This is a genomic window from Sphingobium sp. RC1 (assembly GCF_059738765.1).
Genome location: NZ_AP027306.1, coordinates 1,828,309 through 1,939,961 on the forward strand (window position 1 = coordinate 1,828,309; position 111,653 = coordinate 1,939,961).

A 111,653-nucleotide genomic window follows, 5' to 3' on the forward strand; every position below is an offset into this window, starting at 1 on the left:
CATCCAGGCCTTGGCTGAGCCAAGCCGCATCAACCTCTGGCCATTCCAGGAAATGGACGCTTTCTTCGTGGTTTGGATAGCGACTTTGCCAAACTTCCTCAGCCGTAAAGGGGATGATCGGCGTGGCGTAGCGGACAAGAGCGTGGAAGAGCGTATCGAGCACAGTGCGATAGGCACGGCGTTTGAGATCGGTCTTCGCGTCGCAATAGAGGCAGTCCTTGCGGATGTCGAAAAAGAAGGCCGACAGGTCGCTATTGGCGAAGTCGAATAGCGCGCGGGTGTAGCGGCTGAACTCCAGCCAGTTTTCGTTTCCCGCAGCCTTTTCGACGACGCCCTTAAGCTCTGCGTCGAGAGCCGCGAGGCGGTGGAGCATGTAGCGCTCCAGCTGCGGCATTTCCGTGACCGGCAACCTCTCTTCTTCCGAAAAATCCGAAAGAGCGCCAAGCAAGTAACGGAAACTATTGCGAAGTTTGCGGTAGGCATCGGACGATCCGGCTAACACTTCCTTGCCGATGCGGACGTCATCGAAATAGTCGGTGCTGGCGACCCATACGCGCAGGATGTCGGAGCCGCTTTCCGCGATGACCTTCAGCGGATCGACCACATTGCCGAGGCTCTTCGACATTTTTCGGCCCTGCCCGTCCAGTGCGAAGCCGTGGGTAAGGACGGCGTCGTAGGGCGCGCGACCACGCGTGCCGCAGCTTTCGAGCAGTGAGGACTGGAACCAGCCGCGATGCTGGTCGGAGCCTTCGAGATAAAGGTCGGCGCGTACGCCCTCGCCATAGCGGCCTTCGACCACGAAGCTGTGGGTCGAGCCGCTGTCGAACCAGACGTCGAGAATGTCGTTCACAACCTCATAGTCGTTGAGGTCGTAATCGGGGCCAAGCAGCGCCTGATGGTCCGCGCCGAACCACGCGTCGGCCCCTGCGCCCTTGAATGCTTCTATGATGCGGGCATTTACTGCCTTATCAACGAGATATTCGCCGGTCCTACGATGGACATAGAGGGCGATAGGGACGCCCCATGCGCGCTGACGGCTGATCACCCAGTCGGGGCGGCCCTCCACCATCGAGCGGATGCGGTTGATCGACCGTTCGGGCACCCAGCGGCTATTCTCGATCGCGTCGAGCGCGGTGCCGCGCAGGGTCGCGCCATTGCTCTGGGCGGCGAGGATGGCTTCTTCCTCGGCGCAGCGTGGGATGACGCCGTCGCTGATCGCGCGGTCCATCGGAATGAACCATTGCGGGGTGCAGCGGAAGATGATCTTGGCCTTGGAGCGCCAGCTATGGGGATAGCTGTGATTGAAGTCGTCAGATGCGGCGAGCAGGCCGCCTGCCTGCGCCAAGTCGGTGCAGATCGGGCCGTCCTTGCCGACGAATTTGGGATTGATGACGCTTCCCTGACCGCCGAGCCAGAGCCAGTCTTCGCGATATTTGCCGTCATTCTCAACGGCGAACACCGGGTTGATGCCATTTGCCTTGCAGAGGGCGAAGTCGTCCTCGCCATGGTCGGGCGCCATGTGGACGAGGCCGGTGCCTGCTTCGGTTGTGACGAAATCGCCTGCGAGGAACGGGCGGGGTTTGGCGAAGAAGCCGCCGAGAGCGTGCATCGGGTGGCGGGCGACGGCTCCGGCGAGATCGGTGCCTTTGCCGCGCCAAAGCGGCTCAACAAACTGGTCATTGTCAGGCAAGAATGCCGAACGACCACGAAACTCGTCAAAAAGTTTCGCCGCAATGAGAACAACGCCTTCCCAATGGGTTTCCATCTGGTCACCTGATGTGACCGTTCCAACGCCCTCTTTGCGAATGAGCTGACGACCTCGGATGGCGATATAATCGACATCTTCGCCATAAGCCAAAGCCTGATTGACCGGAATCGTCCAGGGCGTCGTCGTCCAGATCACCGCATGGGCGCCGACCAGTTCCGGCGCGTTCGGCGCTTCGACAATCTCGAACGCCACGTCGATCTGGGTCGAGACGATGTCCTCATATTCGACTTCCGCCTCGGCCAGCGCGGTCTTTTCGACCGGGGACCACATGACGGGCTTGGCGCCGCGATAGAGCTGGCCGCTTTCCGCGAATTTCAGCAGTTCAGAAACGATGGTAGCTTCGGCGTCGAACTTCATGGTGAGATAGGGATCATCCCAATCGCCCATGACGCCAAGGCGCTTGAATTGCTCCTTCTGGACGCCGACCCATTTGTCCGCATAGGCGCGGCATTGGGCGCGGAATTCCTGTGCGGGAACCTCGTCCTTATTCTGCTTTTTCTTGCGATATTCCTCCTCGATCTTCCATTCGATCGGAAGGCCATGGCAGTCCCAGCCAGGGACATAGGGGGCGTCCTTGCCAAGCAGCGACTGGCTGCGGACGATGATGTCCTTGAGAACCTTGTTCATCGCATGGCCCATGTGGATGTCGCCATTGGCGTAGGGCGGACCGTCGTGAAGAATGAAGCGTTCGCGGCCCTTCCGGCGCTCGCGCAGCTTGCCGTAGAGGTCCATTTCCTCCCAGCGCGCGAGGATCGCCGGTTCCTTCTGCGCGAGGCCCGCCTTCATGGGGAAGTCCGTTACGGGGAGGAAGACGGTGGACTTGTAGTCTGGCTGGTCGGTCATCTGATCTGGTATCTGCTTGCCTTGCCATTCGGCCCAAGACTGCGCCCCATTAAGAAAAAGGGAAGGGCTTCGACAGGCTCAGCCCGAACGGGTGAGAAAATGTGCCCGGTGCATTAGGCGAGGTGCGGCGTTCTCGCAAGGATTTGCCGCGCGGCGTCGCAGTCCCTGGCGATCTGAGCCGTGAGGGCTTCGAGGCCTTCATATTTCGCCTCTGGCCGGAGGAATTCGATCAACTGCACCTCGATGCATTGATCGTAGAGGCTTTCGGAGAAATCGAAGAAGTGCGGCTCCAGCAATTCCTTCGGCGGATCGAAGCTGGGCCGGATGCCGAGATTGGCCGCGCCGTCGAGAATGCGGCCATCGGGCAGCAGGCCGCGCACTGCATAGATGCCGTAGGCCGGGCGGATGTAATGGCCAAGATCGACATTGGCGGTGGGGAAGCCGATCGTGCGGCCGACCTTGTCGCCATGCTGGACCAGCCCTTGGATGGCGAAGGGGCGTGTCAACAGACGCGTTGCCGTAGTGCAGTCTCCGGCTTTCAGCGCGGTACGGATGCGGCTGGAGGAGACCACCTCCCCGCCTTCGTCCGTGATCGGCGCGACGGCTTCGGCGCTCATGCCTCGTACGGCGCCGAGTTCGGCAAGCGTATCTACGGTGCCAGTGCGGCCTTGGCCGAATGTGAAATCCTGACCCGTGACGACGCCCGCGACGCCCATGCCGTCTACCAGCAGATCGACAAAATCTTTCGGACTCAAAGCGGCGAGTTGGCGAGTAAAAGCGAAAACCAGCATCGCGTCGGCCCCGGCGGCGGCGAACAGGCGCTGCCGCTGGTCAAGGCTGGTAAGGCGGAACCAGGGGTTTTCGGGGCGGAACAGGCGCATCGGATGCGGGTCGAACGTCGCGACGATGACGGGACGCCCTTCCGCGCGGGCACGCTCCACCGCACGGCCGACGACCGCCTGATGACCGAGGTGAAATCCGTCAAAATTGCCCAGCGCCATGATGCTCCCGCGCAGATGGGCAGGGATCGGGGCGCCGCTTTCCAGCCGCTCCATGGCGCTGGCTATAGGGAGATGGCCGGACGCTGGCAATGCGGCTTCACAGGTCGGCGCGGCGGCGGAAAGTGACGAAGCTGTAGGCGGGATAGGCGCCCTCCGCCGGATGATCGGCGCGGGCTGCCTCCTTCCACTGCGTAGCGTCGGGATAAGGGATCACGGCGTCGCCGGGGGCGTCGAAATGCACTTCGGTCAGTTCAATGCGGTCGGCGTGGGGCAGATAGAGCTGATAGACCTCTGCCCCGCCGATCACCATGGCGGCGGGACCGCCCGCTAGGCGAAGGGCGGACGTGACGTCATGGGCGACCTCTGCCCCCTCCCCGCTCCAGCCAGTATCGCGGGTGAGGACTATGTGGCGGCGGCCGGGAAGCAGGCCGGGCAGGCTGTCAAACGTCTTGCGGCCCATGATCATCGGGTGACCGAGGGTGAGCGCTTTGAAATGCTTGAGGTCGGCGGGCAACCGCCAAGGTAGCCCCCCATCCTTGCCAATCACGCCATTATCGGCACGAGCGAGGACAAGGACGACTTCTTGGGCCTCGCTCACAGGGTCAGCCGGGTGACGTGGCCCATCTTGCGGCCCGGGCGGGCTTCATGCTTGCCATAGAGATGCAGATGGGCGGCGGGATCGGACAGGATCGCCGCCCAAGCGTCGGCTTCTTCACCGATGAGGTTGTGCATCTGCACTCGCCGTGCCGCCAGTCTGGTGTCGCCCAATGGGAGGCCGCAAATGGCGCGGACATGGTTTTCGAACTGGCTGGTGATCGCACCCTCGATCGTCCAGTGGCCGCTATTGTGGACGCGGGGGGCCATTTCGTTGAAGACGGGACCATCGGCACTGGCGAAAAATTCAAGCGTCAGGACGCCGACATAGCCGAGCGCTTCGGCGACCTGCGCGGCGAGGGCGCGTGCCGCCTCCACCTGCGCCTCAATGCTTGGGCCAGCAGGGGCGGTGGAGGTGGAGAGGAGGCCGTCGACATGGACGTTCGCGGGCGAGTCCCAGAAGCGGACTTCGCCATCTGCGCCGCGCACGAGGATGACGGAAAACTCCTCCTCGAAGGTCACGAAGCCTTCCAGGATGGCGCTTTGCTGACCGATGGCGTCCCAGGCGGCGGGAGCGTCCGCCGGATCGTTGATCCGCGCCTGCCCCTTGCCATCATAGCCCATGCGGTTGGTCTTCAGGATCGCACGGCTGCCGATCGTGGCGATGGCCTGATGAAGATCATCGAGACTTTCCACCGAAGCGAAGGGGGCAGTGAGGCCGCCGAGATCGCGGACGAAGTTCTTCTCGGCGAGGCGGTCCTGCGCCACGCGGAGCGCCTGCGCACCGGGACGGACGAGTCCGTGGGTGGAGAGGACTTCGACGGCAGCAGGGTCGATATTCTCGAACTCATAGGTGACGACATCGACGCTGTCGGCGAAGGCGGCGAGCGCGGCGGTGTCCTCATAGGCACCGCGAGTCCAGCAGCGTGACACGTCTGCGGCGGGGCCACTTTCTTCCGGCGCATAGATATGCGCGCGATAGCCAAGCTGCGCGGCGGCGATCGCGATCATCCGGCCGAGCTGGCCGCCGCCAAGGATGCCGATGGTGGAACCGGGCGCGATGGTCGTCATCTTATTCTGGCGTCTCCGCGACATCGTCGGTCTGCTTTTCGCGCCACATGTCCAGCCGCTCGGCCAGCGCGTCGTCGGTGGTGGCGAGGATAGAAGCCGCCAGCAGCGCCGCATTGATCGCGCCGGGCTTGCCGATCGCTAGCGTTCCGACGGGGATGCCGCCGGGCATCTGGACGATGGAAAGGAGGGAATCCATGCCCTTCAGCGCCTTTGACTCCACGGGTACGCCAAGGACCGGAAGACGGGTCATCGACGCGGTCATGCCGGGAAGGTGAGCCGCGCCCCCTGCCCCCGCGATGATCACCTTCAGACCACGGGAAACCGCGCCGGTCGCATAGTCATAAAGGCGTTGCGGCGTGCGGTGAGCGGACACGACCTTGCATTCGTGCGGGACGCCAAGCGCGCTCAGCGTCTCGGCCGCATGGCGCATGGTTTCCCAATCGGATCGCGATCCCATGATAATGCCGACGGTAGCGGCGCTCTCTCCGGTCATTCGCCTGACTTCCCCTGATGGCGCGGAAAGCAAAGCCCCTTAGCCGGACGACCGGCAAGGGGCAATGCGGGATTTGCGGACTTAACGCTCGGACAGATAATAGCGGTCCTTTGCCGTAAGATCGTCGGCAAGTTCATAGACGATCGGCTGGCCGGTCGGGATTTCCAGTTCCGTGATCTCATCGTCCGGAATGCCCGACAGATGCTTCACCAGCGCACGCAGTGAGTTGCCGTGGGCGGAGATGAGGACGCGCTTGCCCGCCTTCAGTTCCGGAACGATGCGGCTTTCCCAATAGGGCAGCACGCGGGCGATGGTGTCCTTGAGCGACTCCGTCGAGGGGATGGCGATGCCGTCATAGCGACGGTCCTTCGACAGGTCGAACTCGCCGCCCGGCTCCAGCACCGGCGGCGGAATGTCGAAGCTGCGGCGCCAGACCTTCACCTGTGCGTCGCCATGCTTGGCAGCGGTCTCTGCCTTGTTGAGGCCCGTGAGGCCGCCATAATGACGTTCATTGAGGCGCCAGTCCTTTTCGACCGGCAACCAGAGGCGACCCATTTCCTCAAGAGCAAGGTTCAGCGTCTTGATCGCCCGGGTCTGGACCGAGGTGAAGCAGCGGTCGAAGTCCAGCCCCTTTGCCGACATCAGCTGGCCAGCGGCCCGTGCTTCCTCGACGCCCTTTTCCGTCAGGTCCACGTCCCACCAGCCGGTGAAGCGATTTTCCAGGTTCCAGGCCGATTGGCCATGACGGATCAGAACGAGTGTGGGCATGAAACGCTTCTCCTGCACATAAGCGCGAATGTTGGCGCTTCCCATAACGCCGGAAATGACGGGCGCAAGCTTGTGCGCCGGGCGGAGCGTCCCACATTGCAGTCGGCCGGACGATCGGATAGCTCGGGCAAGCAAGCATAAGGAAGCGGCAATTTGGCATTTGTGAAGGGCGTCTGGCGCATATTGGTGGCGGTCAAGGACGGGCTGGTCCTGCTGTTCCTGCTTGGCTTTTTCGGCCTGCTTTATGCCGCGCTGTCATGGTCGCCCAAACCCGCGCGCAGCGTAAGCAGTGGCGCGCTGCTGCTGAAGCTGGACGGCACCATTGTCGAACAACCGGCGGAGGCAGACCCGTTCTCGCTGCTGACATCGTCCGGGCCACAGACGAAGGAATATCGCCTTTCCGAGATCGTGGACGCGCTGGAAGCGGCCAAGTCAGATGGCAAGGTCAAGGCGGTAGTGCTGAACCTCGACGGGTTCCTGGGCGGCGGTCAGGTCGCGCTTTCCCGCGTGGGCAAGGCGCTGGACGCCGTTCGGGCGGCGAAGAAGCCGGTCTTCGCCTTTGCCACAATCTATAGTGACGATAGCTATCAGCTGGCCGCCCATGCCAGCGAGACATGGGTCGATCCTCTTGGCGGTGTAGCAATCCTTGGGCGCGGCGGATCGGGCCTTTATTACAAGGGATTGATCGACAAGCTGGGCGTTAACACGCATGTCTACCGCGTCGGCACATACAAGAGCTTTGTCGAACCCTTCATCCGGACGGATCAATCGCCTGAAGCGCGCCAGGCCAATCAAGCGCTGGCCGATTCATTGTGGCAGGATTGGCAGGAGGAAGTCGGCAAGGCACGGCCGCGCGCGAATCTGGCCGCCTATGTTTCGAACCCGGCAGGTGCGGCGGAAGCTGCGCGCGGCAATCTCGCCAAGGCGGCGCAGAGTGCTGGGCTTGTCGATCGACTGGGCGACGAAGCAGCCTTTGGCAAACGCGTCGCGGAGGTGGCGGGCGAACCTGCCGACGATCGCGTGGGTGATTTTGCCAGCATCGACCTCCGAAGCTATGCGAAGGCACACCGCGCGCCCAATGATGGCCAGATCGGCGTGATCACCGTGGCGGGCGACATCGTCGATGGAGATGGTGGGCCGGGCAGCGCCGCCGGTGATACGATTTCGGCTCTTCTCTACAAGGCGCTGTCGGAAAAGGACCTGAAGGCGCTGGTCGTCCGGGTCGATTCCCCCGGCGGTTCGGTCATGGCGTCGGAAAAGATTCGGCAGGCCATCATGGAAGCCAAGCGCGAAGGCCTGCCCATCGTCGTGTCGATGGGCAATGTCGCGGCGAGCGGCGGTTATTGGATTTCGACGCCCGCCGACCTGATCTTTGCGGAACCGGACACGATCACCGGCTCCATCGGCGTGTTCGGGATATTGCCGAGCTTTGAAGGGACGTTGGCGAAGCTCGGCATCACGACCGATGGTGTGCGGACCACGCCGCTGTCAGGGCAACCCGACATCGCGGGGGGCACCACGCCTGAATTCGATCGCATCATGCAGATGGGTATCGAGGATATCTATGGCCGCTTCGTCGGGTTGGTCGCGCATTCACGGCGCAAGTCGCCTCAGCAGATCGACGCCATTGCTCAAGGCCGCGTGTGGGACGGCGGCACGGCGCGGCAGATTGGGCTGGTCGATCGCTTCGGCGGGCTGGAGGAAGCCGTCGCCGAAGCGGCGAAGATGGCCAAGATCGATCCTGCCAAGGCGAAGGTTTACCGTATCGAGAAGGAGCCCGACAAGTTCGCCGAGCTCATCAAGTCGATGTCAGAACGTGACGATGAGGATGTGGATGCTCCCCGCGACATGTTGAGCAGGCAGGCGATGATTCAGCGGCGGTGGGCCATGCAGGCGGTCGAGGATGTGCGTGGACTGATCAATGGCGCGGGTGTGCGTGCGGATTGTCTGGAATGCCGTGGCTATGGCGCGCCGCGGCGGGTGAGTGCCGCCGATGAGCATGGCCTGATGGGGATGCTTGCCAGCCTGTGGCGGTGATGTAGCGCTTTTCCCCTCCGCCGTCTGCGGCGGTCCCCCTCCCCATCTGCGATCGGGAGGATTTAGGCGTTCTGAACTGTTAACGGTCGGCTTTGTAGGTGGGGAGGCCAATGCTTCGCCAGATCGCGAAGGCACGCAACAGGAAGCCTAGCAGCGCAGCGACGATGCCCGCTACCGGCACGTCCAGCCCCCACCAGCGCAGCATGACGAACAAGCCGGAAGCGAGGGCCGCTGCGGTTACATAAAGTTCGGGGCGCAACAATATAGACGGCTCATGAGCGAGCAGATCGCGCAAGATACCGCCGACACAGCCGGTGACCACGCCCATCAGGGCGGCAACGAAGGGCGGAATGCCATAGCTCATCGCCTTGGCGGCTCCGAACACGGCAAAGGAGGCGAGGCCGATGGCGTCGAGCCAATCAAGCGCGCGATCGCTCCACAAGCGGCGCGGCGTGAACCAGATCAGGAGCGCCGCGACCATGCATGTGATTGCCGGAACCGGATCATGCACCCAGAAAACCGGTGCGCCGATCAACAGGTCGCGAAGGGTGCCGCCCCCTACCCCGGTCACCAGCGCGAAAAACGCAAAGGTGACCAGCGTTTGTCCCAGCCGAGCCGCCGCCAGCGCCCCAGACGCCGCAAACACGAAGATCCCGACGATGCTGAGCGTTTCCAGCACCGGGCCGATCTGTTGAAAGGCGGTGGCGGGCGAAAGCATGAGGCGATCAGCAACGGCGAAACATCGGAACCGGCGCCGTGAACAGCGCCGACCCCGATGCCCGTCCCTTATTTCGCCAGTTCAGCCTCAATCGCCGACACCAGCGCCGGATCATCAGGCGTCGTGCCGGGTGCAAAGCGCGCCGCGACCGAGCCGTCCTTGGCAATCAGGAACTTTTCGAAGTTCCACAGCACTTCGGGCTCTTCAGTCGGCGTCATGCCATAGCCGCGAAGCTTTTCGCGAAATTCATCGCCTTCACCCGCAGCCTTCGGCTGTTCGCTGGTCAGGGCGGCGTAGAGCGGATGCTTTTCCGGGCCGGTCACTACGATCTTTTCGAACATTGGGAAATCGACACCGAAATTGGTGGTGCAGAATTCCACGATCTCGTCATTGCTGCCCGGTTCCTGACCAGCAAAGTCATTGGCGGGGAAGCCAGCGACCACCAACCCCTTGTCCTTATAATCGCGGTAGAGCTTTTCCAGCCCTTCATATTGCGGGGTCAGGCCGCATTTGGAGGCGACATTGACCGCCAGCACGACCTTCCCCGCATAATTGGCGAGGCTGGCATCAGTGCCCTTGATGGTCTTGAGCGGAATTTGCTGGATCGCAGTCATGGTCATCTCCTTGAGAATCCGGATGGCGCGGACCTTGCCATCATATCGCCGCGCCGAAAAGCCTGCCTGCACCTGCCGTGATCGCCATTGCGAGCACGCCCCAGAACAGCACTCGGCCGACCGACCGACCTAACTTGCCTCCACCCAGCCGCGCGCCCGCATAGCCCAGCAGGGCGAGACAGATTAGCGAGGTCACGACGACGCTCGCCAGCGCGTGGGGCGCAGGGCTGAGCGCTGCCGCGATGACCGGAGCGATCGCACCGACAGAAAAGGTCGCTGCCGAAGTCAGTGCCGCCTGAACCGGCCGCGCCGTGCTGATATCCGAAATGCCGAGTTCGTCGCGGGCGTGGGCGGCAAGCGCATCAGCATCCATCAATTGTCGCGCGACTTCCCCAGCCAGTTCGGGGGTGAGGCCCCGCTCGATATAGATGCCGCGCAGCTCCTGCCATTCCACATCCGGCTGCTGAGCAATCGCATGTTTCTCCTTGGCGAGATCGGCCCGTTCCGTATCCGATTGCGCGCTGACGGACACATATTCTCCCGCCGCCATCGACATGGCGCCAGCAAACAGCGCGGCTATGCCCGACAGCAGGATGGTTTCGCGCGACGCGCCCGACGCCGCGATACCCGCAAGCAGGCTGGCGGTCGACACGATGCCGTCATTCGCGCCGAGAACCGCAGCGCGCAGCCAGCCGACGCGGTTGACATAATGAAGGGCATGATGCGAACGCGCCTGGTCAAGAGCGCCAGAAGCTGGTCCATTCATAGCCGCCATTCCATTAGCCCCTTCGTTCAGCCGTTCAGTCCCTCGGCCTTTTCCGCGAGTTCCAGCCAGCGTTCCTCGGCCGAATCCTTATCGGCACGTGCCTGTTCAATCGCCTTTGTCAGCGCCGCGAACCGCTTGGGATCGCGAGTGTAGAGCGATGGGTCGGCCAAAGCCTCCTCATCGCGAACGATGTCCTGTTCCAGCTTTTCGATGGTTTTGGGGAGCAAGTCGAGATCCCGCTGATCCTTGTAGCTAAGCTTGGTCGACGCGGATTTTGGCGGGGGCGGAACGGCGGCAGCCTTCTTCTCCGTCCGGGGCGGGTTATTCGGCTGACGCTTGGCGACCCAGTCCGCATAACCGCCGACGATCACATCGACCTGTCCCGAACCGTCCAGACCAAGCGTCACCGTCACCGTGCGATCCAGAAAGTCGCGGTCATGGCTGACGATCAGCACCGTGCCGTCATAGTCGGCTATCACTTCCTGCAACAGGTCGAGCGTTTCGAGATCCAGGTCGTTGGTCGGCTCGTCGAGCACCAGCAGGTTCGATTCGCGGGCGAACTCACGAGCAAAGAGCAGGCGTGAACGCTCACCACCAGACAGCGTGCCCACGCGCGCCTCGGCCAGCGAGGGGTCGAAGAGAAATTCCTTGAGATAACCGTGAACATGCTTGCGGACCCCGCGCACGTCGATCCAGTCGCCGCCTTCCGCCAGCACGTCGCGGACGCGCTTGTCGGGCTGCATCAAGCTGCGCTGCTGATCGATGAAGATCATGTCGAGCGACTTGGCCTGTTTGACCACGCCGATGTCGGGCGCCAGTTCGCCAGTCAGGAGTTTCAGGAGCGTCGTCTTGCCAGCGCCGTTGCCGCCGACGATGCCGATGCGGTCGCCGCGCTGGATGCGTAGGGAGAAGTCCTTGATGACGGTACGGTCACCGAAATTCTTTGTCACATGTTCGGCGGTGATGACGCTCTTCGTCTTACTGTCGTCGGCAGCGACGGCGATCTTCGCGACGCCTTGAGGGCCGACCATCGCGGCACGTTGCGCCCGCATTTCCCAAAGCTTTGCGAGCCGCCCCTGATTGCGCTTGCGCCGGGCGGTGACCCCGCGTTCCAGCCAGTGCGCCTCGATCTTCAGCTTGGCGTCGAGCTTTTCGGCGGCTCGGCTTTCCTCCGCATAGACGGCCTCCATCCAATCCTCAAAGCCGCCAAAGCCGATCTCGTTGCGGCGGATCGACCCGCGATCCAGCCACAGGGTCTGTCGCGTCAGGCGTGTCAGGAAAGCGCGATCATGGCTGATGACGATGAAAGCGCCGGAATAGCGGGCAAGCCAGCTTTCCAGCCAGTCGATGGCGTCGATGTCGAGATGGTTGGTCGGCTCGTCCAGCAACAACAGGTCCGGCTCGCTCGCCAGCGCACGGGCAATGGCGGCGCGGCGTCGCTCGCCCCCGCTGGCGGTCGCGGCCTCGCGCGACAGGTCGATGCCCAGCTGACTGGCGATCGCCTCCACCTCATGCGCGGGGGGCGCATATTCGCCCGCCAGCGCGAAATCGTGCAGGGTGGCGAAGCTGCTGACGTCAGGGTCCTGCTCCAGCATGATGACGCGCGCGCCCGGACGAACCGACCGCGTCCCTTCGTCAGGCTCGATCTGCGCGGCGATCAGCTTCAACAACGTGGTCTTGCCCGCGCCATTGCGGCCGATCAGCGCCAGCCGGTCACGATCGCCGACAAAAATGTCGAGGTGACGGAACAGCCAATGGCTTCCTTGGCTGAGACCAAGATTTTCGAAGGAGAATATAGGTGCGGCCATGGCCGTGCAGCTAGGACTTCCGGCGCGCTGGGGCAAGAGTGCGTGGAACCGGATGCTGTCTGACGGCTTTCAACGCCTGTCAGCGTCCATTCATCGCAGCCGTTACAAACGGGCTGCATCGCTTTTCAAGGAGATACGCTCATGAAGTCCGCCCTGGCCCTGATGGCCGCCGCCGCTGCTGTGTCGATTCCTGCCATGGCGGTCGCGCAGACCAACGTGACCATCGCCGAAACCGCTCCTGTCGTGACGCTCAACGTAACCGAGACGGTCGAGGCGGCGCCGGATCAGGTCGTGGTCGGCACGGGGGTTCAAACGCGCGCGCCCACAGCCGCGCAGGCTATGCGCGAGAATGCGGTGAAGATGGATCGGCTGATCGCCACCCTTGCCAAGGCCGGGATTCCAAAGAAGGACATTCAGACGAGCGGCATTAATCTCAGCGCTCAATATGACTATAGCAATCAGAACAGAGAGCCTGCCGGACCTCGTTTCATTGGTTATGAAGCGTCGAACCAGCTCACGATCAAGCTGCGCGATATCAAGAAGACGGGGCAATTGCTCGACACGCTGGTCGAGGCGGGCGCGACCAACGTCAATGGCCCGTCCTTCTCTATCGAGGACCCGACCCCCATGCTGGTCCAGGCGCGCGGGGCTGCGTTGAAGAGCGCCAAGGCGCAGGCGGATTTCTATGCGCAGGCGGCGGGCTACCGTACCGCGCGGCTTGTCTCCATCGCGGAGAGCAATAGCGGCGGCCGTCCGCCGATGCCGATGATGACTGCTCGCTTCAAGGCCGATGCGGCGGAGGCGACGCCGGTGGAACCGGGCCAGGTCGGATCGTCGGTGACGCTGACCGTCCAATATGCGCTAGAACGCTGACCGGCACCTGTCACCGCGCTGACGCCACCATTCACCACCTGTTCAATGCTTATCGCCTATGGCATGCCACATGACGATGAAGCATAGCAGCCTGATTGCCGGTCTGGCCGCCATCGCCGCGATGGTGGCCACGCCCTCCTATGCAGAGGCCGGTCAGCGTGGCGAACAGGACGCGGCGCGCCGGGCGATGCTGGATGGGCAGACCATGCCATTTTCCCTCATCAAACGGCGCGTAGATGCCGCGATGGGGGGAGCGACCTACCTTGGCGCGGAATTCAATCAAGCCTCCAACCGCTATCGCCTGAAATATGTGAAGGACGGCAAGGTGGTTTGGGTTGATGCGGATGGCCGCACGGGCGATATAACCGGCTGGGCGCACTGACGCGCCAAAAGGCATAATAGAAGAAACGGAGCCATATGCGTCTGCTGATCGTCGAAGATGAACCAAGCCTTGGGCAACAGCTCCGCAACACGCTGGAGGGCGCTGGCTATGCCGTCGATCTTGCGACCGATGGCGAGGATGGACACTTTCTAGGCACGACGGAAAGCTATGATGCCGTGGTCCTGGACCTTGGCTTGCCCACGATCGACGGGCTGACGGTGCTGGACCGCTGGCGCAAGGAGGGGCGAAGCTTCCCGGTGCTGGTGCTGACGGCGCGGGACAGCTGGTCCGACAAGGTCGCCGGGCTGGACGCTGGCGCGGACGATTATCTGGCAAAGCCGTTTCAGAGCGAGGAGCTGATCGCGCGGTTGCGCGCCCTTATCCGTCGCGCCTCGGGCAATGCGTCGAGCGAACTGATCGCGGGCGACGTCCGGCTGGACACCCGTTCGGGCAAGGTCACGTTGAAGGGCGAGCCGGTGAAGCTAACCGCGCAGGAATATAAGCTGCTGTCCTACCTCCTCCACCACAAGGGCAAGGTGGTGAGCCGCACCGAGTTGATCGAACATATCTACGATCAGGATTTCGATCGCGATTCCAACACGATCGAAGTATTCGTCACCCGCATCCGCAAGAAGCTGGGCGCGGACGTCATCACGACGATACGCGGTCTTGGCTACAGCCTGGACGAGCCCGCCCGCTAAGGTCTCAAATTCTGCCCCGGGCTGGTTCCGCCAAGGCCCCCCTTTCTGCCGGGACAATCTTCGGCAAGCCCGGGCGAACGGAGTGGGCATCAGACAGCTGTAATGACCAGTCCAGCCTCCCCTCCCACGGTCCATTCGACCGGGTCGCTCAGTCGGCGCATGATCGGTATCGCGGCGCTGTGGGTCAGCATCCTGCTGCTTGGCGGCGGATTGGCACTCGACCGCGTGCTGTCACAGGCGATCACACGCAATTTCGACGATGGGCTCAACTATGTGCTGACGGCGATGATTGCTTCGGCCGAGATCGGGCCGGATGGCGAAGTGCTGTTCAACCGTCCGCTTGCCGATCAGCGCTTTCTGGAACCCAATAGCGGCCTTTATTACCAGATCAGCGCCAAGGGGCATGAGGATTGGCGATCGCGATCACTATGGGACCGGGCACTGAGGGTGTTGCCCGAGCATGATGATCGCAGCTTCCACGCCTATGACAGCAAGCAGTTTCCGGGCGAAGACTTGCGGATCATGGAGCGAACCATCGTTCTGCCCGGTTCGGATACGCGCTGGATGTTCATGGTCGCGGCCGCCCGTGCCGGGCTGGACGACCAGATCACCACGTTGCGATCCACGCTGACCCAGAGCTTCGCCCTTCTCGCGCTCGGTCTCATCGTCCTTACGACGCTCCAGACCCTCTACGGGCTGCGCCCCCTGCGCCGGGTGCGCAAGGAAATCGTGAGGATGCGGGCGGGCGAAAAGAGCCGCGTCACCGAACCGATGCCGTCCGAAGTGCTACCCATGGTCGAGGAACTGAACGCCCTTCTCGCTCATAATGAGCGCCAGGCGGAGGAGGCCCGAACCCATGCGGGCAATCTTGCCCACGCGCTGAAAACGCCGTTGACCGTCATCATGAACGCCGCGACCGCACAATCGGCGGACCTTGGGGAAACCGTCATTCGGGAAGCGACGACGATGCGCAGGCAGGTCGATCACCATCTGGCGCGCGCCCGCGCGGTTGGGCGGCGTGGCGCGGCGCAGAGCCGGGCGGAAGTATGGACAAGCCTGCAAGCGGTCGAGCGCGCCGTCCAACGCCTCTATCCCGAAGCGCGGATCGACATGGATGGCGACAAGGAGGTTGCCGCCAGGGTGGAGCGTCAGGACCTGGACGAGATGCTGGGCAACCTTATCGAAAATGCGGCGAAATATGGTGGCGGCAGCGTGTTCGCCACAGTTGGCCGCGCCGGAACCATGGTCGAGATATTGGTCGAAGATGACGGCCTGGGTATCCCGCAGGAGGAACGGACCCGCATATTCGACCGTGGCGTCCGACTGGATTCCGGAAAGCCCGGCACTGGCCTTGGCCTGGCCATCGTACGCGACGTGGCGGAAATCTACGGCGGATCGGTAGCGATGGAGGAAAGTGAAGATCTGGGCGGGCTGATGGTACGGCTGCGACTGCCCGCCGCCTGATGAGGCGGGTACTTTATCTTGCCGTCGGCTTTATGTCGCTGGGCCTTGGCGCCCTGGGCATTGTCCTTCCCCTGCTCCCGACCGTGCCATTCATGATATTGGCGGCATTCTGCTTCGCCCGGTCAAGCCCGGCACTGGAAGCCAGGCTGCTCGATCATCGGCATTTCGGTCCGCATATCCGACGCTGGCGCGACAAGGGCGCGATCAGCCGCCGGGGAAAGCAGGCGGCGCTGACGGCTTTCATGTTCAGCGCAGTGCTGGCGCTGTTCCTGGCGCCTTTCCCTTGGTTCCTGATTCCGGTGACGGCCGCGCTTATTGGGGGAACATGGATATGGTCCCGACCGGAGGGCGGCGCTTAACCCTCGGTCAGTTCATCGCCAGGATCATGTTGCGGACCTGCGGGAAAACTTCCTTCTCCCACTTGCTACCGGAAAACACGCCATAATGACCGGCGCCGATTTGCAGGTGATGCCGCTTCAGGTGAGGTCGCAATCCCGTGCAAAGCGCGTGCGCCGCCGCCGTTTGCCCGACCGCGCAGATATCGTCCTTTTCCCCTTCGACCGTCAGCAGGGCGGTCTTGCGAATAGCGCCGGGATTGACGAGCCGCCCACGATGCTTGAGTTCGCCTTTCGCGAGCAGGGTGCGCTGAAACACGCGCTCTACCGTCTCCAGGTAAAATTCGGCGGTCATGTCCAGAACCGAGAAATATTCCTGATAGAAATCCTTGATCTTCTCTGCCTCTTCTTCCTTCCCATCCGCCAGCAACTGATAAAGCTCGCGATGTTGGGCACCGTGGCGTTCCAGGTTCATCGACAGGAAGGCGGACAGTTGCAGGAAGCCCGGATAGACCCGTCGCCCGGCACCGCGATAACGCATCGGGACGGAAGTGATGAGTTGCCGTTCGAACCACTCGATCGGCCGCTCGTTGGACAGTTCGTTCACGACAGTGGGCGCTGCACGCGGGTCGATCGGTCCGCCCATCAGCGTCATGGATCGTGGTGTCGCGGCATCGCCATCTTCGGCCATCAACGCGACGGCGGCAAAGGCCGGTACGCAGGGCTGGCAAACGGACAGCATGTGCGCGCCCGGGCCAAGCTCCTGCATGAAGGTGATGACATAATCGACATAGTCGTCAAAGCCGAAGCACCCTGCCGACAAGGGAACATCGCGCGCATTCTTCCAATCGGTTATGTAGACGTCATGGTCACGCAGCAGGGTCCGCACGGTGCTGCGCAGCAGGGTCGAGAAATGGCCTGACATCGGCGCCACGAGCAGTACGCGCGGCTGCTCCGTTTCCACCTCATCCTTCGCGAAGTGAAGCAGGTTGCCGAAGGGCAGGTCCAGCAGCACTTCTTCCCGCACCGCAACAAGAGCGTTACCGCTGCGGACTTCGTTGACGCCATAGGCGGGGCGCTTGTGCGTGAGTCGGGCACCCTGGAATACATCCATCAGCGCAAACATGCGGCGGGGCATCGGCCAATCGGCCACCGGCCCCATCTTGTCGCGCAGATTCAAGGCCAGTTCCGCGCCGAAACGCGCGGGAGCCAGCATGTCTTCCAGGGCCTGATAGCCACTATACAGCATCGTCATAGTATGAACGGCGCCCCAAAATGTTCCCCCGGCCGATTCGGCCGCCACCGTTCGTTATACTGATTTTTGCGTATTGCGCTGCATCATGTTTGATGGAAAACTATAAACATCGGGAGGATCGTCATGGCCGTTGCGGAATTGACCATATCGAGCAAGATTTATTCCTCTTGGTCGCTGCGGGGCTGGCTGCTCTGCCGCCTTGCCGGACTACGCGTCACCGAGAAGATGGTGGCGTTGGAAAATCTGGAAAACCGCGCTGAACTCTTGCTGCTGACGCCTTCCGTGCTGGTGCCGCGCCTCACCCATGAAGGCGCGAGCGTTTGGGACACGCTGGCGATCGCAGAATATCTGCATGAACTATATCCCAACGTGGGCATGTACCCCAAGGATCGCATCGCACGCGCCCATTGCCGGTCGATATCGGGTGAAATCCATTCCGGCTTCGCCAACCTGCGATCGGCCCTGCCGATGAACCTGAAAGTCCGACACAAGAAATTCCCGATCTTTTCAGGCGCCAAGCCGGATATTGAGCGGGTCGAGGCGATCTGGACCGAATGCCTGGGCTCCTACGGCGGCCCTTGGCTGTTTGGCGACAGCCCCACCGTGGCGGACGCCATGTTTGCGCCCGTCGTGCAACGGTTCCTGACCTATGCCGTGGCGTTGCAAGGCCCCGCAGCCGCCTATTGCGAGACGGTCAACAACTGGGACCTGATGCGCGAGTGGATCGACGATGCCCGGAAAGAGCCGGATGAGGTCGAGGAACTGGACGTCGAATTTTAAATCCCGGCTCAGCCCGTCAGCCGCTTAACTTCGCCAGCCAATCGCCGATCATCGCACGGCCTGCCGCGACCGCACCCGGACCATGTTCATCATGATCGCGCCGCAGGGCCACGCCACACTGTTTGGCGATGTCCAGATCGGCCCAGAAATGGGTCAACCAATCTTCGAAGCGCGGGTCTTCACCCATCTCGGCATGGAATTGCAGCGCGAGCAGATTGCGGCCCCGGCGGAATGCCTGATGCGCGTACGCATCGGTTGAGGCCAGCAGTTCGACGCCGCACGGCAGCTCGAACGTATCGCTATGCCAGTGTAGCACGGGCACGTCCTGAATATGCCGCAAAGGCGAATCCGCGCCCGATCCGTTCAGCGTGACAGGTGCGAAGCCGAGTTCCATCGCCTCACCCGGATAGACGCGCGCGCCGAGCGCCGCCGCAATCATCTGGCTGCCCAGGCAGACGCCAAGCGTTGGCAGGTCCTGCTCCAGCCGTGCGGCGAGTTTGTCGATCTGAACCGGAATCCACGGATGACTATCGTGTTCGTAAACGCCCATAGGGCCGCCCATCATGATCAGCAGATCGGGCGTACACAAATCCACATGAGCGAATTCGGAGCTGGCGACATCGATCCGCTCGATCTCATAGCCAGCCGCCTCGATCGGCTGGAGAAAACCGGCCGCTCCCTCTCGCGGCACATGACGGACGATCAGTGCTTTTTTCATTGCTGATGAGATGCCTAATCGATCGAACGCGCGCCCGCTACCCCAGCCTTTCTTGAGGATGCGATAACCCTCCTATCGGCCATCAGCGGTCTTGCCGCGCCAGATCCGCCACAGGGCCGTGAAGCCGATAGCGCTCCAGACGATGTTGAGCACCATGGAAGGGATGGCGCCATGCCACCAGGTGTTGAGCACGAAGAATGCTGCGCCGAGCGCGTTCATCCACTGAAAAACCGCTGAACTACCCGACAGTCGTCCAGCCGAAACGAGGATATAGGCGCCCAGAACCAGAAGCGCGCCGAGCCAGCCGACAAGTTCGATGAAAATTGTCATGCTGACCCATTATCAGCGACCTGGGCAAGGCGTGAACAATTTTCACGCAGCGCGGGAAGGGACGCAGGGATGACCAAAAAAAGGCCCCCTCCTTTCGGAGAGAGCCTTCTTCTTTAGCAATTATCCCGGCTGATCAGGCAGCCAGCTTACGCAGAACGTACTGGAGGATGCCGCCGTTCATGAAATATTCCAGCTCGTTGACGGTATCGATCCGGCAGAGCGCGGTGAACGTGAAAGTCGAGCCATCGGCGCGCTTGACGATCACGTCCACATCCTGACGCGGCTTCAGGCCAGCGACATTCTGGATGGTGAAGGTTTCATCGCCAGTGAAGCCGAACGTGTCCTTGCTCTCGCCATTCTTGAACTGGAGCGGCAGCACGCCCATGCCGACCAGGTTCGAGCGGTGGATACGCTCGAAGCTTTCGACAATCACGGCGCGGACGCCGAGCAGGTTGGTGCCCTTCGCCGCCCAGTCGCGCGACGATCCGGTGCCATATTCCTTGCCACCGATGACGACCAGCGAGGTGCCGTCCGCCTTGTGCTTCATCGCCGCGTCGTAGATCGGCATGACTTCGCCGTCATAGCGTGTCATGCCGCCTTCAACGCCGTCCAGCATCAGGTTCTTGATGCGGATGTTGGCAAAGGTCCCGCGCATCATCACTTCATGATGGCCGCGACGCGCGCCGTAGCTGTTGTAATCAGCCTGCGCGACCTGATGCTCGCTCAGCCACTTGCCAGCGGGCGAGGTCGCCTTGATCGAACCGGCCGGGGAAATGTGGTCGGTGGTGATCGAGTCGCCAAAGATCGCCAGCGGCTTGGCCTCGACAATGTCGGTGACTGGCGCCGGGGTCATGCTCAGCCCTTCGAAATAGGGCGGATTGGCGACATAGGTCGAACCGGCCTGCCAACTATACGTGGCCGAACCCGTCACGTCGATCGCCTGCCAGTGCGCATCGCCCTTGTAGACGTCGGCATAGCGCGCCTGGAACATCGGACGATCCATGCAGCCCGCCATGGTGGTGGCGACTTCGTCGTTGGTCGGCCAGATGTCCTTCAGGAACACGTCCTGACCGTCCTTGCCCTGACCGATCGGGGTGGTGATGAAGTCCTCGATCACCGTGCCCTTGAGCGCATAGGCCACAACCAGCGGCGGCGAGGCGAGGAAGTTGGCACGAACGTCCGGCGACACGCGGCCTTCGAAGTTGCGGTTGCCCGAGATCACGGCTGCGGCGACGAGGCCGTTTTCGTTGATCGCCTTGCTGATCGGCTCAGCGAGCGGACCCGAGTTGCCGATGCAGGTGGTGCAGCCATAGCCGACGAGGTTGAAGCCGACGGCGTCGAGGTGCGACTGAAGCCCGGCCTTTTCAAGGTAATCGGTAACGACCTGCGAACCGGGCGCGAGCGAGGTCTTGACCCAGGGCTTGGGCTTCAGGCCCAGCTCGTTCGCCTTCTTGGCGACAAGGCCGGCGGCGACCAGAACGCCGGGGTTTGACGTGTTGGTGCAGCTGGTGATCGCGGCGATGGTGACGTCGCCGTCGCCAATGTCGAAATCCTTGCCCTCGACCGGAACCCGCTGCTGCGCCTTCTTGTAGACGTTCGCCATGTCGGCGTTGAACACGTCATCGACTTCGGGCAGCGAGACGCGGTCCTGCGGACGCTTCGGCCCCGCAAGGCTGGGGACGACGGTGCCGAGGTCCAGTTCCAGCGTGTCGGTGAATACCGGTTCGACGGCGGGGTCGATCCAGAAGCCCTGCTCCTTGGCATAGGCTTCGACCAGCGCGATATTCTCTTCGGTGCGGCCGGTCAGGCGCATGTAATCCAGCGTCTTGTCGTCAATGCCGAAGAAGCCGCAGGTCGCGCCATATTCGGGCGCCATGTTGGCGAGGGTCGCGCGATCGGCGAGGCTCAGCGAGGCAAGGCCGGGGCCGAAATATTCAACGAAGCGGCCGACGACGCCCTTCTGGCGCAGCATGGCGGTGCAGGTCAGCACCAGGTCAGTGGCGGTCACGCCTTCCTTCAGCGTGCCGGTCAGCTTGAAACCGACGACTTCGGGGATGAGCATGGAGACCGGCTGGCCCAGCATTGCAGCCTCAGCCTCGATGCCGCCCACGCCCCAGCCCAGAACGCCCAGACCGTTGATCATGGTGGTGTGGCTGTCGGTGCCGACGCAGGTGTCGGGATAGGCGACGGTCGCGCCGCTTTCATCCTGCGACGACCAGACGGCCTGCGCGATATTTTCCAGGTTCACCTGATGGCAGATGCCGGTGCCCGGCGGCACGGCGTAGAAGTTGGCGAGGCTCTTGCTGCCCCACTTCAGGAAGTCATAGCGCTCCAGATTGCGCTGATATTCGATCTCCACATTCTTCTCGAACGCCTTGGGCGTGCCGAATTCGTCGACCATGACCGAGTGGTCGATGACAAGGTGGACGGGAACCTGCGGGTTGATCTTGCTGGCGTCGGCGCCCAGTGCGGTCATCGCGTCGCGCATCGCCGCGAGGTCGACGACGCAGGGAACCCCGGTGAAGTCCTGCATCAGCACGCGCGCGGGGCGATACTGGATCTCACGCTCGGCCTTGCCCTTGTCATTCTGCCACGCGACAATCGCCTTGATGTCGTCGGTGGTGACGGTCACGCCATCTTCGAAACGGAGCAGGTTTTCCAGCAGCACCTTCATCGAGAAAGGCAGGCGCGAAACGTCGCCGAGCTTTGCAGCAGCCTTCTTCAGTGAATAATAGGCAATGTCCTTGCCGCCGACCTTCAAAGTGTCGCGCGTGCCGAGAGTGTCCTGTCCGATGGCGGTCATGAGTCGTGCGTCTCCTCGCAATGCCCGGCCAAGGGACTAGGAGGATAACGACATTCCGCCATGGACCTGCCCCGTACATCGAATGATGACCGACAAGATGGCGGGATGCGCCCCAACCGATGGCCGAAGCGGGTATGTCCCTTGATGGCCGCCGCCATAGCGACTGCCGTCGCCAAGTCAATGCGAAGGCGCGAAATGGGACGTTCTGCAAATCTTTATTGTAGACGGCGTCCGTGCACGCGGGATACATTGAGGTGTAATCGCGTTCTGGCAGACGGAGCGGGTTACCAGGAAATAAAGCGGGTCGCGCGCTCTGACTTAAGTCGTTGTATCGCAGTGTTTTGAAATATCGATGATATTCTTCGCTGGATGACCGATAAAAATATGTCTGAGGAGGAAGAGACGATGCGCCCAGTTTCCAACCTCGTGACCGGCAAGTCATTTGACCCGGCCCTAAGGGGATACATCATCCATTATCATGTCGGGGAAGCCAACCACTGCCCCAGCTGTGGCCGAAGCCAATGGATGGTCGGCCGTCTGATGGCAGAATGCGCCTATTGCGAGACCGCACTCCCGCTTGAAAATAACCGCGGCGTGGGTGCTTGCGCACGTTTCGTACAGACTCACACGACTGTCCCGCCCGGCGATCCCCTGACGGCCTGAATCGTGATCGCTGCCAACGAATTCATTCAAATGGCAGCGACGCCCTCCACCTCCACGATTTCATCGCCTGCATAATAGCCCTGCACGCGAACTCGCTTTTCCACATGGTCTACAGGAACGCGCAGCAAAATCAGGCGGAAAGTTCCGCCCAGATCGCGCTGGAGCAGAAAACCGGCTTCGTCTCGCGTCAGCCTACCGGTTTCGTCAACTCCAGCGCCCATCTCGATCATGCACTCAATCTATGGCGTTCTTGATCCCTTTTCCAGCCAGCAGGCCCAGAACCAGGAAGATCACGAACAGCGCGATCGCCAGGAAGAAGAGAATCTTTGCAATGCCGACAAAGGTGCCAGCCGCGCCGCCAAAGCCGAGAATGGCCAGCACCGCAGCGATCACCAGCGAAATGATGGCAAGACGGATCATGATGTAATCCTTCGCAATAAATAGATATTGCCTAAACCGATGACGGCGCTAGCCGGTTCCACAACCGTCAGAGCTGCGATCTATTCCCCTCGCTTCAGAAACGTGCGGTCAGAACCAGAAACGAACGCCCAACACGAAACTGGCGACAGATGCGCCATCCCCGTTAGCCCTTGTCATGCGGGCCGTTTGGCCCAGCTTACGCTCCCAGTTCACGCCCACATAAGGCGCAAACTCGCGGGCGAGTTCATAGCGCAGCCGCAGCCCCAATTCGACGTCCGACAATCCCGATCCTATGCCAAGCTCCGGAACGTCCTGGACGGCGAAGTTCACTTCCGCCGCCGGTTGCAGGATCAGCCACTGCGTGATGCGCTGGTCATAGCTTGCCTCCAGCCGCAAATGCCCGTCGCCCTTGTTCGACAGGAACGCCTGACCGCTCACCTCAAACCAGTAGGGAGCAAGCCCATCAATCCCGGCCACCACATAAGTTCGTTCGGGATCGGGGCCGAAGTCCTGCCTTACGCCTGCCTCCAGATTGAACCAGGGATCGATCGCCCGGCTGTAGAGCGCCTGCACCTCCGCATGCTCAAGCCTGCCGCTCGCCTTGCCCTCGCCTTCCGATTTGAAAGCCAGACGGTGGATGTCACCGCCGATCCAGCCCTCGCCTTCCCAATTATAGGTGTCGCCACCCTTGCCAGCGCGATATTCCAGCCGGTCCAGCATCAGCTTGGAAAAGCGCATGCCGCCGCTTTCCTCGAGCATGGCGGCGCGGGCTCGCGCCATTTCGTCCGTGCTGTAGAAGGCATCGGCGGCATGGCCGCTCGGCGGTGCTGGCGGCGTTCCTTGAGGAATATCCTGGTCGGCAGCAGGCTCGGCATGGCTTGCTTCAGCGTCGGCAGCGGAATGAGACGAATGATCCTCCTGCGGCACCTGCTCCATGGCGTCATGGTGCATGTTGCCGTGATCCATCTGCTGCGCCTGAGCAGAGAGCGTGGGAGAAAGCAGCACCAGCGCCGCGAGGGCGAACCTCATGCCGCCGCATCCTCATGACGCACCGTCACGACGCGCATCATACCCGCATGCATGTGCATCAGCATGTGACAGTGAAATGCCCAGTCGCCCAAGGCATCGGCGGTCAGGTCGAAACTCACCTTGCCGCCGGGAAGGACGTTCACCGTATGCTTGAGCGGGCTATGTTCGTCCGCACCCGTCACGAGTTCAAAGAAATGGCCGTGCAGATGGATGGGATGGGGCATCATCGTGTCGTTGATAAGGTTCACGCGCACCCGCTCCATGTGGCGAAACGAGATAGGCTCGGCCCCGTCGGATAGCTTCACCCCATCGAAGGACCACATATAGCGTTCCATGTTCGCGGTGAGATGGATGTCCAGTGTTCGCGATGGCGTCCGCCGGTCCTTGTGCGGATGCAATGATTTGAGGTCAGCATAGGTCAGCACCCGGTGCGGAACATTTTCCAGCCCCGTCGGACGATCAGCCGTTCGGTCCACAGGCATTGGAGAAAGGGTGGCGACGCCCGGCCCCATGCTGACCTGCGGCGCAACGGACTTGTCCCGCATCTTCATGGAATGCCCGGTCATGCCTTCATTGGCTGGCTGGCTGAGGTCGATGACGCCGCCATGTCCCATGTCCATCCCGGACATGTCCATTCCCATATCCTTCATGCCCAACAGAGGACGCTCCCTCAGCGCTGGCACCTCCGCAGCCATGCCCATGCGCGGCGCCAGTGTAGCGCGGACCAGGCCCGACCGGTCGATCGCTTCCGCAACCAGGCCATAGGGCTTGGCCTCGGCGGGCTGAACGACGACATCATAGGTTTCCGCGATGCCGATCTGGAACTCGTCCGTTTCGACCGGTTGCACATGCTGGCCGTCGCATTGCACCACGGTCATCGCCAGCCCCGGCAAGCGGACATTGAAGTTGGTCATGGCCGAAGCATTGATGATCCGCAGGCGCACCCTCTCGCCCGGCGTGAAAAGGCCGGTCCAGTTTTCCGCTGTGCCATGCCCATTGACGAGGAAGCTGTATGTCGATCCTGTCACGTCCGATATATCGGTCGGGTCCATCCGCATCGCGCCCCATTGCAGGCGCTCCTTCGCGGTCTGATCCTTACCCACCAGCAACCCGGCCAGCGTCTGCTTCTGCATGTTGAAATAGCCGCCCATCTGCTTCAGCCGCTTCAGCAGCACATGCGGGTGCACCGGGCTCCAGTCCGACAGGACGATCACATGCTCGCGATCCGCCTGCACCGGGTCGGCGCCAACTGGATCGATGACGATCGGACCATAATGGCCAATCGCCTCCTGCATGCCCGAATGGCTATGATACCAGTAGGTGCCTGATTGCCGCACCGGAAATTCATAGGTGAAAGTCTCGCCCGGCCGGATGCCGGGGAAGCTTACGCCCGGCACGCCGTCCATCTGGAAAGGCACGATCAGCCCATGCCAGTGGATCGACGTATCTTCCTTCAACTTGTTAGTGACGGACAGCCGGACATTCTGCCCTTCCCTCAGGCGGATGAGTGGCGCGGGAAGCATGCCATTGACCATGACCGCATGCGCCGAGCGTCCGCCCGTGGAAAAATGCCCTTCGCCGATGGTCAGCGCGATAGCTTCGCCGCTTAACACTTCGGAAGTCCGCGTCAGTCCCGGAGTGCCGCTTCGCGCCCAGGCAGGAAATAGCGGGCTCAGCGCCAGAACGCTGCCTAAACCCCGGATCACGCCGCGACGGTCAAGGCCGCTCATGATCCCAGCCCCCTTTCCTGAAAGATATGCTGCACCTTCCATAGCCTCATGCAAAAATTTATGCCCATCCTTGCGAGGTCAGGGAAGCCGCCCATATCCCGTGACCCAAATATTACCGGAGTTGAGCACCATGCGCCCTACCCTGTTCGCCGCCGCCCTTATGTTGGCCGCCATGCCCTCCCTGGCAAGCGCACAGCCGAAATTGCTGTCCTCCACCCCCGCGCCCAACGCTACCGTCAGCAAGCCCGCAAAGCTCAGCCTGACCTTCTCCGAAAAGCTGCTTCCGGCCTTGAGCGGCGTCGATCTGGTCATGACAGGGATGCCGGGAATGGCCAGCCATGCGCCGATGCCCCTCAAAGGCTTCAAGACATCGATCGAAGGCGATGGCAGGACCATGACGGTCACCCTCCCCCGCGCCCTGCCGGTGGGCAGCTATGACCTCAACTGGCATGCGGCAGGCGCTGACCAGAACAAGATTGCAGGGAAATACAGCTTTACGGTCAAATAATCCGCGCTACCGCCTGCATTCTAGACCCAGCCTTCCAGCACCTGATTGGGCGGGCGGTGTCCGTCGGCCCAGCTACGGATGTTGGCGATGACGCGGGCGCCGGTGGCGTCCCGCCCCTCGAAAGTCGCCGATCCCATGTGCGGCAGCAATACCACGTTGGACAGCGCGAGCAGGCGCGGGTCGACGGCGGGCTCATGCGCATAGACGTCCAGCCCGGCTCCTGCGATCCGCCCCTCCGCCAGCGCCGCGATCAGCGCAGGCTCGTCGGTGATTTCGGCGCGCGAGGTGTTGATGAGATAGGCGTCCGCCCGCATCAGCGCGATGCGCCGCGCATCGATCAATGCCCTGCTGTCGGCATTGAGCGGACAGTTGATCGACACGATGTCGCATTCGCTCAGCAGCGTATCGACGTCTGCATGCCATGTGGCATGCAGTTCCTGCTCAACCTCAAAGGGCAGGCGATGACGGTTATGATAGGCGATCGACAGGCCGAAGGCCCCCGCGCGCCGTGCGACCGCCCGGCCGATCCGGCCCATGCCGATAATGCCCAGTTTCTTGCCGCCGATGCGATGGCCCAGCATGCCGGATGGGCTCCAGCCGGACCAGGTGCCTGATCGCACCAGCTTCTCACCCTCGGCAAGCCTCCGGGGTACGGACAGGATCAACGCCATCGTCATATCGGCGGTGTCTTCAGTCAGCACGCCGGGCGTATTGGTGACGATGATGCCCTTCCGCCGTGCCGCGCCAAGGTCGATATGATCGACCCCACTGCCGAAGCTGGCGATCAGTTGCAGACGTTCGGGCGCAAGATCGATGAGGGCCGCATCGATGTGATCCGTGACAGAAGGCACCAGCACGTCGCATTGCGCCATCGCCCGGGTCAACGCCGTGCGGTCCATGGGCACATCGCCCACATTGAACACCGTATCGAACAGTTCGGCCATCCGTGCCTCGACATTGGGAGGCAGGCGGCGCGTCACGACGACGCGCGGCTTGGCGGGACGCGGTTTCTTGGCCATGATCAGCCGCTATTCCTGGCGATGGCGGTGGTCAAGCGCTTATGGCACTGCCCCAAGACAATGGTTGTCGGGTGCATCGGCCAGACGCTATAACGGGCTGTTACTTCAAGGGGAAAAGATCGGGGATGAAGAGGTATCTGCCTCAAGCGGGGATCATCGCCGCCGCACTGTGGTTCGCCAGCGGCACATCAGCGGCGCCATCCAAACCCGTCCCCTACTGGGCCTCGCTCAGCCAGGACGAAGCGCGCATGCGCGTCGGACCCAGCCTGGATTATCCATCGAGCTGGGTCTACCGCCGCCGCGACTTGCCCGTGAAGGTGGTGCAGGTCCTGGGCTTGTGGCGCAAGATTGAGGATCCGGGCGGCACGCAGGGCTGGATGCACGTCCGGCTGCTGAGTGACACGCCGACCGCCATCGTTACCGCATCGGTCGCGCCCATGCGAGATTCCGCGCGCGAAGGTGCACGCACCGTTTTCCGCGCGGAAAAGGGCGTGGTCGGTCGGTTGTCCTCCTGCAATGATGGCTGGTGCGGTTTCGACGTCGGCGGTCAGCGCGGCTTCATTCGCGCCACCGACATTTGGGGCGCGACCTCCTGACGGTTCAGGCTGGTTCGTCGCTTGCACGATCGACTATGGCGAAGCTATCCCGCCGCGCCTCAGCCTCCGCGCCCTCTTGGCCGCCTAGCTGATCGGCATGCATCAACCGCTTCACCAGCGGCGCGATGACCATCACGAAGACGCCGATACCGATCGACCACCAGCCGATCACACCATAGACGCTCAGCACGCCGTCCCGCGATGCCACGCCCTCCGTGCCGCCGGTGGCAGCCGCGATCATCCCGGCGACATATTCGCCAAGCGCCATCGCCAGGAACCATATCCCCATCATCAGGCCGATCATCCGCGACGGGGCCAGCTTCGACATGGCCGACAGACCGACCGGAGACAGGCACAATTCCCCTAGCGTGTGGCAGAGATAGAGAAGGAAGATGAACAAGATCGGCATCAGCGTTCCGGGCATGCCAGCCCCTGCCACCAATATCAGGAACCCTGCGCCGACCAATATGAGCGCCAGACCGAACTTTGCAGGCGTCGATGGCTCCCGCCCTTTCTTCGCCAGCGCGATCCACAAGGCGGCCATGACAGGTCCGAAGATCAGGATATAGGCCGCATTGACCGACTGGAACATCGAAGCGGGCACTTCGAAGCCAAGGATATTCCTGTCCGTGTATCGGTGGGTGAAGAGGCTGAGCGAAGAACCCGTCTGCTCATACAGGCCCCAGAATAGCGGGTTGATCACCAGCAGGAACAGCGCCGCCAGCATGCGGTCTCGCCCGATCCGCTCCATCCGGCCGAACGCTTCCCACAATATGTAGATCACCATCAGCACGCTCGCGCCCGCCAGCATCCAACCAACGACCGCATGCTGCTGGATCAGCAGCCAGCAAAGCAGAATGGACAGGAGGCTGGACAGATAGACCAGCCATTCCCGGCTAATGACGCCGCCAACTCGCTCCACCAGCCGCGCCGGATCGGGCGGCTCGCCCCTGCCCTGCAACAGCGGTTTGCACAGCACAAAGCCGATGACGCCCGCGATCATCCCGACGGATGCGGCGCCGAAGCCCCAATGCCAGCCCCAGCGCTGGCCCAGATAGCCGCAGATCACCGGCCCGATCGTAGCGCCGACATTGATGCCCATGTAGAAGATCGTATAGGCGGGATCGCGCCGCATATCATCGCGCGGGTACAGCTGACCCACCATTGCCGACACGCTGGCCTTCAGAAATCCGGTGCCGACGATGACCGTCGCAAGGCCCAGCCAGAAGAGGCCAAGCCCCATGCTGTTCGCCGCTCCATCCGCCTCCATACCCAGGATGATGTGCCCGGCGGCGATTACGATGCCGCCGAACAGCACCGCCTTGCGCTGCCCCAGATAACGGTCGGCCAGATAGCCGCCCATCAGGGGTGAGATATAGATCAGCGACATGTAGGCACCGTAAGAATGGGCAGCGTCGCGATCCGAAAACAGGAAATGCTGCGTCAGGTAAAAGATCAGCAGAGCGCGCATGCCGTAGAAGGAAAAGCGCTCCCACATTTCGACGAAGAACAGCAGGAACAGCCCGCGCGGGTGGCCAAGCCATGTCCTGCCCGAAGCGGGCGTCATAGGTGATGCGGTCGCCATCCGTTTCCCGTCCGGACCAAGGTGATACGAAGCCTAGATCGGAAATCCCGCCCCTGTCAAAGCAGGCCGCACTTGCGCCCTGCGTAGAGCCGCGCCATTTGGAGCGCCATGTTCAACGACGCAACCACCCCGCTCTCGCTCCTGCGCACCCGCCGTTCCGGTAAGCCGCGCGACCTTATCGCGCCTGGCCCGGATACCGGCCAGTTGCGCGAGATATTGGAGATCGCGCTGCGCACGCCCGACCATGGCAAGCTGGCGCCCTGGCGGTTCGTCATCGTTCCGGATGACAAGCGCGAGAGCCTCGCCACCCTGTTGGAAGACGCCTATCGACGCGAGAAGCCGGATGCAGGGCGGCTGGAACTGGAGGCGATGCGCCAGTTCGCTCATCAGGCGCCCACGCTCGTCGTTGCTCTTTCCGACCCTGTCGCCGGGAGCAAGATTCCGGCCTGGGAACAACAGCTATCCTCGGGCGCGGCGATCATGAACCTGCTGCACGCCAGCCATGCGCTGGGCTTTGCAGCGGGGTGGCTGACCGGATGGCCCGCCTATAACGAAGATGTCCGCAAGGCATTTGCGCAGGGCGAGGAACGCCTTGCCGGGTTCATATTCATCGGCACGCCGGGACGGCCGCAGGAAGAACGGCCTCGGCCAGAATATGACAAAATAGTTTCCATTTGGGACAGATAGATAGGCGATTGCGGTAACGGACTCGGCTCATCGCATTGCCTGCATCGCTGTATTATGGCACTGATGCACTCATGGCCGATGAGTCAAAACCCGTTTATCTGCGGCTCCGCGACATCATTACTGCCTCGATACTCGACGGCAGCTATCGCGATGGCGACATCCTCCCTTCCGTCCGAGCCCTCGCCGCTCAACAAGGCGCCAATCCGCTGACGGTTGCCAAGGCCTATCAATGCTTTCAGGACGACGACCTGATAGTGGTCAGGCGCGGGGTCGGCATGTTCGTGGCCGAAGGCGCGACACGCCGCCTGCGCGAAGCGGAACGGCGGCGGTTTCTGGACGAATTGTGGCCGCCGGTCGCCGATCAGATCAAGCGGTTGGGCATTTCGGCTGAAGACCTCGGGCTTGAACTAGCCTGATGACTCAACCCTGTATCTGATATTGTTTGAGCAAGTCGTACAAAGTTGGACGACTGATCCCCAGCATCTTCGCCGCGCCTGAGATGTTCCCATCCGTCCGCGCGATCGCTCGCCGGATGACGCGCCTGTCCGCCATTTCCCGCGCCGCCTTCAAATTCACAAAGTCGCTGCCCTCCGCCCGGTCACCATCCAGGTCCAGATCGGCGGCCGAGACATGCTTGCCATCGGCCATGATCACCGCGCGTTTCATGCGATTTTCCAGTTCGCGCACATTGCCCGGCCAGGTCCACGCATCCAGCGCGGCAAGAGCGTCGGGGGCCAGCCCCTTGACCTGCGGATTCATTTCCTTGGCGAAGCGGTTGAGGAAATGCCGCGCGAGCAACGCCGCGTCTCCGGGCCGATCCTTCAAGGGGGGTATCCGCACGACAATCTCGGCGAGGCGATAATATAGGTCTTCGCGGAAATCGCCCGCGCGGATCATCTCCTCCAGGTCCTGATGCGTCGCGCACAGGATCCGCGTGTCCACCACGACCGTATCCTGCCCGCTGGCGACCAGCCGATCCTGTAGGAAACGCAGCAGCTTCATCTGCAAAGCCAGCGGCAGTTCGCCGACTTCGTCCAGAAACAACGTGCCGCCCTGCGCGCGTTCGATCTTGCCCGCCGCGCCGCCCTGGCCGAACAGCTCGGCCTCCAGCAACGCCTCCGGGATCGCGGCGCAATTTACGGCAACGAAGGCGTTATTCCGGCGCGGGCTCGCATCATGCAGCCCCTGCGCCAGCAATTCCTTCCCCGTTCCGCTCGCGCCGGTAAGCAGGACCGAAACCTGCGCCGCGGCGACCCGCTCGATGGTGCGGGCGACCTTCAGCATTTCCGGCGCGGCCGTGATCAACCGGCCCAGCACGCGCCCTTCCTCAGGCGCGACGTCGGCCAGCCGGGCATTTTCCTTCTCGAGCGCATGAACGTGGAAGGCCCGGCGAACGATCAGTCCCAACTCGTCAATATCGACAGGCTTCTGGTAAAAATCATAGGCGCCGCCGGAAATGGCGTTGAGGGCACTTTCGCGCGCGCCATGGCCCGAGGCGACGATGATCTTCGTATCCGGCTTGATCTGGAGCATTTCGCCAAGCGTCGCGAAACCCTCGCTGGTGCCGTCCGGGTCTGGCGGCAGGCCAAGGTCCAGCGTTACGACATCGGGCGCCTCCGCCCGCAACATCTCGATTGCTTCCTCCCGGTCGCCCGCGATGAACAGCTGATAATCCTCATAAGCCCAACGCAACTGCCGTTGCAGGCCGGGGTCATCCTCCACGATCAACAATTTGGGTCGCGTGTCGCTCATCAGGCGGCCATCCCCTCTGTACCTTGCAGCGGCGCGACAGGCAGCCGCAACGTAAAGCGGCTTCCCTGCCCCGGCTTGCTTTCCACCTCGATGCTCCCATCCATCCCCTGCGCCAGCGCCCGTGCTTCAAAAGCGCCGATGCCAAAGCCCCCGGCCTTGCTGGAGGAAAAGGGTTTGAACAGATCACGGCGCACATATTCGGCGGTCATGCCGCAGCCCTGATCGATCACTTCAATCGTCGAGCAGCGGCCATCCCCCCCCAGCCGGATTTCGACCGGCTCGCCCGCAGCGCTCGCGTCGATCGCATTCTGCAACAGGTGAACGATGATCTGCTCGACCCTTGCCGGATCAGCCAAGGCGAGCGGAGCGTCGCCCGTCAGGCGAACCTCGTGCTGGCGCGAGCGGCTCTTGGCGACCTTCTCCGAGATTTCTAGCAGAGAAACCGGCTGGCGCTCGGCAGTGCGCGCCTTGTTATGCTGGGACAGGCGCGCCAGCAGATCGTTCATCTTGCCCACCGATTCCTTGAGCGTCAGCACCATGTCCGCCCGGAAATCGGGATTTTCGGCATGCCGCTCCGCATTTCGGGCGAGCAAGGACAGCTGGCTTACCAGATTCTTGACGTCATGGATGATGAAGGCGAAGCGGCGATTGAATTCGTCGAAGCGCTGGGCATCGTCCAGCGCCTGCTGCCCCTGCGCTTCGCTCAGATAGCTCGCCGCCTGACGGCCCGCCGTGCGCAGCATGTCGAGATCTTCCCAATCGAGCCGCCGGTCCATCGCAGGCCGCGCCAGCAGGATAGCACCGATCAGCTTGCCGAAATGGATCAGCGGGACCAACGCCCAGGCACGGGCGTCAGCACGCATCCATCCGGGCGCTTCACGGCCCTCGCGACGCGCGAGATCCTGGTCGATGTCGATGATCCAGCCGCTCCGCTCGACCAGCAGGGCGAAAGGCGCAGGCACCGTCGCGTCATCGGCGAGATCACCATCCCAGTTCCAATGGGTCTCCAGCGCGAGGGAGCCGTCCTCCGCGCGCAGCATCAATATGGCGGCGGGGGAATCGGTGATGTCGGCCACGGCCTTCGCCACCCGTTCGCCCAGCGGCGGTGCATCCTTGCCCGGTCTGCCGATAGTCTCGCCAAACCGCATCCATTCGGTGCGATAGTCATAGCGATGCTGGAAGAAATGCTTGGCGACCTGGACCTTCCAGAGCGCCCGTATCCGGGGCGACGGCAGCAGCACCAGCGCACTGACGGCCATGAAGAATACGCAGCCGATCTGAATAATCCGGGCATAGGGGCCAGCAAACAGCTCGATCGCCAGCGCAGCCGCCGCGATGAGGATCACGTAGAGTGCGATCGAAACGAGCGACAGCGCGCGAAAGGTGAGCAATCGCGACAGTTGGACTTGCGCCGCCATATCCCGCCGCATGCCCACCGCAATGACGGGAGCGAGCAGCGCCATCAGCGGGCCACGAAGCGCATAAAGCGCATGCGCCCGCTCGACCGCGAAATAGCCGATCACATAGAGATTGAAGTCATAGGTCCACATCGCCGCCAGCGCGCCCAGCAGCAACGCCACTCGTCCCCGCTGCTGCGGAGGCCAACTGATGTAGAGATGGTGGACCAGCATCAACCCGCCGACCGCCGTCATCATGTGCAGGCTGAGTGACACCTGCATCAACGTGCGATGCAGGTCACTGGCGGTCGGCAGTTGCCGCCAGATGAGGTCAGTGAAGGTCTGGAGCAGGATGAGCCCCGCGACAGCCGCGTAGACCGATCCGATCGCCACCATCGATCCCGCCCGCGCAGCCGCATCCCGGCGCAGCATCATGAACAGCAACAGCAGCCACGCGGCGTTGCGGATATTCTCGCCAATGCCCGTCAGCGGCCTGTCGACCCCGCCGAAGGACACATAGAGCGACCAGCAGGATGTCAGCAGCAGCGCGACAGCCAGCATCCGCTGGTCTGCCGCTTGTTCCCGGCGGCGCAGGCCGAATATCCCAACCGCCGCGAACAGCACGGCGGCCAGCGCATGGCCCCAATCTCCGACAAATTGCAGCAACGCGCCCATCGCCGCGCCTCAGCGCGCACCTTCCGGCCACAGGATGACGCGCAGGGTCTGGATCAGGATCAGCAGGTCGAGGAAGGGCGTATAATTTTTGGCGTAGTAGAGATCATATTCCAGCTTGTTCCGGCTGTCCTCGATCGATGCGCCATAGGGATAGTTGATCTGCGCCCAGCCGGTGATGCCCGGCTTCACCATGTGGCGCTCAGCATAATAGCGCAGGTGCTGCTCCAGATCCTCGACGAACTGGCGTCGCTCCGGGCGCGGCCCAACGAAGCTCATCTCCCCTTTCAACACCGTCCATGTCTGCGGCAGTTCATCGATGCGCAGCTTGCGGAGCCAGTAGCCGAGCCGGGTGATGCGCGGATCGTCCTTTTCCGCCCAGATCGCCTGCCCGCTGACCTCGGCATCCTGCCGCATGGTGCGCAGCTTCACGATCCAGAATTCCTCGCCGAACAGGCCGACGCGCTGCTGGCGGTAGAAGGCCGGACCCTTGCTGTCGAGCTTCACCAGGATCGCCGCAATCAGGATGATCGGGCCGGTCAGCAGCAGAAGGATGGAACTGGCGATGACGTCGAAGAGCCGCTTGGCGATGCTGGACAGACGGCGGCCGGCGGAGAAGCCGTCCGAAAAGATCAGCCAGCTGGGATTTACGCTGTCGAGATCGACCCGCCCCGTCTCACGCTCGAGGAAGGTCGATATCTCGTTCACATGGACGCCCGTGGTCTTGATACGCAGCAGGTCCGACAAGGGGAGTGCGTTGCGGCGTTCTTCCAGCGCCAATACGACCTCGCTGGCGGCCAGCCGCACCACGAAATCCGCCAGATTATAGATGGCGCTGCGGTTGATCGCTTCGGGGATCACCTGCGTCCCGTCATTCATCGCGATATAGCCGACGATCAGGAATCCCGCCCCCTTGCGCTGCTCCAGTTCGCGAATGCGGTTGGCGCGATTGCCCGCGCCCAGAACGACAAGCCGACGCTTGAACGCCTCACCGCCGAGCATCGACCCCAGCAGCAAACGCACCGCCAGCAGCAGAGTGATAGCAAGCGCCATGGCATAAAGAGAATTGGACCGCCAAAGCGTCAGGTCGGGCAGCACGAAATGCATGACCGACAGGAATATAACGCCCAGCGAAATGGCCACGAGCAGCCGCGCGAAGGCGAAACGGATCGACTGAAGCGCTTCGGTGCCGTAGACGCCCACCGCGATCATGGCGGTCTGGATCGACAGCGCAAAGCTGATCAGCGGCGCGGCGCGCGTCGTGATCTGATCGACATCCATGCCGATCTGCCGAGCTCTCAATATCCATCCGGCTTCGGCTGCTCCCAGCAGCAGCAGCAGATCAAGCAGGCCCAGCAACAACACGGCATGCGGCACATAATGTTTGAACAGCCTGATCATCAATCGCGCGCATTCCCGGCGCTGCCGTTGGCAAAGGCAGCCTTGTTGGCATCGGAATCGCTTACAATGACTGTAAGGAAATCCGACAATGCGATGACTGTGGAGGAAATTCCCAAAGATTTTCTGAAGATGGCCTGCGCTGCCGCCTGTTCCGTTACCAGCGCGTCTGCCCGCAGGTCAGTTCCGGCTGTTCAGCCGTTCCGCCTCATTTTGAGCAGCATCGCCAACCACATGCGCTGCGCTGTCGGGTGAATCGGCCGCCTCGATCAGCGTGTCGCCCACTCGACTTTCGCGTTCCTTTGTCAGGTAGAAGAAGCCGATAGCCAGGATCAGGGCAATCGCAACGATCGCGAAAATCACGGTGCTACCGCGAGACCGCTGGGTTTCGATCATCTGTTCCCGCTGTTCGCGGTCCAGAGGAGGGTCTCTCTTTCCACCCTCAACCATAGTCCTTCTCCCATGCCCCTTCCACTTCGGGAAGGTCGGCAGGAACCGGCCTTATACGTCATCGGCATCCAGGTCGGGACTCTGCCTCGTCTCACGCCCCCGGCTGAGGCGATCGACATCGTCCATGATCTCGTCCAGAACGGCTGTGTCTCTGGTCTCCTGCGTCCGCCGCGAGGGCAGATCGCCGCTTTCGAGAATCTGTTCCAGTGCAGCACGTCCACGCGCCACCCGGCTCTTGATCGTTCCAACCGCGACGCCGCAGATTTCGGCGGCTTCTTCATAGGCAAAGCCGCCCGCGCCGACGAGGATGAGCGCCTCGCGCTGCGGCTGGGGCAATTGCAAAAGGGCACGCTGCATGTCGGACAACTCGACATGCTTGTCCTGACCAGCAGGCGCCGCCAGCAAGCGGTCAGCCGTCAGGTCATCCCAATCACCACGAAAGCGCGAGCGCCGCATCTGCGACAGATAATGATTGCGCAAAATGATGAACGTCCAGGCGCGCATGTTGGTGCCCGCCTGGAAACGGGCACGCGCCGCCCATGCCTTCAAAAGCGTTTCCTGAACGAGGTCATCGGCTACATCGCGGTTACCCGAAAGGGATCGGCCAAATGCGCGCAGGTGCGGGATTACCGCAGCCAGTTCACGTTTGAAATCCGAATCCGAGAGCGACTGCCGCTCTTCTTCCTGGTGCTCCGCCTCCTGGCCAAGCCCTTCGCTCATGGGAACAACCCTCTTACTGGCTGTCGCCCTCGCCTCATGAACCGAAGCCGTCAAAGCCATATGTGCGTCCGCATCCTATACCCATTGTTCCACGGAACCAATGTTGTTTACCCGTAATAGCTCCACAGCACGATAAGCATGCCAATAATTACCAGAGGCAGCGAAATGCCGAGAATGTAACGGACTATGTGTGGCGTCGATCCTGACCTGGCGTCTTCGGCAGCAACGTGCTTTTCCTCTTCCGCCATAATTCACCTCCCGATCGTTACGCATGAATAACGCGGGGGAATGAGCCGGGTTCCGCCACTCATTCAGTCTTTTATGGCACGTCGGCTTTGCCCAATCATGCCGGGGCGGTGGCCTCGTCAAAGAAAAGGGCTTGCGAAATGGCCGCTTTGACCGTCGAACGCTGGAACGGCTTGGTAATCAGGAACGTCGGTTCTGGGCGTTCGCCCGTCAGCAGACGCTCCGGGAAAGCGGTGATGAAAATGACCGGCACAGAGAACTCCGCGAGAATATCCTTCACCGCGTCGATGCCGCTGGAATCGTCGGCCAACTGAATGTCGGCCAGCACCAGCCCCGGCCGCTCGGCCATCGCTTCACGCACCGCATCTTCGCGGGTCACGGCAATCGCCGTCACTTCATGACCAAGGTCGCGGACGATCGTTTCGATGTCCATGGCAATGATCGGCTCGTCCTCGATGATCAGGACCTTGGCGCGGGTCTGTGCCTCAATCTCGCCAAGCGCTTCTTCCACCAGGGCCTCGACATCGGCCGGGTCCAGACCGATCAGATAGGCGACGTCATCGACCGTGAAACCTTCCAGCGCCGTCAACAGCAGCGCCTGCCGGGGGAGCGGCGTCAGCCGCGCGAGCCGTGCCTGCGCGACCGCTTCCTGTCCATCATTGCCCGTCAGGACCGGACCATCCTCCAGATGAGAGGATGACCAGATCGCGTGGAACGTCCGGTAAAGGCCAAGCCGTGGATCGACATCGGCCGGAAACTCTTCGGGCGCCGCGACGATCGCTTCCAGCGTCGCACGCACATAAGCGTCACCATGACCCTGGCTGCCCGTCAGGGCGCGGGCATAGCGGCGCAAAAAAGGAAGATGGGGGTGCAGTTGCTGTCCAAGCGACATCTGTAAATCTTCTCCCAGCCCATAGGGCGCATTGCTACTAAACACTCGCTGCGCGAAAGGATGGATTGCCGATGCCGATGTGGCAAGCCCCCGCCCCTCTCGGTCGCCTTTCACAAGGCCACAAAAAATGCTTCGAAGTGGGGAACCAACGACGAAAAGATTTGTTTCACTGCCGTTCGGTTTTTTAACTGAAATCTGGATTTTGATGTAAAGGTCCGCTGGCGGTCAATTGACGTCGTGCGGGAAAGCCGCAAAAGAAATGCCGATTGACATGTTAGCGTTGCAGAGGGGCGTATTTTGGTTGCTTCAACGACGGAACGGGATGTGAAGGGAGGGGACAAGAAAGATGTCGGCGCCAACACCCCGGATTCGGGCGTGACTGGCAGCGCGCCCCGAAAACGGCGCTCCTCCCCCGCCAAGGGTGACGGACAGGTCGCCAACGCGCTGCGCTCCGTCTATCAGCGTGCGGTGGATGAAGACATTCCCTCCGAAATGCTCGACCTACTGCGGAAGCTGGACTAAGCGTCGGTTCGAGGATCGACGTCATTGAGGCGTCCCGGACGGAGGGCAGACTGGTGCTTTTCGAAAATGGAATATGCGTGGGCCGATCCGTTGCATGGGCGGTACGTGTTCGAATGCGCCAAGCTCTTCCAGTCGACCTATTCCTGATTATCGCATGAACGGGACGGCCAGTCCCAGCCAGTTGATTGCTCATGCGTAACCTGAACAGCCTGATCCAATCCACCGGCGTCAAGATGTTCCTCATCCTGACGCTCGCCCTGCTGCCGCTGGGCCTTATCGCCCTTGTCGCGTCGTTGCAGGCCATCCGGACGTCTGACCTGGAAAAGGAAGCGCTGCTTCGAGTGTCCGTGACGCAGAGCGCGCGCAAGTTGACCGAAGATCTGGCTTCGGATCGAACGGCGTTGTTGCTTACCGCCAACGCGCTATCCACCGGCAGCGAGGGGCCGGAAATGTGCCAGCGTCTGTCGCTTTTCCTGACGTCCCACGACCGGGAAGGCGGCCGATATTATATCTACGATCGAAAGGGTCGCCGCATCTGCGGATCGTCCCAGCCAGAACCGCACGGCCTGACCAAGGCGGCACGTTTTCACACGGCCCCGGCGCTCCTGCTGCCAACATCTGGCTATCTTGTCAGCCGCGTGGTCAGCGACAACCGGCAGGTGGCGGCGATCGCCTATTATTCGCGCTCCTATCTGGAAACGATCGCCAGCCCGACCACCGCGCTCCAGAACCGGCAGTTAAGCTTGCAGCAGGGCGATCAGCTTCTGGTGGTCAGTCGTCCGACAGGCAATGTGCGGGGCAAAAGCACCAGCCTGTCCGCGCGGCTTGATCCGCCGGACATCCTGCTCACCATGACCTTGCGCGATCCGCCGGTCACGCTTGCGCGCATGCTTTCGCTGTTCCTGCCGCTGGTGATGTGGTTCGCGGCGGCGGCGATTGGCTGGTTCGTGGTCAACCGGCTGCTGATCCGCCCGCTCGTGGTGCTTCGCCGCACAGTGGCCGCCTATCATCCCGGCGAAGTGCTGGAACCCATGCGCCGCATACGCACCCCAGCGCAGGAAATAGTGGCGCTGGGCGAAACCTTCCGCGAAATCAGCGAGGATGTCGCAACGCATGAGGCCGAGATGGCCGAAGGTCTGGAAACCCAGCGCAAATTGACGCGAGAGGTGCATCATCGCGTCAAGAACAACCTCCAGATCATCGCCAGCCTGATCAGCCTGCATGCCCGTGCCGCGCACGAGCCCGAAGCCGTGGAGGCCTATGCCTCCATCCAGCGCCGCGTCGATGCATTGTCGGTCGTCCATCGCAACCATTATGCGGAATTGGAGGAGCATCGCGGCGTTGGCGTGCGGTCACTGGTCAGCGAATTGTCCGCCAGCCTGCGCGGCACTGCTCCAGCCGAAGCGCGTCGGTTCGGCATCCAGATCGACAGCGACAATCTGCACATCAGTCAGGACGTCGCCGTACCTATCGCATTCCTGCTGACCGAACTGGTGGAATTGGCGATGCTGTCCGATCCCAGGACGGGCATGCGCATAACGGTGCAGCTCGAACCCGGACGCGAAGACCGCGCGATCCTTCACATCAGTTCCCCGGCCTTGCGCGCTACGGATGCGATGGGCGAGCGGATCGAGGAACGTTATGGCCGGGTACTGACGGGCCTTTCCCGCCAGCTGCGCGCTCCGCTGGATCATGATCCGGTCGCTGGCGACTATGCCATCGCCATCACCGTCATTCCCTGATCATCAGACCCGTTGATAATCGCGCCGGAAATCCGCCGCGAAGGCAGAAAACCGGCCTTGTGCGATATTGTCGCGAATCGCCTGCATCAATGACTGGTAGAAGTGGATGTTATGCTGAGTCATCAGCATGGCGCCCAGCATTTCTCCGGCCTTTACCAAATGATGCAGATAGGCGCGGCTCCATGTTGCGCAGACCGGGCAGGTGCAGCGGGGATCGAGCGGCGAAAGATCCTCGGCAAAGCGAGCGTTGCGAATATTGAGCGGGCCTGCCCAGGTGAAAGCCTGTCCGTTGCGCCCGCTGCGCGTCGGCAGAACGCAGTCAAACATGTCGATGCCGCGTTCCACGGCTCCCACAATGTCGTCGGGTTTGCCCACCCCCATCAGATAGCGGGGCTTGTCCTGCGGTAGCATATCGGGCGCATAGTCGAGACAGCCGAACATCGCCTCCTGCCCCTCCCCGACGGCCAGGCCGCCGACGGCATAGCCGTCAAAGCCGATCTCGATCAGCTTCTGCGCCGAAATACGCCGAAGATTTTCGTCAAGCGAACCCTGCTGGATGCCGAACAGCGCCGCGCGCTCGGCATGTTCGCCGCCCGCGTCAAAGCCATCGCGCGACCTCTTCGCCCACCGCATCGATCGCTCCATGCTGTGCGCGGCTTCGTCGTGAGTGCAGCCATTTTTCGTGCATTCATCGAACGCCATGACGATGTCGCTGTCGAGCAGGCGCTGAATCTCCATCGACCGTTCGGGCGTCAGCATATGACGGGACCCGTCGATATGGCTGGCGAAGGCCACCCCCTCCTCGCTCATCTTCGTGAGCGCGGACAGGCTCATCACCTGATAACCGCCGCTGTCCGTCAGGATCGGCCGTTCCCAGCCCATGAAGCTATGCAGTCCGCCCAGTCTTGCTACACGCTCGGCGCCGGGACGCAGCATCAGATGATAGGTATTGCCCAGGATGATATCAGCGCCAGTCGCGCGGACCTCGGCGGGTCGCATGGCTTTTACGGTCGCGGCGGTGCCCACCGGCATGAAGGCGGGGGTTCTGATCTCCCCACGGCGCATCTGGATCGTGCCCGTGCGGGCCTTGCCGTCCGTTGCGGCGATAGCGAAAGAAAAGCGGGATTGAGTCACGCTGCGCGCTCTAGAACATCGCGCGAAGAAGTGGGAACCGCTTTTTGAAAATTATGCGGGATCAACCAGCCTTGCGCAGGCCGTCGAACGCAACGATCGCATCGATGTCGAAACCCTCCACACGCCGGTAATTGCCGATGAAGCACAGGCAATCAGCCGCCAGGTTAAGGGTCCAGCTCGTCCCCTCTTCATCATGAAGCAGGAGCGTCACAATCTGTGGATCGGTGCGATGTGTGTCCATGCACCATTTCATAATTAATAAAGGTTAACAAAGCCCTGAGACGATCTTCATCTGCAAATTGGTTAACGGCATTTGTTGCATTAATACAACGTTAACCATAGTGATCGCGTCATTTCTGCTACTTAGAGGCAACAGTCGGCGATAAAAAGGGTTAATGACCCACTCTTCGGGTTCGCGGCGGTTGCATAGGTCTGACAATATTGTTTTCCTCAGCACATATCGAAATGCGGGGGCACAGATGATTGATTCCGGACGGTTTAATCCGGCACGTGATGAGGTGGAAGACGCTTCGACCGTGCATCTGCATGTCGAAAGCATTCAGCCATTTGCCGCTACGGAAGCTGCGCCTCAGGCGCGGGACAACGGCCATTCGATGCTGTTCGACCTGGGTCAGGTCGATGTCAGCTTTGAAGAATCGACCGACACATTATGGGCATTCATGACCCCCGCGAATCGGCCAAACTATAATTTGCCGATGCTGCGCGACATTCGGCTTTGGCAGACAGAGGCCAAGCGGCTGTTTGATGAAGGCGCTCTGCCGCTCAAATATATGGTGCTGGGCTCACGTTTTCCGGGCGTTTTCAACCTTGGCGGCGACCTTGAGCTGTTTGCTGGCTGCATCGAGCGGGGCGACCTGCCCGGCCTCGTCAAATATGGCCATGCCTGCATCGACGTGGTCCATCGCGCCTGGCGCAATGCGGATATGCCGCTAATCTCTATCGCATTGGCGCAGGGCGATGCACTTGGCGGCGGCTTCGAGGCGCTTCTTTGCTTCGACGTCGTCGTGGCGGAGCGGAGCGCTCGCTTCGGGCTGCCCGAAATGCTCTTCGGCCTCTTTCCCGGCATGGGCGCCTATTCCATTCTGGCCCGCAAGCTCGGCCGTCGCATGGCGGAACGCATGATCCTGTCGGGCAAGGTCTATACCGCTGAAGAGATGTACGACATGGGCGTGGTCACCATCCTTGCCGAGGATGGAGAGGGCGAACAGGCCGTGCGCGACTATATCACCGGCAACCGTCCGCACCATGCGGGCCATGTCGGCGTGTTCGAAGCGGGCCGCCGCGTCGATCCGCTCGATTATGCCGAGCTTAAGGACATTGTCGAAAATTGGGCGGCAACCGCGCTCAAGCTGGATCCCAAGGACCTGCGCATGATGCGTCGGCTTGCTTCGGCCCAGACGCGCCTGACCAAATAGCCGTCAAGCGCGGCGGCGGCTCTGCATGAGCGTGACGACATTGCTCTTCTCGCGCTGCATGTCGTTCATCATGTTGAGCAAGTCTTCGGCGGGCATCGGGCGACTGAGCACGAATCCCTGTACATTGGTGAAGCCCATCTCACGCGCATAACGCAGCTGCTCTTCGGTCTCGATGCCTTCCGCCACCGTTTCGACGTCGAGCGAATGGGCCAGATAGGCAACCGATTGGGCGATGGCGCGATCCCGCCCCTTTTCACCCACGCTGCGCATGAAGCTTTGATCGACCTTCAGCGTGTCGAAGGAATAGTCGCGCAGATAGCCGAGCGACGAATAGCCGGTTCCAAAATCATCAAGGGCCAGCCGCAACCCGATACGCTGAAGCTCCGACAGGATGAGGCTGGTCCGGCCACTATCTTCCAGGAAGATGGACTCGGTCACTTCCAGTTCCAGCCGCTTGGCCTTCAGGCCCGATCCCATCAGCGCCGATATGACGGCGCGCGGAAGCCCGTCGCTCTTGATCAGCGCGGGCGAGATGTTAACGGCGACGCGGACATGATCTTCCCATAGCATGGCGTCCCGGCACGCCTGCTCCAACGCCCATGCGGTGATCGGTTCGATCAGGGAACTGCTTTCGGCGACCGGTATGAATTCGACCGGCGAAATCCGGCCCATGGTCGGGTGGTCCCACCGCATCAACGCTTCGCAGATGGCGATCTTGCCGGTGACGGTGTCAAAGATCGGCTGATAATGCAGTAGCAACTCACCATTCGCCATGGCGCTGCGCAGCGCCATTTCCAGCTCATAGGTCCGGTTCTGCCGCTCTTTCATCGACCAGTCGAACTGCGCATGGCGGTTCCGCCCGGTGCGTTTCGCCTCATACAGAGCCATGTCGGCGTGCTGGAGCAGTTCTTCGCTATCGCGCCCGTCATCGGGCGCGACCGCAATGCCCATAGATGCGGTGACTGTCAGGTGATAGCCGCTGACGTCGAAGTCGTGGCTGAACTCTGCCATCACGTCACGGGCGATCTGCTCGGCAATCGAGCGATCCGCGCCGGGGCAAATCACGATAAACTCGTCCCCGCCAAAGCGCGCGACATGGCCACGGCTATCAAGCGCATGCGAAAGCCGGGCAGCTACAGTGCAGAGCAGCTGATCGCCAATGATATGGCCGAGCGAATCGTTGATCTCCTTGAACCGGTCCAGGTCCATCCAGAACACGGCCATCGGGTCCTGATCGGACTGACGCTTGTCGAACAGTTCCCGCAAACGCATCTGCATCGCCATCCGGTTTTCGACACCGGTCAGGCTGTCGAACCGCGCCAGCCGCTCGAACTTCGTTGCCAGCTGCGACTTTTCATAATTGCCCTGCAATGCCTCCACGACGATCCTGTGGGTCGTGCGCGTGATTTCCGCCATGGCGAAGATCATCAGGAACAGCATGGTCGCCAGAACCCAATAGCCAAGCCCCCCCGCGATGCAGAGACCAAGGGAGGTTGGCAGCAGCGCGAAACATGTCTGGCCAATAGCGATATGAATGCGGCCAGCATTGCGCCCCGCGATGCCGCCTGAATAGGCCGCGACCAGCGTGACGCTCAATATATGCAACGACGCGTCGCCGGTGAGGACCAGCGTGGCAAAGGCAAGCAGACCAAGCAGCGCCGCATAGCCCCACGCACCCAGTTCATAGGCAAGGCCCCAGATTTGCTGCGTGGGTCCTTGATGATCAGCCAACTGCCGCAGAAAATAGACTGCCGAGATCGACCGGCTCACCGCGACCAGGAAAATCAACGCCGCGATCGTGGTGATTTCGGCACGGCCAGCATGGTAGGCGACGACGAAACTGAGCGCTCCGCCAGCCAGTGCGCCGATCATCAGCGATTTGGGCGAGGCATAGAGCGATTGGACAAGGCTGTCCTGCACCTCAGCGCTCTGCTGAGTATCGGGCGCGAGGTGCGCGCGCAATTTTGCGCTCCAATGAAGGAAGAGGCGTGACACGTCTCCGTCATCTTTGGCCAAACATGATTTCTATTTGGTAAATTCCGGGGCGGGAAGATGCCCGAAATGGAGCTATTGAGCGGCTGTCAGCTTTCGGGCTGGCCCCCTCATTTTCCGCCCTTTTGTCCGGCCGATTAACTTTCAGACTTCCCTACCGAATGCTCGGAAGGGCAATCACGTCAGCCCTCCTGCGCAAGCTGGAGCGGCATAGCTTTTATCCGAATTACCCTACCCCCGTTCGGGCTGAGCTTGTCGAAGCCCTCTTCTTCCTGAAAAGAAATAGAACCCTTCGACAGGCTCAGGGCGAACGGCAATAGGAGGCTATGCCGATTTCAAGCATGATGCCCTAATATGGCGCGAAATTGCGCCATGCCTCCCGCCCGAAATGCCAGCTTTCGATGGCACCAGCCACGGCCGGACCCCTGAAATTTCCTCGCTCCGGCGTCCTCCATAGAAAAAGGCCGGTGGATCGCTCCACCGGCCCTTCTCGTTTCGCTTGAACGAAGGACTTTGCCGTCGCGATCGAACCACAGTTGGGCCGAAGCCCAACTGCTACGATCGCTTTAGAAGTCCATGCCGCCCATGCCACCCATGCCGCCACCGGGCATGCCCATCGGCGCCTTTTCGTCGGCGGGCGTTTCGGCGATGCACGCTTCGGTGGTGATCAGCAGACCGGCGACCGAAGCCGCGTCCTGCAGAGCAGCGCGAACGACCTTGGTGGGATCGATGACGCCAGCGGCGACAAGATTCTCATAGGTGTCGGTCGCGGCGTTGAAGCCCTGGGTCTCGTCATTTTCGCGCAGCAGGTTGCCAGCGACAACCGCACCATCGACGCCCGCATTCTGGGCGATCTGGCGCAGCGGCGCTTCGATAGCCTTGCGGATGATGTCGATGCCACGGGTCTGGTCGTCGTTCACACCCTTCAGGCCTTCGAGAGCCTTGGTTGCGTACAGCAGAGCCGTACCGCCACCGGGGACGATGCCTTCTTCAACGGCTGCGCGGGTTGCGTGCAGCGCGTCGTCGACGCGGTCCTTGCGCTCCTTGACTTCCACTTCCGAAGCACCGCCAACCTTGATGACAGCAACGCCGCCAGCCAGCTTGGCCAGACGTTCCTGCAGCTTTTCACGATCATAGTCCGAGGTTGTGGTCTCGATCTGAGCGCGAATCTGCTCGGTGCGGCCCTTGATCGCGTCGCCTTCACCTGCGCCATCGACGATGGTGGTGTTGTCCTTGTCGATCGTGACGCGCTTGGCGGTGCCGAGCATGCCGAGGGTGACGTTCTCAAGCTTGATGCCGAGGTCTTCGGAGATCACTTCACCCTTGGTCAGGACGGCGATGTCTTCTAGCATGGCCTTGCGGCGATCACCGAAGCCAGGCGCCTTGACCGCAGCAACCTTCAGGCCACCACGCAGCTTGTTGACGACCAGGGTCGCCAGCGCTTCGCCTTCGATATCCTCAGCGATGATCAGCAGGGGACGGCCCGACTGAACAACCGCTTCGAGGATCGGCAGGATCGACTGCAGGTTCGACAGCTTCTTTTCGTGGATCAGGATGTAGGGATCAGCCAGTTCGACTGCCATCTTTTCCGGGTTGGTCACGAAATAGGGCGACAGGTAGCCGCGGTCGAACTGCATGCCTTCGACGACGTCCAGCTCGAATTCGAGGCCCTTGGCTTCTTCGACGGTGATCACGCCTTCCTTGCCGACGCGCTCCATCGCTTCAGCGATCTTCTCGCCCACGACGGTGTCGCCATTGGCAGAAATGATGCCGACCTGAGCGATTTCCTTCGTTCCAGCAACCGGCTTCGAACGGGACTTCAGATTCTCGACGATCTTGGTCACGGCGAGGTCGATGCCGCGCTTCAGGTCCATCGGGTTCATGCCTGCGGCAACCGACTTCATGCCTTCGCGAACGATGGCCTGGGCCAGAACGGTGGCGGTGGTGGTGCCGTCACCGGCAATGTCGTTGGTCTTCGAAGCAACTTCGCGGACCATCTGCGCGCCCATGTTCTCGAACTTGTCCTTAAGTTCGATTTCCTTGGCGACGCTGACGCCGTCCTTGGTGATGCGGGGAGCGCCGAAGCTCTTGTCGATGACGACGTTGCGGCCCTTGGGACCCAGGGTCACCTTGACCGCGTCGGCCAGGATGTCGACGCCGCGCAGGATGCGCTCACGGGCGTCACGCGAAAACTTTACGTCTTTTGCAGCCATGATTTTGTTCCTCTGTCCGTCATCCCAGCGAAAGCTGGGATCTGGTGCGGCATAGCGCCGCGTTTAAAGGCCTGAGATCCCGGCTTCCGCCGGGATGACATCAATGATCGGTTAGGCGACGACGCCCAGAATGTCCGATTCCTTCATGATCAGCAGGTCTTCACCGTCGACCTTGACCTCGGTGCCCGACCACTTGCCGAACAGGATGCGGTCGCCAGCCTTGACGTCCAGCGGGGTCACCTTGCCATCTTCGGCCTTGGAGCCGGTGCCGACGGAAACGACTTCGCCTTCCTGCGGCTTTTCCTTGGCGGTGTCGGGGATGATGATGCCACCGGCAGTCTTCTCTTCCGCTTCTACGCGGCGGACGAGAACGCGGTCATGCAACGGACGAAATGCCATGTTGAGTTGCCTTTCCCTCTATTGGGTTGGGTTGGACGTCCAATCGCGGGGTTTTCCCTATCCGCGAATCTGCTGAACGCCGTTCCTTCTCCCGTATGAACCAGGTGCTGTTAGCACTCTCTTTTGAAGAGTGCCAGCGTCGCGGAATATGGAGCGATGAAATTGCCGGTCAAGAGATGGATGCAGATTTTTTATGCTTCCCGTCACGGGCGGAAAGCATGCGCCTTGTGCGCGTTGGGAGGCCATTTGTCACCTGCGCAGCGCCAATGCGCGGGATTGTTGCGACCATTGGCGCGTTGAATGCGCGCCGCAACGCCGTTTCCCTTTAGCTCGGCAGTTGCGGCACAGGACCTCGCTTCCTACTTGCGAGGCAACCTCGCCTAGGGAGCATTTTGCCAAATGATTGAAAGCTATACTCCGCCTCGCGTCTGGACATGGGACAAGGATAATGGCGGTGCCTTTGCCAACATAAACCGACCTGTCGCGGGCGCGACCCACGACAAGGAACTTCCGATCGGAAAGCACCCGCTGCAACTCTACTCGCTGGGCACGCCCAATGGGCAAAAGGTCACGATCATGCTGGAGGAGTTGCTGGCGGCAGGCCATCCGGACGCTGAATATGACGCCTGGCTCATCAACATCAGCGAGGGCGATCAGTTCGGCAGCGGCTTTGTCTCGGTTAATCCGAACAGCAAAATCCCTGCCCTGATGGACCACAGCGTTTCACCGCCGCAGCGGGTTTTCGAATCTGGCGCGATCCTGGTCTATCTGGCCGAGAAGTTCGGGGCGTTCCTGCCCACGGACCCGGCGAAGCGTACCGCGACCCTGTCCTGGCTGTTCTGGCAGATGGGCAGCGCGCCCCTGTTGGGCGGCGGATTTGGCCATTTCTTCGCCTATGCACCTGAAAAGATCGAATATGCCATCAACCGCTATGCGATGGAGGTAAAGCGGCAGTTCGACGTGCTGGACCGCCAGCTTGGTGAGCATGAATATATCGCTGGCGATGAATTTGCGATCGCCGACATCGCGATCTGGCCTTGGTATGGCGGGGTGGCACTCGACCGGACCTATGTGGGCGCGGGCGAATTTCTGGACGTGCAGAGCTACGCCAATGTCCAGCGTTGGGCGAAGCAGATCGATGCGCGCCCCGCCGTGAAGCGCGGCCGGATCGTGAATCGTGCCAGTGGTCCGCTGGAGGAACAGCTTCGGGAACGGCACGATGCGAGCGACTTTGATACGAAGACGCAGGATAAGGTGGAAGGGGTCGGGTAGCTAAGCCCCGGCAGCATTTACCGCGTCACCCCAGCGAACGCTGGGGTCTCGTCGACCCTATGCTCCACGGCTTCCTGAGATTCCAGCGTTGGCTACGCCGCCCTACGGGTCGCTGGAATGACGGGGATGTGGTTAGTGCGTCCCTACCCCGCCGCCTTCACGATTTCGGCCCAAGCCGCTTCATCAATCACCTCAATCCCCAGCGAAGCCGCCTGTTTCAGCTTCGATCCCGCGCCGGGACCAGCGACCAGCAGGTCCGTCTTGGCGCTGACCGACCCTGCGGCCTTGGCGCCCAGGCGCTCGGCCTGCGCCTTGGCCTCGTCCCGGCTCATGGTTTCGAGCTTGCCAGTGAAGACCACGGTCTTGCCAGTCACCGCGCTGGCGGTGGTTTCAACCACATAGTCGGGCGGCGAGACTTCCGACAGCAGGTCGTCCCACGCCTCCCGATTATGTGGTTCGTGGAAGAAGTCGGCGAGCGCATGACCAACCGCCGAACCGACATTTTCAACGCCGATCATCTCCGCGATCGCCTTGTCCAGCCGATTGCGGAAGCGTGCTTCCTCCTCACCCTCGGCACAGATGGTGGCATCGCGTAAGGCCATGATGTCCTCGGCCAACGCCCTGATACCGGGCAGGCTCGTGTAGCGCTTCAGCAGATCACGGGCTGTGACCGCGCCAATATGACGGATACCAAGACCGAAGAGCAGGCGCGATGCATCCGGAGCGCGCTTCGCCTCGATCGCGGCGAACAGATTATCGACAGACTTTTCCTTCCACCCTTCTCGCCCAAGCAGCGCGGCGCGATGCTGTTTAAGGCGGAAGATGTCAGCCGGTTCGGTGATCCAGCCAAGGTCGAGAAACTCCTGGATCGTCTTCTCCCCCAGCCCTTCGATGTCGAGCGCACCACGGCTGACGAAATGGCGGAGCCGTTCAAACCGTTGCGCACCGCAGATCAGCCCGCCGGTGCAGCGAATATCGACTTCGCCCTCTTCGCGCACAGCCTCCGACCCGCATACGGGGCAATGGTCGGGGAAGAGGAAAGCGGGGCGCGCTTCGTCGCGGGTCAGATTGTCGACCACCTGCGGGATGACATCGCCCGCACGCTGCACCACGATACGATCGCCCGGACGCACGCCCAGGCGCTCGATCTCGTCGGCATTGTGCAGCGTCACGTTGGACACGACCACGCCACCCACCGTTACGGGGGTGAGCCGCCCGACCGGGGTCAGCTTGCCCGTGCGACCGACCTGAATGTCGATCGCCTCCAACGTGGTCTGCGCCCGTTCCGCCGGAAATTTATGCGCGATCGCCCAACGCGGCGCCTTGGCAACAAAGCCCAACCGCTGTTGCCAATCGAGCCGGTCCACCTTGTAGACTACGCCATCAATGTCGAACGGAAGGTCAGCGCGCGCCGCCTCTATCCCGCGATAATGGGCGATCAACGCGTCAAGCGAGTCCACGCAGGTCAGCATGTCCGACACTGGCAGGCCCCAACGCCCGATTGCCTGCATGACGCCAAGCTGCGTCTCTGCCGGAAGGCTGCTCGCCTCGCCCCAACCATGGGCGAGGAATCGCAGCGGGCGGCTGGCGGTGACGGTGGCGTCCTTCTGCCGCAACGATCCCGCCGCAGCGTTGCGCGGGTTGGCGAATTGCCGCGCCTTTTCCGGATCGTCGGCCTCAGCCAGCAGGCGCTGATTGAGCGCCACGAAGTCGGCCTTGGCCATATAAACCTCACCCCGGACCTCGAACAGGTCGGGCACGTCCTCGCCAGTCAGCCGGTCGGGAATGTCGCCGATGTGGCGCACATTAGCGGTCACATCCTCACCGGTCGTGCCGTCACCACGCGTCGCGGCGAGCCGCAGTTCTCCCTTTTCATAGCGGAGCGAGCAGGACAGACCGTCGATCTTCGGCTCAGCCGTCAGGGCAACAGGCTCCCCGTCAGGCAGTGCGAGGAAGCGGCGCACACGCGCCACGAATTCGGCGATGTCCTCGTCCGAAAAGCCGTTGTCGAGGCTCATCATGCGAACCGCATGCTGGACCTTCTTCAACCCCGAAGTCGGCGCAGCGCCGACCTGCGCGTTAGGAGAATCGGCGCGGATCAGCTGCGGAAAGGCAGCCTCCAGCGCTCCATTCTCGCGGATCAGCGCATCATAAGCAGCGTCCGTGATCTCGGGCTGATCCTGATCATGGTAGAGCCGATTATGCCGCGCAATTTCCCTGGCCAGCCGCATCAGGCGATTGGCGGCCTCGGCTTCGGTCATATGGGTCAGGTCGATCGAGTCACTCATATCTGCTCCATCCCCGTTCAGGGCGGGCTTGTCGAGAAGCGATCATTTGCTCGTAGCAATTCAGACTTCGAGCAGCCGCTCAGCCTGCGCCCTTGCCTCGGCGGTGATTTCCGCGCCGGAGAGCATGCGGGCAATCTCTTCGCGCCGCTCCCCATCGCCCAGCGCATGGACGCCAGTGCGGGTTACTCTGCCGTCGCTGGCCTTGGCGATCAACATATGACCAGCGCCGCGCGCGGCGACCTGTGGGCTGTGGGTGACGACGAGGATCTGGTTGCTCCGTGCCAGCCGCGCCAGCCGGTCGCCGATCGCCGAAGCCACCGCGCCGCCGACGCCCCGGTCGATCTCGTCGAAGATCAGCGTATCCGCCCCGCCCCGCTCCGCCAGCGCGACCTTGAGCGCCAGGATGAAGCGCGACAATTCGCCGCCGGATGCGATCTTCACCAATGGCGCAAAGGGCGCGCCGGGATTGGTCGAAATTTCAAACTCCACCCGGTCCATGCCCTGTGCGCTCCACTGCCCTTCATCAAGCGCGGCGACGGTCGTGCGGAAGCGCGCGGCGTCCAGCTTCAGCGGCGCGAGTTCAGCCGCCACGGCTGCATCCAGCCGCGCGGCAGCATCCTTGCGCTGTGCCGAAAGCGCCTGCGCCGCCTCGCGATAGGCGGCAGCGCTGGCCGCGACCTCCGCTTCCAACCCGGCGATATGCTCCTCTCCGCCCTCGATGGCGGCCAGCTTCGCCGCCATCTCATCGCGTAGGGCAGCAAGGTCATCGGCGGCGACCTGATGCTTACGCGCCAATCCGCGCAGGTCGAACAGCCGCGTTTCGATCGCGTCCAACCGCGCCGGATCAAAGCTGAGCGCATCCGCTGCCTTGGCCAGCCGGTCCTCCGCCTCGCCCGCCTCAATCACCGCCCGGTCGAGGGCGGCGAGCACTTCGGCAAGTGGCTCATATTCACCCACCATGCGGTCGAGCCGTCGCGCCGCCTGCCGCAACTGCGCCAACCCACCATCCGAGCCGGTGAGGCAATCCGTCACCGTGGATAGGTCATCGGACAGCCGCGCACCCTTTTGCATGGTCGCGCGCTCTTCGGCCAGCGCCGCTTCCTCGCCGGGCTCGGGGCCGAAGCGGGAGAGTTCCTCAACGGCATGGGTCAAATAGTCGCGATCCCGCGCCGCCACCTCGACCGCCGCGCGGCTTTCCGCCAGCCGATCCGCCGCCGCGCGCCAGGCAGAGTGGGAAAATGCCACCGACGCGCTGTCGCAACGGCCATAGACATCCAGCAACTGACGATGCCCGCGTGGGTTGAGCAGCCCGCGATCGTCATGCTGCCCATGTATCTCGACCAGCGTGCCGCCCAGATCGCGCAGCAAGGCGGCGGAACAGGGCTGATCATTGACGAATGCCCGGCTTCCCCCGTCAGCCTTCAAGGTTCGGCGGATGATGAGTGGTTCGCCCGCATCAAGTTCGATGCCGTTGCTGCCGAGCAGTTCGGCAGCCCTGTGATCAGCGCGCGGAATGTCGAAGGTGGCGGTGACGCTGGCCTGCGCCTCCCCGCTGCGGACGAGGCCACTGTCAGCCCTCGCCCCCAGCGCCAGCCCAAGCGAATCGAGAAGGATAGACTTGCCCGCGCCCGTTTCCCCCGTCAGCACGCCAAGGCCCGTGCCGAACTCCAGGTCCAGCGCCTCGATCAGGACGACGTTGCGGATGGAAAGATTGGTCAGCACCTGACAATCTCCCCCCTCCCTTTCAAGGGAGGGGCCGGGGGTGGGTGTGCCGCCGCAGGCGGCACCGTTTGCCGAGAGGTCGGACGCTCGCTGCGCTCTCGACCCACCCCGCTTTGGGTAAACAGCATCCCATGCTGATTAGGTCAAGCCGGGGGCTTGACCGGCCCGCAGCGCCCTCCCTTGAAAGGGAGGGGCTAGATGTCACGCCTTCGCGCCATGTTCCCGCATGAGCTTGTAGCTACGCTCATACCATTTGGAGCCAGGATAGTTCTTGCCCAGAACAGCCGCAGCCTTCTGCGCTTCCTCCGGGATACCGAGCGAGAGATAGCTTTCGACCAGACGCTCCAACGCCTCGGGCGTGTGGGTGGTCGTCTGATATTTGTCGATGACCACACGGAAGCGTAGCGTCGCTGCCAGCCACTGCCCGCGACGCTGGTAGAAACGGCCGACTTCCATCTCCTTCCCCGCGAGGTGATCGTTGACGAGGTCCAGCTTCAACCGCGCATCGGCGGCATAACGGGTATCGGGATAGCGGCGGATCAACTCGCCCAGCGAATCCAGCGACTGCTGCGTGATCTTCTGGTCGCGGGTAACGTCGGCGATCTGCTCATAATAGCAGAGCGCGATCAGATAATAGGCGTAGGGCGCATCCTTGTTCCCGGTATGAATCGCCAGAAAGCGCTGCGACGCCGCGATCGATTCACTATAGTCCTTGTTCATATAATAACTGAACGCGGACATGAGCTGCGCGCGGCGCGCCCAGGGGGAATAGGGATGCTGGCGTTCCACCTCATCAAAGAGCGCGGCGGCCATCTTATACTGCCCGCGATCGAGCCGGTATTTGCCCGCATTGTAAAGCGTGGACACGTCACGGGCGACATATTGAGTGTCGGCCTTGTTCTTCGACGTGGCGCAGCCGGCGAGCAAGGCGGCAAGCAGAAGCGGGGCGGTAGCAGCGCCAATGCGCGTCATGGTTTTCGTCAGCATGGCCGGGTCATAGCGGAGCGAATGGCACTCGCCAAGCGGCAGAATAGCGTGCGGACGCTTCAGGCTTTCAACGCGCCTGCACGGGCAGGTCCAACCGGACGATTGCGCCGCCTTCCGGTCGCGCGTGCAGGCCGAACTGACCGCTGAGCTGGCTCGCCAGCGCGCTTGCAATGCGCAGGCCGATAGAATTGCCCTTCTCGATCTCGAAATCGGGCGAGAGGCCGTCGCCGTCGTCAGCGATCTTCAGCGACAGCGTACCGCTCGAATCCTCCAGCGACACCTCGATTATCCCGCCACGATGGGGCAAGCCATGTTCAATGGCATTGCTCACCGCCTCCGCCACGATCAGCGCGAGCGGCACGGCGACGTGGGATTCCAGCGTCAGACCCGGTGGAGCGCTGACGGTAACGCGAATGTCGTCCCGCCCACTCGCCTCCAGCACATCTGCCGTCAGCCGCGTCAGAAAAGCATGCAGGTCCTGCCCGTCCTCTGCCGGATCATACAACGCACGGCTGATCCGACCGATCAGCGCGAGGCGGCTGGCGGCATCGTCCAACGCCCTGCTCGCTAGTTCATCGTCTACATGGCGCCGCTGCAATGACAGCATCGCGGCCACGACCTGCAAATTGTTGGAAACGCGATGCTGCAATTCGTGGAACAGAAGTTCCCGGTTTTCCGCCAGCGTACGGCTGCGTTCCCGTTCCACGGCAAGGTTGAAATTGGCCCGCTGCATCAGGTGAATGAGCGCGATGTCGATGGCGATCACGGCCGCGTAGAAAATAAGGGCGAGGATAACTCCGCCATTAAGGACACCGCCAGCACCCGCCGGGATGAAGAAATACCAGGACAATATTCCGCAAACTATCCCCGCAAATATGCCGGGACGCAGCCCGAACAAAAAAGTCGAAAGGATGACGGCGGGAAAGAAGGATACGAAAGGATAGCCGATCGGCAGGAAATCCTGCGCGGACAGCCTGAGGGCAAGGGCGATGCCACAAAACAGGGCCGAGACGGCGTAGGCGTATACGGGCCGCCGAAGCACGAGAGGAAGGCGCTCGACGAACCTTTCATTGGAACGCTGCATCTTATCCCCCTGAAATCGCGCTGCACAGTAACAGAAGTTTGGCCATCTCCAATTGATCGAAGTCAAGGAGTTTGGGCTCTAACGAAAAAGGGCGCCCGGCGGGGGCGCCCTTCTCATTTTGCTTAACCTGATGGTTTGGAACCGATCAGTCCTGGGTCAGGAAGTCCGGCAGACCAGCGTTGGAGCCGTCATCGTCACCACCACGGCCTTCGGGACGCGGGCCACGATCACGACGCGGGCCGCGATCGCCGCCACGGTCACCACCGCGACCGCCACGATCACCGCCATCACGACGGGGACCACGGCCACGGTCGCCGCGATCACCGCGATCACCACGGGGTTCGCGCGGTTCGCGGGCAGGACGGGTGTCCTCCAACTCTTCGCCGGTTTCCTGGTCAACGACGCGCATCGACAGGCGAACCTTGCCGCGCGGATCGATCTCAAGGACCTTGACCTTCACTTCCTGACCTTCCGACACGACGTCGGTCGGCTTTTCGACGCGCTCATTCTTCATTTCGGACACGTGGACGAGACCGTCCTTGCCACCCATGAAGTTCACGAACGCACCGAAGTCGACGATGTTGACGACCTTGCCGTTGTAGATCTTGCCGACTTCCGCTTCCTCGACGATGCCCAGGATCCACTTCTTGGCGGCCTCAATCTGGTCGATGTCGGACGAGCTGATCTTGATGATGCCTTCGTCGTCGATGTCGACCTTGGCGCCGGTTTCCGCGACGATTTCGCGGATGACCTTGCCGCCGGTGCCGATGACGTCACGGATCTTCGACTTGTCGATCTGGATCGTTTCGATGCGGGGAGCGTGCGCCGACAGTTCGGTGCGGGTCGAGGACAGAGCCTTGTTCATCTCACCCAGGATATGGGCGCGGCCTTCCTTCGCCTGACGCAGCGCGACTTCGAAGATTTCCTGCGTGATGCCGGCAACCTTGATGTCCATCTGCATGGTGGTGATGCCGTTTTCCGTGCCCGCCACCTTGAAGTCCATGTCACCGAGGTGATCTTCGTCGCCCAGAATGTCGCTGAGGATCGCGAAATCCTTGCCTTCCAGGATCAGGCCCATGGCGATACCCGACACCGGACGCTTCAGCGGAACGCCCGCGTCCATCATCGAGAGCGAACCGCCGCATACCGTCGCCATCGAGGACGAGCCGTTGGACTCGGTGATATCGGACAGGACGCGGATGGTGTAAGGGAAATCTTCCTTGCTGGGCAGCACGGGGTGCAGCGCACGCCATGCCAGCTTGCCATGGCCGACTTCGCGACGGCCCGGCGCGCCGAAGCGGCCGACTTCACCGACCGAATAGGGCGGGAAGTTATAATGCAGCATGAAGTTTTCATAATAGACGCCGTTCAGGCCGTCGATCATCTGCTCGGCGTCCTTGGTGCCCAGCGTGGTGGTGCAGATCGACTGCGTCTCGCCACGGGTGAACAGCGCCGAACCATGGGTACGTGGCAGGAAGCCGACCATCGCCTCGATCGGACGGATCTGCGTCGTGGTACGGCCGTCGATACGCTTGCCATCCTTGATGATGGCGCCGCGCACGATTTCCGATTCCAGCTTCTTGGTCAGCTTGATGCCAGCCATGACAGTCTGGGCGTCGAGGCCCTCTTCCGCGAAAAATGCCTTCGCCTTGGCGCGGGCTTCGTTGATCGCGTTCGAACGAGCCGACTTGTCGGTCAGCTTGTAGGCAGCCGTGATGTCCTTGCCGATCAGCTTCTTCAGCTTCTTCTTCAGGTCATCCAGATTTTCGCCCTTGGCGACATCCCAAGGATCCTTCGCGGCCTTCTCAGCCAGCTGGATGATCGCCTCGACAACCTTCTTGCTCGCTTCATGGGCGAACAGGACAGCGCCGAGCATGATGTCTTCCGAAAGCTCCTTGGCTTCGGATTCGACCATCATCACCGCGTTATGGGTAGCGGCGACGGTCAGGTCCAGTTCGCCTTCCTTCACCTGATCCATCGACGGGTTCAGCTGATATTCGCCATCCTTGTAGCCGACGCGGGCAGCGCCGATCGGACCCATGAAGGGCACGCCCGACAGGGTGAGCGCTGCCGAAGCGGCGATCATCGCGACGATATCGGGCTCGCTTTCGCCATCGAACGACAGCACCTGGGCGATGACGTTGATTTCGTTGTAGAAACCTTCGGGGAACAGCGGGCGGATCGGGCGGTCGATCAGGCGGCTGGTCAGCGTTTCCTTTTCGGTCGCGCCGCGCTCACGCTTGAAGAAGCCGCCGGGGATGCGGCCAGCTGCGGAATATTTTTCCTGATAGTGGACGGTCAGCGGGAAGAAGTCCTGTCCTTCCTTCACCGACTTGGCGGCGGTCACGGCGCACAGCACCACGGTTTCGCCATAGGTCGCCAGCACGGCGGCGTCAGCCTGACGCGCAATACGGCCGGTTTCGAGCGTGAGGGTCTTGCCGCCCAGCTCGATTGATACCTTCTTTACATCGAACATAATGTTTTCCTTCGCCCGCGCGGCCCTATTGCCGGGCGGGGCCTTTGGTGGGCCGGTGGCCCATGAGTGGAGAGCCTATCTCTCCTCCGTTCGGGCTGAGCTTGTCGAAGCCCTTCCCTTCTCTTCAAGCAAGAGATGCCCTTCGATGAACTCAGGGCTAACGGTGTGGGGAAAGTTCCCCGTTTCATGGCGCCGTGCCGAATTGCCAGACGCCATGTTGTCAGAATCAGAAACGGCCCCACGCGGGGGCCGCTCCTTCTTTAGCAGGCTTACTTACGCAGGCCCAGCTTGGCGATGAGGTCGGTGTACCGCGCCCCATCCTTCTTCTTCAGATAGTCCAGCAGCGAACGGCGCTTGTTGACCAGCATCAGCAGGCCGCGACGGCTGTGGTTATCCTTGTGGTGACCCTTGAAATGCTCGGTCAGGTTCGAAATGCGCTCCGAGAGGATCGCAACCTGGACTTCCGGCGAACCGGTATCGCCTTCGGCGCGGGCATGTTCTTTGATCAGCGCTTCCTTGCGCTCAGCAGTAATCGACATCGGCTTCCTTTCGTAACATCTAGAGATTGAAGCCGCGCACCACCCTGATTTCAGGGCCACTGGCCTCGACCAGCGCGACGGGCGTGTCGCCCTCCATCGCCAGCATGAGACCGGTATGCGGTTTCCCCACAAGCACCTTCCCCTGTCGGAGAGCCAATGCGTCGTCGGGAGAGACTGCGAGAGCCGGGATGTCGTCCAGCCCTGCGGTCAACGGCAGCATGAGCTGCGCGATGCCGCCGCCCCTAGCAGCTTCGTCCAATTTGTCCAGCGAAATAGCGGAATCCAGGGTGAACGGCCCTGCCTTTACGCGGCGCAGCATGGTGACGTGGCCGACCGTGCCAAGCGCGATCGCGATGTCGCGGGCGAGGGAGCGGATATAGGTGCCCTTGGAGACATGGGCGCGGAGGGTGATTTGCTGAATCCTCTCTCCGCTCGCGGGGAGAGGATAAGGAGGCTTGGCAGCTTGCTGCCTAGCCGGAGTTGGAGAGGGGGATGACGCGCCCTGCCCCTCTCCAAGCTCCGCTAGCCCGCCATGCGGACAAGCTGCGCTATCCTCTCCCCCTTCCGGGAGAGAGGAAATCTGCAGTTCGTAAATCGTCACACTGCGCGTCTTCATCTCCACATCCTGCCCTGCGCGGGCGAGATCGTAGGCGCGCTGGCCGTCGATCAGAATGGCGGAATAGGCTGGCGGCGCCTGCTCGATCGGACCTGTAAAGCGGGACAGTACCGCTTCCACTTCGCCCAGCGTCGGCAGGTGATCGCTCTCCGCTATCACCTTCCCCTCCAGGTCCAGCGTGTCGGTCTGCGCGCCAAATGCTATCGTGAAATCATAGATCTTGTCGCTGTCGAGCATTCGCCCGGCAAGCTTCGTCGCTTCCCCAACAGCGATCGGCAGCACGCCAGTCGCAAGCGGATCGAGCGTGCCGCCATGGCCCACCTTCCACTTGCCCGCGCCACTCTGCCGCAACGCACGCTTCACCGCACTCACCGCCTGCGTCGAGCCAAGCCCGTGCGGTTTATCGAGGATGATCCAGCCGTGCATCGGATCAACGCAGCGCGTCAGCCCTCATCATCCGGCTGTTCAAGATCCTGCGCGACTTTGGGATCACGCAGCAGCTTGTCGATATGGCTACCCTCGTCAAAGCTCTCGTCCGCCAGGAATTTGAGCTTGGCCGCATATTTGAGGCTTATCCGATGGGCGACCTCGCGCTGTAGATAGGCGGTGTTGGTGCGCAGCGCCTTCAGCACCGCCTCCTCATCCTGTCCGAGCAGCGACTTCACAAACGCGGTCGCGTGGCGGAGGTCCGGCGACATGCGAACCTCGGTGACGCTGACCACATGTTTGGCCAGCACCTCGTCATGCACGTCGCCGCGCTGGAGAATATCGGACAGGACATGGCGCACCTGTTCGCCCACGCGGAGGAGGCGGACGGAGGGGCCTTCAGGTTGTTGGGCCATAAACCAAAACTCCCCCCTCCCGCAGGCGGGAGGGGCCGGGGGTGGGCGCGATTGCGTTAGCAATCACTCAGGAGCCAGGTCGGAAGCTCGCGTTGCTCGCGCCCACCCCTGACCCCTCCCGCTTGCGGGAGGGGGACTTTATCGGATCACAACGTCCGGGCGCGTTCCTCGACCTCGAACAGTTCCAGCGTATCGCCAGCCTTGATGTCGTTCGTGTCTTGCAGCACCGCACCGCACTCCATGCCCGCACGCACTTCGGACACATCGTCCTTGAAGCGGCGAAGCGAAGCGATGTGGGTACGCGACACGATGACATCGTCGCGGGTAAGGCGCGCATTGAGCCCCTTGCGGATGATGCCGTCGAGGACGAGCAGACCAGCCGCCTTGTCCTTCTTGCCCGCTGGGAACACCTGAAGCACTTCGGCGCGGCCGACGATGGTTTCGATGCGTTCGGGAGCCAGTTGGCCCGCCATTTCGCCGCGAACCTCTTCGAGCAAGTCGTAGATCACGTCATAATAGCGCAGCGAGATTTTCTCGCGCTCCGCCAATTGACGCGCCTTGGCATTGGGACGCACGTTGAAGCCGATCAGCGGCGCTCGGCTGGCAGCGGCCAGTGTGACGTCGCTTTCGGTGATCGCGCCGACACCCGAGTGCAGAACGCGGACCTTGATTTCATCCGTCGAGATGCGGTTGAGCGCCGTCACGATAGCTTCGACCGAACCCTGCACGTCGCCCTTCACCACCACCGGATATTCGATGACGGTCGTGTTGAGCGCAGAGAACATATGTTCAAAGCTGGTCGGGGCGTTGGTGGTGCGCTTCTTGGTCGCCTGTTCCTGACGGTAGGCTGCCACTTCGCGAGCACGCGCTTCATTCTCCACGACCGTGAGTTGATCGCCCGCCAGAGGAACACCCGAAAGCCCCAGCACCTCGACCGGAGTCGAAGGCCCTGCGACCTTCACATTCTGGCCCTTGTCGTTGACCAGAGCGCGCACCTTGCCGCTCTCCGCGCCGATGACGAACGTGTCGCCGACCTTGAGCGTGCCCTTGCGGACCAGCACGGTGGCAACCGCGCCACGGCCCTTGTCGAGCTGCGCCTCGATCACATTGCCTTCGGCAGGGCGATCGGGGTTAGCGCCCAGTTCCATGACCTCGGCCTGAAGCAGAATCTTCTCGATCAGTTCGTCAAGGCCGGTCTTCTTGAGCGCCGAAACCTCCACGTCCTGCACGTCGCCGCCCATATCCTCGACAACGATTTCCTCGCTCAGCAGGCGCTCGCGCACCTTCTGCGGATTGGCTTCGGGCTTGTCGCACTTGTTGATCGCGACGATCATCGGCACGCCCGACGCCTTGGTATGGTTGATGGCCTCGATTGTCTGCGGCATCAGCCCGTCATCGGCCGCCACCACCAGGATGACGATGTCGGTGACGTTCGCGCCACGAGCGCGCATTTCCGAGAAGGCTTCGTGGCCCGGCGTGTCGAGGAAAGTGATGACGTCGCCACCCTTGGTCGTCACCTGATAGGCGCCGATATGCTGGGTGATGCCACCGCTTTCGCCCGCGACCACATCGGTCCCGCGCAGCGCGTCAAGCAGTGATGTCTTGCCATGATCGACATGGCCCATGATCGTCACGACCGGCGCGCGGGGCTTCAGCGTCTCTGCCGCATCGACTTCGCCCTCGATACCGATTTCAACGTCGGCATCGGAAACGCGCTGGATGCGGTGGCCGAATTCCTCGACCAGCAGTTCCGCCGTATCCTGATCGATCGGCTGGTTGAGCGTGACGGCGGTGCCCATCTTGAACAGAGACTTCACCAGGTCCGCGCCCTTTTCGGCCATGCGGTTGGCGAGTTCCTGAACCGTGATGCTTTCGGGCACGACGACGTCGCGAACCTGCTTTTCACGCTGCTGCGCGCCACCGGCATAATGGGCGCGACGTTCCTTTTCGCGGGCGCGCTTCAATGCGGCGAGCGAGCGGGCACGAGCGCTGTCATCGTCCGCAAGAGCACGCGTCACGGTCAGCTTGCCCGACTGGCGGCGATTATCCTCCCCCGCACGCTTGGCCCGATCCGGCTTGGCCGGTTCGGGACGCTTGATCGGGGCAACCGGGGTGAAGCGGCGCGGCGGCGGCACAGCCGAACCGGTCGCAGCCGGAGCGGCAGCGGGACGCGCTTCGGAGCTTTCCTCGACGACAGGCGCCGCAGGAGCCTCGGGCTCGGGCTGCTGCTCGGGGGCCTTGGCTTCTTCTTCGGCACGGCGCGCGGCTTCGGCCTCGGCAGCTTCCGCAGCCAGGCGATTTTCCTCGGCGCGACGCTTTTCATCCTCGCTCGCGGCATTACGCTGCGCGTCTTCGCGGCGGCGCGCATCTTCCAGCGCGGTCATGCGGGCTTCTTCCGCCTCGCGCAGCAGCTTCGCCTGCAATTCCTGACGCGACATCAGGCTCTGCGGCGGAGCGGGGCGCGCCGGAGCGGCGGGCTGAGGCGCGCGAGCCTGCGGCTGAGGCGCGGGGGCCGCTGCGGCGGGCGCCGGGGCAGGATCAGCCTGAGGCGCAGCCACGGGCGCACCGGCTTCGCCCGGCTTGCCCAGAATGCGGCGCCGCTTCACCTCAACCACGACCGTATTCTTGCGGCCATGGCTGAACTGCTGCTGCACCTGGCCGGATTCAACGGTCCGCTTGATGCCCAGCGGCTTGCGGCCCAGAACCGGCTTGTCTTCCTTGCTGTCACTCATACGACTGAACTGTACCCTTCACTTACATCCGACCGGCAAGGCCCGTCGGCGCCTTCATTCCATGCTCGTCAGGCGCCCAGTGCACCGGCGGAGTCATGCTCCCCATGCACGGGCGCCTCGGTAGCGCAACCCAGATAGCTTTCCAAGCGGCCGATGGCCGTACGCAGACGCGACGCGGCTCGCGAGTCGGTCACTGCGATATGGACGACATTGTCCCGCCCCATTGCCATAGATAGGGCCTGTCGGTCCACAGGCAAGACGACGCCCGCCAAATCCGTTCCTTCCGCTTCCTGTCCCACGCGCAGCGCCTGATCGAGCTTTCGATTGCCGTCGGCCGCAGCATCACTGGCGTGAAGCAGCAGTTGAACCTTGGCCTGACGGCAGGCTACGTCGATCTTTTCCGATCCGGTGAGGACCATGGATGCCTTCGCCTCCAGGCCCAAGCGGTCCAGCAAAGCCTTGCGCAGGCCGTCCTCGATCAGGTCCGGCAAATTGTCCGGGATCTGCAACTCGCCCGTCTTGAACGCGCGGGCAAGTGCGCCCTTCAGCTTACCCTTGGCGAGGGCTTGTTCGAGTTCGGCGCGAGGAAGACCGATCCACGCGCCTCGGCCCGGTGCCTTCGCGCGAATGTCGGGCAGCACCTGGCCTTCTGGCCCGACGGCGATACGGATCAGCGTTTCCGGATCGGCGCGATCACCGGACAGGATGCATTTGCGTTCGGTCATGGGCGTGCCTCACCATGAAGCGTTGTGTTCCTGCGCAGGCAGGAACCCAGCTCCGCACTTTCATGGAGGTGCGAGGCCAGGACTGGGCTCCTGCCTTCGCAGGAGCACATCCCATGACTGACGATGTTGGAGCTTAGCCTCTCATCGGGAAGTGACCGCGGCATTGGCGTCCTCCCCAGGGCTGGAGGCAGCCGCGCGGTCAGCAATCAGCTGTCCGCCCGACCCATAATTCTCCGTCGAGACTTCGGAAATCACCACCTGCACGGCAGCGGCCGACTTCCCCAACCGCTCGACGAGCGACTGAGTGACGTCGGCAACGATCGCTGCCTTCTGTTCACGGGTGGCGTTTCCGGCCAGACGGATATCGACAAAGGGCATGGGGCGCTTAGGCTTCCTCGCCTTCGAACCAGTGCGCACGGGCGGCCATGATGATCTCATTGCCCTGCTCTTCACTGAGGCCATATTCGGCGAGAATCCCGCCCTTATCCTCGTCCTTATTCTCACGGCGGCGGCGCTGGTCCACGCGCTTCTTCGCGACGAGTTCGTCCGTCGCGAGATCGGCCAGATCGTCCAGCGTCTTCACGCCCGCCTTGCCCAGCGTCACCAGCATGGCTTCGGTGAGGTGCGGCATGTCGGCCAGCGCGTCTTCGACGCCCAGAGCGCGGCGTCCCTCACGGGCAGCGGCTTCGCGGCGGTCGAGCGCTTCCTGCGCGCGGTTCTGCAATTCGGCGGCGAGATCGTCGTCGAACCCTTCGATCGACGCCAGTTCGTCGATGCTGACATAGGCGACTTCTTCCAGCTCGCCAAAGCCTTCGGCCACCAGCAGCTGCGACAGCGTTTCGTCCACGTCCAGTTCGTTCTGGAACAGTTCGGAGCGGCTGACGAATTCCTTCTGGCGCTTCTCGGACGCGTCGGCCTCGGTCATGATGTCGATGGCCTTGCCGGTCAGCTGGCTGGCGAGGCGGACATTCTGGCCGCGACGGCCGATGGCGAGCGACAGCTGATCATCGGGAACGACGACTTCGATGCGCTCTTCTTCCTCATCGATGACGACGCGGGCGACCTGAGCAGGCTGGAGCGCGTTGACGACGAAGGTCGCGGTATCTTCCGACCAGGGAATGATGTCGATCTTTTCGCCCTGCATTTCCTGCACGACGGCCTGCACGCGGCTACCCTTCATGCCGACGCAGGCGCCGACGGGATCGATGCTCGAATCGCGGCTGATGACGCCGATCTTGGCGCGCGAGCCCGGATCGCGGGCGGCGGCCATGATGGTGATCACGCCGTCGTAGATTTCGGGCACTTCCTGCGCGAAAAGCTTCTTCATGAACTCGGGATGCGCGCGGCTGAGGAAAATCTGCGGCCCACGATTTTCGCGGCGCACGTTCAGGATCACCGAACGGATACGGTCGCCCACGCGGACGACTTCGCGCGGGATCTGCTGATCGCGGCGGATCACGCCCTCGGCGCGGCCGAGGTTCACGACGACATGGCCGAACTCGACCGACTTGACGACGCCGGTGATGATCTCACCCACGCGGTCCTTGAACTCTTCATGCTGACGCTCGCGCTCTGCGTCGCGGACCTTCTGGAAGATCACCTGCTTGGCCGACTGCGCGTCGATGCGGCCAAGGTCAATCGGAGGCAGCGGGTCGACGATGAAGTCGCCGATCACGGCGTCCTTCTTCAGCTTCTGCGCCTGCTTCAGGTCAACCTGCTTGAAATAGTCATCGACCGCCTCGACCACCTCGACGACACGCCACAAGCGCAGGTCGCCGCTTTCGGGGTCCAGCTTGGCGCGGATGTCATTCTCCGCACCATAGCGTGCGCGAGCGGCGCGCTGGATCGCGTCTTCCATCGCCTCGATAACGATCGCCTTGTCGATCATCTTCTCGGTGGCGACGCTGTTCGCGATAGCGAGCAGCTCGGCCTTGTTGGCGGAAATGGCGTTGGCCATGGTCGTGAACCCTTACTCTTCGGTTTCGAACTCGTCCGCCCCATCGGAGGAGAGCGGCATGCTAGCAGAAATGAGCGCGTCGGTCAGTATCAGCTTGGCATCGCCGACCAGCGCGAAGGGGATGGAGACATCCCCGGCCTTATTATCCTGGAACTGGATTTCCTCGCCCTCGACGCCCTTCAGCGTACCGCGAAAGCTCTTGCGCCCCGCCACCGTTTCGCTGGTGGCGATCTTCGCCTCATGCCCGGCCCATTCCAGGAAGTCATGGAGACGCGTCAGCGGCCGATCGATACCCGGCGAGCTGACCTCCAGCCGATAGGCTTCCTCGATCGGATCAGCTTCATCCAGCACATCCGACAGGCGGCGCGAGATAGCGGCGCAATCCTCGATAACAAGCTGCTTCGTCGCGGGATTTTCCGCCATGATCTGCAACGTATATTCATCGCCGGACCCGAACAGCTTCACGCGCACAAGGTCAAACCCCAAGGCCTTCACCTCCGGTTCGATCAGCGCGGTCAGTTCGGCGATGTCCGCCATGCAGTCTCCAACAGAATATGTGCGCTCCCGCCGCCGCAAGCGTTCCGCCTGCGACCCTGACATGTTTGACGATGTAAGGAAGCAAGGGCGATATAGGGGGGAAGATATAATGCTGCAACATTATTCGTGCGCAGGATTTGATGAAGGCATGCGACGAACGGAGGTTGAAATGAATCGGGTCCTGATCACCGCCCTGCCCCTCCTCCTCCTGGCCTGTTCTTCCGAGGACGCCACGGGCCAGAACAGCGCCGCCCCTGCGGAAAAGCCCTTCAAGACCTCCATCATCGCGGATTTCGATTCGCCCTGGGCCATGACGTTCCTCCCGGATGGCCGCGCGCTCGTCACCGAAAAGGCAGGCGAGATGATCCTCTTCGACCCCAAGAACGGAACAAAGATTCCGGTCGCCGGCATTCCCAAAGTCGACAGCGCGGGCCAAGGCGCGCTCATGGATGTCGTGCTTCATCCCCAGTTCGCGCAGAACAAAACGGTCTATTTCAGCTTTTCCGAAAGCGGCCCCGGCGGCAAAGGCGTCGCGCTCGCCACGGGCATCTTCAACCAGGCCAGCGACGGAACGACAAAGCTCGACGGCGTAAAAACCATCTTCCGCGCGACCCCCTATGTCGCAGGCAACGGCCATTATTCCGGCCGCATCGCCTTTTCCCCTGATGGCCGCTACCTCTTCTTCACGAACGGCGAACGCCAGAAATTCGACCCAGCCCAGGACCCCAAGGCCACGCTCGGCAAGGTGCTGCGCTTCAATCTCGACGGGACGCCTGCCGCAGGCAATCCACTCGCGGCCAAGGGATTCCATCCTGCCGTCTGGTCCTACGGCCACCGCAACCTGCTCGGCATCGCGTTCGACAAGGACGGGCGGCTGTGGGAACAGGAAATGGGTCCCAAGGGAGGGGATGAGGTGAACCTCATCAAGCCGGGCCTTAACTATGGCTATCCCAAGGCGTCGAACGGCGATCATTATGACGGCACGCTGATCCCGGACCACAGTCCACATGACGGGTTTGAAGCGCCGAAACTCTCGTGGAACCCGGTCATCTCACCGGCCGGGTTGCTTTATTATTCAGGCGACCTCTTCCCGCAGTGGAAAAATTCGCTCTTCATCGGCGGCCTGTCCAGCAAGTCGCTGGTGCGCGTGAAACTGGATGGCGAGAATGCGTCGAAAGCCGACCAATGGGACATGGGCGCAAGGATTCGGGAAGTGGAACAAGGCCCGGATGGCGCTCTATGGCTATTGGAAGATGGCGGCCAAGGATCGCAGGGAAGGCTGCTGAAGCTGACGCCTGCTGGCTGAGGGCGTCAGCTTGGACCGCGACGTTGCAGTTGAGGCCTTCGAGTGGCGATCATGTGTGGAAAACTGGCACTCTCCCCCTCCCGCAAGCGGGAGGGGGCCGGGGGGTGGGCCAGCGCAGCGCCTGATCCATCCCCGCCGCTGTCGCAGGTTGGGTGGATAGCGGAATGGCGGGTTACGTGGGGGCCTGCAATACTGTCTCATCGAAGCGTCCGGGATAACGGCAAAATCTGATGGCGAGTAAGGGGTGCGAGTTGCATGTTCGCTGCCTCGACACTATCGACCCATACTGCTTCTTCGATTTCAGACCGTGTTTTGGGCATGTGGTTGACCCGCACGTGAAAGACTTCGGCCTCAACAATATAGCCGGGTTCATTGGCAGCTGGTGCCGAGAACCGACCGAGGTGACGAATACCTTCCTCTTCCAGAGACAGGCCGATTTCTTCGTTCAGCTCCCGGCGCAGCGCACATAACGGGCTTTCGCCATCTTCGATCTTTCCGCCAGCCTGCATGAACCACTGGGTTCCCGCTTTTCGAACAAGCAGCAATCGCCCCGCATCATCATCAATTAAAGCAGCTGCGATCCGGATTTTACGCATGATCCTTTCCCCCTAACGTCATGCTAGCGGCCAAGTTTGGCAATGCAATGTCCGCTAATCGACGCCCGCGTTCAAAGACTGAATGACGGCTAGTGGTCGCTAGCAGACACGGTCATGCTGAACTCGTTTCAGCATCCATCCTGCCCCACGCGCCACGGCTCGATCCGGAAAAATGGACCCTGAACCGAAGGTCAGCGCAGCTAAACGCGTTCAGGATGACGGCGGGTACAGAGCCACGCGCCCGCTTCCGGTCGATAGCATGCATTTTGAACGAGGTCATCGCGGGACCCCGCCAGCCGATCAAACCAACCGGCTCTGCTTCACCGCCGCTTCGATAAAGCTCGCAAACAGCGGGTGCGGGTCGAACGGCTTGGACTTCAGTTCCGGATGGAACTGCACGCCGACGAACCAGGGATGATCCGGCCGCTCGACAATCTCCGGCAAGGTTCCGTCCGGCGACATGCCCGAAAAGATCAGCCCGCCCTTCTCCAGCGCCTCGCGATAGCCCGCATTCACCTCATAGCGATGACGATGCCGCTCGCTGATCTCGCTCGTGCCGTAAATGCCCGCGACCACGCTGTTGCCGGTCAGCTTGGCCGGATAGGCCCCAAGGCGCATCGTGCCGCCCAGGTCCGTTTCGGCCGTGCGCTTCTGCAAGCCTTCCTTGCCCATCCATTCAGTGATGAGGCCAACGACCGGCTCTGACGTCTCGCCAAATTCGGTGGTGGACGCCTCGGCAATTCCCGCCGTGTTCCGCGCGCCTTCGATGCAGGCCATCTGCATGCCAAGGCAGATGCCGAAAAAGGGCACATTGCGTTCACGGGCGAACTTCACGCTGGCGATCTTGCCTTCCGATCCGCGCACGCCAAAGCCACCGGGCACCAGAATGCCGTGCATCGGTTCCAGGCTGGCGGCGACATCATCGCCCTTCTCGAACAATTCGGCGTCGATCCACTTGATCTTCACCTTCACCCGATTGGCGAAACCGCCATGGGTCAGCGCCTCGTAAAGCGACTTGTAGGCGTCCGGCAGGCCGACATATTTGCCGACGACGCCGATCGTCACTTCGCCTTCGGGGTTCTGCTGGCGGTCCATGATGTCCATCCAGCGATCGAGCGTCGGCTTGCGCGCGTCGTCGATTCCGAAGGCTCGCAGCACTTCCTCGTCCAGCCCTTCGGCATGATATTGCGCGGGCACAGCATAGATGCTGCTGGCGTCGAGCGCGGGGATCACCGCTTCCTTGCGGACGTTGCAGAACAGCGCGATCTTCGCCCGTTCGCTGTCGGGCAGCGGATGTTCGCAGCGGCAAAGCAGAATGTCCGGCTGAATACCGAGCGAGGTGAGTTCACGCACGCTATGCTGCGTCGGCTTTGTCTTCAGCTCGCCCGCCGCCGCGATATAGGGGACCAGCGTCACATGGACGAAGATCGACTGGCGGCGACCAAGGTCATTATGCAGCTGACGAATGGCTTCCATGAACGGCAGCGATTCGATGTCGCCGACCGTCCCGCCAATTTCGCACAGCACGAAATCCAGATCGTCGGACTCGGCCATCGCGAACGCCTTGATCTCGTCCGTGACGTGCGGGATCACCTGCACTGTCGCGCCCAGATAATCGCCGCGCCGCTCGCGCTGGATGATCGTCTGATAGACGCGGCCCTGCGTCACATTGTCCGACTGCCGCGCGGAAACCCCCGTAAACCGCTCATAATGGCCAAGGTCGAGGTCGGTTTCCGCCCCGTCATCGGTCACATAGACTTCGCCATGCTGATACGGACTCATCGTGCCCGGATCGACGTTGAGATAGGGATCGAACTTCCGGATACGCACACGGAAACCTCGCGCCTGCAGCAGTGCTGCGAGCGATGCGGCCATAAGGCCCTTGCCAAGCGAGGAGACCACGCCGCCGGTGATGAAAATATACCGCGCCATGGGAGAGGAGGCTTAGCCTTTTACAAACAAGTTGGGCAAGCGCGCGAATCCACGCACGAGCAAAAAAAGATCGGAATTTTGAACGAAAAGTTCAGTTGGCGAGCGGAACCGCGCCATTTGCGGCCTGGCCGTTGCTTGCAGCGCCTGCCGCACCGGCCAGCGGATCGGCGCTACCGGCCGGTGCTGGGGCGGCTGGTGCCGTCGGCGCCTGCTTCACCAGCGACGTATCGATATCGCTCGGCGCATGCTGCACCGATGCGATCACGGCCAGAACGACCGACAGCGTCACAAAAATAGTGGCCAGCACCGTCGTCGATCGCGTCAGAAAGTCCGCCGCGCCCCGCGCAGACATCAATCCCGCCGGGCTGCCACCCACGCCCAGACCGCCGCCTTCCGACTTCTGCATCAGGATGACGGTGACAAGCAGGGCCGCCACGATGGCCTGCACGACGAGGATGAAGGTGAACATGCGAGAATATCTGTCCCAATGGGGTGCGTTGTGGAGCCCATAGCGTTGAAGCGCCGCCGGGGCAACCGGGAGCCGCCCCTACCCCCCGCTCCCTTTCAAGTTCAAACGAGGCACGTGACTCGTTTGAAGGGCCGGGGTGGGTGCGATTGCTCAGCAATCGCTTCCAACCTTTCACCCCGCCGCAGCAATCACCGGCCCGAATTTCGCCGCGGTCAGGCTCGCTCCGCCCACCAGGCCGCCATCGACATCCTCTATCGCCATCAACTCGGCCGCATTCTCACCATTCATCGACCCGCCATAGAGGATGCGCATCGCACCCGCTTCGCCATCGCCGATCCGCCCAGCCAGCGCCGTCCGCAGCGCCTTGTGCATGGTTTCGACCGCGTCCATCGTCGGGATTCGCCCGGTGCCGATCGCCCAAATCGGCTCATAGGCGATCGCCAGCCAGTCCGCCGCCGCGCCTTCCGGCAGCGATGCCAGCAGCTGCGCCGACACGACGCCTTCGGCCCCGCCAGCGTCGCGCACGTCAAGGCTTTCGCCGACGCAAAGGATGACCTTCAGACCCGCAGACTTAGCCGCGAGCGCCTTGGCCGCGACATCGGCGTCCGTTTCGCCCTGATCCTGCCGCCGTTCGCTATGGCCAACGATCGTCCAGCTCGCACCCGCTTCCGCCAGCATCGCAGCCGACAGGCAGCCTGTATGCGCACCGCTATCATTCATGTGGCAATCCTGTGCCCCGACAAAGGCGCCGCCCTTGACCTGTTCCGCTGCCGCGATCAGCGTCGCGGGCAGGCACAGCCCCACCTCGACCACCGGACGCTCAGCCGCCAGCGCGCCGATCGCTTCGACTTCGGGCAGCTGTGAACGGAGGCCGTTCATCTTCCAGTTGCCGACCACCAGCTTACGCCTGCCCATCAATTCATACCCCTTCAGTCATTCGTCCATCGGCCAGCCCGCGCCGGGCCAGCCCCGACAGGCCGATGGACAAAGGCACCGCATTTGTCCAGCCAAGCCGCACTTGCCGCCGCGACGATCCGCCCCTAAAGCGGGCCGCCCGTAAAAGTCTTTCTATTCTGGACTTCCTTCATGCTTTCAAACTTCCGCCGCTTCATCCATTCGAAATTCGGCGCCCTCTTCGCGCTCCTTTTCCTAGGCGTCATCGCGGCAGCGTTCATCATGGGCGACGTCACGAGCGGCAAGTTTGGCACCTCTCTCGGCGGCAGCGGCGAAACTGTCGCGAAAGCAGGCGGCACCCGACTGACACTGCCCCAGTTCCAGGAACGGGTTCAGCGCGTCTTCGAAAATGCGCGCCGCGCCACCCCGGGTCTTCAGATCGGCGATTTCCTCGCTCAAGGTGCCGCTGGCCAGATCTATGATCAGCTGGTCGCCGCAATGACGCTGAAGGAATATGCGAAAGATCAGGGCGTCCACATCTCCAAGCGCCTCGTCGATGCGCAGATCGCCCAGATCCCTGCTTTTCAGGACGCCGCAGGCCGATTCAGCCAGGAAAATTTCCGCCAGCTTCTGCTACGCGAACGCATCACGGAACAGGCCCTGCGCGAAGACATCACCCGCGAGATCCTGGAGCGGCAGATGCTCGCTCCGCTCGGCCTTGGTGTGAAACTGCCGAACAGCGTCATCCTGCCCTACGCCTCGCTGCTGCTGGAGGCGCGCCAGGGGACGATCGCTGCTGTCCCCGCCGCAGCCTTTGCGGACATTAAGGACCCCACCGACGCACAGCTCACCACCTATTATCAGCAGAATGCCGGGCGCTTCACCATCCCGGAGCAGCGCCGCATTCGCTACGCCGTGATCGATGGCGAACGCTTCGCGCAAGCCTCGCAGCCGACTGACGCCGAAATTGCTGCATCCTATAATCAGAACAGCGCGAGCTACGCCGCCAAGGAAAGCCGCAATTTCGAGCAACTCATCCTGCCCAGCGAAGCCGCCGCGAAAACGATCGCAGCGCAGGTGAAGGGCGGCAAGTCGCTTGCCGCCGCTGCGCAGGGCGCAGGGCTGGAGGCGTCGGCGCTGGTGGATCAAAGCCGTGAAAACCTGACCACCACAACGTCCGCCGCAATCGCAAATGCGGGCTTTGCGGCCAAGCAAGGCGAGCTTGTCGGCCCGATCCGGGGACCACTCGGATGGATTCTGCTGCGCGTATCGAACGTCAAGACCGTTCCCGCGCGGCCGCTGTCAGCTGTGCGCGACGAGATCGCAACGACGCTCCGCTCGCAAAAGCAGAAGCGCCTGCTGAGCGAGTTCACCGGAAAGGTTGAAGATCAGATCGCCGATGGCGGCAGCTTTGAGGAAGTGGTGAAGGACAACGGCCTGAAGCTGGAAACGACGCCCTTCCTGATCGCCAACGGCAAGCAGGTCGAGGATCAGGCCTATCAGGCTCCGGCCGATGTTCGTCCGCTGCTGGCGCCTGTGTTCCAGATGAGTCAGGACGACGACGCGCAACTCGTGCCGGTCACGCCCGACCAGCGCTACGCTCTCGCCGCCCCCGCCGAGATTCGCGCCGCCGCGCCGCCACCGCTGGATAAGGTTAAGCCGCTGGTACTCGCCCAATTTAAGCTGGCGCAGGGCAACGCCAAAGCGAAGGCCGTGGCCGAGCAGATCCGCGAGAAGGTCGCCAAGGGAATGAAGCTTGCCGATGCCGTGGCCCAGGCTGGCGTCCGCCTGCCCGCGCCTCAGACGGTGGGCGGGCGTCGTGCCGATATCATGCGGGAAGGTCAGCGTCCCCCCGCCGAGGTCGCGATCCTGTTCTCCATGGCAACCAACAGCGTCAAGACGATGCCGATCGGTCAGGACCGCGGCTATTTCATCGTGCAACTGAACGGCATCAAACATGGCGATGCCGGTGGCCAGACCGCCCTGCTTGATCAGGTCCGCAGCCAGCTAGGCGATGTCGTCGGTCAGGAATATGGGCAGCAGTTCGAACGCGCGGTCGAAAAGCAGCTTGGCGTGACCCGGAGCCCGTCAGCTGTCGCCAGCGTCCAGCGCGCGCTTGCCAGCACCAATGGCGGCGCGCAGTAACATGGTTGCGGGCAGCGCAGGCAATGACGGGATAGCGGCCGCTCGCGCCGCACTGGCCGCTGGCAATTCGGCGCTGGTATGGCGCCGCCAGATCGCGGACACGGACACGCCGATTTCCGCCGCGCTCAAACTGTTTGTGGCCGATCGTGGCGACTTTCTGCTGGAATCGGTCGAAGGCGGCGCGGTTCGCGGGCGCTATAGCCTGGTCGGCCTCGCGCCTGATCTTGTCTTCCGCGCGCAGGGACAGGCGGCAGAGATTAATCGCCATTGGGCGACGGACCCGCAGGCATTTGTTCCGGAAGCGGTTGGCGCCCTTGATGCCTTGCGAGCGCTTGTGTCGGAATGCCGGGCTGAGCTTGACCCCGCCCTTCCCCCTGCCCTCGCCTGCCTGGTGGGCTATTTCGGTTATGAGACAGTCGGCCTAGTCGAAAAGCTGCCCCGGCCAGCGCCCAATCCGCTTGAACTGCCCGATATGCTGTTCGTCCGGCCGACCATCATCCTGGTTTTCGATCGGTTGGCTGACGCGCTGTATTTTGTCGCGCCTGTCTGGAAGGGCAGCTTCAGCGATGCCGACGCGGCGATCGCGCAGGCTCTGGAGCGGATCGATGCAACGGCGGCGCGCCTGACCGCGCCCTTGCCCCACACGCCGCCCGCCCAAGACATTGCCGATGTCGATGTGACCCCCGCGCTGGAGCCGGGTCGCTACAAGGCCATGGTCGAACGGGCCAAGGACTATATCGTCGCCGGGGACATTTTCCAGGTGGTGCTCGCGCAGCGTTTCACCAGCCCTTTCACCCTTCCGCCGATCTCGCTTTATCGTGCACTGCGACGGATAAATCCTTCGCCTTTCCTTTACTATCTCGATCTGCCCGGCTTTGCCCTGATCGGTTCCAGCCCCGAGATTCTGGTGCGTGCACGGGATGGCGAAGTCACCATCCGCCCGATCGCCGGAACGCGTCCGCGCGGCAAAAATGCTGTCGAAGATGCTGCCAATCGCGAAAGCCTGCTCGCCGATCCAAAGGAACGGGCAGAACATCTGATGCTGCTCGACCTCGGGCGCAATGATGTGGGGCGGGTCGCTACCGCCGGATCGGTGACGGTCACCGACAGTTACAGCGTCGAATTTTACAGCCACGTCATGCACATCGTGTCGAATGTCGTCGGCCGTCTTTCGCCGGACAAGGATGCGCTGGACGCCCTCTTCGCGGGCTTCCCGGCAGGCACGGTTTCGGGTGCACCCAAAGTCCGCGCTTGCGAGATCATCGCGGAACTGGAGCCGGAGACGCGCGGCGCCTATGCAGGCGGCGTCGGCTATTTCGGACCCGACGGCAATATGGACAGCTGCATCGTGCTACGCACCGCCGTGCTCAAGGATGGCATCATGCACGTTCAGGCAGGTGCGGGCATCGTTGCCGACTCCACGCCGGAATATGAGCAGCGCGAATGCGAGGCGAAGAGCGGCGCGCTCCTCGCGGCAGCGCGAGAGGCCGTCGATCTCGCACGGCAGGCTGGCTTCGGGCAATAACTACTCGGCCGTCGTTGGATCAATCGTCGATCGAACTCTGGCGATGCTGTTGGCGGGAAGTCCCGCAAGCTCGGCATGCTGCCGGATCAGCTCTTCGCTGGGCGCGCGGTAGAGACAATAGATCTTGTCATCCGTCACATAGCTGTGGACCCACTGTATCTCGGGTCCAAGTTCGCGCAGCACATTACAGGAACCTTGTGAAGCGTTCCTGAGCTCATCGCCCCGCAACCTTCCTGCGCCGGGCATCTCTCTTTCTATCACGAACTGCGGCATGACCACCTCCATGCGTGAAGAGCGCCGAATCTATGCCTGTGTGCGGCGCGAGTCCATAATGACGCTAACGACATCGCCCCCCGCCAGATGGTCCTGATGCGCGGCGTTTCAGTCCCACTGGAAAATCGCTGAAATAACCGGGAAGGCGCCAGCTGAGCCAGCGTATGACCTAACCACGCTGCACACGCTCCATCGGTTCTGACGTCACGGGATAACCGAGATGATCGGGGATGCAGAGATGGCGCACGCCGCCTCTCTCTTCCAGCCAGGGACTGATCTTTTCGACGGGAAAGCACGCTGCGTGGGCCGCCATCGCGGCGAAGCTGTGGAACAAGGCCAATCGCTCAAGATTGCGGCGGGTCGGGAAAATGATGCGCCCGCCGCCCGCGTCGCATAGAGCGATCGTGTCACTCGCGCTCATCCAGAACAACCGGACATTCTCGGTCGTATCCGCGCTCGCGACCTGTCCTTCTGGCGCCTGCACCAAATAGAAATGCGTGTCATAAATGCGCGCGGCCATTTCCGCGTCCGCAGGATGCCAGCGGCTGAATGGCACCAATTGATCCAGGGCGAGCCTGATCCCGTGCGCTTCGATGATCGCCGAAAAATCTTCGCCATCCGTCAGAGCGCGCCGCATTTCGAACAACTGCGCCGGATCGGGCCGCACCCCAAAACCGATGCCAAGGCCGCTTTCCTCCAGCGTTTCACGGATCGCCGCCAGCCGAGCGGCGGTCTCCTCCACGTTGCCGGGAGCATCCACGGCGCGGGCCAATTCCCGATCCGCCTCATCAACCGCGCCTCCTGGAAACACCAGCGCTCCCGCTGCAAAAGCCATGCTCCCAGCGCGTTCCATCATCAAGATATGCGGCGGCCCATCGGGCATGTCGCGAACGATCACGGCTGTCGCTGCTACCCGGCCTTCACTTTTGGTCGATGCCATGAAAGCCGCCATAGGCGCGTACAATGCTAGCGGTAAAGTCCTTCCGGATCACCCCGTCACTGGAGGGGTGGTGGAGCCGAGGGGGATCGAACCCCTGACCTCGTCATTGCGAACGACGCGCTCTCCCAGCTGAGCTACGGCCCCGAAGGAGCGCTGCCTATAATCGAGCCGAGATTCCCTTGCAACGGGCTTTTTCGGAGAAGCAGGGCCTTACAGCAACATCGGCAGCACGGTGCGGAAGAGCGATGTTACCCGCACGTAACATCCGGAACGATGCGCCCTACTGCTCATTGGTGATGCAACGGCTTTTAGGCCGTAGCAACAGCAGCCAAGGAGTAAGGACGATGGGCTATCAAGGCGGACGTCGCTATGGAGACGATGACAGAACTCGCAGCGACTGGGATCGCGGTTCCGACCGCCATCGTGGGCAGCGTGACTGGCGCGATGATCGTAGTTATCGCTACGGCACGCGCGGCCAGTTCAGCGGTTCGGATTCCCGGCGGTCACCAGAACATTATGATCCGGAAGAGCGCGGCTTTTTCGATCGCGCCGGAGATGAAATCCGCAGTTGGTTCGGCGATGAAGAAGCAGAACGCCGTCGCGAATATGACGAATATTATAACCGCCCCTATGGCGACCCGCGCGATGAAAGCAGCCGCATCGGGTTCGCCTCGGCATCACGCAGCAACCAGTATCTGCCGAACCGCGGCTATGCGCCCTATACGGGGGAACGCAGCGGCTATGGCAGCGAGGATCATGGCAATCGCGTACGCGCTTACGGCCCCACGCATGACTATAGCGCGCATCATGACGCCAACTATTATGCGTGGCGACAACAGCGAATGAATGAGCTGGACCGCGACTATGCTGAATATCAGCGGGAGCATCGCGATCGTTTCAACAGTGAGTTCGGTACCTGGCGCACGCGGCGCACCGAACAGCGCCAGGCAGTGCAACAGGTCCGCGAACATATGGAAGTCGTCGGAAGCGATGGCGCTCATGTGGGAACGGTCGATCGGTTAAGTGGCGATCGCATCATCCTAACCAAGAATGATCAGGATGCCAGCGGCGTGCACCACTCCGTACCGTCGTCCTGGATCAGGTCGGTGGACGAACAAAGGGTGACGCTGGAAAAGACGGCCGATGAAGCGCACCATGCATGGCGAACCGAGCGGGAGCAGAATGCCCTCTTTGGCGAAGGGCGCGAACAGAGCGGATGGAACGCTGGCGGCGTCAGTTCGCGCGATACGGAACGCAATCGCTAATTGAAGACAAAAATAGGCAAAGGGTCCGGCGGATGTCCGGACCCTTTGCTTGTACGCTTCCTTACCCCGCAGTGGCGAGCCGGTCCCACCTTTAATGCGATCGGTATGGAGGGCGGATGATAAGGTCAATCAAGCCCTTGCTCTTGGGCCTCAAGCAATGCCAGAGCGCAACGACACGCGTTACGAGGCCCTTCCATGCCAACCATATTGCTGCTGGTCATTTCCAACCTTTTCATGACCATAGCTTGGTACTGGCATCTGAAGGGCGGGATGGGAAAGCCAGTTCTGCTGGTAATCCTGATCAGTTGGGGCATTGCGCTCGTTGAATATTGTTTCGCCGTACCCGCAAATCGCATTGGGTTTGCCAGCGGCTGGAGCCCAGGCCAGTTGAAGATCACGCAGGAAGCAATCGCCCTGATCGTTTTCGGAGGCTTCATGGTGACGGTTTTGGGTGAACCGCTCCATTGGCGCCACGCGGCCGCCTTCCTGTGCATAATGGCGGCGGTCGGCTTTCTGTTCGTAGGGCGATCCTAAAGCGAATCTGCGCGTTAAGGCAGAAGAAGCGACGAGTCCCCATAGGAGTAAAAGCGGTATCCGCTTTCTATCGCGTGAGCATAGGCCGCCTGCATCCGCTCCCGCCCCATCAAGGCGCTTACCAGCATGAACAGGGTCGATCGAGGCAGATGGAAGTTGGTCATTAGCCCATCCACGGCGCGGAACCGGTAGCCCGGTGTTATGAATATGCGGGTCTCGTCCGCGAACGGGCGGATCACTCCATCTTCCCCGCAGGCACTCTCAAGCAGGCGCAGGCTGGTCGTGCCCACCGCTATAAGGCGGCCGCCAGCTCGACGCGCAGCATTCAGCCGGTCGGCGGCGGCTTGCTCGATCCGGCCCCACTCCGCATGCATGCGGTGATCATCGGTATCCTCCGCCTTCACGGGCAGAAACGTACCCGCGCCTACATGAAGCGTCAGCGTTTCCGACATGACACCCGCCTCACTGAGTGCCGACATCAGCGCGGGCGTAAAATGCAAAGCCGCCGTCGGAGCCGCCACTGCCCCGTCTTCGCGAGCAAACATGGTCTGATAATCACTACGGTCGCGGGCATCCGTAGGCCGCTTGCTGGCGATATAGGGCGGCAAGGGCATACGCCCCGCCCGCTCCAGCAGCACCTCGACAGGCTCATCCCCCTCGAAGGTCAGCGTCACCCCGCCATCTTCGTCGCGCGCACCCGCCAGCGCGGTGACGCCTGCACCGAAATCTATCTGGTCGCCCTCGCGCACTCGCTTGGCATTGCGAAGGAAAGCCTGCCACTGGCGCAGGCCAAGGCGCTTGTGGAGCGTGGCGCCGATCTTCGCCTGGCCGCGAACGCCCTCCAGCTGAGCGGGGATGACCTTGGTATCATTGAACACCAGCACATCGCCCGCGCGCAGCAAGGCAGGCAAATCCCGGACTGTGCGATCTTCGAAAGGCCTTTCGCCATTGACCAACAGCAGACGCGCCGCGTCGCGGGGCGACGCGGGCCTTAGCGCGATGCTTTCAGGCGGCAGTTCGAAATCGAAAAAATCTACGCGCATGCGAGCGCTGTCCTCAAGGCACGGCGATCATGCCGATGCGGCATCGGCATGATCCACTTCAGGTGCGACTTATCGCTTCTTCTGTGATGACGCCTTCTTCACCGGTGCGGGTGCGGGCGCGATAATCGAAGGCGCAGGCGGCGTGGGAAGCGCCATGACCGGCGGCTTGCCGTCGCTTTCAATCGATGCCTGCAGGATCGTGGTCGGGTTTACGGGCGGCTCGCCCGGCGTAATGGCATCGACATATTGCATACCTTCGATCACGCGGCCGAACACCGTATATTTCTTGTCGAGCTGCATGCGGGGCAGGAACAGGATGAAGAACTGGCTGTTGGCGCTATTCTCATCCTGCGCGCGGGCCATCGACACGGTGCCGCGAAGATGCGGCATCGGGTTGAATTCCGCCTGCAAGTCAGGAAGCGACGATCCACCGGTTCCATCATTCTTCGGGTCGCCGCCTTGCGCCATGAAACCGGGGATCACGCGGTGAAATTTCAGGCCGTTGTAAAAGCCCTGCCGCGTCAGCTGCTTGATACGTTCGACATGCTGGGGAGCGATGTCCGGACGCAGTTGGATGCGAACACGGCCGCCGCTCGACAGGTCAAGATCCCAGACGTCCTGCGGGTCCACCGGGACCGAAGCGGGCGGCAGTTTCGCGCTGGGATCCTGTCCCATCGACTTGGCATTCTGCTCGGCCCGCGCGGCAGCCTCGGCTCTTTTTGCCTCTTCGGCATTCGCGCCTCCGCCACCCTGGGCCAGCGCCACGCCGCCCGACGCATAGAGAGCGATAGTGATCGCCACGGTCTTGAACGCCGAACTGAACCGCATGGATGAGCTTTCCCTAATATCTAACGCCTGGTGGCGAAGCTGCTCTGATAACGCGCTCTTCGCGATTGGCAACTGAACGAAGGCTGAGCGGCCTTTATTGGTCGCCCTTCTTTCCGAGGCGCGCCACCCGGGCGACCACATCATCCCGCACGCTGGGGCTGACAAACTTGTCGATCGGCCCGCCGTAAAAGGCGATTTCCTTGACCAAGCGAGATGCGATCGGCTGAAGCGAGACGTCGGCCATCAGAAAGGCGGTTTCGACCCGATGGTTGATCTGCCGGTTCATACCGGTGAGCTGATATTCATATTCGAAGTCGGTGACGCCCCGAATGCCCCGAATGATCACGCTGGCGCCTTGCGATTCGGCGAAATCCATAAGCAGTGAATTAAAGCCGGTGACCACGATGTCCGCGTCGATGCCAACGCATTCACGGCGCACCATCTCCAGCCGCTCTTCATCGGAGAACATGGGCGATTTGGAAATGTTGGTGGTAACGCCGATCACCAGCTTGTCGACCAGCTTGGCCCCTCGGCGAATAATGTCCATGTGACCCAAAGTGATCGGGTCGAACGTGCCGGGATAGACCCCCACCCGCTGCCTGCTCATGCCTTACCGGTCCCTTTCCACGATATAGTCTGCGATTGATCGCAGCAGATCGGCCTCCCCGCCGAAACTATGAAGATGCGCCTTGGCCTGATCCACCAGCAAACGCGCCTGTTCACGCGCACGCTCAACGCCCAGCAGGGACACGAAGGTTTCCTTGCCCGCCGCCGCATCCTTGCCAAGCGCCTTACCCGCCAGATCGGCGTCACCTTCGACATCCAGCAGATCGTCGGCAATCTGGAAAGCCAGGCCGATGTCGCGCGCATAGCCATGAAGGCTGGTGCGAGCATCGGCCGGAATGCGCGCCATGATCGCCGCCGCGTCCACACAAAATGCAATGAGCGCCCCGGTCTTAAGCTGTTGCAGGCGCGTTACGGTGACGAGGTCGAAGCTGGTGCCTTCCGCCTCCAGATCCATCATCTGCCCACCCGCCATCCCCGCAGGACCGCTGGACAGCGCCAGTGCCTTTACAAGTTCCACCCGAACGAAGGGGTCCGGATGCGTCTCTTCATCGGCCAATATTTCGAAGGCAAGATCATGAAGACAATCCCCGGCCAGGATCGCCGTCGCCTCATCAAAAGCCTTGTGGATCGTCGGCTTGCCCCGGCGCATGTCATCATCATCCATCGCCGGAAGATCATCATGCACCAGCGAGTAGACGTGGATGCATTCGACAGCCAACCCGACGCGAAGCAGCGAATCCTGGGAGATGTTGAACAACTCGCCCGCCGCCTGCACCAACAGGGGACGCAATCTCTTGCCGCCGCCTATGGCCGCATGGCGCATGGCCTCATAAAGGCGCGCACGCGGATCATCGGGAACGGTCAGCAACAGTTCAAACGCGCGATCAATGTCCGCGGCGACGGCAGCCGCCCGGACAGTCACCATCGCTGAACCGGAGGTCAGCCCCTCCATGACCGCGGCGCTCAATCCGCGCCGAAAGGCTGGGCGCCCGTGACGGCGCCGCTGGGATCGATGGTCAATTTCTGGATGCGAGCCTCCGCCGCCTGCAAACGTTCAAGGCAGCGCTTGCGCAGCTCTTCCCCCTGCGCATAGAGCGAGATCGACTCGTCGAGCGGCACATCACCGCTTTCCAGTCGGCGGACAATCGACTCCAGCGCCCGCAGCGCATCCTCAAACGACAATTGGGACAAATCGCCCGGCTCTGTCTTGCTGTCTTCGGCCATGCCCCATGCATTGGCGAGCGCAAGTGGCCGGGTCAAGCCTGCACCACGCCGCAAGGCCGATTCCGGGCCTGCTTGCAACAAAAGCGTCATCGAAACTCGCACAAGACTGGAGGGATTTTGGCAGTTTTGCGTTGACGCTCGCGCCAGCAAGTGCACATAGAAGGACCGCTATGAAATATTATCTCCCCCTGATTTCCGCCGTTGCTCTCAGCATGCTCTCCGCTTGCAACAAAAATGATGAACCCGAAGTCGTCGGCGGCCCTGCCGATCCGATGGCTCAACAGCTCGCCAATGCCGCGCCTGTCGAACTGCCGCCTTCTGTGAAGGTAAGCCGCCAGTATCGCTGCAAGGATAACAGCCTCATTTTCGTCGACTTCCTCAGCGACGATAAGACCGCCAACCTGCGCACTGAAAAGAACGGCGCGCCGACAAAGCTCGTCGCCCCCGAAGCTGGCAAGCCCTTCACAGCCGAAGGCGGCTATTCGGTCGATGGCAGCGGCAAGCAGATCACCGCCACCCTTCCGGGCAAAAGCGGCGTTAGCTGCAAAGCCTGATCAACATTTCCATGTCTTTCACAGGCCGGGCTCAACAGCCCGGCCTTTTTCATTTCCCTATCCTGCCGACCAGTTCGGGCTCACCAACCTCTACGGGGTCAGGACCAAAGCGGTTGGAACCGCGCGTCCCGCTCATGATGAAGAAGACCAGCAAAACCAGGCTTCCGATCAGCGGGAAGAAAATGATCAGCAGCCACAAACCGCTTCGATCCGTGTCATGCAACCGTCGCACTGCCACGGCGAGCCATGGGATTAGAATGGCCAGGCCGAACAGGCCGGTGAGCGGACCTCCCCGCGTGTGATAGCCGGTATCGAACCACCAGGGGCCGCGCCGTACCCAATGTTCGGTGGTGCTGAGGCCCAGCAGCCCTTCGACAATGCCAATCGCGATGAAGCAAAGCAGAAGGAAGAGGATGAACATCCAATATTCCTTGGGCCGCGCACGGCCGGAAAAACGGGCGTAGCGGCGAAGCGGCAACAACATCCATTCCATATGTCCCGTCCTCCGATCGGTGATCCAACGCATATAAATAGCATGTTTTCCCGAGTTCAGCCGCGCGAGGATTGTCTATCCGCCCCTCCCCGGCTAAAGGCGCGCTCATGTCGACCGCAGCCACTCAGATCACCCCGGAAATCGTCGCCGAACATGGCCTTTCGCCGGAAGAATATGACCGCGTTCTGAACGCCCTCGGCCGTGAGCCGAATCTGACGGAACTGGGCATCTTCTCGGTCATGTGGTCGGAGCATTGCTCCTACAAGTCGAGCCGCATCCACCTGAAAAAGCTGCCGACGGAAGGCCCGCAAGTCATCTGCGGTCCCGGCGAGAATGCGGGCGTCGTCGATATCGGCGATGGGCAAGCCGCAATCTTCAAGATGGAGAGCCACAACCACCCGTCCTATATCGAACCCTATCAGGGCGCGGCGACGGGCGTTGGCGGCATCCTGCGCGACGTCTTCACCATGGGCGCGCGTCCAGTGGCGAACATGAACGCGCTGCGCTTTGGCCGCCCCGATCATCCGAAGATGAAGCACCTCATCAGCGGCGTGGTGCATGGCATCGGCGGCTATGGCAATTGCGTCGGCGTGCCGACGGTAGGCGGCGAGGTGAATTTCCATCCAGCCTATGACGGCAACATCCTGGTCAATGCGATGACCGTGGGCGTCGCGGACACGGACAAGATTTTCTATTCGGCTGCCAGCGGCATCGGCAATCCGATCGTCTATGTGGGGTCCAAGACCGGCCGTGACGGCATCCATGGCGCGACCATGGCGTCGGCCGATTTCGGGGACGATGCGGACGCCAAGCGCCCGACCGTGCAGGTCGGCGACCCTTTTACCGAAAAGCTGCTGATCGAAGCCTGCCTTGAACTCATGGCATCGGACGCAATCGTCGCCATCCAGGACATGGGCGCGGCGGGCCTCACCTCCTCCTCGGTCGAAATGGCGTCAAAGGGTGGCGTCGGCATTCAGCTTAACATGGACGACGTGCCGCAGCGGGAAACCGGCATGACGGCCTATGAAATGATGCTCTCGGAAAGCCAGGAGCGCATGCTCATGGTGCTCCAGCCGGGCAAGGAAGCTTTCGCCGAAGCCATTTTCCGGAAGTGGGAGCTGGATTTCGCCGTGATCGGCCATGTAACCGACACGGGCCGCATGGTTCTGGTGCACAAGGGCGAAACGGTGTGCGACATCCCACTTGCCCCGCTGGCCGACGACGCCCCGCTCTACGATCGCCCGTCGATGCCGAAGGACGAATATAAGGCTTGGTCCGGCGTCCAGCCGCTGGGCGAAATCGCTGAAAGCGCGGACATCGGCGCCGATCTCGTCAAGCTGATGGGTTCCCCCGACATCGCCAGCCGCCGCTGGATCTGGGAGCAATATGACCACATGGTCGGCGCCGACACGGTGCAGCGCCCCGGCGGCGACGCCGCAGTGGTGCGCGTCCACGGCTCGCAAAAGGGAATCGCGATCAGCACTGATTGCACCCCGCGCTATTGCTATGCCGATCCTTATGAGGGCGGAAAGCAGGCAATCGCCGAATGCTATCGCAACATCTCGGCCGTTGGCGCGACCCCGCTTGCCGTCACCAACTGCCTGAACTTCGCCAATCCACAGCGTCCGGAAATCATGGCGCAGCTCACCGGCTGTCTGGAAGGCATGGGCGACGCCTGCCGCGCGCTCGACTTCCCCATCGTGTCGGGCAACGTCTCTCTCTACAATGAATCGAAGGCGACGGGCGGCGGCTCGGCAATCCTGCCCACTCCCGCAATCGGCGGCATTGGCCTGTTGAAGGACGTCGATGTGATGGCGACCGTTGCTTTCAAGCAGGAAGGCGATGCAATCTGGCTGATCGGCGGCGAAGGCACACATCTCGGCCAGTCCATTTGGCTGCGGGAAATTCAAGGCCGCGAAGCTGGCGACGCGCCGAAGGTAGACTTGGCCGCCGAACGAACCAATGCCGAAGCTGTCCGCACGTTGATCGCGCAAGGCAAGGTCAATGCCGTTCATGATATTTCAGATGGCGGCCTGCTGGTTACCATCGCCGAAATGGCTCTGGCAGGCGGAATCGGCGCGCAGCTCGACATCGAATGGAACACCGCAGCGGCCTTTGGCGAAGATCAGGGCCGCTATATCGTAACAGCGGCGGCCGGTACGGAGATTTCCGGGGCAGTCAGGATCGGCACTGTCGGCGGCGACAATGTGGCGGGCGTGAATCTCGCTGACCTACGCTCTGCGCACGAGGGCTTCTTCCCCAACCTGATGGACGCGGAACTGTAAGAGCTAATGCACATGGCTCCTGCCCAGCAGGAGCCATGTCAGGCAGGCCGGGTCACCCGTCCGAACAATATCTGATAGGCGTCAGTGCCATCTCCGGCATCGAATGCCGCCATCACCTTCTTCAGTTCTTTCGGCGAAAGCGGTTTCCAGCCTTCGCTCGACACCACCGCACCAATGCCTTTCAAATGAGCAATCAGGCCGCGTGCGCCGTTGCAATTGAGCGAACAAGTTTCATCGAAGGCGAAGGCATCCTCATATCGGCGCAGCATTGAGGACAGGTCATCGAGCGAGGGGTAATTGGGCACACCGGGAACAAGGTCGCAAGCCTGATGAGCTGCTCGCCATTGACCAAAGCTATCCTTTCCCATGGTAGAAAAGATCAGGCTGCCCCCCGGTCTCAACAGCGCCACCAGGCGAGCGATGGCCTCTTCCAGGTCATCGAACCATTGAAAGGCGAGGCTCGACAGGATGAGGTCGAACCACTCTCCCTCGAACGGCGGCGCTTCGCCATCCATGGCAAGAAAAGTCCCCGCGACGAACGCCCCTGTAGCCGTTCGAGCCAGCATTTCCGGAGAAAGATCGGTGACCAACAACTCCGCCTTCGGCCAGCGCTGCTGAATATCGCGAGTCAGCAGGCCCGTGCCGCAACCGATCTCGAGGATACGGCCCACCCCGCCGGGCTTCTGCCGCTGAGCAAGGTCGGCGACCAGCGCCGCTGCTGCGCGTTGGGGACCGGCATGATCTTCGTAATGATCGGCCGCCGCGCCGAATGCTTCGCTTATCCGTTGCTTGCGGCCGCTGTTCATGGCTAGTCGCATGACAGAGCCCCGCCGACTTTGCCAGCGTCTTTAAGGAACCTCGCCGCATGCATCCCCCTTCATCCCGGATTGCCGCCATGGACGTGCTGCGCGGGTGCGCCGTCATGGGCATATTGTGGATGAACATTAGCGCCTTTGCCCTGCCGCAAACGGCTTATTTCAATCCGACCGCTGTTGGCCCGCTGTCCGTCGGCGATAAACTGTTCTGGCTCATCAGCTTCCTGTTTTTCGACGGAAAGATGCGGGCTCTTTTTTCCATATTGTTCGGCGCGTCCATGCTGCTGCTTATTGATCGGGAGGAGATGGAGGGGCGTGATGGACATCGGGCGCAAATCGTCCGGGCGGCTTGGCTGTTCGTCTTCGGCCTTGCCCATTATCTACTGCTGTGGGCGGGCGACATATTGATGAACTATGCCCTGATCGGGCTGATCGCGATGCTGTTCGTCCGCAAGGAACCGTTGGCGCTCATCAAATGGGCCTTTTTCTTCTTCCTCGCGCATTTTCTGATCTGCGCGCTGTTCATATTCAGCATCCACGGATGGGCAGACGCGGCCGTCGCACCAAGCGCGACCGCCAGCATCCGGGATAGCTTCGCGCAATATATCGGCCCATTCACCAACCCGGATGATCCAACCATCCGGCAGGAGATCGCCACCTACCGTGGCAGCTTCGCAACCATCCTGAGGCATCATTTGCACCTTTTGCTCCACGATTGGTGGTGGACCTTCTTCATGAGCGCATTCGACACTCTTGGTTTCATGCTCATGGGCATGGCGATGCTGAAGGGCGGCTTCCTGACTGGACGATGGGAAGCAGAGCAATATTGGCGCACTGCCCGCCATTGTTTCCTGGTCGGATTGCCACCCATGGTGGCGCTCGCGGGCTGGCTGCTCTGGCGAAACTTCCCTGTTGTCCCGTCCATAGGCGCGTCGCTTGCCTGGTCATTTCCTTTCCGCATCCCGCTTGCGGCAGGCTGGGCGGCACTGATCCTGTGGATCTTCACGCGACATCGACAGAGCCGCATGACGATGGCGGTCGCGCGCACGGGGCGCCTGGCTCTCAGCAATTATCTCGGCACCAGCCTCATCATGTGCGCTGTTTTCTATGGATGGGGACTAGGGCTATTTTCGCATCTCCGGCCGTTGGAACTGCCGCTGGTGGTGCTGTGTGGATGGCTGTTCATGCTTGTCTGGTCGACCGCCTGGCTCTCTCGATTCGCCGTGGGACCATTGGAATGGCTGTGGCGAAGTTTGGCTCGCGGGAAATCGCAAAAGATTCGCAACAGCATCTAATATTCTATTGCGACCCATTATCATTTCAGATATTTCCCGAGTCAGGGAGAGCCTCATGGTCGTCTGTGTCTGCAATGCCATTCGCGAAAAGGATCTGAAGGAAGCCGTGCGGAGCGGCGCGGATACCCCTTGCAGCGCCTATGCTCGCCTCGGCCGTCGGCCCAAATGCGGCCAATGCGTACCTTTCGCCCGCACGCTGATAGCTGCCGAACGCGCGACCGCCTGATCCGATTGCGTGACATCCGCAGCCCCCCTTCTGACGCGAACTTGACGCAATAGCGTCTAGTAAAATCCCCGTTTTTCGAGCGTTTCCGGTTAACAAAAGCCCGTGACGGCATTATAGTTACGGCTTCATTCCAATAGCCTGAGGACAACGCCATGAAGGGTGACTCCAAGGTCATCGACTATCTCAACGAGGTCCTCAAGAATGAGCTGACCGCGATCAATCAATATTTCCTGCATTACCGGATGCTCGATCATTGGGGCATCGAGAAGCTCGCCAAATTCGAATATGAAGAGTCGATCGATGAGATGAAGCATGCCGACAAGGTGGCGGAACGCATCCTCTTCCTCGACGGCTTGCCCAATTTCCAGCTGCTTGGCCGCCTGAAAATCGGTGAAACGGTCGAAGAGGTACTGAAGGCCGACCTTGAGTTGGAATATGAAGCACTTCCCGTTCTGAAGGATGCCATCGCCTATTGCGAGACAGTGCGCGATTATGTCAGCCGCGATCTGTTCCAGTCGATCCTCGAAAGCGAGGAAGAGCATGTCGATACGCTGGAAACCCAGTTCGAAATGATCGAACGCATGGGCATTCAGAACTACATTCAGCTGCAGAGCAAGGCCAGAGAAGAGTGATTCGGCGGGCGGGCCACGCCGTTAGCCCGCCCTATTTCAGATCAGCGAATCGAGCAGGCCAATCAACGGCAGGTCCGCCGGCGGCATATCCAGCGCATACATCAGGTTGGGCCTGACCCATTTAAGCTCCGTGGCATGCCGCGCCTCGGGCAGGCCCTCCCATTTTCGGCAAACATAGAGCAGAAGCAAGAGGTGCCGGTCGCCGAGCGGCTCGCTGGCAAAAGCCGCGGGCGCGAGGCAACTGGTGTGGGTACGGATCCCCAGTTCTTCTTCCAGTTCGCGGACCAGTGCAGCCTCAGGCGCTTCGCTCGCCTCCACCTTTCCCCCGGGAAATTCCCACAAGCTCGCCATCGCTTTGCCAGGCGGTCGTTGCTGTAGCAGCACCCGGCCATCCGCATCGACAAGTGCGGCGGCCACTACCAACAAGGGATCAATTATCGTCATATGCGTCCAGCAAAGGGGTTTGTTAACTCTGGCTCTTTTACAAGGCTAAACGGGACTGTCTGCAATAAACGGGTGATGCAATGCGCGGGTTGATCAAAAACCTATCCCGACCGGGGTTGTTGCAGTGTCAACGGGGAGCAACCGCAGTCGAATATGGGCTGATCCTGGCCTTGGTCTGTCTGGCCGCACTCGCGGCGATATCGAATGTCGCAAACAAAACCACTCGCATGTGGAACAACGTCGCCGCAGAGGTTCTCGCGCATTAACCATCAATATCTGACACTTCCTTCGCGCCATTAAATCTTTGTCAACCTAACTCCCATAAACCGTCCATAGCTGACCTATTTCAAGCGGGGCGGCCGGGTAGTTAAACGGGATTTTTTCTAGTCAAGGAGACTTCACATGAAGTTCGTTCGCAAGATGCTGAAGAATGAAAAGGGTGCAACGGCCATCGAGTATGGCCTGATCGCAGCTCTGATCGCTGTCGCCGCCATCGGCGCAATGACCAGCCTCGGCGGCAAGCTAACCAACACCTTCAACAAAGTTTCGAACAACATGGGTTGATTTTGGAACGATAGAAAAAAGGCGGCCGGAGCAATCCCGCCGCCTTTTTTTGTGCATCTTCGTCACTATCTGGATTGCCCGCTGCTGACCACGGACGGAAGGTACTACGAGAACGGCGCGACACTGATCGCGCCACCCATCAACGCTAATTCCCTCTTCATGTCTCCTCCAGACATGCTCAACCTGTTACCGGGACGAAACGACGTTCCGGTGAATGTTCCCAGAGAGCAATCTTAGATCAAGCGCCGATGGCGAGGAACTTATCAGCCCGATCAGTACGAAGATCCTGCGCGCTCAACCCGGCCAGGGAATCCAACTCTTCGCCAATGGCGGCACCTAGGCTGGCGATCGCCTGCACCGGCTCACGATGCGCGCCGCCGATGGGCTCCGCGATGATCCGGTCGATGACGCCCAAATCCTTAAGATGCTGGGCGGTAACCTGCATGGCAGTGGCGGCATCGCTCGCCTTGTTGGCAGTCCGCCACAGGATCGATGCGCAGCCTTCGGGGGAAATGACCGAATAGACCGCATGTTCGAACATCAACACCCGGTTCGCGGCGGCCAACGCCACCGCGCCGCCGGAGCCACCCTCACCTACTACCGCAGCGACCATGGGCACACCCAAGGCCAAGCACTGTTCGGTCGAGCGGGCAATCGCCTCAGCCTGACCGCGCTCTTCCGCCTGTACGCCAGGGAACGCGCCCGATGTGTCAACCAATGTGACGACCGGCAGCCCAAAACGGTCAGCCAATTGCATCAGGCGGATCGCCTTGCGATAGCCTTCAGGCTTCGCCATCCCAAAATTATGACGAACGCGGCTGGCGGTGTCGTCACCCTTTTCATGACCGATCACCATGACGCGGCGGTCACCCAGCATCGCCAGACCGCCAATGATCGCCTGATCATCCGAAAACGCGCGGTCACCAGCAAGGGGCATGAAATTGTCGAACATGCCCGCGACATAATCCTTGAAGTGCGGGCGGTCGGGATGACGGGCAACCTGGGTCTTCTGCCAAGGCGTCAGCTTGGCATATGTGTCCACAAGCACCTTGGTCGCGCGCTGTTCAAGCTTATCGATCTCGTCGCCGATATCGATGTCACCGGCGCTGGCCGTCGCGCGCAATTCGATGACACGCGCCTCTAGCTCGGCGATAGGTTTTTCAAATTCCAGAAAGCTAACCATGGCCGACGGCGTTAGGGGGCAGACGCTTCTTCGTCAACGAAACGATGGCGCATTGTCGCCAGCGGATGACGGCTATTGACCAGTTCGACCAGTCGGCGGCTATCGACATGCGTGTAGATTTGGGTCGTTCCGATATCGGCATGGCCAAGCATCGACTGCAACGCGCGCAGGTCCGCTCCCCCTTCCAGCAGGTGCGTGGCGAAGGCATGGCGCAGCACATGGGGACTGACCCGCTGTGGAGCGATACCGGCCGCGGCGGCCAGTTGCTTCACCAGCTGATAGAGCCGAATGCGGCTGAGATAAGTTTTTCCCGACGGGAACAGCCAGGGACTTTCCGCAGGGACATGCGGCAACCACGTGGAAACGGCGGCCCGCGCCCGATCCGATATCGGCACCAGTCGCTCGCGCGCGCCCTTGCCCTTCAAAATCAGGAACGGCCGATCCGCTGCCAGCGCGCGACGGGGCAAGGATACCAGTTCGGTAGCCCGTAAACCGGAACCGTATAACAGCTCGATCAGGGCGGACAGACGAAGATCCAACGCGCTGGGATGCTCGACCGCCAGTTTCTGTTGGATCAAAGCAAAGAGTGATTCGACTTCTTGCGCCGACAATATCTTTGGCAGGGACCTGCGCGTTGCGGGGCGTGGCAGCGCCGTGGAGGGATTGTCGGCCCGCAGCCCCTCTTCTTCCAGAAAGCCGTAAAATGCGCGCAGTGCCGAGACTTTTCGCGCAACGGACGAAGCCGCCAGCTCTGCCCAGGCTGTGGCCAATCCCGCAACGGTTTCCTTCGTCGCGATCGAAAGGCCACCCAAAATCGCCGCCGCGCCTTCCAGGTCGGCGCGGTAGGCCAGCAAGGTGTTGCGCGACGCCCCTCGTTCAGCCGCCACCATTTCCAGAAAACGACCGATCAGCGCGCCATCTTCGCCCATGGGATTAAATCCGCGTAATCGCCTCCGCCGCGATCATCCGCGCTTCGGGATCAAGCCCGACCTGATGCAGAGCAGCGACGATATGATAGAGATGAGCGGGTGGCAGACGATTCCACTCTGCCGTTTGCATGCCCACTGCCGCGAGCAGGGCGACGGTGGCTTTCTCCCCCCTCGCCGCCGCCTGATGGATCGCCCTCGCCCACCGGCTATTCGCCGCCAGGTTGAGCCCCTTATCCTGCGCCAATGAAGCGCTTGCCTGCGCATTGATGCGAGCAAGGCCTGCCAGCGCAGCAATCAGTATCTGGCCTTTTTCCGCGCCAGCTTCGTCCGCGAAGGAAGAAATCCGCCCTTCGCTAATATCGACAACTGAACTGGGCGCGCCGACCGCCAGCAACGCCCAGAGGTCGCCAGCGCCATCCCCCTCCGCCTGACGGGCCACCCCGCTCCAGTGCGCCGCGCTGCGATCATAACCTGCGGTCAGCATGGCCGCGACCAGGTTGGCGGCCTCTCTCGCATCGATGTTTGCGACCGGCAAAGCGGCGGCGGCTTTGGCCGTGGCGATCAGGCCGACATAATCAGGCCTGCTATTGTCCCGCCACAGCGTCCGCATCGCCTGGACCCGTTCTTCGGACGAGCCACCACGATAGGCGGTGCGGAGCGCGTCGACCCGGTCGGCAATTTCGGGCGACGCGTCGCCGTCAGCGCCAAGCTGACTGTAAAATCCTACCAAAGCCTGGCTCGAAAACACGCCAAGTTGGGCCGCCGCCTCGCTGCCTGGCAGGCGACGAACCGCGCTGAGCGCAGGCGCGCGCGCTTCCCACGCGCGGACATGGCGCCCGGCGGTGGCATATAGCGATTCGGGGATTTCCACATTGAGCGCGGTTGCCAGGCCAAAGCGCCATGCCGTCAGCCCATCGACCCCATCCCATTCGATCTTCACTGATCGCCGCGCGTCAAATCCGGTGCCCACGACCTTTTCCGCGAGCCGATAATCTATGCCGCGCACCACGCCGCGCCGCTGGGCCTGATTGAGCGCAGCGCTCGCCGACCCCTGATCGCCCGACAATGCCGGGCAGATCGCCCGCGTCATGTCCCACCCCGGCTCCTTGCTGTGACGCAGCGCGCCAGCCGACAGAGGGCACAGGCCAGCCGGATCCGCCGTGGCCAGATAAGTCTGCATGGCCACCGCATAGAGGCGTGGCGTGAACTTGTCCGAATCGACGCTCTGCACCAGCAGCCGCGCGCTATCCGCCTCACCCATGCGCAGCAGCAACCAGGCCCGCTCCGCAACCCAGTCGGCGCCGTCGATATCACGAGGCGTGTCGGTCGCGGAGAGCAGCGCACGCCGCAACAGGATAGAGGCCCAGCGCGACGTGATCGGCGCCCGCATTTCCTTCATCAACGTGGCGAGAAATTGCCCGGACTGCGCGCCGAAGGCATCAGGCGCCATGCCACGCCGTTCGGGCGTCAGCGGTCCAATCCGGTCCAGCGACCGATGCGCGCCTTCAGGAAGGTCATATTTCTGCTTTTGCGCCGCCAGCTCTTCTTCTGACAGCGCTTCCTCTGGACCATTTCCCACTGCATTGTCTGCAGGAGCCATGGCGCTGCCGGACGGCAAGGGCTGAATCATCGGAACGGGAGCAGCCGGACTTGCCGGTCGCGGCGTTTGCGATCCGGCGGCGGGTGGCGTCTCGGGCGCCTCTCCAAAGCCGGGGGGCAGGAGCGATTCAGGCGACTCCTGCGCAATCACCGGCAGCGTGAGAGCGAGCGCAAGCGTTCCAAGCGCCCATTTCGCATTCAACCGGCCTTGACGCATGCCTTTATTTGCCCAGCTTTTCGGCGGGAATGGCCTTTTCCACTCGCTGCTGCGGCCGTTCTCCGCCGCGCGACCAGAGCAGCGCGACCAGACCGATCACCAGGACGATCAGGACAATGGGAATGATGGGCAAGCGCGTGCCGCGACGACGCGAACCGCTCTCGAAGGTGCTGAAGGAACGATTGCTTCTCATGAATCCTTGTGCGGCCGAGCCGTGAAGTTGAGGAAAGTTGCGATTTGCCTCTGCGACGGGGGGATGTATAGCCCCCTCCGCAATGCAGCGAAACAGCAAATCCGTGCCTCCGCAGTCAAAGCGCGGTTCCATCGTCCTCATCGGGATGATGGGCGTCGGCAAATCGACGGTGGGACGCCGGTTGGCGGCGCGGCTTGGCCTTGCCTTCGTAGATGCGGATGAAGAGATCGAAAAGGCCGCTGGCATGACGATTTCGGAAATGTTCGAACGCTATGGCGAAGGATATTTTCGCGATGGCGAACGCCGGGTGATCGCCCGGTTGCTGGACGATGAGCCAAAGGTGATCGCAACCGGCGGCGGCGCGTTCATGCAGGAAGAGACACGCGCGCTTATCCTCGATCAGGGGACTGCGATATGGCTCGACGCCGACATCGACACTTTGGTCGATCGGGTGTCGCGGCGGGAAGGACGTCCTCTCTTGAAGGGCAAGGATCCTCGCGTCGTGCTGACTGAACTGGCGGCGGTGCGCAATCCTGTCTACGCCCTCGCGCCCATTCATGTGAAGAGCATCGCCGCCCCGCACGAAGTGGCGGTCGAGCGCATCCTGGAGAAACTGGCCGCATGGCAATAGTTCGCGTCGCGCTGGATGCGCGCAGTTACGATATCGTGATCGAACAAGGCGCGCTGGACCGGGCGGCCGATCATCTTGCGCCCTATGCCCGCAGCGGCAGGCTGATCGTCGTGACGGACGCCAATGTCGCCAAGGCGCAGCTTCCGCGGCTCGAAACCAGCCTGCGCGGCGCCGGTATCGCCGTCGAACCCATCATCCTGCCCGCAGGCGAGCAGACGAAAAGCTGGCGACACCTTGAGCAATTGCTCGATCAATTGCTGGCCCTGGAAGTGGAACGTGGCGATCATGTCGTGGCGCTTGGTGGCGGCGTGATCGGTGATCTCGTCGGGTTCGCCGCGTCCATCCTGAAGCGCGGCTGCCACTTCATCCAGGTGCCAACGACGCTGCTCGCCCAGGTGGATAGCTCAGTCGGCGGCAAGACTGCGATCAACGCGAGCGCGGGCAAGAACCTGATCGGCAGCTTCTATCAACCCAGCCTTGTCCTTATCGACCCATCGACGCTCGACAGCTTGCCCGCGCGCGAGACCCGCGCGGGCTATGCCGAGGTCGTGAAATATGGGCTGATAGATGACCCGGATTTCTTCGTATGGTGTGAAGCCGAGGGTCAGAAGCTCCTGGCAGGCGACCGCGACGCACGCGAATTCGCGATCGAACGAAGCGTTCGCGCAAAAGCCGCCATCGTCGCGGATGACGAACGGGAAACATCCGGTCGCCGCGCACTGCTGAACCTTGGCCATACTTTTGGGCATGCGCTGGAGGCGGATACGGGCTTTTCCGATCTGCTGCTGCATGGCGAAGGCGTGGCGGCGGGCATGGCGCTCGCTTTCCGCTATTCCGCGCGGCTGGGTATATGCGCGACGGAGGATGCGGATCGGGTGACAGCACATCTGAAGTCGGTTGGTCTGCCCCATGATCTTGCAAATGCTCATGTGAAAGCCGACGGCGCCGCTTTGGTTGCTCATATGCTGCACGACAAAAAGATGGCGGCTGGCACCCTCCCCTTCCTGCTGGTGCGGGGGATTGGAAAGACATTCCTGTCAAAGGATGTGGCGCTGGATGATGTGGCCGCGTTCCTCGACGAGGACCGGGCGGACGTTTGAGGTCCAGCGAGTGCGATGCTGCTCCCCTCCCGCAAGCGGGAGGGGCCGGGGGTGGGCCATTGCAACGTGGCCCATTTCAAAAGGCTAGCTTAGAAGCTCGCTACGCTCGGACCCTCCCCTAACCCTTCAAACGAGTCACGTGCCTCGTTTGAACGCCTCCGGGAGGGGACCGTCTTGGAGCACCGCCGCATACAACAAAAAAGGGCGCCCATCGGGCGCCCTCTTCATTCGTTCCAAGAAGGAACCGATTACTTCTTCAGCGTCAGGCCGCCAAAGCGCTTGTTGAAGCGCGCCACCTGGCCGCCTGTATCCAGCTGGCGGTTGCCGCCCGTCCAGGCCGGGTGAGACTTCGGGTCGATGTCGAGCGCCAGCGTGTCGCCTTCCTTGCCCCAGGTCGAACGGGTCTGGAAGGTGGTGCCGTCGGTCATCTGGACGGTGATCAGGTGGTAATCGGGGTGGATATTGGCCTTCATGAGTCTGCTCCGTCAATGGGCCGGTTTCCGACCGGCCATGGATGCGAATTCTTGCGAAGGCGCGCGGTTACATGGGATCACGCGCGAACGCAACCCCTCCCGGCCTTCAGTCCTCCGGCGGATCGGCGATCATCGCGACGAAGTTCGCCTCGGCGCACAGCTTGCCATCCACCGTTGCCTTGCCCACAAACTTGCAGACGCGGCCACGAATCTGAAGCAATTCGACATGCAGGTCCAGCAGGCAACCCGGCTCCACCGGATTGCGGAACTTCGCCCCGTCGATGCTCATGAAATAAACGAGCTTACCCGATCCTCGCAGATCGAGCGTCTCGACCGTCAGCACGCCCGCAGCCTGCGCCATCGCCTCGACGATCAACACACCCGGCATGATTGGCCGACCAGGGAAATGCCCCTGAAAGAACGATTCGTTGATCGACACGGCTTTAACCGCGTGAATCCTCTCTCGCACGACGAGAGAGGCCACGCGGTCGACGAGCAGCATCGGATAGCGGTGCGGCAACGCCGCCATGATGCCACGAATATCGATGGCACCCACGGCGGCGGTGGCCGCTTCAACTTCCCCCGTCATCGCTGCGATCAGCGCGAGGTCGGCTGCTGCGACGGGTTGGCGGGGGCCGCAGCGGCAGGCGTCGGCGCCTGACCACGAGCGCCGCCGGGTTGCCAACCAGCGGGCGGCACGATGCCGACGCTAGGCACCAGCGCGTTGAGTTCGGTCACGACCTGTTGCGTGATGTCAACGGTCGGCTGGTAGGACACGGTGGCGTCGGGTGCCAGGATCAAGTCGACCTTCGCCTTCGTCATCGCCGACTTGAGCGCGTCCGACAGCTTCGCCGAAATCTGCTCTTCGACATAGGCGTTGGCGAGCGCGATCGGCTGGCCCAGGCGCTGCAACTCGGCCTGGCCGTTCTGCCCGGCCTTCTGATAGGCTTCATACTGGGTCTGGATCGCAGGCGTGGGCTTGTTGCCCGCAGCCTTCATCGCCGCTTCAAGTGCGGTGCCCTTGGTCTTCAGATCAGCGTCGATCGCGTTCTTGCGCGCGGTGAAGCTGTCGATCTGAGCCTTGTAGGTCGTCTGAATCTGTGAGCGAGCCGTGGTGTAGGCCGAGCTGGTCGCTACCGCACGCTGCAGGTCTGCAACAGCGATCCCAATCTTCGACTGGGCTGCGGCAGGCACGCTGGTTAGCGCGATGGCAGTCATGGGCGCAAGAGCAAGCGCCGCGGCCTTGAGCATCTTATTCATTAGAATTGAGTCCCTACGTTAAAGCTGATGAGCTGAGTGTCGTCCCCTGGTTCCTTGAGCAGGGCCTTGGCAATGTCGATGCGGAACGGCCCGAACGGCGAGTTCCAGTTGACGCCAAAGCCCACGGAAACACGCGGCTTGAGCGTGTCGCCGAGATAAACTTCTTCAAATCCGGTGCCATCGACATAGGCAGCGGCAAATCCTGTAGGTGCTGGGTCGCATTTCCCGAGCGATGGGGCGCGAACAGTGCTCGCTGACCCAGTTGTGCCCGTGTTGGGGGTTACCTGGCAATAGCCAGCAAACGGAGCTGTGACCGGGTCACGCAGCCCTGCAACTGCACCCGCATCCACGAACACAGAGGGGCGCAATCCCATTTCACGAGCGCCAGATCCCAGCGGAATTTCCACCTCCGCCCTAGCGAGATAGTAAATCCTTCCACCCAGCGCGTCGTCTCTGACGTTATTGTTGCTGGCATCGCGATCGAAGATCTGATTGCCATTGGCATCTAGGACCGGATTTCCATTCGCGTCGTTCTGACCCCGCAGATAGAACCGCTTCACGCGAGGACCAATGCCACGGATATCAAAACCACGAATTTGCGGATTCCCGAGGAAGAACCGATCCGTCAAACGGATCGGGTCAACCAAAGCTCCGCTAGCATCCCGACGATCACCTTCCAGCGAGTGGATATAGCCGCCTTCCGCCGACAGCGAGAAAATGAAGCCACCACCCAACGGCCAGAATTTGGAACCATTAAGTCTCGTGCGGATATATTTGACGCTGCCACCAAGCCCCGCAAAATCCTGATTCAGCACAAGGTTATTTCCTCGCGTGGGGCGGATACGGTTGTCTCGATTATCAAAGATCAGCGAGTAGCCGAGCGAGGAAGTGGTGCGCTTGCCGATGGCGTCGCACAGATAACGACCAGCCAGAATCGGGTCGCACGCACCATTGGTGTAGTAGGTGGCCTTATCCAGACTCACATCATCCAGATTTAGGCTGTAGCGCAGCGCCAGCGACATATATTCGGTGATCGGCACGCCCGCGCGAATTTGGAAACCCGTCGTCGTCTGCTTATATGTCGTATCGCGATCGTTTCCGCTACCCGTGTATCGGAAGCTGTTCAGGTCGCGACGATAGATATCGCCACCCAGCGCGATATTCTTGTCCATGAAATAGGGCTCGGTGAAGCCCACTTCGACCGACTTGGAATAGCTGGAATAATTGACGCTGGTGCGCAATTCCTGGCCCTTGCCACGGAAATTGCGCTGCGTGATCGATGCCGAGACGATGAAGCGCTCAAGCGAGGAGAAGCCCGCCGATAGCGACAGTTCACCCGTCGATTTTTCCTGGACGTTGGTTTCCAGCACGATGCGGTCGGGCGCGGAGCCCGGCTTCTGTTCGATGTCCAGCTTTTCCTGGAAGAAACCAAGCGAGTTGATCCGGTCCTTCGAGCGCTTGACGAGGAAGCTGTTGAACGCGTCACCTTCCGCCAAACGGAATTCGCGGCGGACCACCTTGTCCTGGGTCAGCGTGTTGCCGTTGATGTCCACCCGCTCGACATAGACGCGCGGCGCATTGGCGATACGGAAATTAATCCCCATCGTCAGGCTGTCCTTGTCGCGATTGAAGTCCGGCTGAACGTCCGCGAAGGCATAGCCGAACAGACCCGCCGTCTCGCTCAGCGTATCGACAGTATCCTCGACCTGCTTCGCGTTGTACCAATCGCCCTTTTTCATCGGCAGCGTCTTGGTAAGCGACCCACTCGACAGGTCGCGAATGTCCGACTCCACCTTCACATCACCAAATTTGTAGCGCTTTCCTTCCTCAACCACATAAGTGATGATGAAGTCCTGCTTATCAGGCGTCAGTTCCGCGACCGCCGAAATCACGCGGAAATCGGCATAGCCTTCGGTCAGGTAGAATTGGCGCAGCTTCTGCTGATCATAGGCCAGGCGATCGGGATCGTAGCTGGTGCCCGAGGAGAAGACGCGAAACCAGCGCGACTGCTTCGTCACCATCTGGCTGCGCAGTTCACCGTCTTTGAACTTGTCGTTGCCGATGATGTTGATTTGCCGGACCTTGGACTTCGGCCCTTCGGAAATCTCGAACACGATATCGACGCGATTCTGGTCGAGCTGCACCATCTTGGGCTCGACCGTGGCAGCGAAGCGGCCCTGGCGGCGATATAGTTCAATGATGCGGGCAACGTCCGCGCGCACCTTCGAACGGGTGTAGATCTGACGAGGCGCGAGTTTGATCTCCGGCCGGATCTTATCTTCCTTCAGCCGCTTGTTGCCTTCCAGCACGATGCGGTTGATGACCGGATTTTCCTTCACCTCCAGCGTCAGCGCACCATTGTCGTTGCGGATCTGGACGTCGGCGAACAGCTCGGTTTCATACAGGTCGCGCAGCGCCTGATCGAGCGATTCCTGCGTGAAGGGCTGGCCAATGCGCAGCTTGGTATAGGACAGCACCGTGTCGGGTTCGAGCCGCTGTTGCCCCACCACGCTGATGCTGCGGATGGTTCCCGCAGCCGGTGCCACGGCGGGGACAGGCGCGGGCGCGGCGGGTTGCGGCGCGTCCTGCGCCAGCACGGGAACCGCGGACAGGCCGCCGATCATCGTCGTTGCCAGAAGGGCCGCGACAACCGGGCGCTGTCTCTTGCTGCTCATCATCGCTGTCACCCGCTCTACCCTTTTACAAAAAAGCATATGTTCGTTCACGCCGGGAAACACGGCGCTAAATCGCGCCTCCCTGCCCGATACGGCTTAGCCGATCAAGCCGGACAGGCGTTCCCAGAGCCCGAAAGAAGATAAATCGTTGAAAGTCACCAGCATCATCATGGCCAGGAGAACCGCCAGACCCGAACGATACGCCCATTCCTGCACGCGCGGGCTGACCGGCCTGCGCTGTATTGCCTCCACCCCGTAAAACAGCAGATGTCCGCCATCCAGCATGGGAATTGGCAACAGGTTGATGAACCCCAAGTTAATCGAAATGAGGGCCATGAAGAATACAAAGCTTTCAACCCCCAAAGTCGCGGCCTGACCCGAAACCTCCGCGATCTTGAGTGGTCCACCCAGTTCCTTATACGACCGGCCGCCACCCAATATCTGCCCCAGCGTCTCGACCATCGTACGGATGATCTGCCCCGTCTGCTTGAGGGCGACCGCAGGCGCGCGCCAAGCCTCGACCGGCTCAATCACCGGCTGCCCCGGAGCGATGCCCAGCCGCCCGACCTTGAAACTGTTGCCGAAGCCATCACGCTCCTGAACGGCGCCAACGTTGCCCCGCTTCTCGACCGTCTTGCCCCCCCGCTCGAGCAGGATCGTCACCGGTTCGCCGGGACGGATTTGTGCATAAAGGCGAAGGTCGTCGAAGGTCGCCATCTCCCGCCCATTGAGCGACAGGATACGATCTCCGGGCTGGATACCCGCCGCCGCCGCTGCGCTGCGTGGCTGCACCTTCCCCACGACCGCCGGGGTTCGGCTCTCGCCATAAGCGAAGGCGAATGTGGACAGGATCAGGATGGCGAACAGGAAATTGATGAACGGGCCTGCCGCGACGATTGCCGCCCTTTGCCACAGCGGCTTGGCCGGGAAGCTTTCGGCACGCTCGCTCGCGGGAAGCTGCAACCATGCCGGATCTGCCTGGCTGGCGGCGTTCATGTCACCCTTGAAGCGGACATATCCACCCAGCGGCAAAGCGCCGATGCGCCAGCGTGTACCGCGCCGGTCCACCCACGCCGCGATCTCCGGGCCGAAACCGATCGAAAAGGCCTCTGCCTTAACCCCACACCAGCGACCCACCAGATAATGGCCAAGTTCATGCACGAAAACGAGCGGCCCGATGACCGCTACAAAGGCGAGGACCGTCAACAGGAACCCGGGATTTTGGATCAAGCCGTCAATCTTTCCATCACTTGGCCCGCCATGCGTCGCGCCTGTGCATCTGCTTCCAGCACATCGTCGATCCCGCTTGGCACTGGCGCGCTATAGCGGTTCAGAACCTCCTCCACAATCATGGCGATATCAAGGAAGCCGATGGCCTTATTCAGGAAGGCCGCCACCGCGACTTCATTCGCCGCATTCAGGATCGCAGGCGCCAGCCCTCCCTGCTCCGCCGCGTGCCGCGCGAGCCGAAGAGCGGGGAAGCGGACGTCATCCGGAGCCTCGAAATCAAGCCGCCCTGCCTGCGCAAGGTTCAGCGGCTGGCAGGTCGTTTCCATCCGATTGGGCCAGGCAAGGGCGCTGGCGATGGGAATGCGCATATCCGGTGATCCCAGCTGCGCCAGGGTCGACCGATCCCGATATTCAACCATCGAATGGATGATCGATTGGGGATGGACCAAAATCTCGATACGCTCCAGTCCCACGGGGAACAGATGCGCCGCCTCGATCAGTTCCAGGCCCTTGTTCATCATCGTGGCGCTGTCGACGCTGATCTTCGCGCCCATCGACCAATTGGGGTGCGCCACGGCTTGCGCTGGTGTTATGTGACGCATCTCTTCCCTGCTGCGCGTGCGGAACGGGCCGCCACTCGCCGTCAGGATGATCCTTGCCACATCGTCCAAACGACTCCCGGCAAGGCACTGGAAAATAGCATTATGCTCGCTATCGACCGGCAGCAGCGTAGCACGCGAGTGCTCCGCCGCGTCCATCATCAGCGCACCCGCCGATACAAGCGATTCTTTGTTCGCAAGCGCAACCGTGCCACCCGCCTTCAGCGCCGCCATCGTAGGGCGCAGGCCCGCACAGCCGACGATCGCGGCCATGGTCCAGTCCGCCCCCGCCTCTGCCGCCTCTATCAGAGCAGCTTCGCCCGCTGCGACCCTGATCCCGGACTCCTGCAACGCCGCCTTTAGCGCATCATAGCGCGCGGCGTCGCCTATCACAGCCATTTGGGCATTGCACCGGCGGGCCACCGTGGCCAGCCCGTCAACGTCGCTATGCGCGGTCAGCGCCACGACCTCAAACGCATCGCGATCACGCTCGATCAGATCGAGTGTCGACATGCCGACAGACCCTGTCGCACCAAAGATGGAAACCGTGCGCGTCATGGGAACACCAGCAAAAGATAGAGGGCAGCAGCGAGCGGCGCGGCCGCGACGACCCCGTCCAACCGGTCCATCACGCCACCATGGCCCGGCAGCAGGGTCCCGCTGTCCTTGACACCCGCACGGCGCTTCATCGCGCTTTCAAGCAGGTCGCCCAGCTGCGCCGCCACCGCCAGCAGCCCGCTCGCAGCGGCAAGCTGGATCGGCAACCCTGAGAAACGATGCAGCACGAAACCCAGAATCAACGCCGCCAACACGCCGCCGCCCAGCCCCGCCCAGGTCTTGGACGGGCTGATCCTTGGCGCCAGCTTCGGGCCGCCGATCGAACGCCCCGCGAAATAAGCGCCAATGTCGGTCGCCCACACCAGGGACAATGTCCAGAAGGCGAGCAGAAGGCCGCTCGGCTGCTGCTGACGCAGAAAGATGAGCGCCATCACCGGCACGAAAACGTAGAATATCCCCAGCGACAGCCGGGCCGATCGCGTGACCAAGACTACAAAGAAGAAAGCGGCCACCGCAAGCGTGAAGGCTGTCCACGACAGGCCCGCCGCCAGCGGACAAAGCAGCGCCAGCGGCACCGACACCGCAAACATCGAAAGCCGCCGATGCTCAGGCGCAGCGCCCGTAAGGTCCGCCCACTCCCCCTGCATCAGCACGCCAGCGACGACGAGCAGCAACCAGAAGAAAAAACCACCGGAGTAAAGGGCTGCGGAGGCCAGGGCTATAAGCAGCAGTCCAACGACCGCGCGGGTGCGAAGCTCACTGGACATCGGTCAAAGCCCGCCGAAGCGGCGGTCCCTCAAACGGAAGGCGTCAAGCGCCTCGGCAAGCGCCCTCGCATCGAAATCGGGCCAGAGCATATCGGTAAAATATAGTTCGGCATACGCCGCCTGCCACAGCATGAAATTGCTCAGCCGCTGTTCTCCCGACGTCCGGATCAGCAGGTCGAGCGGCGGCAGATCGGCCGTGTCCAGCCCGGCTTCAACATCTTCCAACCCAACGGCTTCGGGATCGATTTCGCCAGCCCGCACCCGTTGCGCGATAGCCTGGACCGCTCGCACCATTTCATCCTGCGCGCCATAGTTAAGCGCGATCGCGATGATCGGTCCATTGTTGGACGCGGTTCGCGCCACTGCACGCTCGATCAGGTCGACGAGAGACGGATCAAGCGCCTGATAGTTGCCGATCACCCGCAACCGCACGCCATTGGCATGAAATTCGTCGAGGTCCGACTCGATGAAGCGCCGCAGCAGCCCCATAAGGTCCGCCACTTCATTTGCCGGTCGCTTCCAATTCTCCGAGGAGAAGGCGTAGAGCGTCAAACATTCCAGCCCAAGGTCTCGCGCGGCCCGAGCAACCCTGCGGACGGCTTCGACGCCAGCCCGATGCCCTGCGATGCGCGGCAGGAACCGTTTCTTTGCCCAGCGGCCATTACCATCCATGATGATGGCGACATGGCGCGCGCCATGGCCGGACGCGCCGTCATGAGCGAAGTCGGATTTGGCTTGGCTGGCCATCAGGGTTGCGCGCGAGCGATGAACACGGAGGGGAGCGTCCCGGCTTACTGGCCGAGAATTTCCTTCTCCTTGGCCGCTGTGACAGCGTCAATATCCGCGATGGTGCTGTCCGTCAGCTTCTGCACCTCTGTCTCCAGCCGCTTGCGTTCGTCCTCGCTGATTTCGCCCTTCTTTTCGTCGGCCTTCAGATGGTCCATGCCATCGCGGCGAACGTTGCGGACGGCGACGCGGGCGCCCTCGGCATATTTGCTGGCGAGCTTGGCCAATTCCTTGCGCCGGTCCTCGGTCAGGTCGGGGATCGGCAGGCGCAGCGTCTGGCCGTCCATGATCGGATTAAGGCCAAGGCCCGCCGAGCGGATCGCCTTGTCACAGGGGCCGACATTGCTCTTGTCCCACACCTGCACCGACAACATGCGCGGTTCGGGAGCAGAGACGGTTGCCACCTGGTTGAGCGGCATATGTGCGCCATATACTTCGACCGTGACCGGATCGAGCAACTGGATATTGGCCCGGCCGGTGCGCAGACCCGCCAGATCACCCTTCAGCGATTCGACGGCGCCGTGCATGCGGCGTTCGAGGTCGGCCTTGTCATATTGAGCCATGGTCTTTCAGCGCTCCTGATTTTGCACGATCGTTGCAACTCCGTCCCCGGCCAGCACCTTTGTCAGATTGCCGGTTTCGCGGATGTTGAAGACAACGATGGGGATATTGTTTTCGCGGCAGAGAGCAATGGCGCTCGCGTCCATGACCTTCAGATTGTCGTTCAGCACCTTGTCGAAGCTGATTTCATCATAACGCGCCGCGTCGACTACCTTCTTGGGGTCGGCATTATAAATGCCGTCCACGCTGGTGCCCTTGAACAGCGCGTCGCAGTTCATCTCTGCCGCGCGCAGTGCCGCAGTCGTATCGGTGGTGAAGAAAGGACTGCCGGTGCCCGCCGCGAAGATGACGATCCGGCCCTTTTCCATGTGCCGCACCGCTTTGCGCCGAATATAGGGCTCGCACACGGTTGCCATCGGAATGGCCGATTGAACGCGCGTGTCATAGCCGATCTTTTCGAGCGCATTCTGCACCGCCAAGGCGTTCATGACCGTGGCGAGCATGCCCATATAATCGGCGCTCGTGCGGTCGAATCCCTTGGCGGCTCCCGCCAGGCCACGAAAGATGTTGCCGCCGCCGACAACGACGCAGATTTCGAAGCCCGCATCCTTCGCCGCAGCGATTTCGGACGCGACACGGTTCACGGTTTCCGGCTCGATCCCGAATTGCCCCTGCCCCATCAGCACTTCGCCCGAGAGTTTCAGCAAGATGCGCTTGAACGGCGGACGAGTCATGCGGGGTAAAATTCCATCAATTGGAGCAGACAAAGGAATGGCGCGCACCTTAGGCAGCGCGCGCCATTCTGTGAAGTCCTTAGCGTGCTTGGGCCGCTTGTCGAGAAGCGTTGCTCCCCGCATGCCGCCCTAAGCGAACATTCTGTCGGATCAGGCCCGGATCAAACGCCCGCAGCCGCGGCGACTTCAGCGGCAAAGTCGCTCGTTTCCTTCTCGATGCCTTCGCCGAGCTGGAAGCGGACATAATTCTTCAGCGTGATCGAAGCACCTGCATCTTTCGCCGCCGCCGCGATGACGTCCTGTACCGGAGTTTTGCCATCCATCACAAAGGCCTGCGTCAGAAGAGCGTTTTCCTTGCGGAACTTTTCGACCGGTCCATTGATGATCTTGGCAGCGATCTCTTCGGACTTTCCAGCAATCTTATCGGCGTTCTTTTCACGCGCGATCGCAGCTTCGCGCTCGATGATTGCAGGATCGATATCATCGGCCGACAGCGCGAGCGGGAAGGCGGCGGCGATGTGCATCGCGATCTGCTTGCCCAGCGGTTCCAGTACGTCGGCAGGCGCATCGCCTTCCAGCGCGACCAGCACGCCGATCTTGCCGAGGCCCGGCGCAGCGGCGTTGTGAACGTAAGGAACAACAACGCCCTGGCTCACTTCCAGCTGACCGATGCGGCGCAGGGTCTGGTTCTCACCAATGGTCGCGATGTTCGACACCAGCTTCTCGGAAATAGTGCCACCAGCCGGGTGAGCCTGCGACGACAGCGCTTCGGCGTCGGTCGCGCCGCTGTTCAGGGCAACCTGAGCCACGGTGCGGACGAAGTCCTGGAACTGGTCGTTCTTCGCAACGAAGTCGGTTTCGCTGTTCACTTCGACGGCAACGCCTTTGGTGCCTGCGACGGCAACGCCGACCAGGCCTTCAGCAGCGGTGCGGCTCGACTTCTTCTGCGCGGCGGCGAGGCCCTTGGCGCGCAGCCAATCGACGGCGGCTTCCATGTCGCCATTGGCTTCAGCGAGCGCCTTTTTGCAGTCCATCATGCCCGCGCCCGAACGGTCGCGCAGTTCCTTGACGGCAGCAGCGGTAATCTCGGCCATGTTTCGGCTCCTAAATTCGATGGGGTTAAATAAACGGGGTTCGAATAAGCACTAGGGCGCGTTCCGGTGGAGCGCGCCCTAGCCTCTTAATCTTGCAGTTCGAAGACCGCGGGATCAGGCCTGAGCGGCGACCTCTTCGACTTCGGGCTCGTCCAGAGCGCCGATGTCAACGCCCGAAGCCTGCTGCGCACCACGATTGCCCTTGGTGGCGGCGGCGGCAATGGCGTCGCAGTAGAGGCGGATCGCGCGGCTGGCGTCATCATTCGCCGGAACCGGGAAAGCGATGCCGTCGGGCGAGACGTTCGAATCGAGGATCGCGACGACCGGGATACCCAGCGTGTTGGCTTCCTTGATCGCCAGCTCTTCCTTGTTGGCGTCGATCACGAACATGACATCGGGGATGCCGTTCATGTCGCGGATGCCGCCCAGCGACAGTTCGAGCTTCTCGCGCTCGCGGGTCATCTGAAGGACTTCCTTCTTGGTGAAGCCGTGAGTGTCGCCCGACAGCTTCTCTTCAAGGGTCTTCAGACGCTTGATCGAACCGGAGATGGTCTTCCAGTTGGTGAGCATGCCGCCCAGCCAGCGGTGGTTCACGAAGTGCTGGCCGGACTTGCGGGCGGCTTCAGCGATCGGGTCCTGCGCCTGGCGCTTGGTGCCCACGAACAGCACCTTGCCACCAGCGGCAACGGTTGCCGACACGAAGTCCAGCGCGCGGCCAAACAGCGGCACGGTCTGCGACAGGTCGAGGATGTGGATGCCGTTGCGCTCGCCGAAGATGTACGGCTTCATGCGCGGGTTCCAGCGGTGGGTCTGGTGGCCGAAGTGGGCGCCGGCCTCGATCAATTGGTGCATGGTGACGACAGGAGCCGCCATAATATTTCTCCTTCCGGTTTAACCTCTGGGAATCAGGAACTGGGGCGTCACGCCGTCAGCACCGGATATGTGCGATTCCCATGTGGAATGGCGCGCCCTTAGCGCGGCGCCACGCGCGATGCAAGGGCTTGACGACGCCTGCAAAGTGGAACATATACAGAACATGGGAACAAATCGGATGTTCGGCCGGTTTGGACTTCAATCAGGACCTACGGTTCTCAGCACAGGAAGAGTGAGCGGTCTTATGTTCACCATTGTTGCAGCTACGGTTTTCTTCGCGGCCTTTCTGCTCGCCGCCATCGTGATAATCGGGATGTTCGCGCTCTATCATGAAAAGATGGTAGCCGCCCTGTTGTTTGAGCCCATCCCTCAAGAGCCGCCAGTGTATCGCCTGCGGATCAGCCGCCGCCGTGCCGCGCCAAGCCGTCCGCTTGCTCCCGCTGCAACACGGCCGCAGGCTTTCGCCGCCTGATCCTGTTCGTCACGTCCCGGTGGCGGTCGCTTGTTGCCGCCGGACTCTGGCGTAAGACATCATCCCGAACGGGATTGTCACGAGATATAGGGCGCACAGGACGAGCAGCGTCAGCCAGGGATCGGTGATCAGTAACGCAGCGAGCAAGCCAGCGACGGCGATCGCCTCAAGCCTGATCCTTTTGCGGAGCCGCAGCGCCGACCAAGTGTAGGTCGCAATGCTGGAAATCATCAGGAAGGCGATGAAGGCCGTCCAGGGAGCAACCACATACCAGGCCCGAAAAATTTCCTGCCCTGTGACCAGCCACAGATAAAGCGGTACAAACGCCAGTCCCGCTCCCGCTGGCGCTGGCACGCCCGTCAGGAACCCAGCCGATTTATGCGGCTGTATGTCCGCGTCGATATTGGCGTTGAAACGCGCAAGCCGCAGCGCGCACGATAGCGCATGCGCCAGCGCGAATATCCAGCCGAACTTCGGCATGGCATGCAGCGACCAAAGGTACAGGATCAGCGCTGGCGCGACACCAAAGGCGATGGAGTCGGACAGCGAATCCAGCTCCGCGCCGAATCGGCTTTCTCCACGCAGCAGCCGAGCGATGCGACCGTCGAGCCCGTCCAGCACGCCCGCGATCAGGATAGACAGGACTGCCCTCTCCCACTCTCCGGAAATGCCATAGCGCACGCCCGTCAGGCCAAAGCATAGCGCCATTGCGGTAACGGCATTGGGCGCGACCATCCGCAGCGTGATGCCCCGGCGAAGCCCACGCGGGATAGCGCGCCGCTGCCTCATTGCTGGATACCCGAAATGACCCGCATGTCGCCAATCTGGCCGAGGATGGTCTCGCCTGCAACGGTCCTTTGCCCCAGCACCACGCGCGGTGCCGTTCCAGCGGGAAGATATACGTCCACGCGGCTGCCAAAGCGGATGAGTCCGATCCGCTGCCCCGCCGCGATCATGTCGCCCGGTTTCACGAACGGCACGATCCGGCGCGCCACCAGCCCCGCAATCTGGGTGAAGCCGACGCGCAGGCCGTCATGGCGCTCCACCAATATGTGCTGCCGTTCATTATCCTCGCTCGCCTTGTCGAGGTCGGCGTTCAGGAACTTGCCCGAGATATAGACGACCGACTTCACCGTCCCGCCGATCGGCGTGCGGTTGATGTGAACGTCGAACACACTCATGAAGATCGACACGCGGATCATCGGCTGATCGCCAAGGCCATCCGCCCCGGCCATTTCCCGGGGCGGCGGCACGCGCTGGATCAGCGTCACCAATCCATCGGCGGGCGCCACGATCGCCCGCTCATCCTGCGGCACGGCGCGCACCGGATCGCGGAAGAAAGCGAACACCCAGATCGTCACCATCACCATCAGCCAGCCGGGTATCGCCCAGCCCACCAGGAACAGCACTGCCGTAATCGCCGCAGCAATCAGGCCGAATTTCATCCCCTCCGGATGCACCGAAGGGAAGCGCCACTTCACATTGCCGCCCAAGGCGACGGTGATTTCGTCATTTTCCATGGCACCTGTCTTTAGGGACAGTCACTTGCAGTGACAACGGCCGATCCTGCACTGAACGCACGGCAAGCCTGACGTCCTGCGACCACCAATGCGCAGTTGAACATTGCCGCCGCTTTCCCTAGGGCGTGTCGCAATTGCATCCAAACAAAGAAGGCAAAGAGGCGCATGGCGAAGATCAAGGTCAAAAACCCTGTCGTGGAGATCGACGGCGACGAAATGACGCGGATCATCTGGCAGTGGATCCGTGAGCGCCTCATTCTCCCCTATCTCGACATCGATCTCAAATATTATGACCTGAGCGTCGAAAAGCGCGACGAGACCAACGACCAGATCACTGTCGATTGCGCCAATGCGGTCAAGCAATATGGGGTCGGCGTGAAGTGCGCCACCATCACCCCGGACGAAGCACGCGTCGAGGAATTCGGTCTTAAGGAAATGTGGAAGTCGCCCAATGGCACGATCCGCAACATCCTGGGCGGCGTCGTGTTCCGCGAACCGATCGTCATTAAGAACGTGCCCCGCCTGGTTCCCGGCTGGACCGACCCGATCGTCATCGGCCGTCACGCGTTCGGCGACCAGTATCGCGCCACCGACTTCCTCGTCCCCGGCCCCGGCAAGCTGCGCATGGTCTGGGACGGCGCGAACGGCGAGAAGATCGAGAAAGACGTCTTCAACTTCCCCAGCCCGGGCGTCGCCATGGGCATGTACAATCTCGACGATTCGATCCGCGACTTCGCTCGCGCCAGCATGAATTATGCGCTCGATCGCGGATGGCCGCTGTATCTGTCGACCAAGAACACGATCCTCAAGGCTTATGACGGCCGCTTCAAGGACCTGTTCCAGGAAGTGTTCGACAATGAATTTGCCGATCAGTTCAAGGCGCAGGGCATCGTTTACGAACACCGCCTGATCGACGACATGGTCGCCTCCGCCCTCAAGTGGAGCGGCAAGTTCGTGTGGGCGTGCAAGAATTATGACGGCGACGTGCAGTCCGACACCGTGGCGCAGGGCTTCGGCTCGCTGGGCCTCATGACCTCCGTCCTCCTCTCGCCCGATGGCAAGACCGTCGAAGCGGAAGCCGCGCACGGCACCGTCACCCGGCACTATCGCCAGCACCAGCAGGGCAAGCAGACATCGACCAACCCGATCGCGTCGATCTTCGCCTGGACGCAGGGCCTGGCTTATCGCGGTAAGTTCGACGACACTCCGGAAGTCACGAAGTTCGCCGAAACGCTGGAACGGGTCTGCATCGAAACCGTGGAAAGCGGCGCGATGACCAAGGATCTTGCCTTGCTGATCGGTCCGGATCAGGCATGGATGACAACCGAGCAGTTCTTCGAGGCGATCCGCGCGAACCTCGAAACCGCCATGGGCAATTGGAACTGATCCAGCCTTTTAGGCATTCAGTACGGAAACGGAATAAGGCGGTGCCGTCCAACGGCGCCGCCTTTTCCATGGCGGGAGATCGGCGATGACGACAGCAACACGCAAACGGCTGGAGGTTCGCACCGCGGTGCCCGCCGACGTTCGCGGCATCCAAAGGCTGATCGCCCGCGTCTATCCCGGCATGGCCAACTATTCGCTCGCAACCCTGCGCGGCCAGATCAACAATTTCCCGAACGGCTGCTTCGTCGCCCTCTACGACAACAAGATTGTCGGCTATTGCGCGACCATGCGCGTCAGCCGGTCGATGGCCTTTTCCTTCCATGATTGGGAAGAAATCACCGCCAACGGCTTTGGCACCCGGCACAGTGCCGCCGGTGAATGGCTCTACGGCTATGAAATGGCTGTCGATCCAAAGCTGCGCGGGCTGCGCATCGGCCAGCGGCTCTATGACGAACGCAAGGAACTGGCCGAAGAGCTGGACCTGCACGGCATCGTCATCGCGGGCCGCATGCCCGGATATGCCCGAGCGAAACGCCGGGTCGATGGCCCCGCCGATTACCTCGACAAGGTGGTCCAGGGCAGGCTGCGTGACCAGGTCATCAGCTTCCAGCTCAAGAACCAGTTCGAACCGCTCGGCGTTCTCGAAAACTATCTGCCCGAAGACAAGCAATCGGACGGCCACGCCGCGCATCTGGTTTGGCGCAACCCCTATGTCGATCCCGACGAAGCGCCCGAAATGCGGGTGCCGCGCGGCGTCGAGAGCGTTCGCCTCGCCACCTGCCAGCTTCAGGCGCGAGCTGTTGCCGACTTCGATGAATTTATCCGCAACATCGAATATTTCGTTGATGTTGCAGCGGATTATCGTTCCGACTTCATCGTCTTCCCGGAATTGTTTACCCTCCCCCTGCTCTCCTTCGAAACCAAGAAACTGTCTCCACTGGAAGCGATAGACAAGCTCACCGGCTACACACCGCGTCTGACGAAGGAGCTGACGCGGATGGCGCTGGAATATAATATCAACATCATAGGCGGCTCTCACCCGACCCGCGCTGATGATGGCGACATCCAGAACATCGCCTATGTCGCCCTGCGCGACGGATCGGTGCACACGCAGGAAAAAATCCACCCGACCCCCAACGAAGCTTTCTGGTGGAACATCAAGGGCGGCGATTCGCTCGACGTGATCCAGACCGACTGCGGCCCGATCGGCGTCCTCATCTGCTATGACAGCGAATTTCCCGAACTCGCCCGCCGCTTGGTGGATCAGGGCGCGCGCATCATCTTCGTCCCCTTCTGCACCGACTCGCGCCTTGGCTATATGCGCGTGCGTTACTGTGCGCAGGCGCGGGCAATCGAAAACCAATGCTATGTCGTCATGTCCGGCAATGTCGGCAATCTGCCCAACGTCGACAACATGGACATCCAATATGCGCAAAGCGCCATATTGACGCCCTGCGACCTCCCCTTCGCACGGGACGGCATCGCGGCTGAATCCACGGAAAATGTCGAAACGCTGACCATGGCGGACGTCAATCTGGCCGACCTCAGTTGGGCTCGCGCGGAAGGCACGGTGCGCAACCTGCGCGACCGGCGGTTTGACCTCTACCATATCGATTGGGACAGCAGCCCCGATCATGCCCATGCGCCGAGCGGCGGTCCGGTGCCCGCTGGCGGCCACAATGCGCCCGGCGGCGGCTGAAGCTCCGCAAGACCCGTCGCGCACCGACACCGCCAACTCGTTGCCGAACTTGGCAAACAGGTTTCCCGATGATATCGGCGCCGTACCGGGGCAGTGCAACCTCCCGGTCAAGCACAGCGCGTGCTCAAGCGTTGCTTCTTTATCGGCCTTCGCCGATCGAAGGAGCATATCTTATGGCTTGGCGTCTTGGCGCTACTCTTTTCACCGCCGCCGCTTCCCTTCTCCTGCCACGTCAGGCGATGGCCGACGTCCCGACGCTTCAGTTCGCCATCGGCAATCCTTCCGATTTCAAGCTTTCGGGCAGTGTGAGGGTGCGCCATGAACTGCTGGATGGCCAGCCAAGGGTTGGGCTGAGAAACGAGGATGAGCAGCTTGCTCTGCGCAGCACCTTGGCCGCCGAATATCGGACGGGAGCGTTCCGGATCGGAGGCGAGCTGTTCGACAGCCGTGCCTATCTGGACAAGCCCGGCAGCGCCATCAGCGCGAACGAAGTCAACACCTTCGAACTGGTACAGGCCTATGTCGCCGCGGACTGGAAAAACCCCTTTGGCCCGAACACCGCGCTTGGGGTGCAACTCGGGCGCATGACGCTCAACCTCGGGTCGAGGCGGCTGGTGGCGGCGGATGATTACCGCAACACCACCAACGGCTACACAGGCGTGCGCGCCGACATCAAGCTGCCGGAGGGTTCGGCGACGCTCATCTACACGCTCCCGCAGATCAGGCTGCCCGACGACCCGCCTTCGATCCAACGGGAGAAAGTGCGTTGGGATCGCGAAAGCTTCGACCTCAAACTTTGGGGCGGGCTGATGGCGCGGCCCAACCTGATTGCAAGCGCAACCGCAGAACTAAGCTATTTCAGGCTCCAGGAGCGTGACAGCCCGGATCGCCCTACCCGCGACCGCAATCTGCATACGATCGGCGGTCGCCTCATCCGCGATCCCCAATCAGGCCACTGGGATTTTGAAGCGGAGGGATTCTACCAGTTCGGGAATGTCCAGGCGAGTGTTGCGCCATCGGCTGCGCAACTGCCCGTCAGCGCCTTCTTCTTCCATCTCGACACGGGCTACACCTTTCCCGGCGCGGCGAAATTGCGGCTGTCATTGGAATATGATCAGGCGAGCGGTGACGGCCCCGCGCGCAAATTCACCCGCTTCGATACGC

At 61.8% G+C, this 111,653-nt stretch carries 110 protein-coding genes and 1 tRNA gene (2 of these 111 only partly in view); 34 read left to right on the plus strand and 77 right to left on the minus strand.

Annotated elements, in window-relative coordinates; translation table 11 throughout:
• The 6 genes from ileS to gpmA all read right to left on the minus strand — a co-directional run.
• Positions 1-2,611 carry the 5' portion of an isoleucine--tRNA ligase gene (ileS, locus tag AC6JBC_RS09015; RefSeq protein WP_498023892.1) on the minus strand. Its footprint begins 302 nt before the window's first position, so only the first 2,611 of its 2,913 coding nucleotides appear in the window; its start codon is at positions 2,609-2,611; its stop codon lies beyond the left edge, outside the window.
• 113 nt (positions 2,612-2,724) lie between these two features.
• Entirely contained in the window at positions 2,725-3,666 is a 942-nt protein-coding gene (locus AC6JBC_RS09020) for a bifunctional riboflavin kinase/FAD synthetase (RefSeq protein ID WP_498023893.1), read from the minus strand.
• A 43-nt stretch (positions 3,667-3,709) separates the two neighbouring features.
• Positions 3,710-4,210 (minus strand): dihydrofolate reductase, encoded by a 501-nt coding sequence (locus tag AC6JBC_RS09025; protein WP_464788992.1) that lies wholly within the window; start codon positions 4,208-4,210, stop codon positions 3,710-3,712.
• Positions 4,207-5,277 (minus strand): 5-(carboxyamino)imidazole ribonucleotide synthase, encoded by a 1,071-nt coding sequence (locus AC6JBC_RS09030; protein ID WP_498023894.1) that lies wholly within the window; start codon positions 5,275-5,277, stop codon positions 4,207-4,209. Before AC6JBC_RS09030 ends, AC6JBC_RS09025 begins: the two co-directional genes overlap by 4 nt.
• Before the next feature lies 1 nt (position 5,278).
• Positions 5,279-5,770: a 5-(carboxyamino)imidazole ribonucleotide mutase gene (gene purE, locus AC6JBC_RS09035; protein ID WP_449471893.1), complete on the minus strand. Its 492-nt coding sequence runs from the start codon at positions 5,768-5,770 to the stop codon at positions 5,279-5,281.
• 81 nt (positions 5,771-5,851) lie between these two features.
• A complete protein-coding gene (gene gpmA, locus AC6JBC_RS09040; protein WP_498023895.1) occupies positions 5,852-6,538 on the minus strand; it encodes a 2,3-diphosphoglycerate-dependent phosphoglycerate mutase in 687 nt (228 codons plus the stop codon).
• Positions 6,539-6,691: 153 nt separating this feature from the next.
• Here gpmA and sppA point away from each other — a divergent pair, with 153 nt between their 5' ends.
• The gene (gene sppA / locus AC6JBC_RS09045; protein ID WP_498023896.1) at positions 6,692-8,575 is read left to right on the plus strand and encodes a signal peptide peptidase SppA; all 1,884 of its coding nucleotides are present in this window, start codon (positions 6,692-6,694) and stop codon (positions 8,573-8,575) included.
• Positions 8,576-8,654: 79 nt separating this feature from the next.
• On the opposite strand, the gene AC6JBC_RS09050 is transcribed toward sppA, so the two are convergent.
• The 4 genes from AC6JBC_RS09050 to AC6JBC_RS09065 form a co-directional block, all read right to left on the minus strand.
• Positions 8,655-9,293 (minus strand): trimeric intracellular cation channel family protein, encoded by a 639-nt coding sequence (locus AC6JBC_RS09050; protein ID WP_498023897.1) that lies wholly within the window; start codon positions 9,291-9,293, stop codon positions 8,655-8,657.
• 68 nt (positions 9,294-9,361) lie between these two features.
• Positions 9,362-9,907: a glutathione peroxidase gene (locus AC6JBC_RS09055; protein WP_498023898.1), complete on the minus strand. Its 546-nt coding sequence runs from the start codon at positions 9,905-9,907 to the stop codon at positions 9,362-9,364.
• A gap of 40 nt (positions 9,908-9,947) precedes the next feature.
• On the minus strand, positions 9,948-10,673 hold the full coding sequence (locus tag AC6JBC_RS09060; RefSeq protein WP_498026039.1) for a VIT1/CCC1 transporter family protein: 726 nt from the start codon (positions 10,671-10,673) through the stop codon (positions 9,948-9,950).
• 26 nt (positions 10,674-10,699) lie between these two features.
• Positions 10,700-12,481: an ABC-F family ATP-binding cassette domain-containing protein gene (locus AC6JBC_RS09065; RefSeq protein WP_498023899.1), complete on the minus strand. Its 1,782-nt coding sequence runs from the start codon at positions 12,479-12,481 to the stop codon at positions 10,700-10,702.
• Between the two features lie 141 nt (positions 12,482-12,622).
• Between AC6JBC_RS09065 and AC6JBC_RS09070 the strand changes: the two genes are divergently transcribed.
• The 5 genes from AC6JBC_RS09070 (at position 12,623) to AC6JBC_RS09090 (ending at position 16,260) form a co-directional block, all read left to right on the plus strand.
• Entirely contained in the window at positions 12,623-13,354 is a 732-nt protein-coding gene (locus tag AC6JBC_RS09070; protein WP_498023900.1) for an SIMPL domain-containing protein, read from the plus strand.
• A 70-nt stretch (positions 13,355-13,424) separates the two neighbouring features.
• Positions 13,425-13,736: a hypothetical protein gene (locus tag AC6JBC_RS09075; RefSeq protein ID WP_498023901.1), complete on the plus strand. Its 312-nt coding sequence runs from the start codon at positions 13,425-13,427 to the stop codon at positions 13,734-13,736.
• Positions 13,737-13,771: 35 nt separating this feature from the next.
• Positions 13,772-14,437, plus strand: a complete 666-nt coding sequence (locus AC6JBC_RS09080) for a response regulator transcription factor (RefSeq protein ID WP_449471888.1) — start codon at positions 13,772-13,774, stop codon at positions 14,435-14,437.
• A gap of 159 nt (positions 14,438-14,596) precedes the next feature.
• Positions 14,597-15,901, plus strand: coding sequence for a sensor histidine kinase (locus AC6JBC_RS09085; protein WP_498026040.1), 1,305 nt, complete (start codon positions 14,597-14,599; stop codon positions 15,899-15,901).
• Complete coding sequence (locus tag AC6JBC_RS09090) at positions 15,901-16,260, plus strand: YbaN family protein (protein ID WP_498023902.1); 360 nt, start codon at positions 15,901-15,903, stop codon at positions 16,258-16,260. Before AC6JBC_RS09085 ends, AC6JBC_RS09090 begins: the two co-directional genes overlap by 1 nt.
• Positions 16,261-16,267: 7 nt before the next feature.
• On the opposite strand, the gene AC6JBC_RS09095 is transcribed toward AC6JBC_RS09090, so the two are convergent.
• The gene (locus tag AC6JBC_RS09095; RefSeq protein WP_464789002.1) at positions 16,268-17,491 is read right to left on the minus strand and encodes a polyhydroxyalkanoate depolymerase; all 1,224 of its coding nucleotides are present in this window, start codon (positions 17,489-17,491) and stop codon (positions 16,268-16,270) included.
• Positions 17,492-17,614: 123 nt separating this feature from the next.
• Here AC6JBC_RS09095 and AC6JBC_RS09100 point away from each other — a divergent pair, with 123 nt between their 5' ends.
• The gene (locus AC6JBC_RS09100; protein ID WP_498023903.1) at positions 17,615-18,271 is read left to right on the plus strand and encodes a glutathione S-transferase; all 657 of its coding nucleotides are present in this window, start codon (positions 17,615-17,617) and stop codon (positions 18,269-18,271) included.
• Between the two features lie 16 nt (positions 18,272-18,287).
• On the opposite strand, the gene AC6JBC_RS09105 is transcribed toward AC6JBC_RS09100, so the two are convergent.
• From AC6JBC_RS09105 to acnA, 3 genes are all read right to left on the minus strand, one after another.
• Complete coding sequence (locus AC6JBC_RS09105) at positions 18,288-18,989, minus strand: glutamine amidotransferase (RefSeq protein ID WP_498023904.1); 702 nt, start codon at positions 18,987-18,989, stop codon at positions 18,288-18,290.
• 72 nt (positions 18,990-19,061) lie between these two features.
• A complete protein-coding gene (locus AC6JBC_RS09110) occupies positions 19,062-19,319 on the minus strand; it encodes a CBU_0592 family membrane protein (RefSeq protein WP_464779783.1) in 258 nt (85 codons plus the stop codon).
• A gap of 133 nt (positions 19,320-19,452) precedes the next feature.
• Positions 19,453-22,122, minus strand: a complete 2,670-nt coding sequence (gene acnA / locus AC6JBC_RS09115; RefSeq protein WP_498023905.1) for an aconitate hydratase AcnA — start codon at positions 22,120-22,122, stop codon at positions 19,453-19,455.
• Positions 22,123-22,491: 369 nt separating this feature from the next.
• On the opposite strand from acnA, the gene AC6JBC_RS09120 reads away from it, so the two are divergent.
• The gene (locus AC6JBC_RS09120) at positions 22,492-22,785 is read left to right on the plus strand and encodes a hypothetical protein (RefSeq protein WP_464789007.1); all 294 of its coding nucleotides are present in this window, start codon (positions 22,492-22,494) and stop codon (positions 22,783-22,785) included.
• Between the two features lie 26 nt (positions 22,786-22,811).
• On the opposite strand, the gene AC6JBC_RS09125 is transcribed toward AC6JBC_RS09120, so the two are convergent.
• From AC6JBC_RS09125 to AC6JBC_RS09140, 4 genes are all read right to left on the minus strand, one after another.
• On the minus strand, positions 22,812-23,015 hold the full coding sequence (locus tag AC6JBC_RS09125; RefSeq protein WP_498023906.1) for a DUF5818 domain-containing protein: 204 nt from the start codon (positions 23,013-23,015) through the stop codon (positions 22,812-22,814).
• Positions 23,016-23,019: 4 nt separating this feature from the next.
• A complete protein-coding gene (locus tag AC6JBC_RS09130; RefSeq protein WP_062120434.1) occupies positions 23,020-23,205 on the minus strand; it encodes a DUF1328 domain-containing protein in 186 nt (61 codons plus the stop codon).
• Positions 23,206-23,313: 108 nt separating this feature from the next.
• Positions 23,314-24,234, minus strand: a complete 921-nt coding sequence (locus AC6JBC_RS09135) for a copper resistance protein B (RefSeq protein WP_498023907.1) — start codon at positions 24,232-24,234, stop codon at positions 23,314-23,316.
• Positions 24,231-25,964, minus strand: a complete 1,734-nt coding sequence (locus AC6JBC_RS09140; protein WP_498023908.1) for a copper resistance system multicopper oxidase — start codon at positions 25,962-25,964, stop codon at positions 24,231-24,233. Before AC6JBC_RS09140 ends, AC6JBC_RS09135 begins: the two co-directional genes overlap by 4 nt.
• A 130-nt stretch (positions 25,965-26,094) precedes the next feature.
• Between AC6JBC_RS09140 and copC the strand changes: the two genes are divergently transcribed.
• On the plus strand, positions 26,095-26,472 hold the full coding sequence (copC, locus tag AC6JBC_RS09145; RefSeq protein WP_498023909.1) for a copper homeostasis periplasmic binding protein CopC: 378 nt from the start codon (positions 26,095-26,097) through the stop codon (positions 26,470-26,472).
• A gap of 20 nt (positions 26,473-26,492) precedes the next feature.
• On the opposite strand, the gene AC6JBC_RS09150 is transcribed toward copC, so the two are convergent.
• Positions 26,493-27,491: a 2-hydroxyacid dehydrogenase gene (locus AC6JBC_RS09150; protein ID WP_498023910.1), complete on the minus strand. Its 999-nt coding sequence runs from the start codon at positions 27,489-27,491 to the stop codon at positions 26,493-26,495.
• Between the two features lie 125 nt (positions 27,492-27,616).
• Between AC6JBC_RS09150 and AC6JBC_RS09155 the strand changes: the two genes are divergently transcribed.
• On the plus strand, positions 27,617-28,087 hold the full coding sequence (locus AC6JBC_RS09155) for an SH3 domain-containing protein (protein WP_498023911.1): 471 nt from the start codon (positions 27,617-27,619) through the stop codon (positions 28,085-28,087).
• Positions 28,088-28,091: 4 nt separating this feature from the next.
• Here AC6JBC_RS09155 and AC6JBC_RS09160 read toward each other — a convergent pair whose 3' ends face one another.
• Positions 28,092-29,672, minus strand: a complete 1,581-nt coding sequence (locus AC6JBC_RS09160) for a peptide MFS transporter (RefSeq protein ID WP_498023912.1) — start codon at positions 29,670-29,672, stop codon at positions 28,092-28,094.
• A gap of 108 nt (positions 29,673-29,780) precedes the next feature.
• On the opposite strand from AC6JBC_RS09160, the gene AC6JBC_RS09165 reads away from it, so the two are divergent.
• Both AC6JBC_RS09165 and AC6JBC_RS09170 read left to right on the plus strand, forming a co-directional pair.
• Complete coding sequence (locus AC6JBC_RS09165) at positions 29,781-30,359, plus strand: nitroreductase family protein (protein WP_498023913.1); 579 nt, start codon at positions 29,781-29,783, stop codon at positions 30,357-30,359.
• 71 nt (positions 30,360-30,430) lie between these two features.
• Positions 30,431-30,775: a GntR family transcriptional regulator gene (locus AC6JBC_RS09170; protein WP_498023914.1), complete on the plus strand. Its 345-nt coding sequence runs from the start codon at positions 30,431-30,433 to the stop codon at positions 30,773-30,775.
• Between the two features lie 4 nt (positions 30,776-30,779).
• Here AC6JBC_RS09170 and prsR read toward each other — a convergent pair whose 3' ends face one another.
• The 6 genes from prsR to AC6JBC_RS09200 all read right to left on the minus strand — a co-directional run bounded on the left by prsR (position 30,780) and on the right by AC6JBC_RS09200 (position 37,886).
• Positions 30,780-32,111: a PEP-CTERM-box response regulator transcription factor gene (gene prsR, locus AC6JBC_RS09175; protein WP_498023915.1), complete on the minus strand. Its 1,332-nt coding sequence runs from the start codon at positions 32,109-32,111 to the stop codon at positions 30,780-30,782.
• On the minus strand, positions 32,111-34,183 hold the full coding sequence (gene prsK / locus AC6JBC_RS09180; RefSeq protein ID WP_498023916.1) for an XrtA/PEP-CTERM system histidine kinase PrsK: 2,073 nt from the start codon (positions 34,181-34,183) through the stop codon (positions 32,111-32,113). The genes prsR and prsK overlap by 1 nt, the downstream gene beginning before the upstream one ends.
• Positions 34,184-34,192: 9 nt before the next feature.
• Positions 34,193-35,581: a TIGR03013 family XrtA/PEP-CTERM system glycosyltransferase gene (locus AC6JBC_RS09185; protein WP_498023917.1), complete on the minus strand. Its 1,389-nt coding sequence runs from the start codon at positions 35,579-35,581 to the stop codon at positions 34,193-34,195.
• 177 nt (positions 35,582-35,758) lie between these two features.
• Positions 35,759-36,028: a hypothetical protein gene (locus AC6JBC_RS09190; RefSeq protein ID WP_498023918.1), complete on the minus strand. Its 270-nt coding sequence runs from the start codon at positions 36,026-36,028 to the stop codon at positions 35,759-35,761.
• Between the two features lie 51 nt (positions 36,029-36,079).
• Entirely contained in the window at positions 36,080-36,748 is a 669-nt protein-coding gene (locus AC6JBC_RS09195; RefSeq protein WP_464779798.1) for a sigma-70 family RNA polymerase sigma factor, read from the minus strand.
• Between the two features lie 343 nt (positions 36,749-37,091).
• Positions 37,092-37,886 carry a response regulator gene (locus tag AC6JBC_RS09200; protein WP_464789023.1) on the minus strand — a complete coding sequence of 265 codons (795 nt, stop codon included), beginning with the start codon at positions 37,884-37,886 and terminating at the stop codon, positions 37,092-37,094.
• A gap of 297 nt (positions 37,887-38,183) precedes the next feature.
• Between AC6JBC_RS09200 and AC6JBC_RS09205 the strand changes: the two genes are divergently transcribed.
• Positions 38,184-38,408, plus strand: a complete 225-nt coding sequence (locus AC6JBC_RS09205) for a NepR family anti-sigma factor (protein WP_449471862.1) — start codon at positions 38,184-38,186, stop codon at positions 38,406-38,408.
• A gap of 191 nt (positions 38,409-38,599) precedes the next feature.
• Positions 38,600-40,150 carry a sensor histidine kinase gene (locus AC6JBC_RS09210; protein WP_498023919.1) on the plus strand — a complete coding sequence of 517 codons (1,551 nt, stop codon included), beginning with the start codon at positions 38,600-38,602 and terminating at the stop codon, positions 40,148-40,150.
• 3 nt (positions 40,151-40,153) lie between these two features.
• Here the strand turns inward: AC6JBC_RS09210 and tgt are convergent, their stop codons facing one another.
• Together tgt and AC6JBC_RS09220 are read right to left on the minus strand one after the other, a co-directional pair.
• Positions 40,154-41,284 carry a tRNA guanosine(34) transglycosylase Tgt gene (tgt, locus tag AC6JBC_RS09215; RefSeq protein ID WP_498023920.1) on the minus strand — a complete coding sequence of 377 codons (1,131 nt, stop codon included), beginning with the start codon at positions 41,282-41,284 and terminating at the stop codon, positions 40,154-40,156.
• Between the two features lie 61 nt (positions 41,285-41,345).
• Positions 41,346-41,525, minus strand: a complete 180-nt coding sequence (locus AC6JBC_RS09220; protein ID WP_498023921.1) for a hypothetical protein — start codon at positions 41,523-41,525, stop codon at positions 41,346-41,348.
• A 238-nt stretch (positions 41,526-41,763) separates the two neighbouring features.
• On the opposite strand from AC6JBC_RS09220, the gene AC6JBC_RS09225 reads away from it, so the two are divergent.
• Complete coding sequence (locus AC6JBC_RS09225) at positions 41,764-42,720, plus strand: crotonase/enoyl-CoA hydratase family protein (protein ID WP_498023922.1); 957 nt, start codon at positions 41,764-41,766, stop codon at positions 42,718-42,720.
• Between the two features lie 3 nt (positions 42,721-42,723).
• Here the strand turns inward: AC6JBC_RS09225 and AC6JBC_RS09230 are convergent, their stop codons facing one another.
• The 3 genes from AC6JBC_RS09230 to groES form a co-directional block, all read right to left on the minus strand.
• The gene (locus tag AC6JBC_RS09230; RefSeq protein ID WP_498026041.1) at positions 42,724-44,715 is read right to left on the minus strand and encodes a putative bifunctional diguanylate cyclase/phosphodiesterase; all 1,992 of its coding nucleotides are present in this window, start codon (positions 44,713-44,715) and stop codon (positions 42,724-42,726) included.
• A 563-nt stretch (positions 44,716-45,278) separates the two neighbouring features.
• Positions 45,279-46,925: a chaperonin GroEL gene (gene groL, locus AC6JBC_RS09235; protein ID WP_498023923.1), complete on the minus strand. Its 1,647-nt coding sequence runs from the start codon at positions 46,923-46,925 to the stop codon at positions 45,279-45,281.
• 111 nt (positions 46,926-47,036) lie between these two features.
• Positions 47,037-47,324 carry a co-chaperone GroES gene (groES, locus tag AC6JBC_RS09240; protein WP_167302842.1) on the minus strand — a complete coding sequence of 96 codons (288 nt, stop codon included), beginning with the start codon at positions 47,322-47,324 and terminating at the stop codon, positions 47,037-47,039.
• 399 nt (positions 47,325-47,723) lie between these two features.
• Between groES and yghU the strand changes: the two genes are divergently transcribed.
• A complete protein-coding gene (gene yghU / locus AC6JBC_RS09245) occupies positions 47,724-48,596 on the plus strand; it encodes a glutathione-dependent disulfide-bond oxidoreductase (protein WP_498023924.1) in 873 nt (290 codons plus the stop codon).
• A gap of 143 nt (positions 48,597-48,739) precedes the next feature.
• Here yghU and ligA read toward each other — a convergent pair whose 3' ends face one another.
• The 13 genes from ligA to rimP form a co-directional block, all read right to left on the minus strand.
• Positions 48,740-50,884: an NAD-dependent DNA ligase LigA gene (gene ligA / locus AC6JBC_RS09250; RefSeq protein WP_498023925.1), complete on the minus strand. Its 2,145-nt coding sequence runs from the start codon at positions 50,882-50,884 to the stop codon at positions 48,740-48,742.
• 60 nt (positions 50,885-50,944) lie between these two features.
• The gene (recN, locus tag AC6JBC_RS09255) at positions 50,945-52,606 is read right to left on the minus strand and encodes a DNA repair protein RecN (protein ID WP_498023926.1); all 1,662 of its coding nucleotides are present in this window, start codon (positions 52,604-52,606) and stop codon (positions 50,945-50,947) included.
• A gap of 201 nt (positions 52,607-52,807) precedes the next feature.
• Positions 52,808-53,593 carry an outer membrane protein assembly factor BamD gene (locus AC6JBC_RS09260; RefSeq protein ID WP_498023927.1) on the minus strand — a complete coding sequence of 262 codons (786 nt, stop codon included), beginning with the start codon at positions 53,591-53,593 and terminating at the stop codon, positions 52,808-52,810.
• A 67-nt stretch (positions 53,594-53,660) separates the two neighbouring features.
• The gene (locus tag AC6JBC_RS09265) at positions 53,661-54,677 is read right to left on the minus strand and encodes a sensor histidine kinase (RefSeq protein ID WP_498023928.1); all 1,017 of its coding nucleotides are present in this window, start codon (positions 54,675-54,677) and stop codon (positions 53,661-53,663) included.
• Positions 54,678-54,822: 145 nt separating this feature from the next.
• On the minus strand, positions 54,823-57,153 hold the full coding sequence (gene pnp / locus AC6JBC_RS09270; protein ID WP_498023929.1) for a polyribonucleotide nucleotidyltransferase: 2,331 nt from the start codon (positions 57,151-57,153) through the stop codon (positions 54,823-54,825).
• Between the two features lie 269 nt (positions 57,154-57,422).
• Positions 57,423-57,692: a 30S ribosomal protein S15 gene (rpsO, locus tag AC6JBC_RS09275; RefSeq protein WP_022681215.1), complete on the minus strand. Its 270-nt coding sequence runs from the start codon at positions 57,690-57,692 to the stop codon at positions 57,423-57,425.
• Between the two features lie 19 nt (positions 57,693-57,711).
• Positions 57,712-58,734 (minus strand): tRNA pseudouridine(55) synthase TruB, encoded by a 1,023-nt coding sequence (gene truB, locus AC6JBC_RS09280; protein ID WP_498023930.1) that lies wholly within the window; start codon positions 58,732-58,734, stop codon positions 57,712-57,714.
• A gap of 17 nt (positions 58,735-58,751) precedes the next feature.
• Positions 58,752-59,150: a 30S ribosome-binding factor RbfA gene (rbfA, locus tag AC6JBC_RS09285; protein WP_498023931.1), complete on the minus strand. Its 399-nt coding sequence runs from the start codon at positions 59,148-59,150 to the stop codon at positions 58,752-58,754.
• 146 nt (positions 59,151-59,296) lie between these two features.
• Positions 59,297-61,882: a translation initiation factor IF-2 gene (gene infB, locus AC6JBC_RS09290; protein ID WP_498023932.1), complete on the minus strand. Its 2,586-nt coding sequence runs from the start codon at positions 61,880-61,882 to the stop codon at positions 59,297-59,299.
• A 68-nt stretch (positions 61,883-61,950) separates the two neighbouring features.
• Positions 61,951-62,607 carry a DUF448 domain-containing protein gene (locus tag AC6JBC_RS09295; RefSeq protein ID WP_498023933.1) on the minus strand — a complete coding sequence of 219 codons (657 nt, stop codon included), beginning with the start codon at positions 62,605-62,607 and terminating at the stop codon, positions 61,951-61,953.
• A 141-nt stretch (positions 62,608-62,748) separates the two neighbouring features.
• Entirely contained in the window at positions 62,749-62,985 is a 237-nt protein-coding gene (locus AC6JBC_RS09300; protein ID WP_498023934.1) for a tautomerase family protein, read from the minus strand.
• A 7-nt stretch (positions 62,986-62,992) separates the two neighbouring features.
• Complete coding sequence (gene nusA / locus AC6JBC_RS09305) at positions 62,993-64,564, minus strand: transcription termination factor NusA (RefSeq protein WP_498023935.1); 1,572 nt, start codon at positions 64,562-64,564, stop codon at positions 62,993-62,995.
• A 12-nt stretch (positions 64,565-64,576) separates the two neighbouring features.
• Entirely contained in the window at positions 64,577-65,101 is a 525-nt protein-coding gene (gene rimP, locus AC6JBC_RS09310) for a ribosome maturation protein RimP (protein ID WP_498023936.1), read from the minus strand.
• A gap of 169 nt (positions 65,102-65,270) precedes the next feature.
• Between rimP and AC6JBC_RS09315 the strand changes: the two genes are divergently transcribed.
• Positions 65,271-66,407, plus strand: a complete 1,137-nt coding sequence (locus AC6JBC_RS09315) for a PQQ-dependent sugar dehydrogenase (RefSeq protein ID WP_498023937.1) — start codon at positions 65,271-65,273, stop codon at positions 66,405-66,407.
• Positions 66,408-66,604: 197 nt separating this feature from the next.
• Here AC6JBC_RS09315 and AC6JBC_RS09320 read toward each other — a convergent pair whose 3' ends face one another.
• From AC6JBC_RS09320 to tpiA, 4 genes are all read right to left on the minus strand, one after another.
• A complete protein-coding gene (locus AC6JBC_RS09320) occupies positions 66,605-67,003 on the minus strand; it encodes an NUDIX hydrolase (RefSeq protein WP_460989582.1) in 399 nt (132 codons plus the stop codon).
• 300 nt (positions 67,004-67,303) lie between these two features.
• Positions 67,304-68,935: a CTP synthase gene (pyrG, locus tag AC6JBC_RS09325; protein ID WP_498023938.1), complete on the minus strand. Its 1,632-nt coding sequence runs from the start codon at positions 68,933-68,935 to the stop codon at positions 67,304-67,306.
• Between the two features lie 91 nt (positions 68,936-69,026).
• Complete coding sequence (gene secG, locus AC6JBC_RS09330) at positions 69,027-69,404, minus strand: preprotein translocase subunit SecG (RefSeq protein ID WP_498023939.1); 378 nt, start codon at positions 69,402-69,404, stop codon at positions 69,027-69,029.
• Between the two features lie 171 nt (positions 69,405-69,575).
• A complete protein-coding gene (gene tpiA / locus AC6JBC_RS09335) occupies positions 69,576-70,319 on the minus strand; it encodes a triose-phosphate isomerase (protein WP_498023940.1) in 744 nt (247 codons plus the stop codon).
• Between the two features lie 171 nt (positions 70,320-70,490).
• Here tpiA and AC6JBC_RS09340 point away from each other — a divergent pair, with 171 nt between their 5' ends.
• Positions 70,491-72,443 (plus strand): peptidylprolyl isomerase, encoded by a 1,953-nt coding sequence (locus AC6JBC_RS09340; RefSeq protein WP_498023941.1) that lies wholly within the window; start codon positions 70,491-70,493, stop codon positions 72,441-72,443.
• Positions 72,427-73,968 (plus strand): anthranilate synthase component I, encoded by a 1,542-nt coding sequence (gene trpE / locus AC6JBC_RS09345; protein ID WP_498023942.1) that lies wholly within the window; start codon positions 72,427-72,429, stop codon positions 73,966-73,968. Before AC6JBC_RS09340 ends, trpE begins: the two co-directional genes overlap by 17 nt.
• Here trpE and AC6JBC_RS09350 read toward each other — a convergent pair whose 3' ends face one another.
• The 3 genes from AC6JBC_RS09350 to AC6JBC_RS09360 form a co-directional block, all read right to left on the minus strand.
• A complete protein-coding gene (locus AC6JBC_RS09350) occupies positions 73,969-74,241 on the minus strand; it encodes a DUF4242 domain-containing protein (RefSeq protein ID WP_196224035.1) in 273 nt (90 codons plus the stop codon).
• A 169-nt stretch (positions 74,242-74,410) separates the two neighbouring features.
• Positions 74,411-75,181: an NUDIX hydrolase gene (locus AC6JBC_RS09355; RefSeq protein WP_498023943.1), complete on the minus strand. Its 771-nt coding sequence runs from the start codon at positions 75,179-75,181 to the stop codon at positions 74,411-74,413.
• 68 nt (positions 75,182-75,249) lie between these two features.
• Positions 75,250-75,325, minus strand: a tRNA-Ala gene (locus tag AC6JBC_RS09360).
• 200 nt (positions 75,326-75,525) lie between these two features.
• Between AC6JBC_RS09360 and AC6JBC_RS09365 the strand changes: the two genes are divergently transcribed.
• Positions 75,526-76,446 carry a DUF2171 domain-containing protein gene (locus tag AC6JBC_RS09365; protein ID WP_498023944.1) on the plus strand — a complete coding sequence of 307 codons (921 nt, stop codon included), beginning with the start codon at positions 75,526-75,528 and terminating at the stop codon, positions 76,444-76,446.
• 195 nt (positions 76,447-76,641) lie between these two features.
• Positions 76,642-76,980, plus strand: coding sequence for a DMT family protein (locus AC6JBC_RS09370; RefSeq protein ID WP_498023945.1), 339 nt, complete (start codon positions 76,642-76,644; stop codon positions 76,978-76,980).
• Positions 76,981-76,994: 14 nt separating this feature from the next.
• Here the strand turns inward: AC6JBC_RS09370 and queA are convergent, their stop codons facing one another.
• The 5 genes from queA to AC6JBC_RS09395 form a co-directional block, all read right to left on the minus strand.
• Positions 76,995-78,023, minus strand: a complete 1,029-nt coding sequence (gene queA / locus AC6JBC_RS09375) for a tRNA preQ1(34) S-adenosylmethionine ribosyltransferase-isomerase QueA (protein WP_498023946.1) — start codon at positions 78,021-78,023, stop codon at positions 76,995-76,997.
• Between the two features lie 69 nt (positions 78,024-78,092).
• Positions 78,093-78,851, minus strand: a complete 759-nt coding sequence (locus AC6JBC_RS09380) for a peptidylprolyl isomerase (RefSeq protein WP_464794594.1) — start codon at positions 78,849-78,851, stop codon at positions 78,093-78,095.
• 94 nt (positions 78,852-78,945) lie between these two features.
• Positions 78,946-79,458 carry a pantetheine-phosphate adenylyltransferase gene (gene coaD / locus AC6JBC_RS09385; RefSeq protein WP_464772134.1) on the minus strand — a complete coding sequence of 171 codons (513 nt, stop codon included), beginning with the start codon at positions 79,456-79,458 and terminating at the stop codon, positions 78,946-78,948.
• Between the two features lie 3 nt (positions 79,459-79,461).
• The gene (locus AC6JBC_RS09390) at positions 79,462-80,370 is read right to left on the minus strand and encodes a polyprenyl synthetase family protein (RefSeq protein WP_498023947.1); all 909 of its coding nucleotides are present in this window, start codon (positions 80,368-80,370) and stop codon (positions 79,462-79,464) included.
• 11 nt (positions 80,371-80,381) lie between these two features.
• Positions 80,382-80,642 carry an exodeoxyribonuclease VII small subunit gene (locus AC6JBC_RS09395; protein ID WP_196224044.1) on the minus strand — a complete coding sequence of 87 codons (261 nt, stop codon included), beginning with the start codon at positions 80,640-80,642 and terminating at the stop codon, positions 80,382-80,384.
• 170 nt (positions 80,643-80,812) lie between these two features.
• Between AC6JBC_RS09395 and AC6JBC_RS09400 the strand changes: the two genes are divergently transcribed.
• The gene (locus tag AC6JBC_RS09400) at positions 80,813-81,196 is read left to right on the plus strand and encodes a hypothetical protein (RefSeq protein ID WP_498023948.1); all 384 of its coding nucleotides are present in this window, start codon (positions 80,813-80,815) and stop codon (positions 81,194-81,196) included.
• A 49-nt stretch (positions 81,197-81,245) separates the two neighbouring features.
• Here AC6JBC_RS09400 and AC6JBC_RS09405 read toward each other — a convergent pair whose 3' ends face one another.
• Positions 81,246-81,689 carry a DUF805 domain-containing protein gene (locus AC6JBC_RS09405; protein ID WP_498023949.1) on the minus strand — a complete coding sequence of 148 codons (444 nt, stop codon included), beginning with the start codon at positions 81,687-81,689 and terminating at the stop codon, positions 81,246-81,248.
• A 107-nt stretch (positions 81,690-81,796) separates the two neighbouring features.
• Between AC6JBC_RS09405 and purL the strand changes: the two genes are divergently transcribed.
• Entirely contained in the window at positions 81,797-83,974 is a 2,178-nt protein-coding gene (purL, locus tag AC6JBC_RS09410) for a phosphoribosylformylglycinamidine synthase subunit PurL (protein WP_498023950.1), read from the plus strand.
• 38 nt (positions 83,975-84,012) lie between these two features.
• Here purL and AC6JBC_RS09415 read toward each other — a convergent pair whose 3' ends face one another.
• Positions 84,013-84,780: a methyltransferase domain-containing protein gene (locus AC6JBC_RS09415; RefSeq protein ID WP_498023951.1), complete on the minus strand. Its 768-nt coding sequence runs from the start codon at positions 84,778-84,780 to the stop codon at positions 84,013-84,015.
• A gap of 59 nt (positions 84,781-84,839) precedes the next feature.
• On the opposite strand from AC6JBC_RS09415, the gene AC6JBC_RS09420 reads away from it, so the two are divergent.
• From AC6JBC_RS09420 to bfr, 3 genes are all read left to right on the plus strand, one after another.
• Complete coding sequence (locus tag AC6JBC_RS09420) at positions 84,840-86,084, plus strand: DUF418 domain-containing protein (RefSeq protein ID WP_498023952.1); 1,245 nt, start codon at positions 84,840-84,842, stop codon at positions 86,082-86,084.
• A gap of 55 nt (positions 86,085-86,139) precedes the next feature.
• A complete protein-coding gene (locus AC6JBC_RS09425) occupies positions 86,140-86,310 on the plus strand; it encodes a (2Fe-2S)-binding protein (RefSeq protein ID WP_464794587.1) in 171 nt (56 codons plus the stop codon).
• A 152-nt stretch (positions 86,311-86,462) separates the two neighbouring features.
• Complete coding sequence (bfr, locus tag AC6JBC_RS09430) at positions 86,463-86,942, plus strand: bacterioferritin (protein ID WP_498023953.1); 480 nt, start codon at positions 86,463-86,465, stop codon at positions 86,940-86,942.
• A gap of 36 nt (positions 86,943-86,978) precedes the next feature.
• Here bfr and AC6JBC_RS09435 read toward each other — a convergent pair whose 3' ends face one another.
• Positions 86,979-87,386 (minus strand): (deoxy)nucleoside triphosphate pyrophosphohydrolase, encoded by a 408-nt coding sequence (locus tag AC6JBC_RS09435; protein ID WP_498023954.1) that lies wholly within the window; start codon positions 87,384-87,386, stop codon positions 86,979-86,981.
• An 80-nt stretch (positions 87,387-87,466) separates the two neighbouring features.
• Between AC6JBC_RS09435 and AC6JBC_RS09440 the strand changes: the two genes are divergently transcribed.
• Both AC6JBC_RS09440 and AC6JBC_RS09445 read left to right on the plus strand, forming a co-directional pair.
• Entirely contained in the window at positions 87,467-87,652 is a 186-nt protein-coding gene (locus AC6JBC_RS09440; protein ID WP_498023955.1) for a Flp family type IVb pilin, read from the plus strand.
• Positions 87,653-87,788: 136 nt separating this feature from the next.
• Positions 87,789-87,950 carry a Flp family type IVb pilin gene (locus tag AC6JBC_RS09445; RefSeq protein WP_464789063.1) on the plus strand — a complete coding sequence of 54 codons (162 nt, stop codon included), beginning with the start codon at positions 87,789-87,791 and terminating at the stop codon, positions 87,948-87,950.
• 238 nt (positions 87,951-88,188) lie between these two features.
• On the opposite strand, the gene AC6JBC_RS09450 is transcribed toward AC6JBC_RS09445, so the two are convergent.
• From AC6JBC_RS09450 to AC6JBC_RS09465, 4 genes are read right to left on the minus strand one after another with little or no spacing between them, the layout of a single operon-like run.
• Entirely contained in the window at positions 88,189-89,133 is a 945-nt protein-coding gene (locus tag AC6JBC_RS09450) for an acetyl-CoA carboxylase carboxyltransferase subunit alpha (protein WP_464789064.1), read from the minus strand.
• Positions 89,134-89,144: 11 nt separating this feature from the next.
• On the minus strand, positions 89,145-90,062 hold the full coding sequence (locus AC6JBC_RS09455) for a tyrosine recombinase (RefSeq protein ID WP_498023956.1): 918 nt from the start codon (positions 90,060-90,062) through the stop codon (positions 89,145-89,147).
• 4 nt (positions 90,063-90,066) lie between these two features.
• Positions 90,067-91,878 carry a hypothetical protein gene (locus tag AC6JBC_RS09460; RefSeq protein WP_498023957.1) on the minus strand — a complete coding sequence of 604 codons (1,812 nt, stop codon included), beginning with the start codon at positions 91,876-91,878 and terminating at the stop codon, positions 90,067-90,069.
• Positions 91,879-91,882: 4 nt separating this feature from the next.
• On the minus strand, positions 91,883-92,071 hold the full coding sequence (locus AC6JBC_RS09465; protein ID WP_196224058.1) for a hypothetical protein: 189 nt from the start codon (positions 92,069-92,071) through the stop codon (positions 91,883-91,885).
• An 82-nt stretch (positions 92,072-92,153) separates the two neighbouring features.
• Here AC6JBC_RS09465 and AC6JBC_RS09470 point away from each other — a divergent pair, with 82 nt between their 5' ends.
• Together AC6JBC_RS09470 and aroB are read left to right on the plus strand one after the other, a co-directional pair.
• Positions 92,154-92,702, plus strand: coding sequence for a shikimate kinase (locus tag AC6JBC_RS09470; protein WP_464779851.1), 549 nt, complete (start codon positions 92,154-92,156; stop codon positions 92,700-92,702).
• Complete coding sequence (gene aroB, locus AC6JBC_RS09475) at positions 92,693-93,802, plus strand: 3-dehydroquinate synthase (protein ID WP_498023958.1); 1,110 nt, start codon at positions 92,693-92,695, stop codon at positions 93,800-93,802. The genes AC6JBC_RS09470 and aroB overlap by 10 nt, the downstream gene beginning before the upstream one ends.
• Positions 93,803-94,050: 248 nt before the next feature.
• On the opposite strand, the gene rpmE is transcribed toward aroB, so the two are convergent.
• From rpmE to rpsB, 12 genes are all read right to left on the minus strand, one after another.
• Positions 94,051-94,275, minus strand: coding sequence for a 50S ribosomal protein L31 (gene rpmE, locus AC6JBC_RS09480; RefSeq protein WP_498023959.1), 225 nt, complete (start codon positions 94,273-94,275; stop codon positions 94,051-94,053).
• Positions 94,276-94,381: 106 nt separating this feature from the next.
• On the minus strand, positions 94,382-94,864 hold the full coding sequence (gene fabZ, locus AC6JBC_RS09485) for a 3-hydroxyacyl-ACP dehydratase FabZ (RefSeq protein ID WP_464779853.1): 483 nt from the start codon (positions 94,862-94,864) through the stop codon (positions 94,382-94,384).
• 8 nt (positions 94,865-94,872) lie between these two features.
• Positions 94,873-95,535 carry an OmpH/Skp family outer membrane protein gene (locus tag AC6JBC_RS09490; protein ID WP_498023960.1) on the minus strand — a complete coding sequence of 221 codons (663 nt, stop codon included), beginning with the start codon at positions 95,533-95,535 and terminating at the stop codon, positions 94,873-94,875.
• The gene (gene bamA, locus AC6JBC_RS09495) at positions 95,535-98,213 is read right to left on the minus strand and encodes an outer membrane protein assembly factor BamA (RefSeq protein WP_498023961.1); all 2,679 of its coding nucleotides are present in this window, start codon (positions 98,211-98,213) and stop codon (positions 95,535-95,537) included. Before bamA ends, AC6JBC_RS09490 begins: the two co-directional genes overlap by 1 nt.
• Positions 98,214-98,306: 93 nt before the next feature.
• A complete protein-coding gene (gene rseP / locus AC6JBC_RS09500; protein WP_498023962.1) occupies positions 98,307-99,440 on the minus strand; it encodes an RIP metalloprotease RseP in 1,134 nt (377 codons plus the stop codon).
• Positions 99,437-100,597, minus strand: coding sequence for a 1-deoxy-D-xylulose-5-phosphate reductoisomerase (locus tag AC6JBC_RS09505; RefSeq protein WP_498023963.1), 1,161 nt, complete (start codon positions 100,595-100,597; stop codon positions 99,437-99,439). The genes rseP and AC6JBC_RS09505 overlap by 4 nt, the downstream gene beginning before the upstream one ends.
• Positions 100,594-101,364, minus strand: a complete 771-nt coding sequence (locus tag AC6JBC_RS09510) for a phosphatidate cytidylyltransferase (RefSeq protein ID WP_498023964.1) — start codon at positions 101,362-101,364, stop codon at positions 100,594-100,596. The genes AC6JBC_RS09505 and AC6JBC_RS09510 overlap by 4 nt, the downstream gene beginning before the upstream one ends.
• 3 nt (positions 101,365-101,367) lie before the next feature.
• On the minus strand, positions 101,368-102,111 hold the full coding sequence (locus AC6JBC_RS09515) for an isoprenyl transferase (RefSeq protein ID WP_498023965.1): 744 nt from the start codon (positions 102,109-102,111) through the stop codon (positions 101,368-101,370).
• 44 nt (positions 102,112-102,155) lie between these two features.
• A complete protein-coding gene (gene frr, locus AC6JBC_RS09520) occupies positions 102,156-102,713 on the minus strand; it encodes a ribosome recycling factor (RefSeq protein ID WP_498023966.1) in 558 nt (185 codons plus the stop codon).
• Positions 102,714-102,719: 6 nt separating this feature from the next.
• A complete protein-coding gene (pyrH, locus tag AC6JBC_RS09525) occupies positions 102,720-103,445 on the minus strand; it encodes a UMP kinase (protein WP_498023967.1) in 726 nt (241 codons plus the stop codon).
• 161 nt (positions 103,446-103,606) lie between these two features.
• Positions 103,607-104,539 (minus strand): translation elongation factor Ts, encoded by a 933-nt coding sequence (gene tsf, locus AC6JBC_RS09530; RefSeq protein ID WP_464772114.1) that lies wholly within the window; start codon positions 104,537-104,539, stop codon positions 103,607-103,609.
• 114 nt (positions 104,540-104,653) lie between these two features.
• The gene (gene rpsB, locus AC6JBC_RS09535) at positions 104,654-105,412 is read right to left on the minus strand and encodes a 30S ribosomal protein S2 (RefSeq protein WP_498023968.1); all 759 of its coding nucleotides are present in this window, start codon (positions 105,410-105,412) and stop codon (positions 104,654-104,656) included.
• Between the two features lie 244 nt (positions 105,413-105,656).
• Between rpsB and AC6JBC_RS09540 the strand changes: the two genes are divergently transcribed.
• Positions 105,657-105,884 carry a hypothetical protein gene (locus AC6JBC_RS09540; RefSeq protein ID WP_498026042.1) on the plus strand — a complete coding sequence of 76 codons (228 nt, stop codon included), beginning with the start codon at positions 105,657-105,659 and terminating at the stop codon, positions 105,882-105,884.
• Positions 105,885-105,893: 9 nt separating this feature from the next.
• Here AC6JBC_RS09540 and AC6JBC_RS09545 read toward each other — a convergent pair whose 3' ends face one another.
• Positions 105,894-106,673, minus strand: coding sequence for a CDP-alcohol phosphatidyltransferase family protein (locus AC6JBC_RS09545; RefSeq protein WP_498023969.1), 780 nt, complete (start codon positions 106,671-106,673; stop codon positions 105,894-105,896).
• Positions 106,670-107,404: a phosphatidylserine decarboxylase gene (locus tag AC6JBC_RS09550; protein WP_498023970.1), complete on the minus strand. Its 735-nt coding sequence runs from the start codon at positions 107,402-107,404 to the stop codon at positions 106,670-106,672. Before AC6JBC_RS09550 ends, AC6JBC_RS09545 begins: the two co-directional genes overlap by 4 nt.
• 165 nt (positions 107,405-107,569) lie before the next feature.
• On the opposite strand from AC6JBC_RS09550, the gene AC6JBC_RS09555 reads away from it, so the two are divergent.
• The 3 genes from AC6JBC_RS09555 to AC6JBC_RS09565 form a co-directional block, all read left to right on the plus strand.
• Positions 107,570-108,790, plus strand: coding sequence for an NADP-dependent isocitrate dehydrogenase (locus tag AC6JBC_RS09555; RefSeq protein WP_449471758.1), 1,221 nt, complete (start codon positions 107,570-107,572; stop codon positions 108,788-108,790).
• An 85-nt stretch (positions 108,791-108,875) separates the two neighbouring features.
• Positions 108,876-110,489, plus strand: a complete 1,614-nt coding sequence (locus tag AC6JBC_RS09560) for a GNAT family N-acetyltransferase (protein ID WP_464789081.1) — start codon at positions 108,876-108,878, stop codon at positions 110,487-110,489.
• Between the two features lie 173 nt (positions 110,490-110,662).
• Positions 110,663-111,653, plus strand: partial view of an alginate export family protein gene (locus AC6JBC_RS09565; protein ID WP_498023971.1) — the 5' portion only. The gene runs 383 nt beyond the window's last position; the window shows 991 of its 1,374 coding nt (coding positions 1-991); it begins with the start codon at positions 110,663-110,665; its stop codon lies off the right edge, out of view.

Excerpts from the sequence above, each read along its gene's own strand:
- AC6JBC_RS09020 (WP_498023893.1), bottom strand. The coding sequence starts at position 3,666 with ATGGAGCGGCTGGAAAGCGGCGCCCCGATCCCTGCCCATCTGCGCGGG.
- AC6JBC_RS09030 (WP_498023894.1), bottom strand. The coding sequence starts at position 5,277 with ATGACGACCATCGCGCCCGGTTCCACCATCGGCATCCTTGGCGGCGGC.
- purE (WP_449471893.1), bottom strand. The coding sequence starts at position 5,770 with ATGACCGGAGAGAGCGCCGCTACCGTCGGCATTATCATGGGATCGCGA.
- gpmA (WP_498023895.1), bottom strand. The coding sequence starts at position 6,538 with ATGCCCACACTCGTTCTGATCCGTCATGGCCAATCGGCCTGGAACCTG.
- AC6JBC_RS09050 (WP_498023897.1), bottom strand. The coding sequence starts at position 9,293 with ATGCTTTCGCCCGCCACCGCCTTTCAACAGATCGGCCCGGTGCTGGAA.
- AC6JBC_RS09055 (WP_498023898.1), bottom strand. The coding sequence starts at position 9,907 with ATGACTGCGATCCAGCAAATTCCGCTCAAGACCATCAAGGGCACTGAT.
- AC6JBC_RS09060 (WP_498026039.1), bottom strand. The coding sequence starts at position 10,673 with ATGAATGGACCAGCTTCTGGCGCTCTTGACCAGGCGCGTTCGCATCAT.
- AC6JBC_RS09065 (WP_498023899.1), bottom strand. The coding sequence starts at position 12,481 with ATGGCCGCACCTATATTCTCCTTCGAAAATCTTGGTCTCAGCCAAGGA.
- AC6JBC_RS09070 (WP_498023900.1), top strand. The coding sequence starts at position 12,623 with ATGAAGTCCGCCCTGGCCCTGATGGCCGCCGCCGCTGCTGTGTCGATT.
- AC6JBC_RS09075 (WP_498023901.1), top strand. The coding sequence starts at position 13,425 with ATGACGATGAAGCATAGCAGCCTGATTGCCGGTCTGGCCGCCATCGCC.
- AC6JBC_RS09080 (WP_449471888.1), top strand. The coding sequence starts at position 13,772 with ATGCGTCTGCTGATCGTCGAAGATGAACCAAGCCTTGGGCAACAGCTC.
- AC6JBC_RS09085 (WP_498026040.1), top strand. The coding sequence starts at position 14,597 with ATGATCGGTATCGCGGCGCTGTGGGTCAGCATCCTGCTGCTTGGCGGC.
- AC6JBC_RS09090 (WP_498023902.1), top strand. The coding sequence starts at position 15,901 with ATGAGGCGGGTACTTTATCTTGCCGTCGGCTTTATGTCGCTGGGCCTT.
- AC6JBC_RS09095 (WP_464789002.1), bottom strand. The coding sequence starts at position 17,491 with ATGACGATGCTGTATAGTGGCTATCAGGCCCTGGAAGACATGCTGGCT.
- AC6JBC_RS09100 (WP_498023903.1), top strand. The coding sequence starts at position 17,615 with ATGGCCGTTGCGGAATTGACCATATCGAGCAAGATTTATTCCTCTTGG.
- AC6JBC_RS09105 (WP_498023904.1), bottom strand. The coding sequence starts at position 18,989 with ATGAAAAAAGCACTGATCGTCCGTCATGTGCCGCGAGAGGGAGCGGCC.
- AC6JBC_RS09110 (WP_464779783.1), bottom strand. The coding sequence starts at position 19,319 with ATGACAATTTTCATCGAACTTGTCGGCTGGCTCGGCGCGCTTCTGGTT.
- acnA (WP_498023905.1), bottom strand. The coding sequence starts at position 22,122 with ATGACCGCCATCGGACAGGACACTCTCGGCACGCGCGACACTTTGAAG.
- AC6JBC_RS09120 (WP_464789007.1), top strand. The coding sequence starts at position 22,492 with ATGACCGATAAAAATATGTCTGAGGAGGAAGAGACGATGCGCCCAGTT.
- AC6JBC_RS09125 (WP_498023906.1), bottom strand. The coding sequence starts at position 23,015 with ATGATCGAGATGGGCGCTGGAGTTGACGAAACCGGTAGGCTGACGCGA.
- AC6JBC_RS09130 (WP_062120434.1), bottom strand. The coding sequence starts at position 23,205 with ATGATCCGTCTTGCCATCATTTCGCTGGTGATCGCTGCGGTGCTGGCC.
- AC6JBC_RS09135 (WP_498023907.1), bottom strand. The coding sequence starts at position 24,234 with ATGAGGTTCGCCCTCGCGGCGCTGGTGCTGCTTTCTCCCACGCTCTCT.
- AC6JBC_RS09140 (WP_498023908.1), bottom strand. The coding sequence starts at position 25,964 with ATGAGCGGCCTTGACCGTCGCGGCGTGATCCGGGGTTTAGGCAGCGTT.
- copC (WP_498023909.1), top strand. The coding sequence starts at position 26,095 with ATGCGCCCTACCCTGTTCGCCGCCGCCCTTATGTTGGCCGCCATGCCC.
- AC6JBC_RS09150 (WP_498023910.1), bottom strand. The coding sequence starts at position 27,491 with ATGGCCAAGAAACCGCGTCCCGCCAAGCCGCGCGTCGTCGTGACGCGC.
- AC6JBC_RS09155 (WP_498023911.1), top strand. The coding sequence starts at position 27,617 with ATGAAGAGGTATCTGCCTCAAGCGGGGATCATCGCCGCCGCACTGTGG.
- AC6JBC_RS09160 (WP_498023912.1), bottom strand. The coding sequence starts at position 29,672 with ATGGCGACCGCATCACCTATGACGCCCGCTTCGGGCAGGACATGGCTT.
- AC6JBC_RS09165 (WP_498023913.1), top strand. The coding sequence starts at position 29,781 with ATGTTCAACGACGCAACCACCCCGCTCTCGCTCCTGCGCACCCGCCGT.
- AC6JBC_RS09170 (WP_498023914.1), top strand. The coding sequence starts at position 30,431 with ATGGCCGATGAGTCAAAACCCGTTTATCTGCGGCTCCGCGACATCATT.
- prsR (WP_498023915.1), bottom strand. The coding sequence starts at position 32,111 with ATGAGCGACACGCGACCCAAATTGTTGATCGTGGAGGATGACCCCGGC.
- prsK (WP_498023916.1), bottom strand. The coding sequence starts at position 34,183 with ATGGGCGCGTTGCTGCAATTTGTCGGAGATTGGGGCCATGCGCTGGCC.
- AC6JBC_RS09185 (WP_498023917.1), bottom strand. The coding sequence starts at position 35,581 with ATGATCAGGCTGTTCAAACATTATGTGCCGCATGCCGTGTTGTTGCTG.
- AC6JBC_RS09190 (WP_498023918.1), bottom strand. The coding sequence starts at position 36,028 with ATGGTTGAGGGTGGAAAGAGAGACCCTCCTCTGGACCGCGAACAGCGG.
- AC6JBC_RS09195 (WP_464779798.1), bottom strand. The coding sequence starts at position 36,748 with ATGAGCGAAGGGCTTGGCCAGGAGGCGGAGCACCAGGAAGAAGAGCGG.
- AC6JBC_RS09200 (WP_464789023.1), bottom strand. The coding sequence starts at position 37,886 with ATGTCGCTTGGACAGCAACTGCACCCCCATCTTCCTTTTTTGCGCCGC.
- AC6JBC_RS09210 (WP_498023919.1), top strand. The coding sequence starts at position 38,600 with ATGCGTAACCTGAACAGCCTGATCCAATCCACCGGCGTCAAGATGTTC.
- AC6JBC_RS09220 (WP_498023921.1), bottom strand. The coding sequence starts at position 41,525 with ATGGACACACATCGCACCGATCCACAGATTGTGACGCTCCTGCTTCAT.
- AC6JBC_RS09225 (WP_498023922.1), top strand. The coding sequence starts at position 41,764 with ATGATTGATTCCGGACGGTTTAATCCGGCACGTGATGAGGTGGAAGAC.
- groL (WP_498023923.1), bottom strand. The coding sequence starts at position 46,925 with ATGGCTGCAAAAGACGTAAAGTTTTCGCGTGACGCCCGTGAGCGCATC.
- groES (WP_167302842.1), bottom strand. The coding sequence starts at position 47,324 with ATGGCATTTCGTCCGTTGCATGACCGCGTTCTCGTCCGCCGCGTAGAA.
- yghU (WP_498023924.1), top strand. The coding sequence starts at position 47,724 with ATGATTGAAAGCTATACTCCGCCTCGCGTCTGGACATGGGACAAGGAT.
- ligA (WP_498023925.1), bottom strand. The coding sequence starts at position 50,884 with ATGAGTGACTCGATCGACCTGACCCATATGACCGAAGCCGAGGCCGCC.
- AC6JBC_RS09260 (WP_498023927.1), bottom strand. The coding sequence starts at position 53,593 with ATGCTGACGAAAACCATGACGCGCATTGGCGCTGCTACCGCCCCGCTT.
- AC6JBC_RS09265 (WP_498023928.1), bottom strand. The coding sequence starts at position 54,677 with ATGCAGCGTTCCAATGAAAGGTTCGTCGAGCGCCTTCCTCTCGTGCTT.
- pnp (WP_498023929.1), bottom strand. The coding sequence starts at position 57,153 with ATGTTCGATGTAAAGAAGGTATCAATCGAGCTGGGCGGCAAGACCCTC.
- rpsO (WP_022681215.1), bottom strand. The coding sequence starts at position 57,692 with ATGTCGATTACTGCTGAGCGCAAGGAAGCGCTGATCAAAGAACATGCC.
- truB (WP_498023930.1), bottom strand. The coding sequence starts at position 58,734 with ATGCACGGCTGGATCATCCTCGATAAACCGCACGGGCTTGGCTCGACG.
- rbfA (WP_498023931.1), bottom strand. The coding sequence starts at position 59,150 with ATGGCCCAACAACCTGAAGGCCCCTCCGTCCGCCTCCTCCGCGTGGGC.
- infB (WP_498023932.1), bottom strand. The coding sequence starts at position 61,882 with ATGAGTGACAGCAAGGAAGACAAGCCGGTTCTGGGCCGCAAGCCGCTG.
- AC6JBC_RS09295 (WP_498023933.1), bottom strand. The coding sequence starts at position 62,607 with ATGACCGAACGCAAATGCATCCTGTCCGGTGATCGCGCCGATCCGGAA.
- AC6JBC_RS09300 (WP_498023934.1), bottom strand. The coding sequence starts at position 62,985 with ATGCCCTTTGTCGATATCCGTCTGGCCGGAAACGCCACCCGTGAACAG.
- nusA (WP_498023935.1), bottom strand. The coding sequence starts at position 64,564 with ATGGCCAACGCCATTTCCGCCAACAAGGCCGAGCTGCTCGCTATCGCG.
- rimP (WP_498023936.1), bottom strand. The coding sequence starts at position 65,101 with ATGGCGGACATCGCCGAACTGACCGCGCTGATCGAACCGGAGGTGAAG.
- AC6JBC_RS09315 (WP_498023937.1), top strand. The coding sequence starts at position 65,271 with ATGAATCGGGTCCTGATCACCGCCCTGCCCCTCCTCCTCCTGGCCTGT.
- AC6JBC_RS09320 (WP_460989582.1), bottom strand. The coding sequence starts at position 67,003 with ATGCGTAAAATCCGGATCGCAGCTGCTTTAATTGATGATGATGCGGGG.
- pyrG (WP_498023938.1), bottom strand. The coding sequence starts at position 68,935 with ATGGCGCGGTATATTTTCATCACCGGCGGCGTGGTCTCCTCGCTTGGC.
- secG (WP_498023939.1), bottom strand. The coding sequence starts at position 69,404 with ATGTTCACCTTCATCCTCGTCGTGCAGGCCATCGTGGCGGCCCTGCTT.
- tpiA (WP_498023940.1), bottom strand. The coding sequence starts at position 70,319 with ATGGGCAGGCGTAAGCTGGTGGTCGGCAACTGGAAGATGAACGGCCTC.
- AC6JBC_RS09340 (WP_498023941.1), top strand. The coding sequence starts at position 70,491 with ATGCTTTCAAACTTCCGCCGCTTCATCCATTCGAAATTCGGCGCCCTC.
- trpE (WP_498023942.1), top strand. The coding sequence starts at position 72,427 with ATGGCGGCGCGCAGTAACATGGTTGCGGGCAGCGCAGGCAATGACGGG.
- AC6JBC_RS09350 (WP_196224035.1), bottom strand. The coding sequence starts at position 74,241 with ATGCCGCAGTTCGTGATAGAAAGAGAGATGCCCGGCGCAGGAAGGTTG.
- AC6JBC_RS09355 (WP_498023943.1), bottom strand. The coding sequence starts at position 75,181 with ATGGCATCGACCAAAAGTGAAGGCCGGGTAGCAGCGACAGCCGTGATC.
- AC6JBC_RS09365 (WP_498023944.1), top strand. The coding sequence starts at position 75,526 with ATGGGCTATCAAGGCGGACGTCGCTATGGAGACGATGACAGAACTCGC.
- AC6JBC_RS09370 (WP_498023945.1), top strand. The coding sequence starts at position 76,642 with ATGCCAACCATATTGCTGCTGGTCATTTCCAACCTTTTCATGACCATA.
- queA (WP_498023946.1), bottom strand. The coding sequence starts at position 78,023 with ATGCGCGTAGATTTTTTCGATTTCGAACTGCCGCCTGAAAGCATCGCG.
- AC6JBC_RS09380 (WP_464794594.1), bottom strand. The coding sequence starts at position 78,851 with ATGCGGTTCAGTTCGGCGTTCAAGACCGTGGCGATCACTATCGCTCTC.
- coaD (WP_464772134.1), bottom strand. The coding sequence starts at position 79,458 with ATGAGCAGGCAGCGGGTGGGGGTCTATCCCGGCACGTTCGACCCGATC.
- AC6JBC_RS09390 (WP_498023947.1), bottom strand. The coding sequence starts at position 80,370 with ATGGAGGGGCTGACCTCCGGTTCAGCGATGGTGACTGTCCGGGCGGCT.
- AC6JBC_RS09395 (WP_196224044.1), bottom strand. The coding sequence starts at position 80,642 with ATGGCCGAAGACAGCAAGACAGAGCCGGGCGATTTGTCCCAATTGTCG.
- AC6JBC_RS09400 (WP_498023948.1), top strand. The coding sequence starts at position 80,813 with ATGAAATATTATCTCCCCCTGATTTCCGCCGTTGCTCTCAGCATGCTC.
- AC6JBC_RS09405 (WP_498023949.1), bottom strand. The coding sequence starts at position 81,689 with ATGGAATGGATGTTGTTGCCGCTTCGCCGCTACGCCCGTTTTTCCGGC.
- purL (WP_498023950.1), top strand. The coding sequence starts at position 81,797 with ATGTCGACCGCAGCCACTCAGATCACCCCGGAAATCGTCGCCGAACAT.
- AC6JBC_RS09415 (WP_498023951.1), bottom strand. The coding sequence starts at position 84,780 with ATGAACAGCGGCCGCAAGCAACGGATAAGCGAAGCATTCGGCGCGGCG.
- AC6JBC_RS09420 (WP_498023952.1), top strand. The coding sequence starts at position 84,840 with ATGCATCCCCCTTCATCCCGGATTGCCGCCATGGACGTGCTGCGCGGG.
- AC6JBC_RS09425 (WP_464794587.1), top strand. The coding sequence starts at position 86,140 with ATGGTCGTCTGTGTCTGCAATGCCATTCGCGAAAAGGATCTGAAGGAA.
- bfr (WP_498023953.1), top strand. The coding sequence starts at position 86,463 with ATGAAGGGTGACTCCAAGGTCATCGACTATCTCAACGAGGTCCTCAAG.
- AC6JBC_RS09435 (WP_498023954.1), bottom strand. The coding sequence starts at position 87,386 with ATGACGATAATTGATCCCTTGTTGGTAGTGGCCGCCGCACTTGTCGAT.
- AC6JBC_RS09440 (WP_498023955.1), top strand. The coding sequence starts at position 87,467 with ATGCGCGGGTTGATCAAAAACCTATCCCGACCGGGGTTGTTGCAGTGT.
- AC6JBC_RS09445 (WP_464789063.1), top strand. The coding sequence starts at position 87,789 with ATGAAGTTCGTTCGCAAGATGCTGAAGAATGAAAAGGGTGCAACGGCC.
- AC6JBC_RS09450 (WP_464789064.1), bottom strand. The coding sequence starts at position 89,133 with ATGGTTAGCTTTCTGGAATTTGAAAAACCTATCGCCGAGCTAGAGGCG.
- AC6JBC_RS09455 (WP_498023956.1), bottom strand. The coding sequence starts at position 90,062 with ATGGGCGAAGATGGCGCGCTGATCGGTCGTTTTCTGGAAATGGTGGCG.
- AC6JBC_RS09460 (WP_498023957.1), bottom strand. The coding sequence starts at position 91,878 with ATGCGTCAAGGCCGGTTGAATGCGAAATGGGCGCTTGGAACGCTTGCG.
- AC6JBC_RS09465 (WP_196224058.1), bottom strand. The coding sequence starts at position 92,071 with ATGAGAAGCAATCGTTCCTTCAGCACCTTCGAGAGCGGTTCGCGTCGT.
- AC6JBC_RS09470 (WP_464779851.1), top strand. The coding sequence starts at position 92,154 with ATGCAGCGAAACAGCAAATCCGTGCCTCCGCAGTCAAAGCGCGGTTCC.
- aroB (WP_498023958.1), top strand. The coding sequence starts at position 92,693 with ATGGCAATAGTTCGCGTCGCGCTGGATGCGCGCAGTTACGATATCGTG.
- rpmE (WP_498023959.1), bottom strand. The coding sequence starts at position 94,275 with ATGAAGGCCAATATCCACCCCGATTACCACCTGATCACCGTCCAGATG.
- fabZ (WP_464779853.1), bottom strand. The coding sequence starts at position 94,864 with ATGACGGGGGAAGTTGAAGCGGCCACCGCCGCCGTGGGTGCCATCGAT.
- AC6JBC_RS09490 (WP_498023960.1), bottom strand. The coding sequence starts at position 95,535 with ATGAATAAGATGCTCAAGGCCGCGGCGCTTGCTCTTGCGCCCATGACT.
- bamA (WP_498023961.1), bottom strand. The coding sequence starts at position 98,213 with ATGATGAGCAGCAAGAGACAGCGCCCGGTTGTCGCGGCCCTTCTGGCA.
- AC6JBC_RS09505 (WP_498023963.1), bottom strand. The coding sequence starts at position 100,597 with ATGACGCGCACGGTTTCCATCTTTGGTGCGACAGGGTCTGTCGGCATG.
- AC6JBC_RS09510 (WP_498023964.1), bottom strand. The coding sequence starts at position 101,364 with ATGTCCAGTGAGCTTCGCACCCGCGCGGTCGTTGGACTGCTGCTTATA.
- AC6JBC_RS09515 (WP_498023965.1), bottom strand. The coding sequence starts at position 102,111 with ATGGCCAGCCAAGCCAAATCCGACTTCGCTCATGACGGCGCGTCCGGC.
- frr (WP_498023966.1), bottom strand. The coding sequence starts at position 102,713 with ATGGCTCAATATGACAAGGCCGACCTCGAACGCCGCATGCACGGCGCC.
- pyrH (WP_498023967.1), bottom strand. The coding sequence starts at position 103,445 with ATGACTCGTCCGCCGTTCAAGCGCATCTTGCTGAAACTCTCGGGCGAA.
- tsf (WP_464772114.1), bottom strand. The coding sequence starts at position 104,539 with ATGGCCGAGATTACCGCTGCTGCCGTCAAGGAACTGCGCGACCGTTCG.
- rpsB (WP_498023968.1), bottom strand. The coding sequence starts at position 105,412 with ATGGCGGCTCCTGTCGTCACCATGCACCAATTGATCGAGGCCGGCGCC.
- AC6JBC_RS09540 (WP_498026042.1), top strand. The coding sequence starts at position 105,657 with ATGTTCACCATTGTTGCAGCTACGGTTTTCTTCGCGGCCTTTCTGCTC.
- AC6JBC_RS09545 (WP_498023969.1), bottom strand. The coding sequence starts at position 106,673 with ATGAGGCAGCGGCGCGCTATCCCGCGTGGGCTTCGCCGGGGCATCACG.
- AC6JBC_RS09550 (WP_498023970.1), bottom strand. The coding sequence starts at position 107,404 with ATGGAAAATGACGAAATCACCGTCGCCTTGGGCGGCAATGTGAAGTGG.
- AC6JBC_RS09555 (WP_449471758.1), top strand. The coding sequence starts at position 107,570 with ATGGCGAAGATCAAGGTCAAAAACCCTGTCGTGGAGATCGACGGCGAC.
- AC6JBC_RS09560 (WP_464789081.1), top strand. The coding sequence starts at position 108,876 with ATGACGACAGCAACACGCAAACGGCTGGAGGTTCGCACCGCGGTGCCC.